Here is a 113,155-nt window from a genome sequence, read left to right as displayed (position 1 = left end):
GGTGCCGTACTCGATGGCTTGCTGGGTGTGGAAACTACCTTGCGAACCGGTAATACCCTGGCAGATAACTTTGGTGTCTTTATTGATCAGGACGCTCATTATTTGCCCTCCGCAGCTTTGACAACTTGTTGAGCAGCGTCGGTCAGGCTGGTAGCAGCGATGATGTTCAAACCGCTTTCTGCCAGTACTTTAGCGCCCAGCTCAGCGTTGTTGCCTTCAAGGCGAACAACAACCGGGATTTTCACGCCGACTTCTTTCACAGCGCCGATGATGCCTTCGGCAATCATGTCGCAACGAACGATGCCGCCGAAGATGTTGACCAGTACTGCAGCGACGTTAGTGTCGGACAGGATGATCTTGAACGCTTCGGTAACGCGTTCCTTGGTAGCACCGCCGCCCACGTCGAGGAAGTTGGCTGGCTTGCCGCCATGCAGGTTGACGATGTCCATGGTACCCATGGCCAGGCCAGCACCGTTGACCATGCAACCGATGTTGCCTTCCAGCGCTACGTAGTTCAGTTCGAACTTGGCAGCGTGCGCTTCGCGCGGATCGTCCTGCGACGGATCGTGGAAAGTCTTCAGCTTAGGCTGACGGTACATGGCGTTGGCGTCGATGTTGATCTTGGCATCGAGGCAGTGCAGATCGCCGTCAGCCTTGATCACCAGCGGGTTCACTTCCAGCAGGGCCAGGTCGTGATCCTTGAACAGTTTGGCCAGACCTACGAAGATCTTGGCGAACTGGGCAACTTGCTTGCCTTCCAGACCCAGCTGGAATGCCAGCTCGCGACCCTGGAATGGCTGAGCGCCAACCAGTGGATCGATAGTGGCCTTCAGAATTTTTTCTGGAGTGTCGTGAGCGATTTTCTCGATGTCCACGCCACCTTCGGTGGAAGCCATGAACACGATACGACGGCTCGAACGGTCAACGACAGCGCCCAGGTACAGCTCTTTAGCGATATCAGTGCACGATTCAACCAGGATCTTGGTGACTGGCTGGCCATTGGCGTCAGTCTGGTAAGTCACCAGACGCTTGCCCAGCCACTGCTGTGCGAAGGCTTTGGCGTCTTCTTTGCTGCGAACCAGCTTTACGCCGCCCGCTTTACCGCGACCACCGGCGTGGACCTGGGCTTTGACAACCCACTCGCTGCCGCCGATTTTGTCGCAAGCTTCTGCTGCTGCTTCCGGGGTGTCTACTGCATAACCAGTGGAAACTGGCAGGCCGTATTCAGCGAACAGCTGCTTACCCTGATACTCGTGAAGATTCATGCTTTTTACCGTCTTCGTTAGGTACTGCGCATTCGGTGCTGCACTCTTTCAAGTGCCGCACCACCTGTGACTGCTGCTTGCATAGCCTTTCCGGATACCCGGTGCAGCTATGCAAGACTGCGTCCAGCGGATATTCCGCGGTGAGTCTTGCATGCAAGGCTCACGACGGGCCAAACCGCCGTGGTTTCTTATTATGTCTTAACGCTTCTTGCGGTTGGCGATGTGGATGGCGCCGCCATTCACAGCCAAAGCAGCTTCGTGCAAGGCTTCAGACAGGGTCGGATGGGAGAAAACCATCATGCCCAGGTCTTCAGCGCTGGTGCCGAATTCCATACCGATCGCGCCCTGCTGAACCAGTTCCGCAGCGCTTGGGCCAATCACGTGGACGCCCAATACGCGGTCTGTCTTGGCATCTGCGATGACCTTGACGAAACCACCGGTGTCGTTGGCAGCCATGGCACGGCCAGAGGCTGCGAACGGGAAGGTGCCGACGTTAACTTCAACGCCTTCAGCTTTCAAGGCCTGCTCGGTTTTACCGACCCATGCGATTTCCGGGTGAGTATAAATAACCGACGGGATCAGATCATAGTTCATCTGGGCCTTGTGGCCCTTGATGCGCTCGACAACCATGATGCCCTCTTCCGAGGCCTTGTGCGCCAGCATCATGCCGCGAACCACGTCGCCGATGGCGTAAACGCCCGGTACGGTGGTGGCGCAGTGATCGTCGACGTGCACGAAACCGCGCTCGTCCAGGGTCACGCCGCAGTCGGCAGCCAGCAGATCAGTGGTCACCGGACGGCGACCAACGGCTACGATCAGCTTGTCGAAAGTGATGTTTTGTTCGCCCTTGGCATCGGTGTAGTTCACCACGACTTCGTCGCCGTTCACTTTGGAACCGGTTACGCGAGCGCCCAGCTTGATGTCCAGACCCTGTTTGGTCAGGGTTTTCAGCGCTTCCTTGGAAACAGCGGCGTCGGCTGCCATCAGGAAAGTGTCCAGGGCTTCCAGGACAGTCACTTCCGCACCCAGACGCGACCAGACCGAACCCAGTTCCAGACCGATCACGCCAGCGCCGATCACGCCCAGACGCTTAGGCACGGATTGGAATTCCAGGGCGCCGGTGGAGTCAACGATCACATTCTGGTCAACCGGAGCTGGCGGAATGTCGATCGGACGCGAACCTGGAGCCAGGATGACGTTTTCGGCTTCGATGATTTCAACCGAGCCGTCAGGCTTGGTGACTTCGACTTTCTTGCCGGCCAGCAGCTTGCCGTGACCCTGGATCGAGGTCACACCGTTGGCTTTGAACAGGGTCGCAACGCCGGAGGTCAGGCCTTTGACGATGTTGGCCTTGCGGCCGACCATCGCTGGCACGTCCATGGTCACGCCAGCGTGATTGATACCGTGGATCGCGAAACCGTCCTGGGCTTCATGGAATTTCCACGAGCTGTCCAGCAGGGCCTTGGATGGAATGCAGCCGACGTTCAGGCAGGTACCGCCCAGAGCCAGTTTGCCTTCCTTGTCGGTGTACTTCTCGATGCAGGCCGTCGAAAGACCAAGCTGAGCGGCCTTGATGGCAGCCACGTAACCGCCAGGGCCCGCGCCGATCACTACTACGTCAAATTTCTGCGACATTCAAAAAATCCTCTTTAGCGAAAAGCTTCAAGCCGCGAGCGGCAAGCCGGGCTGCGGGTTTTCCGACAGCTCGAGCTTGCAGCTCATGGCTGCTTCTATCAGATATCCAGCAACAGACGAGCCGGATCTTCCAGCAGGTTCTTGATGGTCACCAGGAAGGTCACAGCTTCTTTGCCATCGATCAGACGGTGATCGTAGGACAGTGCCAGGTACATCATCGGACGGATAACGACCTGACCGTTGATGGCCATCGGACGCTGGATGATGTTGTGCATGCCCAGGATGGCTGCTTGTGGCGGGTTGACGATCGGGGTCGACATCATCGAACCGAAAGTACCACCGTTGGTGATGGTGAAAGTACCACCGGTCATTTCGTCCATCGACAGTTTGCCGTCGCGGGCTTTCTTGCCGAAGGTGGCGATGCCGCCTTCGATTTCAGCCAGGCTCATCAGTTCGGCGTTACGCAGAACCGGTACAACCAGGCCGCGATCGCTGGAAACTGCAACACCGACGTCAGCGTAGCCGTGGTAAACGATGTCGCCGCCGTCGATCGAGGCGTTGACAGCCGGGAAGCGTTTCAGCGCTTCGGTGGCCGCTTTCACGAAGAACGACATGAAGCCCAGGCGCACGCCGTTGTGGGACTTCTCGAACAGGTCCTTGTACTTCGAACGCAGGGCCATGACTTCGGTCATGTCGACTTCGTTGAAAGTGGTCAGCATCGCCATGTTCGATTGAGCTTCAACCAGACGCTTGGCCACGGTGGCACGTACGCGGGTCATCGGTACGCGCTTCTCGATGCGATCGCCAGCGGCAAACACAGGAGCAGCGGCAGCCGGAGCAGCAGCCTTGGCAGGTGCGGCAGCAGGAGCAGCTTTCTTGGCTTCGACAGCGGCAACCACGTCTTCCTTGGTTACACGACCATCTTTGCCGGTGCCTTTGACGGAAGCCAGGTTGATGCCGTTTTCTTCGGCCAGCTTGCGAGCAGCCGGAGCTGCGATAGCGTCTTCGTCAGCGCCGGCAGCTGGAGCAGCGGCAGCAGCGGCCGGAGCAGCAGCGGCAGCCGGAGCGGCAGCAGCAGCGCCGCCTTCAACGATGGAGCCCAGGACTTCGTCGGACAGAACGGTTTCGCCTTCGTTCTTGACGATAGCGCCCAGCACGCCGTCAGCGGTAGCCAGCACTTCCAGCACGACTTTGTCGGTTTCGATGTCGACGATCAGTTCGTCGCGCTTGACCGCGTCGCCCGGTTGCTTGTGCCAGGTGGCAACGGTGCCATCGGCAACCGATTCCGGGAAAGTGGGGGCTTTGATCTCGATAGCCATTGTCTGTGGTTCCTTAAATTCGGTTTCAGGTGCGCGAAGGCGTTAAACAGTAAAGGCGTCTTGCAGCAGTTTTTCCTGCTGTTCGGCGTGCATCGATGCGTAACCGCATGCTGGTGCAGCAGAAGCCTCACGGCCCGCGTACTCGAGTACGAGAGACTTGTTGAGGTTGCTGATGCTGCGACGCATGTGGTGTTGGCTGCAGTACCACGCACCCTGGTTCATCGGCTCTTCCTGGCACCAGACGGCATGTTTGACGTTGGTGTAAGGCGCCAGGACTTCTTTCAAGTCGTCCTCAGGGAATGGGTACAGCTGCTCGATACGCACGACAGCGATGTCGTCACGACCTTCGGCACGGCGTTTTTCCAGCAGGTCGTAGTAGACCTTGCCGCTACACAGAACAACGCGCTCGACCTTTTTCGGGTCTTGGGCATCGATTTCCGGGACCACGGTCTGGAACGAACCTTCGGCCAGATCTTCCAGCGTCGAGATGGCCAGCTTGTGGCGCAGCAGCGACTTCGGTGTCAGAACGATCAATGGCTTGCGTAGAGGGCGAATAACCTGACGACGCAGCAAGTGATAGATCTGTGCCGGCGTAGTCGGCACGGCTACCTGAATGTTGTGCTCGGCGCACAGCTGCAGGTAACGCTCCAGACGCGCCGAGGAGTGCTCCGGCCCCTGACCTTCATAACCGTGCGGCAGCAACATGGTCAGACCGCACAGACGGCCCCACTTGTGCTCGCCACTGGTGATGAACTGGTCGATAACCACCTGGGCACCGTTGGCGAAGTCGCCGAACTGGGCTTCCCAGATCACCAGCGCCTCAGGCGTGGTGGTCGAGTAACCGTATTCGAACGCCAGTACGGCTTCTTCGGACAGGAACGAATCGTACAGGTCGAAACGTGGCTGGCCGTTGTACAGGTTCTGCAGCGGGATGTAGGTGCCCGCGTCTTTCTGGTTGTGCAAGACAGCATGACGGTGCGAGAACGTACCGCGGCCGATGTCCTGGCCAGTCATGCGAATCGGGTGACCTTCGAACGCCAGGGTCGCGTACGCCATGGTTTCGGCGTAACCCCAGTTGATCGGCAGGCCGCCGGCTTGCATCTTCTGACGATCTTCGTAGATCTTCGCAACCTGGCGCTGAACCACGAAGCCTTCCGGGATTTCCAGCAGCTTGGCGGACAGTTCCTGCAGGGTCTTCAGATCGAAGCGAGTGTCGTGACGCGCGGTCCAGGCATGGCCCAGGTACGGACGCCAATCCACGAACAACTCTTTGTTCGGCTCTTTGACCAGGCTCTTCACCACGTGCAGACCGTTGTCCAGCGCGTTGCGGTATTCGTCGACTTTCGCCTGAACGCGTTCAGCGTCCAGCACACCGCCCTGGGTCAGACGATCGGCATACAGCTCACGGGTGGTGCGCTGTTTGGTGATCTGCTGATACATGATCGGCTGGGTGCCGCTTGGCTCGTCGGCCTCGTTGTGGCCGCGACGACGGTAGCAGACCAGGTCGATCACCACGTCACGCTTGAACTGCATGCGGTAGTCGATGGCCAGCTGGGTCACGAACAATACGGCTTCCGGATCATCACCATTCACATGGAGGATCGGCGCCTGGATCATTTTCGCAACGTCGGTAGCGTACTCGGTGGAACGCGAGTCCAGCGGGTTGCTGATGGTGAAACCGACCTGGTTGTTGATCACGATGTGCACGGTGCCGCCGGTTTTGAAACCGCGGGTCTGCGACATCTGGAAGGTTTCCATGACCACGCCCTGACCTGCGAACGCAGCGTCACCGTGGATGGAGATCGGCAGAACCTTCTCACCGGTTGGATCGTTACGACGGTCCTGACGGGCGCGAACCGAACCCTCGACCACCGGGGAAACGATTTCCAGGTGGGACGGGTTGAACGCCATGGCCAGGTGAACTTCACCGCCGGTGGTCATCACGTTGGACGAGAAGCCCTGGTGGTACTTAACGTCACCGGAACCCAGCTCGACCTTCTTCTTGCCTTCGAACTCGTCGAACAGCTCGCGCGGGTTCTTGCCGAAGGTGTTGACCAGCACGTTCAGACGGCCACGGTGGGCCATGCCGATGACGATTTCCTTGGTGCCGTAGGAACCGGAACGCTGGATCAGCTCGTCGAGCATCGGAATCAGGCTTTCGCCGCCTTCCAGACCGAAACGCTTGGTACCCGGGTATTTGGTGCCCAGGTATTTTTCCAGGCCTTCGCCGGCGGTCACGCGCTCGAGCAGGTGGCTCTTGATGTCGGCGGAGTACGTCGGACGACCGCGCACGCTTTCCAGACGCTGCTGGAACCACTGGCGCTGCTCGGAATCGGTGATATGCGTGAACTCAGCGCCGATGGTGCGGCAATATGTCTGCTGCAACGCTTCGTGAATTTCGCGTAGGCTCGCTTCCTCTTTGCCGATGAACAGGTCGCCGGCACGGAAGGTCGTATCAAGATCGGCATTGGTCAAGCCGTAATGATTGATCGACAGGTCTGCAGGTGCAGGACGCTGCCACAGCCCCAGCGGGTCAAGCTGGGCTGCCTGGTGGCCACGCATACGGTAGGCCTGGATCAATCGCAGCACTTCAACTTGCTTCTTCTCGTGCTCACTGCTCACGCTGCCGGCGGAAACCGGTTGGGCGCGGCGCTGGTTCTTTGCCAGCAAGACGAAATGATCGCGAATTGTGGAGTGCGAAACATCGGTGGCAGAGTTGCCGTCAGCAGGCAACTTCTGGAAGTAGGTGCGCCACTCTTCTGGCACAGCGTTAGGGTCGTGCAGGTAGAGCTCGTAAAGCTCTTCCACATAGGCAGCGTTACTACCGGATAGGTAGGCACTGTTCCACATGCGCTGCATCACGCTTTCTTGCATGCTTGGTCACCCTCGGTTAGGGGAACACCATCGGTGTCGACACCGAGCAAACTTGCAGAAGTCCGAATGCAGCGACCAAAACAAGCCACTAGGATCACACTGATAGTCCGGGTACCAGCCCGGATGCCCCTGCTTGTCTCATTTCTTCAAAATAAGAGCCGCAGCCTTTTAAGCTGCTGCTCAGGTTAAAACTACGGCGCCGGTTGAAGCCTGCGCCGCAGCATCTACGGGTACAGCGGGTACAGCAGCTGAATCACACGCCGCTTGAGAGCAACATGTTACGGATGTGACCGATGGCCTTAGTCGGGTTCAGGCCTTTCGGACATACGCTGACGCAGTTCATGATCCCGCGGCAGCGGAATACGCTGAACGGGTCATCCAGCGAAGCCAGACGCTCGGACGTCTTGGTGTCACGGCTGTCTGCCAGGAAGCGGTAGGCTTGCAGCAGAGCAGCCGGACCCAGGAACTTGTCCGGGTTCCACCAGAAGGACGGGCAGGAAGTCGAGCAGCAAGCGCACAGGATGCACTCGTACAGACCGTCCAGCTTTTCACGTTCTTCAGGGGACTGCAGACGCTCGATGGCCGGAGCCGGCGTGTCGTTCTGCAGGTATGGCTTAACCTTTTCGTATTGCTTGTAGAAGATGCTCATATCGACGACCAGGTCACGGATAACCGGCAAACCTGGCAGAGGACGAACGATCAACTTGTTACCTTTTACGACAGCAGACAGCGGCGTGACGCATGCCAGGCCGTTTTTGCCGTTGATGTTCATGCCGTCGGAACCGCAAACACCTTCACGGCAAGAGCGACGATAGGAGAAACCCTCGTCCTGCTCTTTGATCAGGGCCAGCACGTCCAGCACCATCAGGTCTTTACCACCGGTATCAACCTGGAATTCCTGCATGAACGGCGCGGCGTCCTGATCAGGGTTGTAACGATAAACGCTGACTTGCAACATGGCGGCCACCCTTAATAAGTCCGAATCTTAGGTTCAAAAGTCGGAACAGTCTTCGGCGAGAAGTTCACGGCACGCTTGGTCACGCGCTTGTCACCCGGGAAGTACAGGGTGTGGCACAGCCAGTTTTCGTCGTCACGGTCTTCGAAGTCTTCACGGGCGTGAGCACCACGGGACTCTTTACGTACTTCTGCAGCGATGGCGGTGGCTTCGGCCACTTCCAGCAGGTTCTGCAGTTCCAGCGCTTCGATACGTGCAGTGTTGAACGCCTGCGACTTATCGTTGATCTTCACGTTGGCGATGCGCTTGCGCAGGTCAGCCAGCTGGGCAATACCCTTCTGCATGTATTCGCCGGTACGGAATACACCGAAGTAGTTCTGCATGCAGTTTTGCAGCTCGCGACGCAGGGTAGCCACGTCTTCGCCTTCGGTACGCTCGTTCAGGGCGGACAGACGCGCCAGGGCAGCCTGGATGTCGGCGTCGGTGGCGTCGTCGTATTCGATACCGTCGGTCAGCGCCTTTTCCAGGTGCAGGCCGGCAGCACGGCCGAATACCACCAGGTCGAGCAGCGAGTTGCCGCCCAGACGGTTGGCACCGTGAACCGATACGCAAGCCACTTCACCCACTGCGAACAGACCAGGGATGATTTCATCGACGCCTTCGCCGTTCTGGGTGATTGCCTGACCGTGAATGTTGGTCGGAACACCGCCCATCATGTAGTGGCAGGTTGGAACAACCGGAACCGGAGCAACAACCGGGTCAACGTGTGCAAACGTTTTCGACAGTTCGCAGATGCCTGGCAGACGGCTGTGCAGCACTTCCTCGCCCAGGTGGTCGAGTTTGAGCATCACGTGGTCGCCGTTCGGACCGCAACCGTTGCCGGCGATGATCTCTTTAACCATCGAACGGGCAACAACGTCACGACCGGCAAGGTCTTTGGCGTTCGGAGCATAACGCTCCATGAAACGCTCGCCGTGCTTGTTGATCAGGTATCCACCTTCACCACGGCAACCTTCTGTAACCAGTACACCAGCGCCGGCGATACCGGTCGGGTGGAACTGCCACATTTCGATGTCTTGCACCGGAACGCCAGCACGCAGCGCCATGCCAACGCCGTCACCGGTGTTGATCAGGGCGTTGGTGGTCGAAGCGTAGATACGACCTGCACCGCCGGTAGCCAGTACGGTGGCCTTGGCACGGATGTAGGTGGTTTCGCCGGTTTCGATGCAGATGGCGATCACGCCGACGAACTCGCCTTCGCCGTTCTTCACCAGATCGACAGCGTAGTACTCGTTCAGGAACACGGTACCGGCTTTCAGGTTGCCCTGATAAAGGGTGTGCAGCAGAGCGTGACCGGTACGGTCGGACGCAGCGCAAGTACGCGCAGCCTGGCCGCCTTTACCGTAGTCCTTGGACTGACCGCCGAATGGACGCTGGTAGATACGACCTTGCTCGGTACGGGAGAACGGCATACCCATGTGGTCCAGCTCGTAAACGGCAGCCGGGCCTTCCTGACACATGTATTCGATAGCGTCCTGGTCACCGATGTAGTCGGAACCCTTGACGGTATCGTACATGTGCCAGCGCCAGTCATCGTTCGGGTCAGCGGACGCGATTGCGCAGGTGATGCCGCCCTGGGCGGATACAGTGTGCGAACGGGTCGGGAAAACCTTGGTGATCACGGCAGTCTTGTGACCGCCCTGTGCCAGTTGCAGCGCTGCGCGCATGCCGGCACCGCCGCCACCAATAATGATGGCGTCGAAAGAAATCGTTGGAATGTTAGCCATGACTCAGATACCCCAGAGAATCTGCACGCCCCAGACGAAGTAAGCGAACATCGCAACGCCGCATACTGCCTGGAAAAGGAAACGTATAGCGGTCGCGGACTTGCCGAACGCCATTGGCGTCAGGTAGTCGGTCGCGATGGTCCACATGCCGACCCAGGCGTGAGCGCCGAGGGCAACGAGGGCCAGGAGGCTGAAGATACGCATTCCGTTGTGGGCGAACAGTTCATGCCACTGGGCGTACTCGAGGCCAGGGTTGGCCACGATGTATCCGATCAGGAAGATGAAGTAAGCCGCGAGAACGACCGCAGACACACGTTGCGCCATCCAGTCATAGAGGCCCGAACGCGAGAGGTTCGTGACGTTAGTTACCATATCCAAACTCCTGCCAGAACGATTACCACCACGGAAACGGCGATAACGATTTTCGAGCCCAGCTTGCCGCCTTCCAGCGTCTCACCGATGCCCATGTCCATGATCAAATGGCGCACACCGGCTACCAGGTGATAAAGCAGAGCGGACAGGATGCCCCATGTCACTAGCTTGGCTAGCGGACTGGTCAGACACGCTTTCACCTGACCGAAGCCTTCCTCGGAACTCAGCGACTTGTCCAATGCGTAAAGCATGATGGCAAGGCACACGAAGAGGATGACACCGGAAATTCGGTGAAGGATGGACGTGTAAGCAGTGACTGGGAGTTTGATGGTCCTTAGGTCTAGGTTTACAGGTCGTTGGCTTTTCACGGCTTTTTTTTCACACTGAAGAGCCCCTAACAATCAGGGCAAAGTTGTTGGGGAGTGCACTGGTCAGGTAACCACCACCCAGGGATGCGACCCCCAATGAAAGCAAGCCCAAAAGCCCTTGGCGGTCGGTGGCCGAGTATAGACAGTTAGGCTACTAATGACAACGCAAACACCTAACCCAAACAGCTGATTGCGCAACTGACATAAAAGGCGTAAATGGCAGCCAATTTCGAGAAAAAAGTCCGGTTAAAGCCTTCTGGAGCAAGACTTTAGGCAAATTGACATTCGAATTTATCTCACTATAGTGGTGCGGGCCCTGCGTGGGGGGTCTGTCTGATGATTTCAAGCATAAATAGGAGGCCACATGGCTGACAAAAAAGCGCAGTTGATCATCGAGGGCGCAGCCCCCGTCGAGCTGCCCATTTTAACCGGCACCGTTGGTCCCGATGTTATCGATGTTCGGGGCCTGACGGCCACGGGCCGTTTCACCTTTGACCCAGGCTTCATGTCGACCGCCTCGTGCGAGTCGAAGATCACCTATATCGACGGCGACAACGGCATCCTGCTGCACCGCGGCTACCCGATCGAACAGCTGGCTGAAAAGTCGGACTATCTGGAAACCTGCTATCTGCTGCTCAACGGCGAACTGCCGACCGCAGAGCAGAAGGCCCAGTTCGTCAGCACCGTGAAGAACCACACCATGGTTCACGAGCAGCTGAAGACCTTCTTCAACGGCTTCCGTCGCGACGCCCACCCGATGGCCGTCATGTGCGGCGTAGTCGGCGCCCTCTCGGCGTTCTACCACGACTCCCTGGACATCAATAACCCGCAGCATCGCGAAATCTCCGCGATCCGCCTGGTTGCCAAGATGCCGACCCTGGCCGCGATGGTTTACAAGTACTCCATGGGACAACCCATGATGTACCCGCGCAACGACCTGTCGTACGCGGAAAACTTCCTGCACATGATGTTCAACACCCCGTGCGAGATCAAACCGATCAGCCCGGTACTCGCCAAGGCCATGGACCGGATCTTCATCCTCCATGCCGACCACGAGCAGAACGCTTCGACCTCCACCGTACGCCTGGCCGGCTCTTCGGGTGCCAACCCGTTCGCCTGTATCGCCGCCGGTATCGCTGCACTGTGGGGCCCTGCCCACGGCGGTGCAAACGAGGCCGTACTGACCATGCTCGATGAAATCGGCGATGTTTCGAACATCGACAAGTTCATCGCCAAGGCCAAGGACAAGAACGATCCGTTCAAACTGATGGGTTTCGGTCACCGCGTTTACAAAAACCGCGACCCGCGCGCCACGGTAATGAAGCAGACCTGCGACGAAGTGTTGAAGGAACTGGGCATCCAGAACGATCCGCAACTCGAACTGGCCATGCGCCTGGAAGAGATTGCCCTGACCGACCCGTACTTCATCGAGCGCTCGCTGTACCCGAACGTCGACTTCTACTCGGGGATCATCCTCAAGGCGATCGGCATTCCAACCAGCATGTTCACCGTGATCTTCGCCCTGGCGCGGACCGTCGGCTGGATCTCCCACTGGAAGGAAATGCTCTCCAGCCCGTACAAGATCGGCCGTCCGCGCCAGTTGTACACCGGCTACGAGTCGCGTGATATCACCAAGCTGGAAGACCGCAAGTAAGCACTGTCTTGCTGTAGGGTGTTGAGTTGTACCGGGAACGGCCTCTGCTTTTTATATAAAGAGCAGGAGGCCGTTTTTGTTTGTGCGCTTTGTCGCGTTTTTTTGATCGAGCGCATATCCGTTTCTTCGGTAACGGCCACTTAGGGTTCCGCTCTTACAGCGGGTCACTTGGAAAAGCCCCAAGTAACCAAGGGCTCTTGCCCCTGACATTCGGTGCCTCGCCGTGGCTCGGCATTCCCTCGCTCCGGTCCTGCTCCGTGGGCCCGCCGCCATCGGCCATCCATGGCCGGGGGCGGCTAACCCGGCATCCATGCCGGGTTGCCCACTGCGCAGAACCTCCACTCGGCCTCATGAGGGGGCGTGTACCGCAACAGCGCCCGAGGCGGCCTACCGGCCGGCCTGGTTGCTGGTGTGGCTCTCTGCAAAGTTTCGGTCAGCCGGCAGGCCGCCTTCGCGAGCAGGCTCGCTCCCACGGGAGAGCAAAGACAGAGCGGCGTACACCTTCGCTTTTCACCACTCATCAGGCCGAGCGTTAGCTCGCCTGCAGCTCTTGATCTTGATCCACCCGCCCCCTCGGGAGGCTGAGCGGAGGTGTTCATCCGGGGATTGGCGCGCAGCGCCGTTCGACGCAGTCGAACCCATTGCATGTAGGTCGAAGCGAAGCCGACCGGAGGGCAATGCCCCCGGATGAATACCGCAGCGAAGGAACGCCGAGCCTTAGCGAGGGGCCGTACGTAAGGGGCGAGCGTTTTTTTGGTTACTTTTTTTAGGCGCTTGTAAAAAAAGTGACTCGCCGTAAGGGCGAAACCATAGGTGGCCGTTACCGCAGGAATGGATATGTACACCCTCAAAAAACACTCCGCCCGACACAAAGCCTTCGCGAGCAGGCTCGCTCCTACAGTAAATCGGGTACATCCACGAAATTCAGGTCGATTACCGCCCAATAAAAAAATGCCCCAATCTCGCGACCAGGGCATTTCCATTCAACACAACTTAAACAATCAAACCCAAACGCTTAGTGCGAAACAGCACCACTTGCACCCAGGCCAGTCTGCGAACGAACAAACTGCGGGAAGAACAGCGCCCGCTCATTGTCAGCCGCAGTCGACTTGTCGGTAACCGAGAAGAACCAGATCCCGACAAAGGCAATCATCATCGAGAACAGCGCCGGGTATTCATACGGGAAGATAGCCTTCTCGTGATGCAGGATCTGCACCCAGATGGTCGGACCAAGCACCATCAGGCCCACAGCACTGATCAGGCCCATCCAGCCGCCGATCATCGCACCGCGAGTGGTCAGCTTCTTCCAGTACATGGAAAGCAACAGCACCGGGAAGTTGCAGCTCGCCGCGATGGAGAACGCCAGGCCCACCATGAACGCAATGTTCTGGCTCTCGAACAGGATACCCAAAGCAATTGCCAGCACCGCCAAGGCGATGGTGGTGATTTTCGAGACGCGAATCTCGTCCTTCTCGTTGGCCTTGCCCTTCTTGATCACGCTGGCGTACAGATCGTGGGACACCGCCGAAGCACCGGCCAGGGTCAGACCGGCAACCACTGCCAGAATGGTCGCGAACGCTACTGCCGAGATGAAGCCCAGGAAAATGCTGCCGCCGACCGCGTTGGCCAAGTGCACCGCCGCCATGTTGTTACCGCCCAGCAAGGCGCCTGCAGCATCTTTGAAGGCCGGGTTGGTGCTGACCAGCAGGATCGCGCCGAAGCCGATGATGAAGGTCAGGATGTAGAAGTAGCCAATGAAGCCGGTTGCGTACAACACGCTCTTGCGGGCTTCTTTTGCGTCACTCACGGTGAAGAAGCGCATCAGGATGTGCGGCAGGCCAGCGGTACCGAACATCAGCGCCAGACCGAGGGAGAACGCCGAGATCGGATCTTTCACCAGGCCGCCCGGGCTCATGATCGCTTCCGCTTTCGGGTGAACCTTGATCGCCTCGGAGAACAGCATGTTGAAGTCGAAGTTGACGTGCTTCATCACCATCAGCGCCATGAAGGAAGCACCGGACAGCAACAGCACAGCCTTGATGATCTGCACCCAGGTGGTCGCCAGCATGCCGCCGAACAACACGTACATGCACATCAGGATACCGACCAGGATCACCGCAACATGGTAATCGAGACCGAACAGCAGCTGGATCAGCTTGCCGGCACCGACCATTTGCGCGATCAGGTAGAACGCCACCACCACCAGCGAACCGCAAGCGGACAGCGAGCGGATCTGGGTTTGCCCAAGGCGATAGGACGCCACGTCGGCAAAGGTGTATTTACCCAGGTTACGCAGGCGCTCGGCGATCAGGAACAGAATGATCGGCCAGCCCACCAGGAAGCCGATCGAGTAGATCAGGCCGTCGTAGCCGGAGGTGAACACCAGGGCGGAAATACCCAGGAAGGATGCTGCCGACATGTAGTCACCGGCAATCGCCAGACCGTTCTGGAAACCGGTGATCTTGCCGCCAGCGGCGTAGTAATCGGCTGCCGACTTATTACGCTTGGAGGCCCAGTAGGTGATGCACAGGGTGGCACCGACGAAGGCGACAAACATCACGATCGCGGATACGTTGAGTGGTTGCTTCTGCACGGCACCGGTCAGGGCGTCAGCGGCCCAGGCGCCAGGTGCGAATGCTGCGATGCTCAAAAGAGCCATTAGACGGCGGATCATTGCTGAGCCTCCTTGAGAATCGCATTGTTCAGGTCGTCGAACTCGCCATTGGCGCGCCGTACGTAGATACCGGTCAGGATGAAGGCCGAGACAATCAGCCCGACACCGATCGGTATGCCCCAGGTAATCGAGGACTCAGGGCTGATTTTCGCCCCCAGCACCTGCGGCCCGTAGGCAATCAGAAGGATGAATCCGGAGTAAAGCCCTAGCATGACCGCCGAAAGAATCCAGGCGAATCGTTCCCTCTTGCTAACCAGCTCCTTGAAGCGCGGGCTGTTTTGAATCGAGAGGTAAATGCTGTCGTTCATTGTTTTTATCCTCGCAGCACAGATTTAGTTGGAACGGTATCCACTCTATGCGGCTGCGGGGCAGGTTCCAGACGACCTTAGTCTTAGAACCACATGGTGTTTTCGCCAAATTCCAGCACGCCATAAACAAGTGTGGGAGCGGGCTTGCTCGCGAAGGGGCCATAACATTCAACATTATTGTTGACTGTTACACCGCTTTCGCGAGCAAGCCCGCTCCCACAATTTAAAGCGAGGTGCCTGTTATTTAGTCCAGGCAGCCACACGCTCAGGGTGTTTGGCGATCCAATCCTTCGCCGCGGCTTCAGGTTTGGCACCATCCTGAATCGCCAGCATCACTTGGCCGATTTCATCCTTGGATTCCCACTGGAAGTTCTTCAGGAACTTGGCCACTTCCGGCGCCTTGGCTTCCAGGCCCTTGCTGCCGATGCTGTTCACGGTTTCAGCCGCGCCGTACACGCCTTTCGGGTCTTCGAGGAAGCGCAGTTTCCACTTGGCGAACATCCAGTGCGGTACCCAGCCGGTGACCGCGATGGATTCGTTCTTCTTCTCGGCACGGGTCAGCTCGGCGATCATGCCGGCGCCGGAACTGGCCTTGAGTTGATAACCGGTCAGGTCGTAGTCCTTGATCGCCTGATCGGTCTTGAGCATCACACCTGAACCGGCGTCAATGCCGACGATGCGGTTCTTGAAGGTGTCGTCGGTCTTGAGGTCGTCAATGGACTTGGCCTTGACGTACTCCGGCACGATCAGGCCGATTTTCGCGTCCTTGAAGTTCGGGCCGTAGTCGACGACCTGATCCTTGTTCTTCGTCCAGTACTCACCGTGGGTCACCGGCAGCCAGGCCGACAGCATGGCGTCGAGTTTACCGGTGGCCACGCCCTGCCACATGATCCCGGTAGCGACGGCTTGCAGCTTCACGTCATAACCGAGTTTCTGCCTGATCACTTCAGCCGCCACGTTGGTCGTGGCGACACTGTCCGACCAGCCATCGACATAACCAAGCGTCACGTCCTTGCCAGCGGCGCTTGCCACGGTCGAACTGATCGCCAGCACCAAAGCCGCACCTGCGCCCAAGAGTCGTCGCATCTTCATCGTTACTTCCCCGAAAGTGCTGCGCTCGACGGATGCCGAGTCGCTTAAACGTATTGTTATGGTGCACAGCGCCCCCATCACGCCCACCGCAAACTCGTTCGAACATCAGCGGAGTACTGACACTTGCGATAATCAACCTGACGCTCATGGCGACCTGCTCTGCCAGCGACCTCAAGGCATCGAGAAACGACATCAGAAAGCCATTAATCCTCAGCGCTACAAACACCCCCGCCAAACCGCCCGAACTTTGCATGTCAAAATCATGCAGGCCACCAAGCACGCGGCAAATGCAGGTAACATGCGCCGCTTTGTTCCCACACGGCCTGACCATGTCCGCGACCTCCCGCTTCCCTTTTGCTGCTTATCTATTCGCTTGCCTGCTCGGGCTGTTTGCCCTTGGCGGCTTCTGGTACGGCCTCGGCAAACCGGTGATCCTGCCGGACGTGGCCAGCGCCACGCACAAGCTGCAATGCGCCTCCTACACGCCATTCGACAAGGATCAATCGCCGTTTGACGTGCCATTCAACTTGCGCCCCGAGCGCATGGATGCCGACCTCGCGCTGCTGTCCAAAAGCTTCGAATGCATCCGCACCTATTCCATGACCGGCCTCGACGCCCTGCCGGACCTTGCGCGCAAGCATGGCTTGAAACTGATGATCGGCGCCTGGGTCAACAGCAACCCGGTGGACACCGAGAAAGAAGTCGACCTGCTGATCACCTCGGCCAACGCCAACCCGGATGTGGTCAGCGCGGTGATCGTCGGCAACGAAACCCTGCTGCGCAAGGAAGTCACTGGTGCGCAGTTGGTGAAGCTGATCAACAAGGTCAAGAGTCAGGTCAAACAGCCTGTCACCTACGCCGACGTCTGGGAGTTCTGGCTCAAGCATCCGGAAATCGCCCCCGCCGTGGACTTCCTGACCATCCACTTGCTGCCGTACTGGGAAGATGATCCGTCGAACATCGACGCCGCCCTGCAGCATGTGGCCGAAGTACGCCAGGTGTTCGGCAACAAGTTCGCGCCCAAGGATGTGCTGATCGGCGAAACCGGCTGGCCAAGCGAAGGTCGCCAGCGCGAAACGGCCCTTCCGAGCCGGGTCAACGAAGCCAGGTTCATTCGCGGCTTTGTCGCCATGGCCGAGCAACAGGGCTGGCATTACAACCTGATCGAAGCCTTCGACCAGCCCTGGAAACGCGCCAGTGAAGGTGCAGTCGGTGGTTACTGGGGGCTGTTCGACGCCGATCGCCAGGACAAGGGTGTGCTGGCCGGGCCAGTGACAAACGTACCGTACTGGTCGCAATGGCTGGCCGTGGGTGGCCTGATCTTCATCGGCACGTTGCTGCTCGGTGGCCGGGTCCGCACGACGCGTTCGGCACTGGTGCTGCCGCTGCTCGGTGCCTTGGCGGCGTGTTCGATTGGCGCCTGGGGCGACCTGGCACGGGTGACCACGCGCTTTACCAGTGAATGGCTATGGGTCGGACTGCTGACCGCTCTGAATCTGCTGGTGCTGGCCCATGCCGCGCTGGCATTGAGCCCTCGCCGTGGTTGGCGTGGGCGGGCTTTCAACCTGCTTGAGCGCCGTGCTGGCTGGCTGGTTGCAACGACAGGTTTCACGGCAGCCGTGATGATGCTGGAACTGGTACTCGATCCGCGTTATCGCAGCTTCCCGAGTGTTGCGTTCATCGTGCCGGCGCTGGTGTATCTGTGCCGCCCGGTGAACGTACCGCGTCGCGAGATTGCGTTGCTGACCTTCATCATCGGTGCCGGTATTGCACCGCAGTTGTACCGTGAAGGTTTGCAGAACCAGCAGGCCTGGGGTTGGGCGCTGGTGAGTGTGTTGATGGTGGCTGCGTTGTGGCGTTGCCTGCGGGTTCGCAAGGTTTAACTCTTTAGCGACCTGACTGACCTCATCGCGAGCAAGCTCGCTCCCACAAGGATCCTGTGGGAGCGAGCTTGCTCGCGATGACGGACTATCAAGCGCTACGAGAAGCCCTGACCAACCGCAACCCCGCAATCACCACCGCAAACACCGCCAGCGTGGTGTTGTACAAAGCCAGTGCCGGAAACCCGAACACCAGCGCCAGCACCGCCAGCCACCAGCCGGCCCGCCCCGGCACGACAAAGCCGATGATCGCAGCCGCCAACGCAGCCCACCCCAGGACTGCGAAGTGAATCATCAGCCCCAGGTTAGAACGCACCTGGCATTCCCAACGACTCGCCTCATCCACGCAAATGCCGACCCACTGTGCATCCTCCATGAAGCCATAACGCGCGCCATAACTGGCGGCCAGCCATACAGGCAGCAAAACAAGCAGCAGAATCACAGGCAGGCGGCGGGACATGAAACACTCCAATTGGCGAAAAACGGCGGCCAGCTTAATCGCCCAAGAGCGTTTCGCAAGCGATAACAACTGTTAACTGGTCATTCAATCGCTGCAAAGTGTATCGTCCAGCTACTATTACTTCGAAATTAAGCCTGTTTGGTGCCGAGGGTTGGCACTTTGGCGCAAATCCGGTGGTCATAGCCTGCGAAATTCATTCGGCACCTTCTTCTAAGGGATTTAGTCATGCTCCGTTCCTTGCGCTTCGCTGCCCTGTTTGGCGGCCTTATATTGAGTGCGTCCGCACTGGCGGTCGACATTGACGCTGCCAGTTACGGCTACCCCCTGACCAACCCGTTCGAGGCGACCATCGCGACCACGCCGCCGGACCTGCGTCCGGAGTTACCCCAGGACGACGACATCGATCAGGAAGTGCGCAGCGTCACCTTGCGTCCGGAACGGGCGTTCGAATTGCCGGACAATTTCTGGGCGGTCAAGAAACTCGACTACCGCATTGCCACGCAGGATCACGCCGCACCGCTGATGTTCCTGATCGCCGGCACCGGCGCACGCTATGACAGCACCCTGAACGAATACCTGAAGAAGCTCTATTACAAAGCCGGCTACCACGTGGTGCAGTTGTCATCGCCCACCAGCTATGACTTCATGAGCGCCGCATCACGCTTCGCCACGCCGGGTGTTTCCAAGGAAGACGCCGAAGATCTGTACCGGGTGATGCAGGCCGTACGGGCACAGAACCCGAAAATGCCGATCACCGATTACTACCTGACCGGGTACAGCCTGGGTGCACTGGATGCCGCTTTCGTCTCGCACCTGGACGAAACCCGCCGCAGCTTCAACTTCAAGAAAGTCCTGCTGCTCAACCCGCCGGTCAACCTCTACACCTCGATCACCAACCTCGACAAGCTGGTCCAGACCGAGGTCAAGGGCATCAACACCAGCACCACGTTCTATGAACTGGTGCTGGACAAGCTGACCCGCTACTTCCAGCAAAAGGGCTACATCGACCTCAATGACGCCCTGCTCTACGACTTCCAGCAGTCCAAGCAGCACCTGACCAACGAGCAGATGGCCATGCTGATCGGCACCTCGTTCCGCTTTTCGGCGGCCGACATTGCCTTCACTTCTGACCTGGTCAACCGTCGCGGCCTGATCACCCCACCCAAGTTCCCGATCACCGAGGGCACCAGCCTCACGCCATTCCTCAAGCGTGCGCTGCAATGCGACTTCGACTGCTACATCACCGAACAAGTGATCCCGATGTGGCGCGCCCGCACCGACGGCGGCAGCCTGCTGCAACTGATTGACCAGGTGAGCCTGTATGCGCTGAAGGACTATCTGCACGAAAGCCCGAAAATCGCTGTGATGCACAACGCCGATGACGTGATCCTCGGCCCTGGCGACCTGGGCTTCCTGCGCAAGACCTTCGGTGATCGCCTGACCGTTTACCCGTATGGCGGCCACTGCGGCAACATTAACTACCGCGTCAACAGCGACGCCATGCTGGAGTTTTTCCGTGGCTAAATATCTCCTGCTTTTCGCAGCGCTACTCTGTGCAGGCGTCGCCAATGCCGACAACAGCAAAGCCAACGCCCCCGTGGTCGTCGACAGTGATGGTTTCAAGGAACCGCTGAGCAAACTCAAATTCAACCCGGGTCTGGACCAGCGTGAGTTCGAGCGTTCAACCCTCAGCGCGCTGACCGTCTACGATCCGCTGGAAGAGTGGAACCGGCGCGTCTATCACTTCAACTACCGCTTCGATCAATGGGTGTTCCTGCCGGTGGTCAATGGTTACCGCTACGTCACCCCGAGCTTCCTGCGCACCGGCGTCAGCAACTTCTTCAACAACCTCGGCGACGTGCCGAACCTGATGAACAGCCTGCTGCAACTCAAGGGCCAGCGCTCGCTGGAAACCACCGGGCGACTGCTGCTCAACACCACCATCGGCATCGCCGGCCTGTGGGACCCGGCCACCGCCATGGGCCTGCCGCGCCAGAGCGAAGACTTCGGCCAGACCCTGGGCTTCTACGGCGTGCCGGGCGGCGCTTATTTAGTCCTGCCGATCCTCGGTCCGTCGAACCTGCGTGATACCGGCGGCCTGCTGGTGGATTACTCGGCCGAGAGTGCGATCAACTTCCTGAACGTGGCCGAAGTCAGCTCCAACCATCCGGAAGTCTTGATCCTGCGCGGCATCGACAAGCGCTACCAGACCAGCTTCCGCTATGGCCAGATGAACTCGCCGTTCGAGTACGACAAAGTGCGTTACGTGTATACCGAAGCGCGCAAGTTGCAGGTCGCCGAGTAATTCCGGCAGCTATAAATCAATGTGGGAGCGGGCTTGCTCGCGAAAGCGGTGTGTCAGACAACCTTTTTGGTGACTGACACGACCTCTTCGCGAGCAAGCCCGCTCCCACATTTGCTTTGTGTTGTCTTCAGCCTTTCAGGGCTTTCCAGACCTTGCTGACAGCCATCACGCCAACCAACACCACCGCCCCTGCGACAATCCCCGCCACGCCATTGAGCAACACCGGCACGATAAATCCGCCGCCACCCGCCGCCGCACCGACACTTTCGATCCAGTGATGCACCACCGGCACACCGTGCGTGAGGATCCCGCCGCCCACCAGAAACATCGCCGCCGTACCGATCACCGACAGGCTTTTCATCATGTACGGTGCCGCGCGCAGAATCCCGCCGCCAATGCTTTTCGCCATCTGCCCGGGTTTCTGGGTCAACCACAGGCCGAGGTCGTCGAGCTTGACGATACCCGCCACCAATCCGTACACGCCGACGGTCATGACAATGGCGATGCCCGAAAGCACGATGATTTGCTGGGTCAATGGAGCGCCGGCCACGGTGCCGAGGGTGATGGCGATGATTTCCGCCGAAAGAATGAAATCGGTGCGGATCGCGCCTTTGATCTTGTCCTTCTCGAACGCCACCAGGTCGATGGCAGGATCGGCCACGGCTTCGACCAACTGCGCATGCTCGGCGACGTCTTCGGCCTTGCTGTGCAGGAACTTGTGGGCGAGCTTCTCAAACCCTTCAAAACACAGATAGGCACCACCGACCATCAACAACGGTGTGACCAGCCACGGAATGAACGCACTGATCGCCAGCGCCGACGGCACCAGGATCAGTTTATTGATGAACGAACCCTTGGCGACCGCCCAGACCACCGGGATTTCCCGTTCGGCACGCACGCCACTGACTTGCTGGGCATTGAGTGCCAGGTCGTCGCCGAGTACGCCGGCCGTTTTCTTGGCGGCCATTTGGGTCATCAAAGACACGTCGTCCAGCACGGTCGCGATGTCGTCGATCAGCACCAGCAAACTGCTTCCTGCCATGAATCGGGTTTCCTTCTGCAATGAATGCGCAGCAGCATAGCGCGACATAAGAGCCTACGGTGCATTCTTGAGCGCCGCGCGAGGCCGGTGATACCATGCGCAACCGCCAGAACAGGCAAGGAATCACCCGGTTTATGAGCACTATCCGCGAGCGCAACAAACAACTGATCCTGCGTGCCGCCAGTGAGGAATTCGCCGACAAAGGCTTCGCTGCGACCAAAACCAGCGACATCGCAGCCAAGGCGGGATTGCCCAAGCCCAACGTCTACTACTACTTCAAATCCAAGGAGAACCTCTACCGCGAGGTTCTGGAAAGCATCATCGAGCCCATCCTGCAGGCTTCGACACCGTTCAATCCGGACGGCGAGCCCGGTGAAGTGCTCAGCGGCTACATTCGTTCGAAGATCCGCATCTCCCGCGACCTGCCTTTCGCCTCCAAGGTGTTCGCCAGCGAAATCATGCACGGCGCCCCCCACCTGAGCAGCGATCTGGTCGAGCAGCTCAATGGCCAGGCCAAACACAACATCGAGTGCATCCAGACCTGGATCGACCGCGGGCAAATCGCCCCCATCGACCCCAACCACCTGATGTTCAGCATCTGGGCCGCGACCCAGACCTACGCCGACTTCGACTGGCAAATCACCGCCATCACCGGCAAGGCACGGCTGGATGAAGAAGATTATGAAGCGGCGGCGCAGACGATTATCCGGTTGGTGCTCAAGGGGTGTGAGCCGGAGCGGTAGACCGCATCAAGGCTATTCGCGAGCAAGCCCGCTCCCACATTTGATCTCTATTCTCCTGGCGAAACTCGGTAAAATGTGGGAGCGGGCTTGCTCGCGAATGGCGGCAACCCGGTTTCAGATCAAACCCAGATCGCATCCCACAACGGATAATCACCCAGCTTCTCGACCAGTCCTGCCCGCAATGGGTTAGCCACAACATATCGAGCCAGCTTTACCAGATCGTCATCTTTTCTCAGCGCACGATCATGAAAGCTCGGTTGCCAGAGATTCCCCGTTCTGCCAGTTGCCCTATTGATTGCACGAGTACTCAAGGATTTCGCCTGGCACATCAGCTGCGCAAGCGATCCCTTTTGCAATTGAATCAGCCAATGGAAATGATCCGGCATGACCACCCATGCCAGTGTGTCGGCAAAGCCGTCATCCTGTGTTTGCCTGAATTGGTGAACAACCAGTCTGCCAAGGGTGTAATCCCTGAAAACAGGTTCTCGTTTCAGGGTATTGGCAGTCAGTAGGTAAATGCGGTTTTGCTCGGCGTAGCGGCCGATGCGCAGGCGGTGTGATGCTGACAGCTCAGGCATTCCCTTGCCCTCTCTCATGTTGAAGTCATGGAAAGGCTAGTTCAGCGACTACAGGATTGTGGGGGGAGACCTTTAGCTGGATGTGTCTGGAAGATTGCCTTCGCGAGCAAGCCCGCTCCCACACTTGATCGCTGACGTTCACAAAATTTGTGTACGCAAAAAATCCAATGTGGGAGCGGGCTTGCTCGCGAAAGCGGTAGTTCAGTCAGCGAAGATCAAGCCGCCACCCCCGCATCCGCCACCAACCCCAACGCCTCGATCGCATTGATCGCGCACTGCTCGTCGACATCCGACAGATCGCCGCTGATCCCCACCGCTCCCAGCACGTTCCCGTCCTGATCGCGAACCAGCACACCACCCGGTGCCGGCACGACGCTGCCCTGCCCCAGGCTGTTCAACGCGGCGATAAACGCCGGGCGTTGCTGGGCGTCCAGCGCCAGCAGGCGTGAACCCTTGCCCAGGGCGATGGCGCCCCAGGCTTTGCCGATGGCGACGTGCGGGCGCAGCAGGCTGGCGCCGTCTTCGCGTTGCAGGGCGATCAGATGCCCGCCGGCATCCAGTACCGCAATGGTCAAGGGTGCCGCAGAGATTGCACGCCCTGCGGTGATGGCCTCGTTGACCAGGTTGACTGCGACTTTCAAGGTTAAAGCGCTCATGGTGCCGTCCTCATTTTGTTTTTCGGAAAGTCGGTGGGCTGCGCGCTTGCGCCGCAGCCAGATGCAACAAATAGAACACAATGAATTATTTTTTTGTATACAATAATTCTCGAAAGGCGCCACATGCGACGAAAAGCCACAGCAGAACGGGCTTCCGACGAATGAAACAAGCGCTTGAGAAAATGGATTGACCTGCGCCGTCCGCCGTGAATACACTCTGCGCAAAGCCACTTGTATACAATTACAAAACGTAAAGAGGCACAAAACCATGAGCAAAATGAGAGCAATCGAAGCCGCCGTTCTGGTGATGCGCCGTGAAGGGGTCGATACCGCTTTTGGCATCCCGGGTGCCGCCATCAACCCGCTGTACTCCGCCCTGCAAAAGGTCGGCGGCATCGATCACGTACTCGCTCGCCACGTTGAAGGCGCCTCGCACATGGCCGAGGGCTACACCCGCACCAAGGCCGGCAACATCGGCGTGTGCATCGGTACTTCCGGCCCTGCCGGCACCGACATGGTCACCGGGCTCTACAGCGCTTCGGCCGACTCGATTCCAATCCTTTGCATTACCGGCCAGGCACCCCGCGCCCGTATGCACAAGGAAGACTTCCAGGCTGTCGACATCACCACCATCGTCAAGCCAGTGACCAAGTGGGCAACCACCGTCATGGAACCGGGCCAGGTGCCTTACGCGTTCCAGAAAGCCTTTTATGAAATGCGCTCCGGCCGGCCAGGCCCGGTGTTGATCGACCTGCCGTTCGACGTGCAGATGGCCGAAATCGAATTCGACATCGATGCTTACCAGCCGCTGCCATTGGCCAAGCCGAGCGCTACCCGCGTCCAGGTTGAAAAAGCCTTGGCCATGCTGGATCAGGCCGAGCGTCCATTGCTGGTCGCCGGTGGTGGCATCATCAACGCCGATGCCAGCGATCTGCTGGTCGAGTTCGCTGAGTTGACCGGCATCCCGGTCATCCCGACCCTGATGGGCTGGGGCACCATTCCGGACGATCACCCGCTGATGGTGGGCATGGTTGGCTTGCAGACCTCGCACCGCTACGGCAACGCGACCATGCTGAAATCCGACGTGGTTCTGGGTATCGGTAACCGTTGGGCCAACCGTCACACCGGTTCGGTCGACGTCTACACCGAAGGCCGCAAGTTCATTCACGTCGACATCGAAGGCACTCAGATCGGCCGCGTGTTCACGCCGGATCTGGGCATCGTTTCCGACGCCGCTGCCGCGCTGACCGTGTTCATCGAAGTCGCTCGCGAATGGCAAGCCGCCGGCAAGCTGAAGAACCGCAGCGCCTGGCTGCAAGACTGCCAGCAGCGTAAAGCCAGCCTGCAGCGCAAGACTCACTTCGACAACGTGCCGGTCAAGCCGCAACGCGTTTACGAAGAAATGAACCAGGTGTTCGGCAAAGACACCTGCTACGTCAGCACCATCGGTCTGTCGCAGATTGCCGGCGCGCAGTTCCTGCACGTCTACAAGCCGCGCCACTGGATCAACTGCGGCCAGGCAGGCCCGTTGGGCTGGACCATTCCGGCAGCACTGGGCGTGGTCAAGGCTGATCCGAACCGTAAAGTCGTGGCCCTGTCGGGGGACTATGACTTCCAGTTCATGATCGAGGAGTTGGCGGTTGGCGCGCAGTTCAAGCTGCCGTACATACATGTTGTCGTGAACAACTCGTACCTGGGCCTGATCCGTCAGGCCCAGCGCGGTTTCGACATGGACTACTGCGTGCAGCTGTCCTTCGACAACCTGAACGCGCCGGAACTCAACGGCTACGGTGTGGACCACGTCGCCGTTGCCGAAGGCCTCGGCTGCAAGGCACTGCGCGTATTCGAACCGGCTCAGATCCAGCCTGCCCTGCGCAAGGCCCAGGAGCTGATCGAAGAGTTCAAGGTTCCGGTGATCGTCGAGATCATCCTGGAGCGCGTGACCAACATTTCCATGGGTACCGAGATCAACGCCGTCAACGAATTCGAAGACCTGGCGCTGGTCGGCGACGACGCACCGACTGCGATTTCGTTGCTCGACTGATCCGCTTGATGCCCCTGTAGGAGCTGCCGCAGGCTGCGATCTTTTGATCTTTTGTTTTGAAGATCAAGATCAAAAGATCGCAGCCTTCGGCAGCTCCTACACAGGGCCATCATCATTAATTTGCAACGGGAGACCACCATGCCGCGTTTCGCAGCCAACCTGTCCATGCTGTTCACCGAACAGGACTTTCTCGCCCGTTTCGAAGCGGCCGCCAAGGCCGGCTTCAGTGGTGTCGAATACCTGTTCCCGTACGACTTCAGCTCCGCCGAAATCAAGGCCCAGCTCGACGCACACGGCCTGACCCAAGTGCTGTTCAACCTGCCGGCCGGTGACTGGGCCAAGGGCGAGCGCGGTATCGCGTGCCTGCCGGACCGGGTCGAAGAGTTCCGTGCCGGTGTCGACCTGGCCATCGCTTACGCGCAAGTGCTGGGCAACACCCAGGTCAACTGCCTGGCCGGTATTCGTCCGCAGGGCTTTGACGATGCCACCGTGGAGAAAACCTTCGTCGCTAACCTCAAGTACGCGGCCGACAAGCTGCAAGCAGCGGGCATCAAGCTGGTGATGGAAGCGATCAACACCCGTGACATTCCAGGTTTCTACCTGAACAACACGGCGCAAGCCCTGTCGATTCGCGAACAGGTCGGCAGCGCCAACCTGTTCCTGCAATACGACATCTACCACATGCAAATCATGGAAGGCGATCTGGCCCGCACCCTGCAATCGCACCTGGGCGAGATCAACCACGTGCAGCTCGCGGACAACCCGGGGCGCAACGAACCAGGTACCGGTGAAATCAACTACCGCTTCCTGTTCGAACACCTGGACCGCATCGGTTACCAGGGCTGGGTCGGCTGCGAATACAAGCCGCTGACCACCACTGAAGCGGGCCTGGGCTGGTTGAAAACCCATAACGCAATCTGATCAAACACATTTATCACTGTAGGAGCTGCCGAAGGCTGCGATCTTTTGATCTTGCTTTTATGTAGCTCTGAAAAGATCGCAGCCTTCGGCAGCTCCTACGGCTGTTTATAACAAGAGGATTTTCTCATGGCTAAAATCGGATTTATCGGCACCGGCATCATGGGCCACCCAATGGCGGCGAACCTGCAGAAAGCCGGTCACAGCCTGTTCCTGTCGGCGCACCACGACCCTGCGCCTGCCGACCTGGTCGCCGCTGGCGCCGTTGCCCTGGCGAACCCGAAAGAAGTTGCCCAGGAAGCCGAGTTCATCATCGTCATGGTGCCCGATACCCCGCAGGTCGATGACGTGCTGTTCCGTGCCGACGGCATCGCTGCCGGCGTGGGCAAAGGCAAAGTGGTCATCGACATGAGCTCGATCTCGCCGACTGCCACCAAGGCTTTCGCGGCCAAAATCAACGAAAAAGGCGCGCAATACCTCGACGCCCCGGTATCCGGCGGTGAAGTCGGCGCCAAGGCTGCGACCCTGAGCATCATGGTCGGCGGCGATGCCGACGCCTTCGAACGCGCCTTGCCGCTGTTCCAGGCCATGGGCAAGAACATCACCCTGGTCGGTGGCAACGGCGACGGTCAAACCGCCAAGGTGGCCAACCAGATCATCGTGGCCCTGAACATCCAGGCCGTGGCTGAAGCTCTGCTGTTCGCTTCGAAAAACGGTGCCGATCCAGCCAAGGTGCGTGAAGCACTGATGGGCGGTTTCGCGTCCTCGAAGATCCTCGAAGTGCACGGCGAGCGCATGATCAAGGGCACCTTCGATCCAGGCTTCCGCATCAGCCTGCACCAGAAGGACCTGAATCTGGCCCTGCAAGGCGCCAAGGAGCTGAACATCAACCTGCCGAACACCGCCAACACCCAGCAAGTGTTCAGCACCTGCGCGGCCATCGGTGGCAGCAACTGGGACCACTCGGCGCTGATCAAGGGCCTGGAACACATGGCGAACTTCTCGATTCGCAAGTAGGAGCTGCCGAAGGCTGCGATCTTTTGATCTTGATCTGACATCTCTCCGCATACAGCGTTATCCGCAACAAGATCGCAGCCTGCGGCAGCTCCTACAGGATCCGGTTCATCCCACCAAATGGGTAACCGACCCAGAGTTGCCGCAGGTTGCGTTCCCCCAATAACAAGAATTCCGGGAGCCCGCCATGTCGGTCGATCCGCAACAATTGCTGCGCGAGCTGTTTGCCACAGCCATCGACGCGGCGCATCCGCAACAAGTCCTCGAAGCCCATCTGCCTGCCGACCGCAGCGGTCGTGTAATCGTCATTGGCGCCGGCAAAGCCGCAGCCGCCATGGCACAGGTGGTCGAGCGCTGCTGGCAGGGTGAAATCTGCGGCCTGGTGGTGACCCGTTACGGTCACGGCGCACCTTGCGAAAAAATCGAAGTGGTCGAAGCCGCGCATCCGGTGCCTGATGCCGCTGGCCTGGCCGTGGCCAAGCGCGTGCTGGAACTGGTCAGCGACCTGAACGAATCCGACCGCGTGATCTTCCTGCTCTCCGGTGGTGGCTCTGCCCTCCTGGCACTGCCGGCCGAAGGCATCACCCTGGCCGACAAGCAGTCGATCAACAAAGCCCTGCTCAAATCCGGCGCGACCATCGGCGAGATGAACTGCGTGCGCAAGCACCTCTCGGCGATCAAGGGCGGCCGCCTGGGCAAAGCCTGCTGGCCTGCCACGGTCTACACCTATGCGATTTCCGATGTGCCGGGCGACCTCGCCACGGTCATCGCCTCCGGCCCTACCGTGGCCGACCCGAGCACGTCGGCCGAAGCGCTGGCGATCCTCAAACGCTACGCCATCGAGGTTCCGGCCTCGGTGCGCACCTGGCTGCAAAGCCCCGAGTCGGAGACCGTCAAACCCGGCGACCCGAGCCTGGCCCGCAGTCATTTCCAGTTGATCGCCCGTCCGCAGCAATCCCTTGAAGCGGCGGCAGTGAAATGCCGTCAGGCCGGGTTCAGTCCGCTGATCCTCGGCGACCTTGAAGGCGAATCCCGCGAGGTGGCGAAAGTCCACGCCGGCATCGCACGGCAGATCGTCCTGCATGGCCAGCCGCTGGCGGCGCCATGCGTGATTCTCTCTGGCGGTGAAACCACCGTGACCGTGCGCGGCAATGGCCGTGGCGGACGCAATGCCGAGTTCCTGCTGAGCCTGACCGACAGCCTCAAGGGCTTGCCCGGTGTCTACGCGCTGGCCGGTGACACCGACGGCATCGACGGTTCCGAAGACAACGCCGGCGCGATCATGACCCCGGACAGTTACGCCCGTGCTGCCGCCCTGGGCCTGAGCGCCAGCGACGAGTTGGACAACAACAACGGTTACGGCTACTTCGAGGCGCTGGACGCCCTGATCGTCACCGAGCCGACCCGTACCAACGTCAACGACTTCCGCGCCATTCTGATCCTTGAGAGCACTAAACATGACGCCTGATAAAAAGGTCAAAATCCTCGCCACGCTCGGCCCGGCCACCGACGGCATCGACGCCATCCGTGAGCTGGTGCTGGCCGGGGTCAACATCTTCCGCCTGAACTTCAGCCATGGCGATCACGCCGACCACGCCCAGCGTTTTCAGTGGATTCGTGAAGTCGAGCGCCAGCTCAATTATCCATTGGGCATCCTGATGGACCTGCAAGGCCCGAAACTGCGGGTCGGCAAGTTCGCCGAAGGCAAGGTGCAACTGGTACGCGGCCAGGCCTTGCGCCTGGACCTCGATGCCACGCCGGGCGATGAGCGCCGGGTCAACCTGCCCCACCCGGAAATCATCGCCGCACTGGAGCCGGGCATGGACCTGCTGCTGGACGACGGCAAGTTGCGTCTGCGGGTAGTGACCAAGTACGCCGACGCCATCGACACCACCGTGCTCAACGGCGGCGAACTGTCGGACCGCAAAGGCGTGAACGTACCGCAAGCGGTGCTCGACCTGAGCCCGCTGACCGCCAAGGATCGCCGCGACTTGACCTTCGGTCTGGAGCTCGGTGTGGACTGGGTGGCGCTGTCATTCGTGCAACGTCCCGATGACATCCGTGAAGCCCGCTCCCTGATCGGCGACAAGGCGTTCCTGATGGCCAAGATCGAGAAGCCCTCGGCCGTCGAACAACTGCGCGAGATCGCCGAACTGTGCGACGCGATCATGGTCGCCCGGGGTGACCTGGGCGTGGAAGTGCCGGCCGAAAGCGTGCCGCAGATCCAGAAGAACATCATCAGCACCTGCCGTCAGCTCGGCAAACCGGTGGTGGTGGCAACCCAGATGCTGGAGTCGATGCGCTTCTCACCGGCGCCAACCCGCGCCGAAGTCACCGATGTGGCCAATGCCGTGGCCGAAGGCGCGGACGCGGTGATGCTGTCGGCGGAAACCGCGTCCGGCGAATACCCGCTCGAAGCCGTGCAGATGATGAGCAAGATCATCCGCCAGGTGGAAAACGGTCCGGACTATCAGACTCAACTCGACGTCAGCCGACCGAAAGCCGAGGCGACTGTTTCCGACGCGATCAGCTGCGCCATTCGCCGCATCAGCAACGTGCTGCCGGTGGCGGTGCTGGTGAACTACAGCGAGTCCGGCGCTTCGAGCCTGCGTGCGGCGCGGGAGCGGCCGACGGTGCCGATCCTCAACCTGACGCCGAACCTGCAGACCGCCCGTCGCCTTAGCGTGGCGTGGGGTGTGCACTCAGTGGTCAACGATCGTCTGCGTCAGGTCGATGAAGTCTGCTCGACAGCACTGGAGATCGCACAGGCCCAGGGCATGGCACAGCGTGGCGACACGCTGTTGATCACAGCAGGTGTGCCCTTTGGCCAGCCGGGGTCGACTAACTCACTACGTATCGAGACATTGATCTAGCGCCCATACCGGCCTCTTCGCGAGCAAGCCCGCTCCCACAGTTGATCTGTGTGCACCACAGAATCAATGACTGAACAAAGATTCAATGTGGGAGCGGGCTTGCTCGCGAAGCAGGCGACACGATTCACCGGAAACACCACAGACCTCATCATGCCTGCCAACCATTTCAACACCCACTGCCCCGACTGGGCCGAAGCATTGCTCAACGGCTTCAGCCAGATCTTTCTCCAGCGCAATCCGCTGTGCGGCCTGCTGTGCGTCCTGGCCATTTTGTTCACTGCGCCCGCCTTGCTTGGCGGCGCCTTGCTCGGCGGTGTCGCCGGCCTGCTCACCGCGCAACGCCGCAACTATGCCAAGGCTGATCGTCAGGCCGGGTTGTTCAGCTACAACGGCGTGCTGCTCGGACTGTTACTGAGCCTGTATTTCCCCTGGTCGGCGATGATGCCGCCACTGATTCTGGCCGCCGGAGGCCTGAGCGCGATGGTCACCCAACAGTGGCTCAAGCGGGTCCGGTTCAGCCAATGCCTGCCGGCCTACACCGCGCCCTTCGTCGGACTGGGCTGGTTGCTGCTGTGCTTCGCCACGCCCTCGACAGAGCCGCATTTGATCGAAGTCAGCACCCTGAACATGCTCGCAGCGCCACTCAAAGGCGTTGGCCAGGTGATGTTCCTCGGTCATCCGCTGGCCGGTGCGATGATTGCCGCCGGTCTGCTGATCGCTGATCGCCGCGCCTTCTGCTGGGCGTTGTTGGCCTCTGTCGCGGGCATGGGCTGGAGCCTGTTGCACCACGATTTCTATACCGCACTGCTCGGCCTCGGTGGCTATAACGCCGTGCTGGCCGCCCTCGCCTTCAGCTCGCAGCGTCGCCAACCGTGGCTGCCATTGGTAGGCATCGGCCTGGCGCTGTTGCTGACGCCGGTGTTTGCCGCCATCGGTCTGCCCACACTGACCGCTCCGTTCATTCTTGCCGGCTGGCTGATTCGCAGCGTTGTTCAAATGTTCGGCAAAGCCACGGTCGAAAGCGCGCCTTGCGCTCCCGGGGAGAATCAACCTAGGCTGCGCTGATTTGCGGCCAAGGCGATGTGCATGAACAGCAACGACACGTGGCGTAACCGCCTGTACGTGATTATTTTCCAGACCGACACCGTTGCCGGTCGACGCTTCGACTCCACCCTGCTGCTGATCATCCTCGCCAGCCTGGTGGTGGTGATCCTGGACAGCATCGATGACGTCCACCAGAACTACGCCAGCCTGCTGGCGTACATCGAGTGGGGCTTCACGGTGATCTTCCTCGGCGAGTACATCCTGCGCCTGTACTGCTCGCCCAAGCCCCTGCGCTATGCCTTCAGTTTCTAAGGGCTGGTGGACCTGCTGGCCATCGTGCCCGGCATCCTCGCGCTGTACTACAGCGATGCCCAGTACCTGCTGATCATCCGGGTCATCCGGATGCTGCGGATCTTCCGCGTGCTCAAGCTTGGCCCGTACCTCAAGCAAGCCCACTACCTGCTCGATGCCCTGCGTGGCAGCAAGCAGAAAATCCTCGTGTTCCTGCTCAGCGTCTGCACTCTGGTCATCGTGTTCGGCACCCTGATGTATGTGGTCGAAGGCCCGCAACATGGCTTCACCAGCATTCCCAAGGGCATTTACTGGGCTATCGTGACCCTGACCACCGTCGGTTACGGCGACATCGTGCCCAAGACTGCACTGGGCCAGGTCATCTCGTCGATGGTGATGATCACCGGTTACTCGATCATTGCCGTGCCCACCGGGATTTTCACCGCCGAACTGGCCACGGCCATGCGTGGCGGCCAGCAGCATCGCGACTGCCCGGTGTGTGCCAAGGACAGCCATGAACCCGAGGCGTCGTTCTGCTCACGTTGTGGCAATGCACTGTTCAAAAAACTGGAATAAGCAAAGAGCTTTTTAATCTTTAAGGGACTAAACGAGCCCGGCTATAGTCGACACCTCGTTGATAACTAATAAATAAGCCGTAGGAGCTGCCGTAGGCTGCGATCTTTTGATCTTGAAAATCAAAGTCAAAAGATCGCAGCCTACGGCAGCTCCTACATCAAAAGGAATTCGCAGTGAAAAAACTCTTTGGCGCCTCGCTTCTCGCCGCTGGCCTGGCCCTGGGCAACATCGCCCAGGCCGCACCGACCCTGCTCAACGTTTCCTACGACGTGATGCGAGATTTCTACAAGGACTACAACACTGCGTTCCAGAAACACTGGCAAGCCGAGCACAACGAAAACATCGTCCTGCAAATGTCCTTCGGCGGCTCCAGCAAACAGGCGCGTTCGGTCATCGACGGCCTGCCGGCCGATGTCATCACCATGAACATGGCCACCGACATCAACGCCCTGGCGGACAACGGCAAACTGGTCCCGGACAACTGGGTCACGCGCCTGCCGAACAACAGCGCGCCGTTCACCTCGGCCACCGTGTTCATCGTGCGCAAGGGCAACCCGAAAGCCCTGAAAGACTGGCCTGACCTGCTCAAGGATGGCGTCCAGGTCATCGTCCCGAACCCGAAAACGTCCGGTAACGGTCGCTATACCTACCTCTCGGCCTGGGGCTACGTGCTGAAAAACGGCGGCGACGAGAACAAGGCCAAAGACTTCGTCGGCAAGCTGTTCAAGCAAGCGCCGGTGCTCGATACCGGTGGCCGTGCCGCCACCACCACCTTCATGACCAACCAGATCGGCGACGTGCTGGTGACCTTCGAGAACGAAGCGGAAATGATCGCCCGCGAGTTCGGCCGTGATCAGTTCGAAGTCATCTACCCAAGCGTTTCCGCCGAAGCCGAGCCACCGGTGTCGGTGGTCGACAAGACCGTCGACAAGAAAGGCACCCGTGCAGCGGCCGAGGAATACCTGAAGTACCTGTGGTCGCCGGAAGGCCAGGAGATTGCCGCGGCGAACTACCTGCGCCCGCGTGACCCGGCCGTGCTGGCCAAGTACACCGACCGCTTCCCGAAAGTGGACTTCCTGTCGGTGGAGAAAACCTTCGGTGACTGGCGCACAGTGCAGAAGACCCACTTCAATGATGGCGGGGTTTTCGACCAGGTCTATAGCGGTCAGTAATTACCTGAACACTGCAACTCCTGTGGGAGCGAGCTTGCTCGCGATGGCGTCATGGCAGTCAACGATGATGTTGACTGTACAAATGTCATCGCGAGCAAGCTCGCTCCCACAGTTTTTCACCTGCTGTTTCAGCTCAGGTTGCCGCAGAAAATATTCTGGTTTCCGTTGGCCGGGCTTTCACGCACAACCAACGAATACCCGCCCGCTCGAAGTGTTTCGTAGGCGACCGGTGCGCTTTTCCAGAAGTACTGGTGCGACGCCGCTGAATAGAAGCGCGCATTCGGACCGTCGTTCATGTCATAGGCCGGTTTCGCACCCAGGCTCGCACAGCTTCCCGGATAGATATAAGCCTGCAAACGGCCCGGCAAAGCACTGCCCATGCTTTCGCCACTGACCGCGAACCAGAACACCGTTGCATTACCGTCGGACATCATGATGGGCCGGGCGATATTCCCGGCATTGATGGAAGTAGCGTTCAGGGGAACGTTGGTGACCTGACGATCAGGCACCGTCGAGCACCCGGAGATCGACCCAACCGCTACCACCAACGCCAGCGAAGATACGATTTTCATCGTGATACTCCCGCTTGAAAGGACGCGTTGAAGTGATCCCCCTGTTGATTCTAGTTGTCAGGCAAATGTGGGCATTTCTTCGGATAGTCGGTCAGACCTGCAAAGACTACATCGGCGGCGTCACGCCATCCTTGCCCGCCGAGATGGATTGAGCGGTGAGCGTGCCGTCAGCGCCCTGGGTCACAAAGGTCACGATCTTCACGCCCACTTTCAACAGGCTGCGATCCGCCGGTATCAGGTTGACAAGTGAATGTATCATTCACCTCCATAGTTCTGACGCAAGGCTCTTCGACGGGCGACACACGCGTTCGTCAGTCATTCCGCAATGGAATGATTGCTATCACTCCAATCCCGCTTCCGCCGTTTCAGTCAGCCCATTAGCCTGCGCGCATTCCTTTCCGTACAGCGAGACCCGTTATGAACCCAGCGACCCAGGTGTCCCACGACACCGCGACAATGACCCGAGGCATGGTGCTGCTGTTCGCCTTCTGCTGCGGCGCGATTGTCGCCAACATCTACTACGCCCAGCCGATCATCGGCCTGATCGCTCCGGACATCGGCCTGACCAACACCATGGCCAGCCTGATCGTTTCCCTGACCCAGATCGGCTATGCGCTGGGGCTGTTTTTCCTGGTGCCGCTGGGGGATCTGCTGGAGAACCGCCGACTGATGATCATCACCACGCTGGTGGCGATTGTCAGCCTGCTGGGGGCGGCGTTCACCGATCAGCCGAACGTGTTTTTGTTGATTTCGCTGTTGGTGGGGTTCAGTTCGGTGTCGGTGCAGATCCTGATTCCACTGGCCGCGCACCTGGCGCCGGAAGAAACCCGTGGCCGTGTGGTGGGCGGGATCATGGGCGGTTTGTTGCTCGGCATTCTGCTGGCCCGGCCGGTGTCCAGCGTGGTGGCCGACCACTTCGGCTGGCGGGCGATGTTCATGATTGCCGCGGTGTTGATGGCGGCCATCAGCATCGTGCTGGCCGTGACCATTCCCAAGCGTGAACCTGATCACAGCGCGTCCTATGGCCAATTGCTGGGCTCGCTGTGGACGCTGTTGCGCAAACAACCGGTGCTGCGCCAGCGGGCGTTTTACCAGGGCTGCATGTTTGCCACCTTCAGCCTGTTCTGGACTGCCGTGCCACTGGAACTGGCACGCAATCACGGTTTGTCGCAAAGCGAGATCGCGATTTTCGCCCTGGTGGGCGCCATCGGCGCGATTGCCGCGCCCATCGCCGGACGCCTGGCCGATGCCGGTCATACCCGCATCGCGTCATTGCTGGCCCTGCTGTTCGCCAGCCTGAGTTTCATACCGGCGTTTATCCATCCGGCCTACAGCGTCATCGGCCTGGCGGTGACCGGCGTGGTGCTCGACTTCTGCGTGCAAATGAACATGGTCCTGGGCCAACGTGCGGTCTACACCCTCGACGGCAAAAGCCGCAGCCGCCTGAATGCGCTGTACATGACCAGCATCTTCATCGGCGGCGCCTTCGGCTCTTCGGTGGCCAGCGTGGTGTACGAACACGGCGGCTGGTTGTGGATCGTGATCGTCGGCAGCGCATTTCCGCTGTTGGCGTTGCTGCGGTTTTTGAGTGTTTCGCCGAAGGCTTCATTGGCGACGGCTTAAGGCCTCAAAAGCTTCGCGGGCAAGCCCGCTCCCACAGGTTTTTCGCCAACCTTGTGGGAGCGGGCTTGCCCGCGAAGGCGATCTGACTGAGACAACTTATTGCCGAACCAACTTCTCCATCGCCGCATCCGCCAGAAAGGAGGAGCGGCTTTTGACATTGTGCTCGCGCACATAGCGGTCGATGCGCTGGATCACATAGCCGGGCAGCGTGACGTTGACCTTCTCGGTCTTGCCCATGTACGGCGAGATGTCCAGTTCCAGCATGCCCCAGCCCATGTCGGCGAATTCCGGATTGCCGCGGTGCAATGCCGCCGAAGTCGGCATCGGAATCGTATCGCCGTCCGCCGCCATCTCCTGCAGCATGATGTGGGCAATTTCGACAGCTGCGTTGTAAGCCTCTTCAAAGGTATCCCCGGCGGTCACCGCACCTGGAATATCGGGGATCTGGATACCGATGGCGGTGTTCTCGTCGCCCCATTCGATACAGATTGGATATTGCATTATGGATCTCCTGCGTAACTGGCTGGCGGGCAGTAAAGCCCGGCTCGCCGCCTGATGCTCTTGACCGTCCCGATCGGTAAATCCTTTTTTGGATGAGGGACGGGAATGGTGTACGGGTTGTAAGGGTGCGTGAAGATGTGATGACTGCCAGTGACCCGGTCCAGGGTCCAACCCGCTTCCACCAACTCCTTGATCAATAGCCTGCTCTGCACCACCAGCCTCCTTGCTTGGCAAAAACAAAAATAACCCTAGAGTTATCTTTACTCAAGCACAAAAAACCGAAGTGCGACGTCCGGTTGTTTTACAGAGTGTGATGAAAGCCCTGCCATTCCCGATTACACTCAGCGTCCAGAGCCTGAAGCGATGCTGGATGCGAATCGCGGCTGACCCGTTCAAGTGCCGCCCGGCCGGCGGCATGCCCTTACAAGGAGTTGCCATGACCCGACGTACCTTTCTCATCACCGGCGCCAGCAAAGGCATTGGCCGGGCGGTGGCCGAGCACCTGGACCGGGCCGGTCATCGTGTGGTGGGCATTGCCCGCAAACCCGACCTGACGTTCCCGGGCATCCTGTTTCCGCTGGACCTGAGCGACCGCAAGCTGACCCGAGAAGTGCTGGAGGAGTTGGCCAGGGTCTACGAGTTCGATGGATTGGTGAACAACGTCGGCCTGGTGCGTGCGCAAGCGCTCGGCGAAATCGATCTGGATACCTTTGACGACGTGATGCGGGTCAATCTGCATTCGGCCTTGCAGGCCACTCAGGCGCTGTTGCCGAACATGCGCGCCAAGGGTTGGGGCCGGGTGGTCAACATCTCCAGCCTGACGGTACTCGGGATTACCCAGCGCACGGCGTATGCGGCGGCAAAGGCTGCGCTGGTCAGCTTCACCCGCTCGTGGGCGCTGGAGCTGGCGCAAAGTGGTATCACGGTAAACGCCGTGGCGCCGGGGCCGACCGAAACCGAACTGTTCCGCGCCAACAATCCGCCGGGCAGTGAAGGTGAAGCGCGGTATCTGGCCAGCGTGCCGATGGGTCGCCTGGGACAACCACAGGAAATCGCCTCGGCGATTACGTTTCTGTTGTCGGAGCAAAGCGGGTTCATCACCGGACAGACGCTGTTTGTCGATGGTGGTGCTTCGGTGGGCAAGGCTGCTTTCTAACTAACCAACACCCATCCAATGTGGGAGCGAGCTTGCTCGCAATAGCGGACTGTCAGCCACATCAATGGTGAAGGTACTGCCGTCATCGCGAGCAAGCTCGCTCCCACAATGGACTTGCGACATCCTCCAGATTTTACACAAGGACCTTCAATGGACCGCCTCGGCGCAATGGAAACCTTCGTCCTCGTGGTGGAAACCGGTTCGTTTTCCGCCGCCGCCCGGCGCTTGAGTATCGGCCAGCCGGCCGTGTCGAAAACCATCGCGCAACTCGAATCGCGGTTGGCGGTGCGGCTGTTGCTGCGTTCGACCCGGGGCCTGACGCCCACCGAGGCCGGGCTGGCCTTTTTCGAACGGGCCAGGCGCGCCATCGAAGAAGCCGACGAGGCCGATAACGCCGCACGGGGTTCCGCCAGAGGGCTCAGTGGCAACCTGCGCATCTGCGCGCCTGTCACCTTCGGCCGGCTGCACATCGTTCCGCACCTGGGGCCCTTCCTGGAGCAAAACCCGGCGCTGGACATCGACCTGATGCTCGATGATCGCAACGTCAACCTGGTGGAAGAAGGCATCGATATCGCCCTGCGCATGGGCGTGTTGAACGACTCGGGCCTGACCGCCCGCAAGATCGCCGAATGCCGGCGCATGGTACTGGGCACACCGGCCTACTTTGAAAAACACGGCGAGCCCACTTGCCCCGCCGGCCTGCGCAAGCATCAGGCCATCCTCTACACCCTCGGTGGCGGCGCCAGTTGGCAGTTCAACAAGGCCGGCGAGGAGCAGTCGGTGAACATCAGCGGCCGGATCCGCGTCAACGCCGCCGAAGGCCTGCGTGAAGCCGTGCTGGCCCATCAAGGGCTGACCATGGCCTCGCAATGGATGTTCGCGCCGGAACTGGCCGACGGTTCAGTCCGGGAAGTGATGAAGGACTGGACACTGCCGAACCTGGATCTGTGGGCGGTGTTCCCCACCGGGAGAATGGCCAGCGCCAAGGCTCGGGCGTTTATGGAGTATGTGCAGGGGTTGTTGATGAACGAGGTTTGAAAGCATCTGTTTCGTTTATTGCGATTTTCGATTAATTCGAATAGCCTGCTGGCATCGATTATTCAGAATATTGGAAACCGTCATGTCGACCGTCATTCATCCGCCAATCAATTTGCCTGAGAAGCACGAAATACAGGCCGCAATCGAGGGGCAACGCACCCTGGCTGCCTATCTCGCCACCCAGTTCGAAACTCAGCACATCCAGATATTCGATGAGCAGAACGAAGCGCACAACATCGAACTGCCCACCTCGGCACTCCGGCTGCTAGTCGATATTCTGGCGGAGCTCGCAGCCGGTAACGCAGTGAAAGTAGTCCCGGTCCATGCTGAACTGACTACGCAAGTAGCGGCGGACCTGCTCAATGTCTCACGCCCACACCTGATCAAACTGCTCGAATCCGGCGAACTGTCCTACCACAAAACCGGCAAGCACCGACGTGTGCGCTTTGCCGATTTGATGGACTATAAAAACCGGCGCGACACCGCCAGCGAGCAGGCAATGATGCTTCTCGCCGAGCAGGCACAGGCGTTAAGGACAGGATACGAGTGAGGCACACTTCATTTACCGCTGTATATGACGCTTGCGTGCTTTACCCCGCTCCCTTGAGAGACTTTCTGATGTGGCTCGCGCTCTCCGGGCGATTCAGGGCGCGATGGTCAATGGAAATACACAATGAATGGAAACGTAATCTACTGAAAAACCGCCCGGACCTGACGGTAGAGCAACTGGATCGCACATCCGGGTTAATGGATCGGGCCATACCTGACGCTTGCGTGTACGGATACGAGGAGCTGGTTGGAGGGCTGTCACTGCCAGATATGGACGACCGACATGTCCTGGCTGCTGCAATCCGTTGCAACGCCAGTGTCATCGTTACGTTCAATCACAAAGACTTTCCCGCCACAGTATTGGCGCCCTACGGAATTGAAGCTCAGCACCCTGACGAATTCGTCGATAACCTCTTTGACCTTGACCCTGCGGCAGTGGTCGCTGCCGCTCAGCGTCAACGCGAACAGCTGAAGACGCCGCCTATGGATGTTGCCCATTATCTCGACCTTCTGTTGCGCCAGGGTCTGGTTCAGTCGGTCAAGGCACTCAACGATTTTCGAGCGATGCTTTAGGTGCGCAAATGCACCCGCGCCTACAACACACACCCATCAAACCCCACCCTGACATTCGCCGGCAACTCACCCCGATGTTCCATCAGCCAGGCATCCAGGGTATGCCCGACATGGGTCAATACCGCCGACTTCGGCTGCAACTCGTCAATGCACTGCAAGGCCAGGTTCAGATCGTTGTGATTACGCGGGGCCTGGGGTTGAGGTGGCATGGAGCAATCCAGCACCAGCACATCCAGTGGTTCACGCCGCAGCCAGCTCAACGTGTCTGGCGGCAGGCCTACGGTGTCGGTCAGGTAGGCAATTCGCCGTCCTTCTCCTTCCAGCAGATAACCGAGGGTCGGTTTCGAGTGTTGCAGCGGCAACGCGGTGACGCTGAGCGCAGCGAACTGCCGGGTTTCGAAAGCGTCGAACGGTCGGCTGAAATCGAGAATGCCGGGGTGTTTGTAGAGGTCGGCCAGGCCTTCCGGGTCCACGGGACCGTGGACCGGAATCACCAGGCCCTGGCCCCAGCGCATATGCAACAGGCCCTGGGCATGATCGGCGTGGTAATGGGTCTGGAGAATGCCGTTGAAACTGCGCGGCGGGAAACGTTCGCACAGGTCAGGCAAACCACTGTCGATCAACCAGCGCTGATCACCGCACTCGATCAGCGCGCTGCACGGTCGACGCTGCAAGCGCGGATCGAGGCGGGCCACTTCGCAAGCCACACATTCGCAGCCGTAGACCGGGACTTGTCGGGCATCGCCGGTGCCCAGCAACGTCAGGCGCATGCAGCCTGGCCATCAATGCAGGCAAGCATGTGTTCCACCGTATGCTCCAGTGCCCCGGAGTTATCCAGCACATGCAGCGTTGGGTCGTTGTCGGCGAGCACACGCTGGTTGAAGCGGGCATTGCGCGCCAGCCGGGCATCAATCTCGGCCACGGACTCTCGTCCGCGCGCCAGCAAGCGCTCGCACAACACCGCCTGACTCACGGTCAGCAACAGCACCAGCACATTCGGATAGCGCTCGCGGGTTTTCTGCAAATGCCCCCGCGAGCCATTGACCAGCACGTCGTGCCCGGCGGCCAGCCAGTCGTCGATTTCCCGCGGGATGCCATAGGACAGGCCATTGGCGTGCCAGCTCAGGGCAAACGCGCCGTCTGCTTCCATTTCGGCAAACTGCTGCGGGCTGACACCGAGCGCCGCCTCGCCCACCGCTTCCGCCGAGCGTGTAATGACCCGCCGCACGATACGGCAGCCGCGTTCGGCCAACCGCGTTCGCGCCGCATCCAACAGGCTGTCCTTGCCCGAACCTGAAGGCCCGATGAGATAAATCAACCTGCCCGCCATCAAAACACCCTCTTCGCTTGTCGCCATACTTGCTGGACCACCGGCAGACCGTCCTGACTGCGCGCTTGCAGCAGATCGGCCCGCAGGCCCGGTGCAATCTCGCCACGATCGTTCAGCCCGGCGGCCCGGGCCGGATTCAGGCTGACCATGCGCACCGCTTCGGCCAGACCGATCCGCTCACTCTGCGCCGCCAGCGCGAACGCCGATTGCAGCAGGCTCGCCGGGTAGTAGTCGCTGGACAGAATATCCAGCAAACCTTCAGCGGCCAGATCGAAGGCGGCCACGTTACCCGAGTGCGACCCGCCGCGCACGATGTTCGGTGCGCCCATCAACACACTCATGCCGCGCTCCCGACAACCGCGCGCGGCCTCGACGGTGGTCGGGAACTCGGCGATGGTCATGCCGTAGCGCGCCGACTCCTCGACATGGGCCAGGGTCGCGTCATCATGGCTGGCCACCGACAGGCCAAGGGCCAGGCAGTGCTCGACGATCGCCGCGCGGTAGCGGTCGCTGTAGGTGCGCGAGTTGGCCATTTGCAGCGTGATGAATTCGTCCATCTGCGTGGTGGTCAGGTGGTATTTGCCCATGTAGTACTCACGGTACTTGGATTCCAGCACGAACTGGCGCTGACCCGGCGAGTGGTCCATCACCGACACCAATTGCACCAGCGGGTTCTCCACCAGATCGCGAAACACGCTGAGGGTGTCCGGGTGGCACAGTTCGCAGCGCAGGTGCAAACGGTGTTCGGCGCGGGTCAGCCCGGCGTCGGAGGCTTTGGAGATGGCGTCTAGCATCGCCGGCAGTTTCTGCATGCGATTGCCCTTGGGGTTCACATCGCCGATGGACACTGCATCGAACACCGTGGTGATGCCCGCCGCGATGATCTGCGCATCGTGACTGAGCACCGCCGGCACAGACGGCCAGTCCACGCCGGGACGCGGCGTCATGTGGCGCTCCAGGTTGTCGGTGTGCAGTTCCACCAGACCCGGCAGCAGGTAATCGCCATTGAGGTCCATTGCCTGGGGCAAACGGCTCGGGCCTTCGGTGACCTCGGCGATCAAACCGTCGCGCAGCACCACGGTGCCGTAGAACACACGGTCAGCGGTAACCAGTTGGGCATTGCTGAGGATCTGTTCAACGGGCATCGGCGTATTCCTCTTGGTTCACGGCGGCTGGGGTCATGTCGAGATGGCGGTCGGCAACCGCCTCGCGGGCGATGCGGTCGTGGAAGATGCCGATCAGCGCGGCACCGGCGGCTTTTGCTTCATTCATCAGTTCCAGCACCACCTGGCGATTGTTGTCGTCGAGGGAGGCCGTGGGCTCATCGAGCAACATCACCGGCCACGCCACCATGAAACCGCGGGCGATGTTGACCCGCTGCTGCTCGCCACCGGAGAAGGTGCCAGGCGCCAGTTGCCAGAGGCGTTGCGGGATGTTCAGGCGACTGAGCAATGATTCAGCTCGCGCTTGCACCTGCTCTTTCGACCAGCCACGGGCCAGCGCCGGCTCCATCACCACGTCCAGACATGCCACACGCGGGATCACCCGCAGGAACTGACTGACATAACCCAAGGTGCGCTGGCGCACTTGCAGAATGTCCCGGGGCTCGGCGCCCACCAGTTCCCGCCATTGGCCGTCGTGCTGCACACGGATGCTGCCGCCCGCCGGCAGGTAGTTGCCGTACAGGGTGCGCAACAAGGTGCTCTTGCCCGCGCCGGACTGGCCATGCAGGACCAGGCATTCGCCGGCCGCCACACTGAAATCCACTGCGCGCAGCACGTTGAGGACCACGCCGTTCTGCTGATGCAAAGTGAAGGCTTTCGAGAGGTCACGGACCTCGATCAAAGTATTCATCGCTGGGTTTTCCACTATTGAACGGGGCTTCACGGCTGCAACACCGACGACACCAGCAGTTGCGAATAAGGGTGCTGCGGATCGTCGAGGATCTGATCGGTCAGCCCGGTTTCCACCACCCGCGAACGGCGCATCACCATCAAACGGTCAGCCAGCAATCGAGCGACTGCCAGGTCGTGCGTGACAATCACCACGGCGAGGTCCAGCTCACGCACCAGTCCGCGCAGCAGGTCGAGCAAGCGCGCCTGCACCGATACATCGAGGCCACCGGTCGGCTCATCCATGAACACCAACCGTGGACTGGACACCAGGTTGCGGGCGATTTGCAGGCGCTGCTGCATGCCGCCGGAGAAGGTCCTGGGCAAGTCGTCGATGCGCTGCGGATCGATTTCCACCTGGCTCAGCCAATCGAGCCCGGCCCCACGCAGTTGCTGGTAATTGCGCACGCCCTGGGCCATCAGGCGTTCGCCGATGTTGGCCCCGGCGGACACGCCCATGCGCAAACCGTCGCGGGGGTTCTGTTCGACGAAGCCCCATTCGGTGCGCAGCAAGGTGCGGCGCTCGGCTTCACTGGCGCTGTACAGGTCCAGCCATTGGCCCTGTTTATCGCGGTAACCGATGTTTCCGCGTTGCGGTGGTAGACGACCGCTGAGCAAGGACAGCAAGGTCGACTTGCCCGAACCGGACTCTCCGACAATGCCCAGTACTTCACCGGGGTACAGATCAAAACTGACGTCCTGACAGCCTTTCTCCGGCCCATACAACAGCGACAGATCGCGCACCCGCAGCAAGGGTTCGGTGGACACGGACAATTGGTTTTTCAGCGCCTGGTTCATTGGCCCTGCTCCTGCTGGCTGACGCGCTGGGCGCAGTAATAGGTGTCGGAACAGACGAAGCTCTGGGTGCCGGCATCGTCGAGAATCAGCTCGTCGAGGAACGACTCACGGCTGCCACAAATCGCGCAGCACTCTTCCCACTTCTGCGCTTCGAAGGGGTGATCCTCAAAGTCGAGGCTGGTGACTTTGGTGTACGGCGGCACCGCGTACAGACGCTTCTCACGGCCGGCGCCGAACAGCATCAGCGCCGGGCTCATGTCGAGTTTCAGGTTGTCGAATTTAGGGATCGGCGACGGGTCCATCACGTAGCGCTCGTCGACCATTACCGGGTAGGCATAGGCCGTGGCGATGTGGCCGAAGGTGGCGATGTCTTCGTAGAGTTTGACGTGCATGACCCCGTAATCGTTGAGGGCGTGCATGGTCCGGGTCTCGGTTTCCGACGGCTCGATAAAGCGCAGTGGCTCGGGAATCGGTACCTGATAGACCATGATCTGATCAGCATGCAGAGGCGTTTCCGGGATGCGGTGACGGGTCTGGATCACCGTTGCGTCTGGCGTGCTTTCGGTGGTTGCGACGCCTGCGGTGCGGGCGAAGAAGCGGCGAATCGACACGGCGTTGGTGGTGTCGTCCGCGCCCTGGTCGATGACCTTGAGCACGTCATCGTCGCCGAGGATCGCGGCGGTCAATTGCATGCCGCCGGTGCCCCAACCGTAGGGCAACGGCATCTCGCGGCCACCGAACGGCACCTGGTACCCGGGGATCGCCACGGCCTTGAGCAAGGCGCGGCGGATCATGCGTTTGGTCTGTTCATCGAGGTAGGCGAAGTTGTACGCCGCATCGCGCACCGGTGCCTGGCTCAAGTCATTCATGGTTATGCCCCTCGGCAGGCTTGCGCAGTTTGCGGATCAGTTCCAGTTCGGCCTGGAAGTCGACGTAGTGAGGTAACTTGAGGTGCGAGACGAAGCCTGCGGCCTCGACGTTGTCGCAGTGCATCAGCACGAACTCTTCCTGCTGGGCTGGCGAGACGATCTCTTCGTTGTATTCGTCGGCGCGCAGCGCACGGTCGACCAGCGCCATGCCCATGGCCTTGCGCTCGGCGTGTCCGAAGGCCAGGCCGTAGCCGCGAGTGAACTGCGCCAGCTCCGTGGCCGAGCCGACGAACTGGTTGACCATTTCGCACTCGGTGACTTCGATGCTGCCCAGGTTGATCGGGAAGCCCAGCTCTTCAGGATCGATCCACACCTCGACTTCACCGATGCGAATTTCCCCGGCGAACGGGTGATTGCGGCCGTAACCGCGCTGGGTCGAATAACCCAGCGCCAGCAGAAAACCTTCGTCGCCACGGGCCAGAACTTGCAGGCGCTGAGCGCGATTGGCTGGCAACTCCAGCGGGTCGCGGGTGATGTCGGCCACGCTTTCGCCGTTGTCCGATTCGGTCTTGATCAGGCCTTCCTGCGCCAGCAAACCGAGGACTCGCGGACAAGGTTCGAGGCTCGCATTAGGGGTGATTTGCGGCCCCGGGTATTCGCCTTCGGCCAGCAGCGCAAAGTCCAGCAGACGATGGGTGTAATCGAAGGTCGGGCCCAGCAGTTGCCCGCCTGGTACATCCTTGAACGTGGCGGACAAGCGCCGACTCAGTTGCATGTTCTGGGTATCGATAGGCAGGCTCGGGCTGAAGCGCGGCAATGTGGTGCGGTAGGCGCGCAGCAGGAAGATCGCTTCCACCAGATCCCCCGCCGCTTGCTTGATGGCCAGCGCAGCGAGTTCTTCGTCGTACAGCGAGCCTTCACTCATCACCCGCGCCACCGCCAGCGGCAATTGCTGACGGATCTGCTCGACGCCGAGCTCCGCGACCGAGGTATCGCCCCGGCGCTTTTTCGCCAGCAGGCGGTGGGCATTGTCGATGGCCTGTTCGCCACCCTTGACGGCTACGTACATCAGGCGCGCTCCTCTGCGATGCGGGTGCTGCGGGGCAGGCCGATCAGGTCATGGCCGGCGGTGAAAAACAGGTCAAGCCCACGGGGGAATTCGTTGCGCAGTTCGCGTTCGCGCCAGAAGCCATCGGTCACCGGCAGCGCGATGCAGTGTTCGCTTTCGATGCCCGGCCCGCGCCACAGCAGCCCTGCCCCGCCGTCGAGGCTTGCCAGTTGAATGAGCAACGTGCAGGACTGGTCGGGATAACGATCGTTGCCCGTGTCGAAACCGCTCAGGTCGAGCAGATCTTCAGCAGCAAGCAAGGCGAACCGCGCGTCTTCACGCTTGGCGGTCAACGGGCAACCACAGTGGAACGCCAGGTTGGCGCGGATCAGCGGCGTGTCGAAGGACGGCGCCAGCCACAGCGGCGTGTCGACATCGAGCAGCGCCAGGCACAGTGCATAGGTCGCGGGCGCCAAGCCTTCGAGGCTCGGCGAGGCGTGCAGCGTCTGGATCAGACCGGGGCCGGCCAAGGCCTTGAGTGCAGCGCGAAATCCGCGCTGGGTATCCAGCACCGGGTCGGCGAACGCCGGTTGCAACAACTGTGCGCTCATCAGTTTTCTCCTCGCACGAGGGTGAAGAATTCGACTTTGGTGGCGGCGGTTTCCGCCTCTTTTTGTGCCCGGCGCTCAGCCTGAGCGGTCGCCAGCGACGTGATCATTTCCGCAAGCCAATAGCGCTGTTGCGCGCCCTGCAAATGCGCGTCGGCAAGGGCGGCCAGTTCGGCGTGGACCTTGTCGCGCCCCGCCAAATAGCTGTAGCCAGTACGACCGTCAGCCAAGCGCACCACGCAACGGGTCACGCTCATTTCGCCGACGTTGAACGGCGCGCCGTTACCGCCCATGCGGCCACGGACCAGGGTCATGCCGATTTCCGGGGCGCGGATCAGTTGGTACTCGACATCGCGCAAAGCGGCTTCGAAGGACTGCAATTCACTGCGGCTGGCGCGGGCCAGCACACCGATCCAGTGCTGCCGTTCGGTATGAGGAACAGGGTTGTGCATTACGTTCTCCATCAGGTGACGACCTGGTACTGGAAGCGATCCGAACGGCTGGTGGACTGGGCCAGCTCCACGGCACGGCCGTCGCGATCGCGGGAAAGGGTGAACACGCTCAGGGCCGGCAGATGCCGGGGCATCAGCAGCAACGCGGCTTCTTCGCGGTTGGGCAAACGAGCGCCGATCAGGCTCTGGGTGCGGGTCAGCGGCAGGTCCCGTTCGCGCAGGTATTGGCGCAGGGAACCGCCGTTGTAGTCGGCCAGCAGCGGCGCGTGGCTGGCACAGTAGCGATGGCGGATCAGGCTTACCGGCTGGTTGTCGAGCTTGCGCAGCGTCTGCAACTCGATCATCGGCGCCATCTCGGCAATGCCCAGATGCTGCGCCTCTTCACGGCTGGCGAAGCAGTAGCGGCGCTTGAGCAACACCGCCTCGACGCCATGCCCCTGGGCCGACAGCGACTGGCTGTAGGCACTGTCGGCGGTCATCGAATAAATCAGCGGCCGCTCCAGCACCTGGGTGCCCTTCCCCTGGCGGCGCAACAGGCTGCCTTCGAACACCAATTCATCGATGGCGCGGCGCAAGGTATGGCGGTTGACCCCGAAGCGTTCGGCCAACATCACCTCGCCCGGCAGGAAATCCCCGGCGCGGTAATCCGCCAGCTCCCGCCGCAGGATGTCGGCCAATTCGCGGTACACCGGCTCATCTTGTCTAGACAACTGCATGCTTTAAAAAAAGCGCCCGCAGGCACCCCTCCGAAAAATCAGATGAACTGCTTACGCAGGCGTTGCGAGAGGATGTCGATCAGGCTGACGACTACGATGATCACCAGCAGCACCGCGCAGGTCTGCACAAACTGGAAGGCGCGGATGTTCTCCCACAGGATCACCCCGATCCCACCGGCGCCGACCATTCCCACCACCGTCGCCGAACGCACGTTGGCCTCGAAGCGGTACAGCGCGTAGGACACCCACAGCGGCATCACTTGCGGGATGACCCCGTAGATCACCTCTTGCAAGGCACTGGCGCCGGTAGCGCGAACGCCTTCGACCGGTCCCGGATCAATCGCTTCCACGGCTTCGGCGAATAGCTTGGCGAGCACACCGGTGGTGCTGATCCACAGCGCCAGTACCCCGGCAAACGGACCCAGGCCGACGGCCACCACGAACAACATGGCAAACACCATTTCGTTGATCGAACGGAACGCATCCATCACCCGGCGCAGGGGCTGGTGAATCCACCACGGCGTGATGTTTTCCGAGCAGAGAATGCCCAGCGGCACCGAGCAGACAATCGCCAGCACCGTGCCCCACAGGGCGATTTGAACGGTGACGATCATTTCCTTGAGGTACATGCGCCATTCATGGAAGTCCGGCGGAAAGAAATCCGCGGCGAAGGTCGCCATGTTTCCCGAATCGCGGTACAGCGCCATCGGATTCATTTCGGCGCCGTGCCAGGCCCAGGCCAGCAGGACCAGGAACAGGCCCCAACCGAGGTACTGCGGCCAGGTGCGCTTGCCAACAGCTTCAGCGTGCAGAGTGGTCATGTGGTTTCTCTAAAAAAGTTATGCCTGGTGCAAAAACCTGTGGGAGCGAGCTTGCTCGCGATAGCGGTGAATCAGCCGGCATCAATGTTGAATGTGCCGCCCTCATCGCGAGCAAGCTCGCTCCCACAGTTACTGCGCCATGAATCAACCGGCGTTGGCCGCGCTCTTCTCGGCGTTGGTCTTTTCCAGCAAGGTCAGGCGCTCTTGCAACTTGGCCAGCTCGGCATCGATGTCGGCCAGTTTTTTGGCCTTGTCAGCGGCTTCCAGCTTGTCGTCGGCACTGACGGTGGTGCGTTGCTTGAACTGCTCCAGCTGGCGAATCGGCAACAACTGGTCGTCGCTGGATTTCAGGAACTTGCCCAGTTGCATACCCTTGAGCACCGCTTTCTCTTCGTCGGTGTCGCCATAGCTGAAGATGAAATCGCGGATCCTGGTTTTCTCGCTGTCGCTCAGAGCCTTGCTCCACACCAGCGGGTCGGCCGGAATCAGCGGCGACTTCCAGATCACCTTGAGCTGTGCCGCCTTGTCCGGCTGGGTGACTTCCAGGCGATCCCAGCTTTCGGTGTTGAAGGTCGCCACATCCACTTGACCCTTGGCCACGCTCAGCGCGTTGACTTCATGGCTGGAATTGAGGGTGCGCTTGAACGCAGTGGCGGCATCGACGTGGTTCTTGGCGAACACGTAGTAGCCCGGCACCAGGTAGCCCGAGGTGGAGTTCGGGTCACCGTTGCCGAAGGTCAGGTTCTTGGCGTTTTTCAGCATGTCGTCAACCGAGTTGATCGGGCTGTCCTTGCGTACGATCAGCACACTCCAGTAACCGGCGGCGCCACTGGCGGCAGCGGTCTGGGCGAAGATCTCGCCGTTGGAGCGGTCCACCGCTTCGATGGCCGCCTTGTTGCCCAGCCAGGCCACATCGACCTTGTTGAAGCGCATGCCCTGGATCAGGCCGGCATAGTCAGAGGCAAACGTGGCGTTGATCTTCAGGCCGGTCTGCTTCTGCATGTCATCCAGGAACGGCTGCCAGATGCTCTTGAGGTTTTGCGAAGACTCGGTGGACATGATGCCGAAGTTGATGGCTTTTTCTTCCGCCTGGGCGGTGCCCAATACACAGCTGGCGAGCAATGCAGCGCCAGCAAAAACGCGACCGATACGGTTCAACATGGAAAGGTTTCCTGAGGGTGAACAGTGGGGGAATCCGGGGTTGATCACACGCGCGCCAACACCAGTCGCGGCGCCGCTTCGCTGTGACGGGAAGACTCGGAACACATGAGGCTGGTGTCGATGTCGGCACCGTACAAATCGTTGAGGAATTGGCCGCTCAATTGAGAACCCGGACCGTCGAAATGAATCCGGCCGGCCTTGAGTGCCACGGCTCGCGGGCAATAACGGGTGGCGTAGTCGACTTGATGCAGGGTCACCACAACCGTCTTGCCGTCGCGGCGATTGATGTCGGCGAGGATCTCCATGACCTTGCGTGCCGACTCCGGGTCGAGGGAGGCAATCGGCTCATCCGCCAGAATCACCTCGGCCCGCTGGGTCAATGCACGGGCAATCGCCACGCGCTGTTGCTGACCACCGGACAGGGTCGAGGCCCGTTGCGCCGCCAGGTCAGCCAGGCCGACACGGTCCAGGGACTCCATGGCGAACTGCTTTTCTTCGGCATTGAACAGGCTCAAGTTGCCACGCCAGCGCGGCATGCGCCCGAGGCAGCCGAGCAGCACGTTATCGAGCACGCTCAAACGGTTGACCAGGTTGAACTGCTGGAAGATGTAGCCGATGTCGGCGCGCAGGCGGCGCACCTTGCCATTCAAACGGCCGGATGCCTGCACCTCGCGGCCCAGCACCTTGATGCTGCCGCCGTTGTTGCGGTCGCAACAGGCCAGGCCCGCGAGATGACGCAGCAAAGTGGATTTGCCGGATCCGGACGCGCCGATCAGCGCGACCATCTCACCGGCCGCGATGGTCAGTTCGAGGTCGACCAGTGCGCTTTTGCGCGCAAAGGTCTTGTTCAGGTGATCGACATGGATAGCTGCGTTCATGGGCTTCTCTGTCTGGTTGAACAGCCATCCGTGGCTGCATTTGAGTTCAACCGACTTTAGGCACGGGGCATGTCAGCCCTATGACTTGCACATGTCGCTGGATGGACCATTTGATGAAGGTTTTGTGAAAGGTTGAGCTGGAGGTTGGCGCATTTGGTCGCGGTTGCATCCGTTGTTGTGGTCACCGAAGAACCCTGTGGGAGAAACCTGTGGGAGCGAGCTTGCTCGCGATGGCTGCTTGGTAGGCGACATGGATTTTTGAGGGTGTACATATCCATTGCTGCGGTCACGGCCACTTAGGGTTCCGCCCTTACGGCGGGTCACTTTGGAAAAGCCCCAAAGTAACCAAAGGGCTCTTGCCCCTGACATTCGGTGCCTCGCTGTGGCTCGGCATGCCCTCGCTCCGGTCCTGCTCCGTGGGCCCGCCGCCATCGGCCATCCATGGCCGGGGGCGGCTAACCCGAGGCGGCCTACCGGCCGGCCTGTTTGTTGGGTTCGTTCGTCTGTGAGGTACCTGGTCGGCTGGCAGACCGTCATCGCGAGCAAGCTCGCTCCCACAGAAGAGCAAAGACAGATCGGCGTACACCCACGCTTCTAACCACTCATCAGGTCGAGCGTTAGCTCGCCTGCAGCTTTTGATCTTGATCCACCCGCCCCTTCGGGAGGCTGAGTGGAGGTGTTCATCCGGGGATTGGCGCGCAGTGCCGTTCGACGCAGTCGAACTCATTGCATGTAGGTCGAAGCGAAGCCGACCGGAGGGCAATGCCCCCGGATGAATGCCGGAGCGAAGGAACGCCGAGCCTAGGCGAGGGGCCGTACGTTCGGGGCGAGCGTTTTTTTGGTTACTTTTTTTAGGCGCTTGTAAAAAAAGTGACTCGCCGTAAGGGCGAAACCATAAGTCGCCGTTACCGAAGGAATGGATATGTACTCAGTCAAAAAAAATCAGGTCGGCTGTCAGGCCGCCATCGCGAGCAAGCTCGCTCCCACAGGGATCTGTGGTTGAAAGCACAACTTCAACGCCCACAAAAAAGACGACCCGAAGGTCGCCTCTGTGCGTTACTGCCCGAATTTCCGCCCCAGGCCACCCGGCACACCCTGGATATCAGTATCTTCCCACGGCCCGTTCGGACTGATCGACCGGCTCCAGCCGTTATCCCAGCGGTAATAGGTACGCTGGCGATAAAAGGTATTGGGCTGGTCATCAAGCACATACACCCCAAGCTTCGGATCCCAATGGCTATTCCCCCCGGGTGGTGGCGCAAAGCTCGCAGAAGTGCGTGGCAACGGCTTGGAAGGTTTGGCCGGAATGGTCGGCTTGCTCGGTACAGGCGACGTCGATGGCGTGGGGCTGGGCTGCGACGGCGGGAACGGTGCTGGTGCCTGATGTTCCGTTGGCTGCTGGACCGCACAAGCGCTTAACCCCAAAACAGCGCTGAGCAGGGCAATACGAGCAATGGCGGTCATGGTGGCGTTTCCTGTTATTTATCCGGGCTGTCGATGGTCAGTGTTTGCGGCGCGGTGGTGCTGCTGGCCAGGGGCTGGCTGCGACCGATCCATTCGCCGGCGGTCGGTTTGCCGGCACGGGAAATGCGCGCAACCAGTTGGACTTCAGGGAAGTTCGACAGTTTCAATTGCGGCATCATCGCGTCGGCATCGCCCAGTTCGACGGTCACCGGCAGGTCGGCCACGGTCAAGCGCTTGACCGCCAGCGGGGCCGGAGGGCCGGAGATCGCACGGGCGAAGATGAACACGCTGTCGCCAGGCTGGACCTTGGATTTGAGGTCCGCGGCCAGATCGACGCTGACCTTGAGCAACGCTGCGGTCTTGGCTGCCGGAGCTTGCGCAACCTTGCCGCCACTGGCCACCAGTTTCTCCGTGGCCCGGGTAATCCCGCCTTGCAGCGCTTCGCGGGACTTGTCTTCCGGCGGCAACTGCGCCAACAGGCGATTCCAGTAATCGATAGCGTCCTGATAACGCTCGCTTTCAAACGCCGCAATGCCCAGCAGGCCAAGGCTGGTGACTTCTTTCGGATCGGCCTTGAGCGCTTCGTCGGTCAGGGCCTGGACCTTGTCCGACCACTTCTTGCCATCGGCGAAGTACTGGGCCTGGGCCCATTGACCGAGCAGCTCAGGCTGGCGACCAGCCAGGCTCACGGTGCGTTCGAACATCTTCGCCGCGTCCGCCGGACGATCCTGAGCCATGTAGGTGCGACCGAGGAAATACATGCCTTCAGCGGAATCCGGCTGAGCGGCTACCGCACGCTCCAGGCGCTGGGTCATCTCTTCCATCGACTGGGGTGCCTGGGAGAATTCGCGGGTCAGTTCGACCTTGTCGCTGGCACCAAAATGCAGGTACAACCCCAGACCCAGCACCGGTACCAGAATGGCCGCCAGCAACGGCAAGGGTTTGCCCAGGCGCGACACCCGCGGCGCTTCAGCACCTTCGGTGTCCGCCAGCAACTCACGGGCGGCTTCGGCGCGACCGACGTCCATTTGCGCCGCATCGAGCACGCCCTCTTCCTGCTGAGTCTGCAACTCAGCCACGCGCTCCTGATAAAGCGCGACGTTCAGGGCGGTACGATCCTCTTCGCGCTGGGCGCGACGGCTGCGCAGCACCGGGATCAACAGAAAACTCAGGGCAACCAGAAGCAGCAGACCTGCAGCGAGCCAGAAATCAATCATTCTTGGTTTTATCCAACAGGTTGTCGAGGCGCGAGCGCTCCTCGGGAGAAAGCTCAGCCTGGGTGCCGGCGCGTTGCACGCGACGACGGCGGACGATCACCGCGATGATCACGACACCACCCAGCAGCAGGCCGGCGGGGCCGAACCAGAGCACGGCGGTCTTGGCGTTCAGTGCAGGCTTGTAGCGGACGAAGTCACCGTAGCGATCGACCATGAAGTCGATGATCTGCTGGTTGTCCTTGCCCTCGCCGAGCATGCGGAAAATCTCTTTGCGCAAGTCGGCGGCAATCGGTGCGTTGGAATCGGCGATGTCCTGATTCTGGCACTTGGGGCAACGCAGCTCCTTGGTCAGCTCGCGGAAACGCTCGCGATCTTCTTCCTTGGCGAACTCGTAGGTGTCGATGGCCGCGTGGGCCACACCCGCCAGGCTCAAGCCCAGGACAACGGCAGCGATCCAGCGCTTCATGGCTTGGCCTCGTCGACCAGCGCCTGGTACTTGCCCGCCAGTTTTTCGCGCCAGACCTGCTCGTCGATCACGCCGACGAACTTGTCACGGATGATGCCCTTGGCGTCGATGAAGAAGGTTTCCGGCGCGCCGTACACGCCGAGGTTCAGGCCCAGCGAGCCTTCGTCGTCACGAATGTCCAGCACATACGGGTTGTGGAAGTCCGTCAGCCACTTCAAGGCATCGGCGTTGGTGTCCTTGTAGTTGATGCCGTAGATCACCACGCCCTGCTGGGCCAGTTTGTTCAACACCGGGTGCTCGACCCGGCAGGAAATGCACCAGGTGCCCCAGACGTTGACCAGCGCCGGTTTGCCCAGGATGTCAGCGCGGGTCAGGGTCTTGTCGCCCTGCACCGACGGCAGGGAAAACTCCGGGAACGGCTTGTTGATCATGGCCGAAGGCAGCTCGGCCGGGCGAAGGTACAACCCACGGTAAAGGAATACAGCGACCACCAGAAAAATCGCCAATGGCAACAACATCAACCAACGCTTCATGCAGTGGCTCCCGACATGCCCAGTGCTTCGCGCACGCGGCTTTTGACCTTGACCCGATATCGCCGATCCAGCGCCGCCAGCAACCCGCCGAAGCCGGTCAGCAAACCGCCGAACCAGATCCAGCGCACGAACGGTTTGACGTGCACACGCACAGCCCAGGCGCCGTTACCCAGCGGTTCACCGAGGGCGACATAGAGGTCGCGGGTGAACCCGGCGTCGATGCCCGCTTCAGTCATCACCGAATTCTGCACGGTATAGAGGCGTTTTTCCGGGTGCAGCACGCTGACTTCCTTGCCGTTGCGGATCACCCGGACGGTGCCCTTGTCGGAGGTGAAGTTCGGGCCTTCGAAGTGCTTGGCGCCTTCGAAGACGAACTGATAGCCGCCCAAGTCCATGGATTCGCCCGGCGCCAGGCGCAGGTCGCGCTCGGCACTGTTCTGGCTCGACAGCACGACACCCAGCGCACACACGGCAATGCCCAGGTGCGCGACCTGCATGCCCCAGTAGCTGCGAGTCAGTGTCGGCAAACCTTTGATCAGGCCCTTGTGACGGGTCTTGTCGAAGATGTCACGCACGCCGGCCAGCAACACCCAGGCGGCGAGCATGAAGGTTGCGAGCACGGCCCAGTTGAAATCGCCGTAGGCGACGCCAGCCACTACCGCCAGCGCAGCGCTGCCGAGCAAGACCGGGGTGAGCATGCTCACCAGCCATTTCACCGGGGTGTCTTTCCAGCGCACGATCACGCCGACCGCCATCACCACCATCAGCAACGCCATCAACGGAATGAACAGCGCGTTGAAGTACGGCGGGCCGACGGACAGCTTGGCGCCGGTCATGGCGTCCAGAATCAGCGGGTACAAGGTGCCGAGCAGGATCATCGACGCAGCGACCACCAGTACCAGGTTGTTGCCCAGCAACAGCGTTTCCCGGGACCAGAGGTTGAAGCCCACCTGGCTCTTGACCACCGGTGCGCGCAGGGCGAACAGCGTCAGCGAACCACCGACCACGAACAGCAGGAAAATCAGGATGAACACCCCGCGCTCCGGATCGGAGGCAAAGGCATGCACCGAGGTCAGCACGCCGGAACGCACGAGGAAGGTGCCCAGCAGACTCAAGGAGAATGCGGCGATGGCCAGCAACACGGTCCAGCTCTTGAACACGCCACGTTTTTCCGTGACCGCCAACGAGTGGATCAGTGCAGTGCCCACCAGCCATGGCATGAACGAGGCGTTTTCCACCGGGTCCCAGAACCACCAGCCACCCCAGCCGAGTTCGTAGTACGCCCACCACGAACCGAGGGTGATGCCGATACCGAGGAACGCCCAGGCCACGATGGTCCACGGACGCGACCAGCGCGCCCACGCCGCATCCAGGCGACCGCCCATCAGCGCGGCGATGGCGAAGGCGAAGGCCACCGAGAAACCGACGTAGCCCATGTACAGCATCGGCGGGTGAACGATCAGGCCGATGTCTTGCAGCAGCGGGTTGAGGTCGGCACCGTCGGTGGGCATTTGCGGCAGGATGCGCTTGAACGGGTTGGAGGTCATGATCAGGAACAGCAGGAAACCGGTGCTGATCATGCCCATCACCGCCAGCACGCGGGCCAGCATGACCTGCGGCAACTGCCGGGAAAACACCGACACCGCGAAGGTCCAGCCGCCGAGAATCAAGGCCCACAACAGCAGGGAACCTTCGTGGGCACCCCATACGGCGCTGAACTTGTAGTACCACGGCAAGGCGCTGTTGGAGTTGTTGGCCACATAAGCCACGGAGAAGTCATCGACCATGAAGGCGTAGGTCAGGCAACCGAAGGCGAACAGCAAGAACGCGAACTGCCCCCACGCGGCCGGCTGGGCCAGGCTCATCCAGAAGCGGTCACCGCGCCAGGCACCGACCAATGGCACCACCGCCTGAACCAGCGCGAAACACAGCGCCAGGATCATGGCCAGGTGGCCCAATTCGGGAATGAAGATTCCAGCTGTCATCAGTTAGCCCTCTTTCGCGGGAGTAGGTGCCGACTGGCCGCTGTCTTTCAGGGCCTTGGTCACTTCCGGCGGCATGTACTTTTCATCGTGCTTGGCCAGCACTTCATCGGCCACCACCACGCCGTCAGCGTTGAGCTTGCCCAGGGCGACGATGCCCTGCCCTTCGCGGAACAGGTCCGGCAGGATGCCGCGATAAGTGATGGTCACGGACTTGTTGAAGTCGGTGACGACAAACTTCACGTCCAGCGAGTCGCCGGAGCGCTGCAAGGAACCGGCCTCGACCATGCCGCCGGCACGGATGCGCGTGTCCTGCGGGGCTTCGCCGTTGGCGATCTGGGTCGGTGTGTAAAACAGGTTGATGTTCTGCTGCAGGGCGCTCAGGGCCAGGCCGACGGCAGCGCCGACGCCGACCAGGATCGCGAGAATGATGATAAGACGCTTTTTGCGCAGCGGATTCACTTGCCGTTCTCCCGGCGCAGACGACGCGCCTCTTGTTGCAGATACCGCTTGCGGGCCAGGATCGGCGCCGCCACGTTGAGGGTCAGTACCGCCAGGCAGATGCCATAGGCTGACCAGACATACAGGCCATGATGACCCATGGCGATGAAGTCGCCGAATGAAGCAAAACTCATCGAGCGATCTCCAGGCTGTTTTCCACTTCGGCTTTGACCCAACTGGCCCGGGCTTCGCGCTTGAGCACTTCAAGACGCATGCGCAGCAACAGCACCGCGCCGAAGAAACAGTAGAAACCCAGCGCCGTCAGCAGCAATGGCAGCCACATCTCGGCGGGCATCGCCGGTTTTTCGGTGAGGGTGAAGGTCGCGCCCTGGTGCAGGGTGTTCCACCACTCCACCGAGTATTTGATGATCGGAATGTTGATCACGCCGACAATCGCCAGCACCGCACAGGCCTTGGCCGCGCTGTCACGATTGCTGATCGCGTTGCCTAGCGCAATGAGACCGAAGTACAGGAAAAGCAGGATAAGCATGGACGTAAGGCGTGCATCCCAGACCCACCACGAGCCCCAGGTCGGCTTGCCCCAGATCGCCCCGGTGACCAGCGCCACGGCGGTCATCCAGGCACCGATGGGCGCCGCGCATTGCAGGGCGACGTCGGCCAGTTTCATCTTCCACACGAGGCCGACGATGCCGCACACGGCCAGCATCACGTAGATGGACTGCGCCAGCATGGCGGCCGGGACGTGGATATAGATGATGCGGAAGCTGTTGCCCTGCTGGTAGTCCGGCGGCGCGAAGGCCAGGCCCCAGACCACGCCAACGCTGATCAGCAGCAACGCCGCGACGCTCAGCCAGGGCAGCATTTTGCCGCTGATGCCGTAAAACCATTTGGGCGAGCCAAGCTTGTGAAACCACGTCCAGTTCATACTGTTTCCATCACGGTTGCTCTTTACTGTGAAGAGCCAGGGTCTTTGCTGGTTGTTTTTTAACCAGACCTCATTATTCGCCGACGCTGATCTTCAGGCCAGCAGCTATTGCAAAAGGTGTCAGGGTTATCGCCAGGGCGGTCAGGCTGCCAAGCCACAGGAGATAACCGGTCGCCGGCATACCCTGCAAGGCAGCCTGCAAGGCGCCACTGCCAAGGATCAACACCGGGATGTACAGCGGCAGAATCAGCAGTGCGAGCAACAGGCCGCCGCGCTTCAAGCCCACCGTCAGCGCCGCGCCCACCGCACCGAGCAGGCTCAGTACTGGTGTACCGAGCAGCAACGAAAGCAGCAACACTGGCAGACAGGCGGCAGGCAAACCGAGCATCAGCGCCAGCAAGGGCGCGAGCAAAACCAGTGCCAGGCCGGAAAAAGCCCAGTGTGCCAGCACCTTGGCCAAAACCAGAAGAGCCAGGGGGTGCGGCGAAAGGACCCACTGCTCGAGGGATCCATCCTCGAAATCACTGCGGAAAAGCCCGTCCAGCGAGAGCAGGACCGATAAAAGTGCCGCGACCCAGACCAGCCCCGGAGACAAGGTTTGCAACAATTGAGACTCGGGGCCGACCGCCAGCGGGAACAGGGAAACGACGATAGCGAAGAACACCAGCGGATTGGCCAGTTCCGCCGGACGGCGGAACAGCAGACGAGCCTCGCGGGCGACCAGCAGGCCGAAAACACTCATACGGCCCAGCTCCCCAGATCGATGTCGCGATAACCGGCCGGCATCCGGCTCAGCGTGTGGTGGGTGGTCAACACCACCATACCGCCGCGTTCGCAGTGGCCGGCCAGATGAGATTCAAGCTGTGCCACGCCCTGCTTGTCGAGGGCGGTAAAGGGTTCATCGAGGATCCAGAGTGGCGGACTGTCCAGATACAGGCGCGCCAGGGCGACGCGACGCTGCTGACCGGCAGACAGGGTGTGGCAAGGCACATCCTCGAACCCGCGCAGCCCGACCGCGGCCAGCGCCTGCCAGATCGCCTCATGGGTCGCCGGATGATGCAAGGCGCACAGCCAGCTCAGGTTCTCTTCCGGGGTCAGCAAATCCTTGATCCCGGCAGCGTGGCCGATCCACAGCAGGTTGCGCGCCAGTTCGCCGCGTTGCTCGTTCAGCGGCTGGCCGTTGAGCAGCACCTGACCGGCGGTCGGCTGCATCAGCCCCGAGAGCAGGCGCAACAAGCTGGTCTTGCCGCTGCCGTTGGGGCCGCTGATTTGCATCATTTCGCCACTGGCCAGTCTCAAATCGAGATTTTCGAAGAGCAGCCGAAGGTCTCGCTCACAGGCAAGGGCAACGGTTTGCAGGACAGGACTGGTCAAGGGTTCACGGGCCTTATACGGTTCAAGTCGGCACTGGCGCGGCCGTTAAAGAGATGCAGCATAGATGCAATGACGTCTTGTTCTAGAGAGCTGCGTCAAACAATTGCAAAGTTTTCGCCATTTTGGATACAACGGCGCGGCATTATACATGCCATGCCTTACTCTAAAGAGTGCATTTTCCTCAGGTTGTGACCGCGTATGACAGGCGAAATGAACATCCTCCCGCTACCGCAAACCCTCCCGGCGACTTCGCGCCCGCAGGTGGTCAGCGGTGAGTTGCTCAAGTTGCTGACGCCGGTGGAGGGGCTGATCAGCGTCGGTCAAACCGCCCAGGCCGAAGTGTTGTCGCTCAAGCAGGCGGACCAGACTTTCCAGATGCTGCTCAAGGTCACCCTCGACAGCGGCCGCCAGACCACGGTCCAGACCACCAGTAATCAACCGCTGGCCCAGGGCACCACGCTGGTCGTCAGCCAGCCCTCGGCCGGCAACCTGGCCGTGACGGTGCAACAGGCCATTGCCTCCAACGTCGCCACCCTCACCCGCCTCGACACCGCGCAACTACCCATCGGCACCCTGCTGCAGGGCAAAGTGCTGACCTCGCAAGTGCTGCCGCAAGCGCCCGGCCAGCCCATGGTGTTTCGCTCGATGGTGGGCCTGCTCAACACCGCACTGAGCGGCAGCACCCTGAGCATCGACAGCCCGCAGCCCTTGCGCATCGGCACCTTGCTGAGCGCGCAGGTGCAGGACGCCCAGACCGTGAAATTCGTGCCCCTGAGCAGCCGACAGGAACAACTGGCGGTGACCCGGCAACTGGTTGACCAGCAAAGCCGCCAGGGATCGCTGGGCGGCTTGCTCAAGCTCCTGCAGAACCTTGCGCCCTCGGACCAGACATCCGTTGAATTGCGCAGCGCCGCTGCCCGGTTGCTCGCCGGCTTGCCGGATGTTCAACAGTTGAGCACCCCCAAGGGCTTGGCCCAGGCCCTTGCCAGCAGTGGTGTGTTTCTCGAAAGCAAACTGCTGACCGGGCAAAACCCGACGCTCGCGCCGGACATGAAAGGCGACCTGCTCAAACTGGTTGCGCAATTGAGTCCGGGCTTGCCGGCCAACACCAGCCTCGGCGCGATCATCGCCGCCAATACCCTGGCCCAGGCCATGCCGAACTTTGTCCGCAATGCCCTGGGCATGCTCGGCCAGGTCAGTGCCAAGCCGTCGCCGACCGGTTTCCCGCTGCCCGAACGCCAGTTGCAAGGCGCCGAAGGTGAAAACGACCTCGAACACCTGCTTCGCCTGGCCGCCGCCGCTGTTTCGCGTCTGCAAAGCCATCAGCTGTCGAGCCTGGAACAAACCGGCGTCACCGCCGACGGACGGCTGATGAGCACCTGGCAGCTGGAAATCCCGATGCGCAACATGCAAGACATCGTGCCGCTGCAGGTCAAGTTCCAGCGTGAAGATTCACCCGAAAAAGAACCGCCAAAGGAACGTCGCGAAGAACGCGAACCCAAACAACAGCTGTGGCGCGTCGAACTGGCCTTCGCCATGGAGCCCTTGGGGCCGCTGCAAATCCAGGCGCAACTGATCAAGGGCAGCCTTTCCGGCCAGCTCTGGGCCGAACGGCCGTACACCGCCAGCCTGATCGAAAGCAATCTGGCCGGCCTGCGTGATCGCCTGCTGTCCGCCGGCCTGAACGTCGGCGACCTCGATTGCCACCTCGGCACACCACCCCAAGGCCCGCAAACCCGCCTCGAACAACGCTGGGTCGACGAAACCGCATGAAAAACCCCAACGCCCCACGCCAGGCCATCGCCCTCAAATACGACGGCAGCCACGCCCCCACCCTCACCGCCAAGGGCGACGAAGCGCTGGCGGAAGAAATCCTGCGCATTGCCCGCGACTGCGAAGTGCCGATCTATGAAAATGCCGAGCTGGTGAGATTGCTGGCGCGGATGGAACTGGGGGACAGCATTCCGCAGGAGCTGTATCTGACGATTGCCGAGATCATTGCGTTTGCGTGGAGTTTGAAGGGGAAGTTTCCGGCGGGGATGGGTCCGGATGCGCTGATGGTGGAGAAGGACATCACCGAGCGCGGGGATGATTATTGAGCTTACGAACCCGTTATGTAGGAGCCGGTTTGCCGGCGAATGCGAACTTGAATACTGCACCGATCATTTAGCCGCCTTCTCTGGCAAGCCAGCTCCTACGAAACGCAATAGCTTGAAACTGCGACCAACAATCAAACCATTGATGAGCCCTGCCCCCAGCGCCGCCCCTGCAACCGCCGACATTTCATTGGCCAGTTCCGGGTACATGGCCGCCTGGTAACCTTCGTAATAACGCCAGGCAAAAAAGCCCCAATACACAATCAGTACCTTGATCGTACCGGGTAGAACCAGATGTTGCCCCACGCACTGCACATTGTTGTACGAGAAAAAACGCAGTGCCAGCAACCACCCCGCCAGCAATCCCAATGCATAGACTGAAAGCTGGATTGCAATTTCCTGGGAGGGATTGAGCGATGCGAGGGACAAAGCCACGAATATCACGGGTGATATCTGCAATGACCTTTTCGATACGTGGCTCCTGAAACAGGCGATGACGCCGTAGTAACTCAGAATAAAAAACACCGCATAAACCCACAGCGGTGTACCGCGCAAAATGTCGAGCATAAGCCTTCCTGGCACTGTGTATGTTTGAGCAGATCAAACTACTGATCGCTGGTTGCGATCACAAGACGGTGGGATCTGAGAATGTTATAGGCAGGAGACTACGACAGCGTAATCCCTGTCTGAGGATAGAGAGGAATGAGTCGGATCGCGGGGAAGATTGCTGCGCATTCGAGGACGCCTTCGCGAGCAAGCCCGCTCCCACATTTGGTCCTCTGTGAACACAAATTTTGAGTACGACATTGATCCAGTGTGGGAGCGGGCTTGCTCGCGAAAGCGATTTCAGCCGGATAGCAACACTCAGTTCTTGTGAAGCTTGCTCATCAACTCCGCCTCAGCCTGGGTCAAGCCACAGGACTGGGTCAGTTCGTTGACGCTGGCGCCCATCCCGACCAGTCGCGCCGCCTGGGCGAACGACAGGCTTGAGGGGTCGCGTTGTTCCAGCTGAGCGAGCTTGTCCGGCAAGGGTGCAACGATCGCCCGCAGTTCATACAGGTCTTCGCCCATGCGCACATTGCCGTTCTGGTAGTCGTCGACGTGCTTGGCCAGGTCCTTGATGCGCTGATCGCGCAGCGCATCTCCCTTGGCCTGTTGCGCGGCGATCTGCTTTTGACCGCGAATGTACGCCAGGAACATTGCCAGCGTGCCTGCCCAGAACAGGAACAGGACAATGACCGCAACCTCGAGAATCAATCAGATACTCTCCAGTTCCGACCATTCTTCTTCGCTCATCATCTTGTCGAGCTCGACCAGGATGAGCAATTCGTTGTTCTTGTTGCATACGCCTTGAATGAACTTGGCGGACTCTTCGTTACCCACGTTCGGCGCGGTTTCGATTTCCGACTGACGCAGGTAAACCACTTCGGCCACGCTGTCGACCATGATCCCGACCACCTGCTTGTCGGCTTCTATGATGACGATACGGGTGTTGTCGCTGATCTCGGCATTCATCAGGCCGAAGCGCTGGCGGGTGTCGATCACGGTGACGACGTTGCCGCGCAGGTTGATGATGCCCAGCACGTAGCTCGGGGCGCCCGGGACCGGGGCGATTTCGGTGTAGCGCAGGACTTCCTGGACGCGCATCACGTTGATGCCGTAGGTCTCGTTGTCCAGCTTGAAGGTGACCCATTGCAGGATCGGATCTTCGGAACCCTTTGCCGCCGTTGCCTTGTCATTCATACCCTGACCCCTCAAGAAACCGCCCTGGCGGTGTGTGTTCTGTGCAACGTCATCAGAGTGACGCCGCCTGTTTTGTTTATTTGACTGATGTCGGTTTGTGGCCCGGCTTGCCGCTGGACATGTGCCGGGCGCCGCCGCTGGCGATCAACTCGGCCAACGAGGCGACATCGAGCAAGGCGCACATGTGTTCAATCACCGTGCCGGCGAGCCATGGCCGCTGACCTCGGTGACTTCTCCATTTGATTTCATTCGGGTTCAGGCGCAACGAACGGCTGACCTGATGCACCGCCAGCCCCCACTCGTAGCCTTGCACCGAAATCACGTATTGCAGGCCCTGCTTGAAATCATCGCGATAACGGTCGGGCATGACCCAACGCGCGGTATCGAGCACCTTGAGGTTACCGGCCTGGCTCGGCAGGATGCCCAGGAACCACTCCGGCTGGCCGAACAACGGCGTCAGCTCGTGACCGGCCAGGGAGTAAATCGACCCCAGGCACACCAGCGGCACCGCCAGGGTCAAGCCGGCGACATCGAACAGCAGGCATTCGAAGGGCTCGGCAGCCCAGGACGGACGACCATCGGTTTCCACCGGTGGCGGCGTATTGCTCGGCGGCAGATGAACTTCAACGACTGGCGGCACCAGCGTCTGATGCTCCTCGATCTCCGGAGTCACCAGCGCTACCGGTTCTTCAATGACTGGAGTCACCAGGGTTTGCAACAGCGGCGCAAGGGTCGATACCGGCGCCAGAACGGGTTCCGGCGCTTCGACCACGGTTACGGGAGTCTTTGCCAAAGGCGCGACCACCGACGCGGCAGCCACTGCGGGTTTCTGTGCATCCCGGGCCTGCTCTTCGAGCACGGCGGCCTGGAACTCGTCCAGCACGCCCTGCTCTTCGACGACTCTCACCGCTTCGACAACCTCGGCCAGCACCTCTATCTCCGGCGCCATGTCCTCGGTTGCGTCTTGCAGCAGGTTGTCCAGATACGACTGCAACGCCAGTTGCGGGCGCGATGTGAGCTTCAATGGCCGATTCATCGGCATCCCCCTGTAGGAGCTGCCGCAGGCTGCGATCTTTTAGCGATATCAAGAGCGCCGCCAAGCAAGATCAAAAGATCGCAGCCTGCGGCAGCTCCTACGGGAATTGGGCTCATGTCACGCCACCTGCGCAACAAGCTGCGCCGCCAGCAGATGCTTGAGCAACGCGCGATAAGCCAGAACGCCACGGCTCTTGCCGTCGAACTGCGAAGGCGTCAGACCGGCGCGGCTGGCATCGCGCAGGCGCGTGTCCACCGGGATGTAGCCCTGCCAGATTTCCTCGGGGTATTTGTCGCGCAGCACGCGCAACGTTCCGAGGGACGCCTGGGTGCGTCGGTCAAACAGGGTCGGCACGATGGTGAAGGGCAATGCCTGTTTGCGTGAGCGGTTGATCATCGCCAGGGTGTTGACCATGCGTTCCAGGCCCTTGACCGCCAGGTGTTCGGTCTGCACCGGGATCACCAGTTGCTGGCTCGCCGCCAAGGCATTGACCATCAGCACGCCGAGCAGTGGCGGGCTGTCGATCACGGCGTAATCGAAGTCCTGCCACAGTTGCGCCAGGCTCTTGGCAATCACCAGGCCCAAGCCGCTCTGCCCCGGCGACTGGCGCTCAAGGGTGGCCAGCGCGGTGCTGGAGGGCAACAGGGAGATGCGTTCGTCACTGGTCGACAGCAGCAGTTGGCCCGGCAGACCTTGGGGCACGTTGCCCTTGTGCAGGAACAGGTCGTAGCTGCTGTGCTCCAGGGCGTCGGGATCGTAGCCGAAGTAGCTGGTCATCGAGCCGTGGGGGTCGAGATCGACCACGACCACGCGCTTGCCCGCCTCTGCCAGCAAACCGGCTAAAGCGATGGAGGAAGTGGTTTTACCGACACCACCCTTTTGATTGGCGACTGCCCAGACTCTCATTCGGATTGTTCCTCCCGGCCGAACGGATCGACCGAGAAATAGCTCAACGTGTTAATGCGGGTGACGGAGAATTGACGGCGTTCTCTCGTACCGGCGACTTGACCGGGGTCGGTGCAGTTTGTGTGCCAGCACGCTTCAATGCGGCATCCGGTTGCGCATGGGCGGCTCCGGTGCCGGTCAGGCTGCGGCGAACATCGAGGTTGCGCGACACCACCAGCACCACGCGACGGTTGCGGGCGCGGCCTTCAGCGGTGGCGTTGTTGGCCACCGGCTGAAACTCGCCGTAGCCCACCGAAGCCAGGCGACCGGGGTTCACCCCTTGCATCGCCAGCATGCGCACGATGCTGGCCGAGCGGGCCGAGGACAGCTCCCAGTTGGTCGGGTACTGCGCGGTGCGGATCGGTTGATCGTCGGTGAAGCCTTCGACATGGATCGGGTTGTCGAACGGCTTCAGGATCGCCGCGACCTTGTCGATAATGTTGAACGCGATGTCGCTGGGCATGGCATCGCCGCTGCCGAACAACAGGCTGGAATTGAGTTCGATCTCGACCCACAACTCGTTGCCGCGCACGGTCATCTGGTTGGAGCTGATCAGGTCACCGAACGCCGCACTGATGTCGTCGGCGATACTCTTGAGCGGATCGCTGGCGCCGGAGACGCCGGCATCGACCTGGTCACTGTCCTTGACCAGCGGCTTGGCCGGGGTCACGGTCTTCGGCCGCTCGTCACCGATGGGGATCGGCTTGAGCGAACGATCGGAATCGGTAAAGACCCCGATCAGCGCTTCGGAAATGACCTTGTACTTGCCTTCGTTGATCGACGAGATCGAGTACATCACCACGAAAAAGGCGAACAGCAAGGTGATGAAGTCGGCGTAGGAAACCAGCCAACGTTCATGGTTTACATGTTCTTCCTGATGTCGACGACGGGCCATGAGTTTATTCCCTTAATCCATGAAGCCTTGCAGCTTCAACTCAATGGAGCGTGGGTTTTCACCTTCGGCGATCGACAGGAGTCCTTCCAGCAACATTTCGCGATAACGCGACTGGCGCAACGCAATGGACTTGAGTTTGGCGGCAATCGGCAGCAGCACCAGGTTGGCACTGGCCACGCCGTAGATAGTGGCGACGAATGCCACGGCAATACCGCTGCCCAGTTGCGATGGATCAGCGAGGTTGCCCATGACATGAATCAGGCCCATGACCGCACCGATGATGCCGATGGTCGGCGCGTAACCGCCCATGCTTTCGAAGACTTTGGCCGCTTCGATGTCGCGGCTTTCCTGGGTGTAGAAATCCACTTCCAGAATGCTGCGGATCGCTTCCGGCTCGGCGCCATCCACCAGCAGTTGCAGGCCTTTGCGTGCGTAGTTGTCGGGCTCGGCGTCGGCGATGCCTTCAAGGCCCAGCAGGCCTTCCTTGCGGGCGGTCAGGCTCCAGTTCACCACGCGGTCGATTCCGCCGGCCAGGTCGACACGGGGCGGGAACAGGATCCAGGCGAGGATCTGCATGGCGCGCTTGAAGGCGCTCATCGGCGATTGCAGGAGCGCGGCGCCAATGGTGCCGCCGAGCACGATCAGCGCGGCCGGGCCGTTGGCCAGGGCGCCGAGGTGACCGCCTTCAAGGTAGTTGCCGCCGATGATCGCGACAAAGGCCATGATGATGCCAATCAGGCTTAGAACATCCATCAGATACAGGCCTCGACCAGGTGCTTGCCAATGTCGTCCAGGCTGTACACCGCGTCGGCGAGTTCGGCTTTGACGATGGCCATCGGCATGCCGTAGATCACGCAACTGGCTTCGTCCTGCGCCCAGATCGAACTGCCGCCCTGCTTGAGCAGGCGCGCGCCTTCGCGACCGTCGGCGCCCATGCCGGTCAGGACCACCGCCAGAACTTTGTCACCGAAGGTCTTGGCTGCCGAACCGAAGGTGATGTCCACGCACGGCTTGTAGTTGAGGCGTTCGTCACCCGGGAGGATTTTCACCGCACCGCGGCCATCGATCATCATCTGCTTGCCACCCGGCGCCAGCAGCGCCAGGCCCGGACGCAGGATGTCGCCATCCTCGGCTTCCTTGACGCTGATGCGGCAGAGCTTGTCCAGGCGCTCGGCGAAGGCCTTGGTGAAGGCGGCCGGCATGTGTTGGACCAGCACGATCGGCGCCGGGAAGTTGGCCGGCAATTGGGTCAAGACCCGCTGCAGGGCGACCGGGCCGCCGGTGGACGTACCGATGGCCACCAGTTTGTAGGCTTTGCGTTTCGGCGCGGGCGACGACGCGGTGGCCCCATGCGTACGGGCAGGGATCGGTGCCGGTGCCGGACGCACGGGCGCGCTGCTGCCGTAACTGCCGACGCTCGAAGGCGCAGGCATTGGAGCGGGTGCGGCCACTGGGGCCGGAGCGCTGTAAGTGCTGACGCGACGATTGCTGCGCGAGATGCTCAGAATCTTCTCGCACAGCAGTTGCTTGACCTTCTCGGGGTTGCGGGAGATGTCTTCGAAATTCTTCGGCAGGAAGTCCACCGCGCCGGCATCCAGCGCATCGAGGGTGACCCGGGCGCCTTCGTGGGTCAGCGAGGAGAACATCAGGACCGGGGTCGGGCAGCGTTGCATGATGTGCCGCACGGCGGTGATGCCGTCCATCATCGGCATCTCGTAGTCCATGGTGATCACGTCGGGCTTGAGGGCCAGCGCCTGATCAATCGCCTCTTTGCCGTTGGTCGCCGTGCCGACGACCTGGATATTGGAATCCGCTGAAAGAATTTCCGAGACGCGGCGGCGGAAAAACCCCGAATCGTCCACCACCAGGACTTTGACTGCCATAAACACTCCATTAGATGGAGCGAGGCCAGGCGCCCCGCTCCACCAGAATCAAATACGCCGTGTGGCGTAACGCTTGAGCATGCTCGGAACATCGAGAATCAGCGCGATGCGGCCGTCACCGGTGATGGTGGCGCCGGACATGCCCGGAGTTCCCTGGAGCATTTTGCCCAATGGCTTGATGACCACTTCTTCCTGGCCCACCAGTTGATCGACGACAAAGCCGATCCGCTGCGTGCCCACCGAAAGGATCACCACATGGCCCTCGCGCTGCTCTTCGTGAGCGGCGGAGCGGACCAGCCAGCGTTTGAGATAGAACAATGGCAGCGCCTTGTCCCGCACGATCACCACTTCCTGGCCGTCCACGACGTTGGTGGTCGACAGGTCGAGGTGGAAGATCTCGTTGACGTTCACCAGCGGGAACGCGAACGCCTGATTGCCCAGCATGACCATCAGCGTCGGCATGATCGCCAGGGTCAGCGGCACCTTGATGACGATCTTCGAACCCTGGCCCTTGGCCGAGTAGATGTTGATCGAACCGTTGAGCTGGGAAATCTTGGTTTTCACCACGTCCATGCCCACGCCGCGACCCGATACGTCGGAGATCTCGGTCTTGGTCGAGAAACCCGGGGCGAAGATCAGGTTGTAGCATTCGGTGTCGCTCAGACGATCGGCGGCATCCTTGTCCATCACACCGCGCTTGACCGCGATGGAGCGCAGGACATTCGGGTCCATGCCTTTACCGTCATCGGAGATCGACAGCAGGATGTGATCGCCCTCCTGCTCAGCCGCCAGGATGACCTTGCCGCCCCGGGCCTTGCCCGAGGCTTCGCGCTCTTCCGGTGATTCGATGCCGTGGTCGACCGCGTTGCGCACCAAGTGGACCAGCGGGTCGGCCAGGGCCTCGACGAGGTTCTTGTCAAGGTCGGTTTCTTCGCCGACCAGTTCCAGGTTGATCTCTTTCTTGAGCTGGCGAGCCAGGTCGCGAACCAGGCGCGGGAAGCGCCCGAAGACTTTCTTGATCGGCTGCATCCGGGTCTTCATGACCGCGGTCTGCAGGTCGGCGGTGACCACGTCGAGGTTCGACACGGCCTTGGACATGGCTTCGTCGCCGCTGTTGAGGCCCAGGCGGACCAGGCGGTTACGCACCAGCACCAACTCGCCGACCATGTTCATGATCTCGTCGAGACGCGCGGTATCGACACGCACGGTGGTCTCGGCTTCGCTCGCCGGTTTTTCCGCAGGTGGCGCGGCCGGGGCACGGGCAGCAGCCGGTGCAGCGGCGGCTGCCGGGGTTGGCGCTTCGGCTTTTGGCTCCGGTGCCCTGGCTACAGGTTTCGGCGCCGCAGCCTTGGCTGCCGGTGCCGCAACGGCAGCGTTCGAACCGTTGGCCACCGTCGCAGTGCCGACTTCGCTGAACTTGCCTTTGCCGTGCAATTCGTCGAGCAGCGCTTCGAACTCGTGATCGGAAATCAGATCGCTGCCGGCCGCCACCGCGCTTGGTGCCGCGGGTGCAGGCACAGAAGCAATGGCCGACTCCAGCGCCTCGACAGCAAAGTTACCCTTGCCGTGCAGCTGGTCGAGCAGTGCTTCGAATTCGTCGTCAGTAATATCGGAACTGTCGCCAGCCGCTTTCGGGGCTTCTGGCGCAGCCGGTGCCGGGACCACCGCGTCAACGGCGAACTGGCCCTTGCCGTGCAGTTGATCGAGCAACGACTCGAACTCGGCATCGGTGATTTCGTCGCTGCCAGCGGCATTGCTGGCGGGCGCTGGAGCAGCCGCAGGGGCCTCGGCCTGGGCCTTGACGGCGTTCAGCGAGTCCAGCAGTTGTTCGAATTCATTGTCGGTGATATCGCCCGATTCGGCTTCAGCCACAGGCGCTTCGAGCACGGCGGCGACAGGTGCAGCAGCGACCTCGTCAGCCGATTGCGGCTCGGCCAGACGGGCCAGCGCCGCGAGCAGTTCCGGTGTCGCGGCCGTGATCGGGCTGCGTTCGCGGACTTCGCTGAACATGCTGTTCACCGAGTCCAGCGCTTCGAGAACCACGTCCATCAGTTCCGAGTCGACACGACGTTCACCCTTGCGCAGGATGTCGAACACGTTCTCGGCGATGTGGCAGCACTCCACCAGCTCGTTGAGCTGGAGGAAGCCGGCGCCCCCTTTTACAGTGTGAAAACCGCGAAAAATTGCATTGAGCAGATCCGCATCATCCGGACGGCTTTCCAGCTCGACCAGTTGCTCGGACAGTTGCTCTAGAATCTCGCCGGCCTCAACCAGGAAATCCTGAAGGATCTCTTCATCGGCGCCGAAGCTCATTAAGGGGGTGCTCCTACAGGTCTAAAAACCCAAAAAACCTAAAATTCTAAAACTCTAAAATCCAAGGCTGGATAGCAAATCGTCCACATCGTCCTGACCGGACATAACGTCTTCTCTTTTATCGGCATGAATCTGCGGACCTTCACCCTGAGAGAGATGTTTTTGTGGATCTTTTTCAGCAAGCATCGCTTCACGGTCATGTTCGATGCCCGCAAAGCGGTCCACCTGACTGGCCATCAGCACGAGCTTGAGCAGGTTGCTTTCAACTTCGGTGACCAACTGGGTCACACGCTTGATCACCTGGCCTGTGAGGTCCTGGTAATCCTGGGCGAGCAGGATGTCGTTGAGGTTGCCCGACACCGCGCGATTGTCCGTGCCGCTGCGCGTCAGGAACCCGTCGACCCGCCGGGCCAGTTCACGAAATTCTTCGGCGCCGACTTCGCGACGCATGAAGCGCCCCCAGTCCGCGCTCAACACCTTGGCTTCATCGGCCAGGCCATTGACCAGTGGCGTGGCACTTTCCACCAGATCCATGGTGCGGTTGGCCGCCGCCTCGGTCAGCTTGACCACATAGCCCAGGCGCTCGGTGGCATCGGTGATCTGCGACACTTCTTCGGCTTGCGGCATGTGCGGGTCAATCTGGAAATTGACGATCGCGCTATGCAGTTCGCGAGTGAGCTTGCCCACTTCCTGATACAGGCCGCGGTCACGGGTCTGGTTGAGCTCATGGATCAATTGCACCGCGTCGCCGAACTTGCCTTTTTCAAGGCTCGCGACCAATTCGACGGCGTGTTTTTTCAGGGTCGATTCAAAATCGCCCAATGAAGTTTCGTTATTGCCCATAGCTCCCCCGTGGCGCACTCATCAACCGATGCGTTCGAAAATCTTCTCGATTTTTTCTTTCAACGCCTGGGCCGTGAAGGGCTTGACCACATAGCCGTTAACGCCAGCCTGGGCCGCTTCGATGATCTGCTCGCGCTTGGCTTCAGCGGTCACCATCAGCACCGGCAGGTGCTTGAGCTTTTCATCGGCACGCACGTGGCGCAGCAGATCGATACCGGTCATGCCAGGCATGTTCCAGTCCGTTACCAGAAAGTCGATGCTTCCGCTGTTGAGCACCGGAATGGCGGTAGTGCCATCGTCGGCCTCGACGGTGTTGGTGAACCCAAGGTCACGCAGCAGGTTCTTGATGATCCGCCGCATCGTTGAGAAGTCATCAACGATGAGGATTTTCATGTTCTTGTCCAATTCGACCTCCAAGCAGTCTTAAACGCGCCCAGCACCTGGACGCGCCATTTCAATCAATCCGGCAAAGCACTCAATGACTGTCTGGAGCACAACAGATCGCGACCGGCGCAGTTCAAAACCACACCAGCCTCGTTCGCAGTGTCCCCACACTGCCTTCAGCGCGCTCGCCACTCCCCCAAACGCCCCCGCAAGCGGGCCGCGCACTGGCTGTGTAACTGGCTGACCCGCGATTCGCTGACCCCCAGGACCTCACCGATTTCCTTGAGGTTCAGCTCCTCGTCGTAGTACAGCGCCAACACCAGTCGCTCACGCTCCGGCAAATTGGCAATCGCATCCGCCAGCGCAGCCTGGAAGCGTTCATCCTCCAGGTCGCGTGACGGCTCGAGATGAGCACTCGCGCCATCCTCGTGCAGCCCTTCGTGTTCGCCGTCCTGCAACAGGTCGTCGAAACTGAACAGCCGGCTGCCCAGGGTGTCGTTCAAAATCCCGTAGTAATCGTCGAGACTCAATTGGAGTTCGGCCGCAACTTCGTGATCTTTAGCGTCACGGCCGGTTTTCGCTTCAATCGAGCGAATGGCATCGCTGACCATGCGCGTATTGCGGTGAACCGAACGTGGCGCCCAGTCCCCCTTGCGCACTTCATCGAGCATGGCGCCGCGGATTCGTATGCCCGCGTACGTCTCGAAACTGGCGCCTTTGCTGGCGTCATATTTGGTCGACACTTCAAGCAGGCCGATCATCCCGGCCTGGATCAGGTCTTCGACCTGGACACTTGCCGGCAGACGCGCCAGCAAGTGGTAGGCAATGCGTTTAACCAGCGGCGCATAACGCTCGATCAGCTCGTACTGCGCATCGCGTGCCGACTTCTTGTAGAGGTTGTAGCCGCTGGCTGTCATAGAACAGGTCCTGCTGTCTGCTGCACGAGCCGCTCGACGAAAAACTCCAGGTGCCCGCGCGGGTTGGCAGGCAGCGGCCAGGTATCGACCTTCTGCGCGATGGCCTTGAACGCCAGCGAGCACTTGGAACGCGGGAAGGCCTCGTAGACCGCGCGCTGCTTCTGCACGGCCTTGCGCACGCTTTCGTCGTAGGGCACCGCGCCGACGTATTGCAGGGCGACGTCGAGGAAGCGATCCGTGACCTTGGTCAACTTGGCGAACAGGTTGCGTCCTTCCTGCGGGCTCTGGGCCATGTTGGCCAGGACGCGGAAGCGGTTCATGCCGTAGTCGCGGTTCAGCAACTTGATCAACGCGTAGGCGTCGGTAATCGAGGTCGGCTCGTCGCACACCACCAGCAGCACTTCCTGGGCTGCGCGGACGAAACTGACTACCGAGTCACCAATGCCCGCGGCGGTGTCGATCACCAATACGTCGAGGTTGTCGCCGATATCACTGAAGGCCTGGATCAGGCCGGCGTGTTGCGCGGGGCTCAGATGCACCATGCTCTGAGTGCCGGATGCGGCCGGAACGATACGGATGCCGCCGGGTCCCTGCAGCAATACATCGCGCAGTTCGCAGCGGCCTTCGATCACGTCGGCCAGGGTACGTTTGGGTGTCAGTCCCAGCAGAACGTCGACGTTCGCCAGTCCAAGGTCCGCGTCCAACAGCATGACGCGCCGGCCAAGTTCGGCCAAAGCCAGGGACAAGTTCACTGACACATTAGTTTTCCCGACGCCACCTTTGCCGCCGGTCACCGCGATCACCTGTACGGGATGCATGCTGCCCATGTTATTTCTTTACCTTGTCTTGCATAGACGGAGGCCACATTACTGGCTGCGCGTTCACAAACGGAACAATGCATGGCAGACCATCGATGTAGGTACAAAAACTGTTCATTTTTACCTCAGCCAACCTGCTTGGTCGGACTGTGGTAGATGTCAGCGAACATGTCAGCCATGGCTTCTTCGCTGGGTTCTTCCTGCATTTGCACGCTCACGGCGCGGCTGACCAACTGGTGACGACGCGGCAGATGCAAATCATCCGGGATCCGCGGGCCATCGGTCAGGTAAGCCACCGGCAGTTCATGACTGATGGCAAGGCTCAACACCTCACCCAGACTTGCCGTTTCATCCAGTTTAGTCAGGATGCAGCCTGCGAGCCCACAACGCTTGTAACTGTGATAAGCGGCCGTTAGAACCTGTTTCTGGCTGGTGGTTGCCAGGACCAGATAATTTTTCGAGCGGATGCCACGACCGGCCAGGCTTTCGAGCTGCATGCGCAGGGCCGGATCGCTGGCCTGCAGGCCGGCGGTATCGATCAGCACCACACGCTTGCGCAGCAATGGCTCCAGGGCCTGCACCAGGGACTGGCCCGGATCGACGTGGGTCACCGAGACATTGAGAATACGCCCCAGGGTCTTGAGCTGCTCCTGGGCACCGATGCGGAAGCTGTCCATGCTCACCAGCGCAATGTTCTGCGCGCCGTACTTGAGCACGTAGCGGGCGGCCAGCTTGGCCAGGGTGGTGGTCTTGCCCATGCCGGCAGGGCCGACCATGGCGATCACACCGCCCTCTTCCAGCGGCTCGACTTCCGGGGTAACGATCATGCGCGCCAAGTGCGCCAGCAACATGCGCCAGGCCTGACGGGGCTCTTCGATTTCTGTGATCATCGCCAGCAGGTCGCGCGACAACGGGCCGGACAGGCCGATGCGCTGCAGGCGACGCCAGAGGTTGGCCTGGTCCGGACGGCTGCCTTGCAGCTGATTCCAGGCCAGGGAGCCCAACTGGACTTCCATGAGTTCGCGCAGGCTGTTGAGTTCGAAACGCATCGAGTCGAACGCACGTGGATCCACACCACCGGACGCTGGCGCAGCGGCCGGCGCGGGGCGACGGGGTTCGGCGTAGGTCGGCTCGATCAGCGGCTCGGCGGCGGTCAACGGCAAGCCGGCGAACAACTGGCGATTGGTCGCATTGTCGCTCTCGCCATCGCCACGCAGGCTCAATTCGGCCTGGGCGGTGACGATCCGCGACTGAGTCTTGCGCAGCTCGTCTTCGAGTTCCATGTTCGGAACCCGCGGCGCCAGTGCCGACAGCTTGTAATCCAGCGCAGCCGTCAGTTCGACACCCCCGGCGATCCGGCGGTTGCCAATAATAGCCGCATCAGCGCCCAGCTCATCGCGAACCAGCTTCATGGCCTGACGCATATCGGCGGCGAAAAAACGCTTAACTTGCATAAACCACTACCTCAGCCGTTGGGCCCTACTGTCGCAACGATGGTCACTTGCTTGTTGTCAGGGATTTCCTGGTAAGCCAACACATGCAAACCCGGGACTGCGAGCCGGCCAAATCGCGAGAGCATCGCGCGAACCGGACCGGCCACCAGCAGAATCACCGGCTGACCTTGCATCTCTTGACGCTGCGCCGCGTCGATCAGCGAACGTTGCAGCTTCTCAGCCATGCTTGGCTCCAGCAGAACGCCCTCTTCCGAGCCTTGTCCTGCCTTCTGCAGACTATTGAGCAATATCTGTTCCAACCTTGGCTCCAGCGTGATCACTGGCAGCTCCGACTCAGTGCCTACAATGCTTTGGACGATTGCACGGGATACACCAACCCGCACGGCAGCCACCAGCGCGGCGGTATCTTGACTCTTGGCGGCATTGTTGGCGATCGCCTCGGCAATGCTGCGGATATCGCGCACAGGCACTTGTTCGGCCAACAGCGATTGCAGCACCTTGAGCAGCTGCGACAGCGAAACCACGCCCGGTACCAGCTCCTCGGCCAGTTTCGGCGAGCTTTTGGCCAGCAATTGCATGAGTTGCTGCACTTCTTCGTGACCGATCAGTTCACTGGAATGCTTGTAGAGTATCTGGTTCAGGTGGGTAGCCACTACTGTACTGGCATCGACCACCGTATAACCAAGGGATTGCGCCTGGGCGCGCTGGCTGATTTCGATCCAGACCGCTTCCAGGCCGAAAGCCGGATCTTTGGCGGTAATGCCGTTGAGTGTGCCGTAGACCTGCCCCGGGTTGATCGCCAGCTCGCGATCCGGGTAGATCTCCGCTTCGGCCAGGATCACCCCCATGAGGGTCAGGCGATAGGCGCTTGGCGCCAGGTCGAGGTTGTCACGGATATGCACGGTCGGCATCAGGAAGCCCAGATCCTGGGACAGCTTCTTGCGCACACCCTTGATCCGCGCCAGCAACTGGCCGCCCTGGTTGCGGTCCACCAACGGAATCAGGCGATAACCCACTTCCAGGCCGATCATGTCGATCGGCGTCACGTCATCCCAGCCAAGCTCCTTGGTTTCCTGGGCGCGGGCCGGCGACGGCAGCAACTCCTGCTGGCGCTTGACCTCTTGCAGGGCCTGCACCTTGGCGACGTTCTGCTTTTTCCAGAACAGGTAAGCGCCACCGGCCGCCAAGGCCGCCATGCTCAGGAACGAGAAGTGCGGCATGCCGGGCACCAGGCCCATGACCGCCATCATACCGGCTGCTACCGCCAGCGCCTTGGGCGAGGCGAACATCTGGCGATTGATTTGCTTGCCCATGTCTTCCGAACCGGACGCACGGGTCACCATGATCGCCGCTGCTGTCGATAACAACAGTGATGGCAATTGCGCCACCAAACCGTCACCGATGGTCAGCAGCGCATACACCTTGCCGGCGTCGCCGAAGGTCATGCCGTGCTGGAAGATACCGACCGCCATGCCGCCGATCAGGTTGATGAACAGGATCAACAGGCCGGCGATGGCGTCACCCCGTACGAATTTGCTGGCACCGTCCATGGAACCGTAGAACTCGGCTTCCTGGGCCACTTCCGAGCGGCGGGCCTTGGCCTGGGCCTGATCGATCAGGCCGGCGTTGAGGTCGGCGTCGATCGCCATTTGCTTGCCGGGCATCGCATCGAGGGTGAATCGCGCGCTCACCTCGGAAATCCGCCCCGCGCCCTTGGTCACCACGACGAAGTTGATGATCATCAAGATCGCGAAGACCACGATACCGACCACGTAGTTACCGCCGATCACCACCTCACCGAAGGCCTGGATCACCTTGCCGGCGGCGGCATGGCCGTCCTGGCCGTGGAGCATCACCACCCGCGTGGAGGCCACGTTCAACGCCAGGCGCAGCAAGGTCGCCACCAGCAGAATGGTCGGGAACACCGCGAAATCCAGCGGGCGCAAGGCGTAGACGCACACCAGCAGCACGACGATGGACAGCGCGATGTTGAAGGTGAAGAACACGTCCAGCAGGAACGGCGGCACCGGCAACATCATCATCGCCAGCATGACCAGCAGCAACAGCGGCACGCCCAGATTGCCTCGACTGAGGTCGGCAACGTTTGTGCGGGCACTGTTGATTAACTGAGAGCGATCCACCGGTTTTCCCCGTTCCTTTAAAGCAAACTTTTGACGCCTGAAGCGGGCGCGGGGTGGCTACTGCAAGAAGCTTTCCAACTTTTGCCGGGAGGGCAATTGAGGGTGTTGAGCAAGCCTGTGCGGCTTCAGAAAAAGGCTAAATTTCAAAACAACGGAGAACCCTGTGGGAGCGAGCTTGCTCGCGATGACGTCGGCACAACAAACATACCTGCCGGCTGACCCACCGCTATCGCGAGCAAGCTCGCTCCCACAGGAATTGCGGCGCTCCGGACTGCCCAACCGTCGCAGAGACTACTGAATCTATCAGTTCTGCTAGTACCCACCTGCGACTGACCGACCGATACTCAATCGCCCTCCCTTTGAGAATCTGGAGCGACCTTCATGGAATCCACACAAGCCATCCTGCGTTGCCGCTACAGCTATGACCCGCTCGATCGGCTAATCAGCCAGTTTCAACCGGATGCACCCGCTCACCAGCGTTTTTACTGCAAAAGCCGCCTGGCCACCGAAATACAGGGGGCGATCGGATACTCGGTTTTTCAGAATGACGACCTGCTGCTGGCGCAACGCAAGAACCAGGGCGGTGCCGTTGAAAGCACGTTGCTGGCGACTGACCCGCAGCGCTCGGTACTGCACACCCTGACAGCCGATCAACAGCAACACCCCATCGCTTACTCACCCTACGGCCATCGGCGAACTGAAAACGGATTGACCAGCCTCTTGGGCTTCAATGGTGAACACCCGGACCCAGTCACTGGGGGTTATCTGCTTGGAAACGGATATCGAATTTTTAATCCGGTATTAATGCGATTCAATAGCCCGGACAACTTGAGCCCATTTGGAAAAGGCGGTCTGAATTGCTACATGTATTGCGGTGGCGACCCAGTAAATCGTATAGACCCGACCGGGCATTGGTGGCTGGAACTATTAAAAAGCAAGACGAGAGGACTAACAGCTGACTTAAAATTCAACATCACTAACGCATTTGAAAGCACCCGACTAAAAGTAGAACAAGGGGGTGACATCAAATCCCAAGCTCGTATGCTAGGAGTAACAAAAGAACAACTTATGATTGACGAGGTCATGGAGCGTTATTCTGGAAGAGTCAATTCAAAAACCAGAACAATCGTAGCACTGTCCACTGCTAATGACTCGCCGGAAAAAAACGCCACATTACACAATGCCAAATTAAAATTGCTCGAGGCCGATGAGATCGTGAGTCATCTCTTAAAGCACGCGCCTGACAACCCGACGACTCAGATTCACAAAAAACGCTTACACGCAGGTAGGCAGGCACTGAAGCTAATCCCCTCCGACCCCACTAAAAAAATAGTGCCTGAAAATAACCGTATTCGAACCCCCACTCCAGCACCAATTAGCTAGTAATCATGATCATCGCCCGAGGACCATAGGCAATAAGGGATTAATAAGTAGACAATTTTATTTATAATATGCCGGGAGCAAAATCCCTTGCTCCCGGCATGCGTCCATCGTTACTACAAGAATACAGGAGCATACATACCCAGACCAGGACGAGTAGCACTGCTCCACCAGTCCCACCATGCTGTACAACAATGCCACAACCGGCAGGTTGCTTTCGCTGATACAGCTGATTTTGCACTTTACCTCCCAGAACTGCGCAAACTGAAAAAGGTCTTCGGAGTAAGTGTCAATGTCTATTTATTGATGACCAACCACGTCCATCTTTTGCTTGCTCCTGATGACACCACCTCAGACCTTGGACAGTTGATGAAAATACTTGCAGCTTGCATGACTCGCTCTCGAAACAAGCTGGAAGAGCGTTCAGGCACGCTATGGGAGAGAGGTTAAAAATTGAGCGTCGTTCAATTTGTCGCCCATCTTTTTGCAGGTAGTTGATGCATTGAGTTGAACTCCTAGAGGAAATTGCACACATCACAGGGCTTCGTATGTTAGGTCGCTGGGAAGGTAGGTCCGCAAAACACACACACTGCGAATGACTGTGCAGCATCGCAGGCTCGACAGCTGCTACAAATGCAAAACTCAGGAATCCCGCCGCAATTCCGGCGGAATCGGCAAATCATCCTTAAGCGGATCAGGTCGCTTGCCCTTACCCGCGCGATACTGGCGAATCTGATAAACGTAAGCCAACACCTGCGCAACCGCGAGATACAGCCCGCCAGGAATCTCCTGCTCAAGCTCGGTGGAGTAGTAGATCGACCGCGCCAGCGCCGGCGATTCCAGCAACAGGATCTCGTTGGCTACCGCGATCTCGCGGATCTTCAGGGCCAGGAAGTCGCTACCCTTGGCCAGTAATACCGGCGCATTACCCTTTTCCGGGTCGTACTTGAGGGCCACGGCGTAGTGCGTCGGGTTGGTGATGACCACGTCGGCCTCGGGAATGGCGGCCATCATCCGTCGCTGGGACATTTCGCGCTGCAGCTGTCGATGACCAGCAACAACAGCGGCACACCCAGATTGCCTCGACTGAGGTCGGCAATACTGCTTCGGGCACCGTTGATTAACTGAGAGCGATCCACCGGTTTTCCCCGTTCCTTTAAAGCAAACTTTTGACGCCTGAAGCAGGCGCAGGGCGGCTACCGCAAGAAGCTTTCCAACTTTTGCGCAGGGTTGAAATAGAGGTTTGCGCAGGTAAAAAGATCGCAGCCTCCGGCAGCTCCTACAGGGGATCGACGTACCCCTGTAGGAGCTGCCGGAGGCTGCGATCTTTTGATCTTCCATCCGTGAATCGCACACGCAAACCTATCAGTCCTGCTAGTACCTGCCCCTCGCAAAACCGCTGATACTCAGCGCAAGCCCTTCGACCTTTCGAGGCGTCCATACATGGCAAACCAACGCGAAATCCTGCTCTGCAAATATCACTACGATGCCCTCGACCAGCTGACAAGCAACGAACTGTCGGGCGAGCCCGAGCGCCAGCGCTTTTACTGCAAAAGCCGACTGGCCACCGAGATCCAGGGCGCGAACCGGTTTTCGGTGTTCCAGCACGATGACCAGTTGCTGGCGCAACAGCAGAGTGAGGGCGATGCATTCGATGCCACGCTGCTGGCAACCGATCAACAGCGTTCGGTGCTGCACACGCTCAGGGCCAATCATCCACGACAATCCATCACTTACTCACCCTACGGCCACCGCCCCACTGAACACGGGTTACTTAGTTTGCTCGGTTTCAACGGCGAACGACCGGACCTAGTGACCGGAAATTATCTATTGGGCAATGGATATCGGACGTTCAATCGGGTGTTGATGCGGTTTAATAGTCCAGACAGTTGGAGTCCGTTTGGCAAGGGAGGACTGAATTCGTACATGTATTGCCTGGGTGACCCTGTTAGTAGAATTGATCAAACAGGGCATTTTTCCTCCGTCATAATCAAAAGAATTTCGGCGTGGAAAAGCCAAGCAAAATACGCTATTCGTACCAAGCTCGTAACCTCCGGAAAACTCAAACCGAAATGGAACTCACGATCATTCCAATCTTTGTATGATAGAGCTATCGATGTGCTAGCTCGGAACCCTTCAGCCCTCCAACTTCAAGAAACGCCTAAAGTTATCGCTGAGCAAATAATTCAAAAAATGAGCATCTCAAAAAAGGCAAACTCCATAGAGTTCCCACGTCACTCAATGCAATCCCGCACCATTGAAAAATTAGCCAACAATAGGGAACTTACTGCAACCCCTGAAGGTACTATTGGATTATTCGAGTCATCCAACACTCGCTATTCTCTATACAGTGAACTTAGATCCGCTCTGCGGCCTGACGACGAGCCCAGGATTATCCTTTCCAGAGTCCGGGATGAAGCCCGCCGCAGGAATCGTAGCGCTGGCACTTGGATTCACGATACGAATCTCCTGTAGAGCGGGCTTGCCGATCATTCCCGAAAGATCAAAAGATCGCAGCCTGCGGCAGCTCCTACAGGGTGTACGCAATACCAGTGTAGGAGCTGCAGTAGGCTGCGATCTTTTGCTTTGGATTTATCAGGAATCGCGGCGCAGGTCCGGCGGGATCGGCAGGTCATCTATTAGCGGATCCGGCCGCTTGCCCTTGCCCGCCCGGTACTGGCGAATCTGGTAGACGTAAGCCAGCACCTGCGCAACCGCGAGATAGAGCCCGCCGGGAATTTCCTGATCAAGCTCGGTGGAGTAGTAGATCGACCGCGCCAGCGCCGGTGATTCCAGCAGCAGGATCTCGTTGGCCGCCGCGATCTCACGGATCTTCAGGGCCAGGAAGTCGCTACCCTTGGCCAACAATACTGGCGCATTACCCTTTTCCGGGTCGTACTTGAGGGCCACGGCGTAGTGGGTCGGGTTGGTGATGACCACGTCGGCCTCGGGAATGGCGGCCATCATCCGTCGCTGGGACATCTCGCGCTGCAGCTGTCGAATCCGCTGCTTGACCTCCGGCCGGCCTTCCTGGTCCTTGTGCTCGTCGCGCACTTCCTGCTTGGTCATCAGCAGTTTCTTGTGGCTTTCCCAGAGCTGCACCGGCACATCCACCACAGCGATCAGGATCAGCCCGCACGCCATCCACAGGGTGCTCCAGCCCACCACTTGCAGGCTGTGAATGATCGCCATATCCAAGGGCTCATGGGCGATGCGCAGCAGGTCATCGATGTCCGATGACAATACCGCCAGCGCCACGAACAGGATGATGATGAACTTGGCCAGGGCCTTGAGCAGTTCGATCAGCGACTTGGTCGAGAACATGCGCTTAAGGCCGGGACCGGGATTCAAGCGGCTGAATTTGGGCGCCATGGAACTCGCCGCGAACAGCCAGCCACCCAGGGAAATCGGACCGATGATGGCGGCCAGCACCAACGTGATCATCACCGGCTGGATCGACCACAGGGCAATTTGCCCCGAGCGCATCAGGTAGGTGGCCATGGAGCGCTGATCCAGAATCACTTCCCGCGGCAGCGAGAAATTGATGCGCATCAGTTCCATCATGTCCTGCGCCATGGCGCCGCCAAAAATCAGCAACGCCGAGGCACCGACCAGCATGATCGCCAGGGTGTTGAGTTCCTTGGACCGGGCTATCTCACCCTTTTCACGGGAGTCCTGCTTGCGCTTCTCCGTGGGGTCTTCTGTTTTATCCTGACCGCTTTCGCTCTCAGCCATGACTCAGCTCGCCCGCGCCATTTCACGTAACAACTGCAAGGCCTCAGTGGCCAGCGGTTGATACTGGTTGAGAATGTCCGCCAGCCCGACCCAGACAATGAACAGCCCAAGCACCAGGATCAGCGGGAAGCCGACAGAGAAAATATTCAGTTGCGGCGCCGCCCGGGTCATGACGCCAAACGCGATGTTGACCACCAGCAACGCGGTGATCGCCGGCAGCACCAGCAACAACGCCGAACCGAGCACCCAGCCGAGCTTGCCGGCCAGTTCCCAGTAGTGATTGACCATCAGGCCGCCACCCACCGGCAACGTGGTGAAACTCTCGGTGAGGACCTCGAACACCACCAGATGACCGTTCATGGACAGGAACAGCAGCGTCACCAGCATGGTGAAAAACTGCCCGATCACCGCCGTAGAAACACCATTGGTCGGGTCGACCATGGAGGCGAAGCCCATGCCCATCTGGATGGCGACGATTTGCCCGGCCACCACAAAGGCCTGGAAGAACAGCTGCAAGGAAAAACCCATCACCGCACCGATGAGAATCTGCTCGGCAATCAGCAGCAGCCCGCTCAGATCCAGGGGATTCACCGGGGGCATCGGCGGCAGGCCCGGCGCGATGACCACGGTAATGGCCAAGGCGAAATACAGGCGGATGCGCCGAGGCAGCAGGGTCGTGCCAAACACCGGCATGACCATCAGCAAGGTGCCGACGCGAAACAGCGGCAGCATGAACGTCGCCACCCAGGTGCTGATCTGCGTATCGGTCAGCGCTAGCAGTGACATGGTTTAGCCGATGACCTGAGGAATGCTGCCGTACAACTGCAGGATGTACTCCATGAAGGTCTGCACCAGCCACGGGCCGGCCACGATCAGGGTCACCAGCATCACCAGCAGGCGCGGCAGGAAGCTCAGGGTCTGTTCGTTGATCTGGGTGGCGGCCTGGAACATCGCCACCAGCAGGCCGATCAGCAGACTCGGAATCACCAGCACCGCCACCATCATGGTGGTCAGCCACAGCGCTTCCCGGAAGATATCGACCGCTACTTCCGGGGTCATGGCGAGACACCGCCGAAGCTGCTGGCCAGCGTGCCGATGATCAGCGCCCAGCCATCCACCAGCACGAACAACATGATCTTGAACGGCAGGGAGATGATCAGCGGCGAGAGCATCATCATACCCATGGCCATCAACACACTGGCCACAACCAGGTCGATGATCAGGAACGGAATGAAGATCATGAAGCCGATCTGGAACGCCGTTTTAAGCTCGGAGGTCACGAAGGCCGGCACCAGGATGGTCAACGGCGCCTGATCCGGCGTCGCGATGTCAGTGCGCTTGGACAGGCGCATGAACAGCTCCAGATCGCTGGTGCGGGTCTGGGCGAGCATGAAGTTCTTGATCGGCACCTGGGCCTTGGCGACCGCATCCTGAGCCGTCAGTTTTTCCGCCAGGTACGGCTGCAAGGCGTCCTGGTTCACCCGGTCGAACACCGGCGCCATGATGAACAGGGTCAGGAACAGCGCCATGCCGGTGAGAATCTGGTTCGACGGTGTCTGCTGCAGGCCCAGGGCCTGGCGCAGGATCGAGAAGACAATGATGATCCGGGTGAAACTGGTCATCAGCATGACAAACGCCGGGATAAAGCTCAGCGCGGTCATGATCAGCAGGATTTGCAGGCTGACCGAGTATTCCTGCGCGCCCTGCGCATTGGTGCCCAGGGTGATGGCCGGGATCGACAGCGGGTCGGCGGCGAAAGCCAGCGGCGTGGCCAGCATCAGGGTCAGCGTCAAGACGATGCGCAGCGCACCCATTACTTCTTATCCTTGTGATCTTTGCCCAGGATCTCCAGCAGGCGCTGGGCAAATTCCGGCGTCGGCTTCTCGGCACTCGGCACTTGCACCGGCTCCTTGAGCACGTGCAGCGCAGTTATGTTGCCGGGGCTCAGGCCCAACAGGATCTGCTCGTTGCCGACCTGCACCAGCATCAGACGGTCGCGAGGCCCCAGCGCGCGGGAGCCGACAATCTCGATCACCTGCCCCTTGCCGGCCGGACCGGCCTGCTGGACTCGACGCAGCAACCAGGCGAGGAAGAAGATCAACCCCAGCACCAGCAGCAGGCCGAACACCAGTTGCGTCAACTGGCCAGCCACACCGCTGCTCACCGCCGGCGCAGCGGCCGTGGTCGCCGTTGCGACCGGCTCGGCCGCCAGCACGCTGAACGGCATCGCCAACACAAACCCGAGAACCTTTTTCACTCAGCGCAGCTTCTTGATGCGTTCGCTTGGGCTGATCACGTCCGTCAGGCGGATGCCGAACTTCTCGTTGACCACCACCACTTCGCCGTGGGCGATGAGCGTGCCATTGACCAGCACGTCCAGCGGCTCGCCGGCCAGGCGATCAAGCTCGATCACCGAACCCTGGTTCAGTTGCAGCAGGTTGCGGATGTTGATGTCGGTGCTGCCCACTTCCATGGAAATCGACACCGGGATATCGAGGATCACGTCCAGGTTCGGGCCGTCGAGAGTGACCGGCTCGTTGTTTTTCGGCACGCTGCCGAACTCTTCCATTGGCAGGCGGTTGGACGCGGAATTGCCGGAGTCAGCGGCCAGCAGGGCGTCGATATCGGCCTGCCCGGCATCACCGGTTTCTTCCAGGGCTGCTGCCCACTCATCGGCCAGAGCCTGGTCGTCCTGCATGTTCATATCGTCAGCCATGATGTGTCCTCGGCGAGCAAAAATTCAGAATTCGGTTAATCGCGAATGGGTACGGGCGCCGGTCAACGGCGCTCGATCGGCTCGATCACTTGCAACGCCAGGTTGCCCTTGTGCGAGCCCATCTTGACCTTGAAGGCCGGCACGCCGTTGGCGCGCATGATCATTTCTTCCGGCATGTCGACCGGGATCACGTCCCCCGGCTGCATGTGCAGGATGTCGCGCAGGCGCAACTGACGACGAGCCACCGTCGCCCCGATCGGCACGTCGACGTCCAGCACGTCCTGGCGCAGGGCGTTGACCCAGCGCTCGTCCTGGTCGTCGAGGTCCGACTGGAAGCCGGCGTCGAGCATTTCGCGCACTGGCTCGATCATCGAGTACGGCATGGTCACGTGCAGGTCGCCGCCACCGCCATCGAGTTCGATGTGGAAGGTCGACACCACAATGGCTTCGCTCGGGCCGACGATGTTGGCCATGGCCGGGTTCACTTCCGAGTTGATGTACTCGAAGTTGACTTCCATGATCGCCTGCCAGGCTTCCTTCAGATCGACGAACGCCTGCTCCAGCACCATGCGCACCACGCGCAGTTCGGTCGGCGTGAATTCACGCCCTTCGATCTTGGCGTGGCGGCCATCGCCGCCGAAGAAGTTGTCCACCAGCTTGAACACCAGTTTGGCATCGAGGATGAACAACGCGGTGCCGCGCAGGGGTTTGATCTTGACCAGGTTGAGACTGGTCGGCACGTACAGCGAGTGCACGTATTCGCCGAACTTCATCACCTGCACGCCGCCGACCGCCACGTCAGCCGAGCGCCGCAGCATGTTGAACATGCTGATGCGGGTATAGCGGGCGAAACGTTCGTTGATCATTTCCAGGGTCGGCATGCGTCCACGGACGATGCGATCCTGGCTGGTCAGGTCGTAGCTTTTGACGGTGCCGGGTTCAGCAGCGTTATCGGTCTGTACCAGACCATCGTCGACGCCATGCAACAGCGCGTCGATCTCATCCTGGGACAGCAGGTCCTGCACGGCCATGTCGTGTTCCTACTGCAGTACGAAATTAGTGAAAAGCAACTGTTCGATCACCACTTTGCCGAGCTCTTTCTGCGCCACTTCCTGGACGCTGGCGGTGGCTTTCTGCCGCAGCATTTCCTGGCCGACCGGCGAGGCGAGGGTCGCGAAGTCCTGCCCGGAGAACAGCATCACCAGGTTATTGCGGATCACCGGCATGTGGACCTTGAGTGCATCCAGGTCCGCCTGGTTGCGCGCGAGCATGGTGATGCTCACTTGCATGTAGCGCTGGCGACCGTTCTGGTTGAAGTTGGCCACGAAAGCCGGCGCCATCGACTCGAAAATCGCTGGCTGCTTACCGACAGGAGCGGTCTGCGCCTCGACCGCGGCAGGCTTGCTCTGAGCGCTGTGCATGAAGTACCAGGTCGCCCCCACGGACACACCGATCGCCAGCAGCAGGGCCACCACGATCACGATGATCAGCTTGAGTTTGCCTTTGGTTGCGGGGTCTTTTACTACTGCTGCGTCGCTCTTCGCCATGCCAATAATCCGTCACTATTCGGGTTTTCACAGTCGCACGGCAAGGCAAGAGCAAGTGTTATGCCATGTAGGAGCGAGCCTGCTCGCGATGGCGGTGTGGCAGTCAACAAAGATGTTGAATGTTATGCCGCCATCGCGAGCAAGCTCGCTCCCACAGGGTAAGGTGTTGTGTTGGTCAGGCGTAGTAATCGACCGCGCTGGAGCCGATCACGCTGGTGGTATTGGCCGCTACTTCAGCGACGCCCGGGGTGATGTCGTCATCCATCGAGTCGAGGCGACCGCCGCTGGCACTGGTCCGTCCGCTCCGGCTTTGCCCGGCTTGTTCCTGACCTTGCTGCGAACCGCGGGACTGGTCCGAAACATTGACATCGACCTGCCCCATGCCCTGCTGCGCGAACATGTCGCGCAAGCGATGGACCTGCCCATCCAGCGCCTCACGGACGCCCGGATGCGCACTCATGAACGTGACCTGGGTCTGTTGATCGGGAACCATGTTCACCCGAATGTCCAGACGCCCGAGTTCAGCGGGCTGCAGCTGGATGTCCGCCGCCTTGAGATTGGCGCTGGACAGGTACATGACCCGGTTCACCACCTCTTCGGTCCACCCGCTCTGGTGCATGGCGATCGGCTGGTTCACCGGCAAGGCATTGGCTGTCTTCGGTGTGGCCGCCTGGGTCAGCGCTGCCAGACGGTTGGCGAAGTCATCGACACGGGTGTCGCTGCTGGCGGACTTGAGATCCTTCAGGCCGTCATCGATCAAGCCACTGAAAGCCTTGTCGTCGCCCTGGCCGGTGCTGCTCTTGTCGCCCTGAACATCCAGCATGGTTGCCATGCCGGCGGCAAAGTTTTGCGCCGACGTCTGCTCTCCGTCAGCCTGGGCTTGCACCTCTGTCGGTGCTGCCTTGGGCTGCACCTGGCTGGATGCCGATACGTGACCGCCCTGCTCCATAGCAAGGCGCACAGCCGGCAACGCGTCGAGCGGATCGATCGAGGGATCGAAATCGCCGTCGGCAGTGGCCAGCGCTGGAGCGATTGCAGCCGTAACCGTAGCGGCAACCGGCGCGTCAACGACAGGTTGCGCGGTATCGACCACGGCGGGGGCTACCGGTGCCAGTACGACGGGTTGCAATGAAGAATCAAGCGCCGGATCGAGCGGCAGGGCATCGACGACCGGAGCCGGATCGGCATCTGACGCATCATCGCCGGCGGTCTTGTCGTCAGCCTGCACCGAATGGTCGGCAGGCAAGGATTTGCCGCCATCGGCAACCACCGGTTCCCCGGCGGCAGACTTGTCGTCACCAGCGTCTTTTCTTCCGGCAACATCGCTGGTTGTGTCGTGACCCGGCTTGACCGAGGCATCCGCCAACGCATTGGGCTTGTTCTGGGCCTGGCTGGCGTAGACATGAGCGAAGCTTGCGGCCTTGCCCCCGGGCTCAGCGGTCAGCGCCGGAGGATTGGCGGAGCCAGCTTGAGTCTTGGCCTGCCTGGAGGCCTGAAGCAGAATATCGGGGGTAACGGGCATGAAACGGTCTCCGCTGCACGGGGCTCGTAAGTACAGTTGGATGAGTTGACTGCAAAGGTCGAGCCAGTTTCACTCGAAGAAGATCAAATGCAGCGTGCGCTCAGATTTTCGCCGGGCAACGCTGTCGTTCAGCTTCGTAGAGAGGCCGGATACCGGCGAACTCGCGATCGATTTCGCCGACCAGCTCCTGAACGGCGGTGTATGGCAAACTTCTGGCCTGCTGCTCAAGTTGATGGCACAGCTCGGTCAGCCTGAGGGCGCCCATATTGCTGCTGCTGCCTTTGAAGCTATGGGCGGTTTCAACGAGCAGTGCGGCACTGTCAGCTGCCCTCAAGACTTTCAGGCGCTCTTCGGAGTCAGCAAGAAAAATATCCAGCAGATCCGGATAGCCCTCTTCCATCACTTCCTGCAATGCACTCAGCACGGCGCGATCCACATGTGTGTCGTCCACTTGCTCACTCCTTGATCAAGAATGCGCGGATTATGCCAGAGCCTCCCAGATAAACTCCACGCGTGCACTTCGACCATTGTCGGTCCAGCGGGCATTACGCCCCAACTGGCGGATCAGACTGACCCCACGTCCCGACAGGCGGACGTCTTTCAAAGGTCTTGCCATCACCCGCTCGACATCGAAACCCTTGCCGCTGTCTTCGATCTGAATGGTCAGGCAACCGCCGTCGTCCGTTGGCGTCACCTGCAAATGTAACCGTACATAGCCTTCCTGCAGCTCGTCCAGCCGGGTATTGCGCTCTTGATAATACCGCGCAAACCCCGCGGCATCGCGCTTGAGGCTCGAATCCAGCCCCAGCACGCCATGCTCCAGCGCATTGGAATAGAGTTCCGCCAGCACACTGTAGAGCGCACCGCTCTGAGCCCGAAGACCATGGACCTCAAGCAACAACTGCAACAGATAGGGTAACGGATTGAAGCGCTTGAGCGTGGCGGCGCGAAACTCGAAACTTACCGACCAGTCCAGCGGGCAGGACTGGCCGCTGTCGGAGTAGACCAACGCCGGCGGAGTGATCTGTGCCGTCTCCAGCAGGCTGATTTCGACCATGCTGACATCGTCACGCGCATCTCCGCCGAAATGACGCAGCGCCTGCTCGATCTCTTCAAACAGTGCATCCGGGTGCCGATTGGCGGCAAATACCTGCTGCAATCGCTGCACGCCAAACAACTGATCATTGACGTCGCAGGTATCGATCACGCCATCGGACAGGAGAAACACCCGATCCCCGAGCGCCATGGGATACACGTCGGTACGCTCATCGAAGGATTCCGGGCTCAGCACCCCCAAAGGCAGGTGCCGCGCCGGCAGAGGCGTTCGCTCGCCACTGGCAATGCGATGCAGGTAACCGTCCGGCATGCCGCCATTCCAGACTTCCACGGAGCGACGCTGAAAACTCAGACTCAGCAACGCGGCACAGCAGAACATGTCTACCGGCAGGATGCGCTTGAGCTTGGCATTCATCTCGCGCAGGGTTTCCGCCAGGCCGTAGCCCTTGGCGGTCATCCCATAGAAGACTTCGGCCAAGGGCATCGCACCCACTGCCGCCGGCAGACCGTGGCCGGTGAAGTCGCCCAGCAGCACGTGCATATCTCCTGCCGGGGTGAACGCGGCCAGCAACAGGTCACCGTTGAACAGCGCATAGGGCGATTGCAGATAACGGATATTCGGTGCGGCATTCAGGCAGCCGGAGTGCGCCACCTTGTCGAAAACGGCCTTGGCCACGCGCTGTTCGTTGAGCAGGTAGTCGTGGTGCCGGGCGATCTGGTCACGCTGTTGCAGCACGGTGTCCTGCAAGCGCCGCAGGCGATCCATCGCCTTGATCTTGGCAGCGAGAATCACCTGGTTGTAGGGCTTTGCCAGAAAGTCGTCACCGCCGACTTCCAGGCAACGGGCCAGGGCTTCGCTTTCGGACAACGACGTGAGGAAGATGATCGGCACCAGGGTTTCCCCGGCCAGGGCCTTGATCTGCCGGGCCGCCTCGAAGCCGTCCATGACCGGCATCATCGCATCCATCAACACCAGGTGCGGTTGTTGCAGGCGAAACACCTCGACCGCTTCGGCGCCGTTGGCCGCCGTCAGCACGTCGTGCCCCTGGCGGCGCAGGATGCTCGACAGCAGCAGGCGATCGGCGGCGCTGTCCTCGGCAATCAGGATCGTCAGCGGCTCCAGTGGCTGCATGGCAATCAACTGATGTCGAACAGTTTGTCGAAGTTGGAGATGGCGAGGATTTTGCGCACGTCGGTACTGCTGTTGACGACGCGCACATCGGAGTCGTCGCCACCGGCGTGATCGCGCAGCAAAAGCAGCATGCCCAGGGCCGAACTGTCGAGGTAAGTGGCATCTTTCAGGTCGACCACGACCGCCGATAGCTGTTTATCCTCGTAGGACTGACGAAATTCCTGATGCTTGGCGAAATCGAAACGACCCTTGACCGAGATCGTCAGCTTTTGCCCGTCCTGGGACACTTCTGAAACGACTGACATTTAATGGCTTCCTTGTCTTTGGCAAACGTTTAGAAGGTTTAGCATCTGGTGGGGATGGGGGCAAGCCTGCCTGTTTTTTGAAAGCATGCTCAATAGGGGTTCTCACGCGGCAAGCGCTGGGACAATTCATCCAGCAATTTCTGTTCGCGCCGGTCTTCAAGCGCCCGCGCCTCGTCGGCATAGCGCTGAACCAGCTTGCGCAAACCTTCGACCCGGGCAAACGCCTGCTGCCAGGTCTCCCGGGCCTTGTTCAGGTTGTTCTGATGCCAGGCCAGGCTTTGCCGCTGCTGGTCGATGGCCGTGCCCAGTTGCGCGAGAAAGCCCTGATAACCCAGCAACCATTGGCCCGAGACGCCGCCGCTGCCGCGTACGATCCATTGTTCCTGATAGTCGAGACGGAAGGCTTCGAGGTCGGCGAGTTTGCTTTCGGCCAAACGTACCTGCCCCTGAAAGTGCCCCAGGCGCTGGACCGCGGTTTTCTCGGCCTTTTCGGCCATTTCCACCACTGGCGCCAGCCTTCCTGCCCGACTCAGGGCCATGACCGCTTAACCGCCCGCCGCGGGTGCGAAGATCGAAGCCAGATACGCTTCGCTTTCGCCCAGGCTGATGCTGTCGTTGAGGCCCTGGCGCAGGTATTTGACCAATTGCGGTTGCAGGGAAATCGCCAGGTCGGTCTCACGATCTCCGCCGGCGACATAGGCACCGACGCTGATCAGGTCGCGACTCTGCTGATAGCGCGACCACAATTGCTTGAAGTACTGCGCACGGGCCATGTGTTCCGGCGATACCACCGCTGGCATCACCCGGCTGATGGACGCTTCGATATCGATGGCCGGGTAATGCCCTTCCTCGGCCAGGCGCCGGGACAGCACGATGTGCCCGTCGAGCACGCCTCGTGCCGAGTCGGCAATCGGGTCCTGCTGGTCATCGCCTTCGGACAGCACGGTATAGAACGCAGTGATCGAACCACCGCCCTTCTCTGCATTGCCGGCCCGCTCCACCAGTTTCGGCAACTTGGCGAACACCGACGGCGGATAGCCCTTGGTCGCTGGAGGTTCGCCGATGGCCAGGGCGATTTCCCGCTGGGCCTGGGCGAAACGGGTCAACGAATCCATGAGCAACAGAACGTTCTTGCCCTTGTCGCGGAAATACTCGGCGATGCGCGTGCAGTACATGGCGGCGCGCAGTCGCATCAGCGGCGCATCGTCCGCCGGGGACGCCACCACCACCGAACGCTTGAGCCCTTCCTCACCGAGGATGTGCTCGATGAACTCTTTAACTTCACGACCCCGCTCACCGATCAGCCCGACGACGATGATGTCGGCCTCGGTGAAGCGCGTCATCATGCCCAACAGCACGGATTTACCGACACCGGTACCGGCGAACAGCCCGAGCCGTTGACCGCGGCCGACCGTCAACATGCCGTTGATGCAACGGATGCCCACGTCCAGCGGCTCGCTGATCGGTTCGCGCTTGAGCGGGTTGATGGTCGGGCCGTCCATCGGAACCCAGTCTTCGGCCTTCATCCCGCCCTTGCCGTCCAGCGCACGACCGGCGCCATCCAGCACCCGCCCGAGCATGCTCATGCCCATGGGCAGGCGACCAGTATCGGACAACGGCACCACTCGGGCACCGGGGGCGATGCCGGCGACACTGCCGACCGGCATCAGAAAGACCTTGCTGCCGGAGAAGCCCATCACTTCGGCTTCAACCTGCATCGGGTGATAGCTGTCGTCGTTGATGACCATGCAGCGGCTGCCCATGGCGGCGCGCAGGCCTTCGGCTTCGAGGGTCAGGCCGACCATGCGTAGCAGGCGTCCCTCAAGGATCGGCGCGCCGGCCAATTCAGTCGCCTCGGCGTAACTGCCCAGGCGCTTGGCGAAGCTGGTGCGTTCAAGGCGCATCAGGTGCATCCGGTTCTGGCGCGGCCGCAGGCTTGCTGTCGATCGGCAGTTCCAGGCTCAAGTCCGGCGCGGCCGGGTGCAAGGCCTGCTCGTGCAACTGATCGAACAACTTGTCCATCACTCGCGCGATGCGGGTCTCGACCGTGGCGTCTATGCGACTGTGCTCGGTCTCGACCCGGCAACCGCCAGGCAACAACGACTCATCCTCGACGATGCGCCAGGTTTCCTCATGACGCTCGCGCAGGGCTTTGACCTGTGCGAAGTCCTGCGGATTGATGTACAGCCGCACATTGCCCACGCCCAACGGCAAGAGCTTGAGGGCTTCGCGCATCACATGTTCGATCTGCGTCGAGTCGATGGCCAGTTCGCGCTGAATCACTTGTCTGGTGATGTGCTGCACGAGGTCGACCAGCGACTTTTCAATCTGGGTGTCCTGTTCGGCGATAGGCTCGAACAAGTGCGCCATCAACTGTTCCAGCCCGGCAAGCTTCGGTGCAAGCGCCTGTTCGGCTTCCTGGCGGACCTTGAGCGTGGTGCTATGGAAACCTTCCTTCTCACCCACCGCGAAGCCTTCGTTGTAGGCCTCCTGGCGAATGCTTTCGAGTTCTTCGAGGGTTAGTGGCTGGACTTCCTCCAGCGGCACTTCCTCCATTTCCGGCGGCTCGGGTTCAGGCTCAGGTTCCGGCTCGGGTTCCGGCGGGTCGAAGCTGGGCAGCGCCCAGGACTCGAAGCCACCGACATCCCTGGCCCGGATCAGGTCAGTGGGTGCATCATCATTCTTGACCATGGCGTTAGATCATTTCCTCGCCGCCCTTGCCGCCGAGAACGATTTCTCCGGCTTCGGCCATACGGCGGGCGATGGTGAGGATTTCCTTCTGCGCGGTTTCCACGTCGCTGACGCGCACCGGGCCCTTGGCTTCCAGGTCGTCGCGCAACAGTTCGGCCGCACGCTTGGACATGTTCTTGAAGATCTTCTCCTTGACGCCTTCGTCCGAGCCCTTGAGGGCCAGCACCAGCACATCGGAGGACACTTCGCGCAACAGCGCCTGGATGCCGCGGTCGTCGACATCGGCCAGGTTGTTGAACACGAACATGAGGTCTTCGATCTGACCGGACAGGTCTTCGTCGACTTCGCGGATCGAGTCCATGAGCTGGCCTTCGATCGAGCTGTCGAGGAAGTTCATGATGTCCGCCGCGCGCTTGATGCCACCCAGGGTGGTGCGCGAGGCATTCGAGTTGCCGGAGAACTGCTTCTCGAGAATCTGGTTGAGCTCTTTCAGGGCCGCTGGCTGCACGGTGTTCAGCGAAGACACGCGCAGGATGATGTCGAGCCGCACCTTGTGGTCGAAGTTGCCGAGCACTTCACCGGCCTGGTCCGGATCGAGATACGCCACCACGATCGCCTGGATCTGCGGGTGCTCGTAACGGATCACGTCGGCGACGGCGCGCGGCTCCATCCACTTCAGGCTGTCGAGGCCGCTGGTGTTGCCACCGAGCAGGATGCGGTCGATCAGGCCGTTAGCCTTGTCTTCGCCCAGGGCCTGGGTGAGCATCTTGCGCACATAGTCGTCGGAGCCGACGCCCAGGCTGGTCTGGTCGCCGACGATATCGACGAACTCGCTCATCACCTGCTCGACCTGCTCGCGGTGCACATTACCCATTTGGGCCATGGCCACGCCCACGCGCTGGACCTCTTTGGGGCCCATGTGGCGCAGCACCTGGGCAGCGTCGGTGGAGCCCAGGGACAGCAACAGGATTGCGGCTTTGTCGACCTTGGACAGTTTGGCGGCAACGGCTCGGTTATCACTCATCTGCGTTAATCCACTCTTTCACGACCTGGGCCACACGACCCGGATCTTCTGCCACCAGACTCTTGATTGCGTTCAACTGAGCGTCATAACCTTCGCTCGGGCTCGGCAACAGGATGCTGGTCGGGCCACCGAGGCTGACACGGTCGTTGGCCAGTTCACCGTCCAGACCGCCCATGCCACCCAACTCGACGTCGCTGCCGATACCGGCCAGCTGCTTGCCCTTGCCACCACCGGTGATGTTGTTGAGCACCGGACGCAGCACACCGAACACCAGCACCAGAATGAACAGCACACCCAGCACTTGCTTCACGATGTCCCAGAACCACGGCTGGGAGTAGAACGGAATTTCGGCAATCACTTCACCGCGCTCGGCGGAGAACGGCATGTTGATCACGCTGACGCTGTCACCACGGCTGGCATCGAAGCCGACCGCGTCCTGCACCAGGCGGGTGAAGCGCGCCAATTCATCGGCGGTCCACGGCGCACGGGTGGTTTCGCCGCTGGCCGGGTTGATCTTGACCTGATCATCGACCACCACCGACACCGACAGGCGATTCAACCGGCCCTGCTGCTGTTTGGTGTGGCTGATGGAACGGTCGAGTTCGAAGTTCTTGGTCGATTGTTGACGCTTGTCCGCCGGGTACGGTGCGAGCATCGGCTGACCGGTGGCCGGGTCCATGATTTGCTGGCCGTTGGCATCAACCAGCGGCTGGCCCGGCTGCACCATGCCGGCTGCCCCCGGAGTGCCGCCAGTGGTCTGCGGCGCAGAAGCCGGCGCTGGAGGCTGGTTGCTCAAGGCACCCGGCACGCCTTGCGGGCCATTGCTGGCGGTACGTTGTTCGTTGACCGACTGTTCGCTGCGCAATGCCGGCTGGTCCGGATTGAATTGCTCGGAAGTCGATTCGACCGCACTGAAATCCACGTCGGCCGAGACTTCGGCCTTGTAACGGTCGTTGCCCAGCACCGGCTGCAGGATGTTGTGTACGCGCTGGGTGAGCATGCTTTCCATGCGACGGCTGTAGTCGAATTGCTTGCCGGCCATGGTCAGTTCGGAGTTTTCCGCCTGATCGGAGAGCAGGTTGCCCTTCTGGTCGACCACGGTGATCTGTGACTTGCTGAGTTCGGGAACGCTGGTCGCCACCAGGTTGATGATGGCCACGACCTGACCGGGTTCGAGGGAGCGACCGGAATAGAGTTCAACCAGAACCGAAGCGCTTGGCTTGCGCTCGTCGCGCACGAACACCGAACTTTTCGGGATCGCCAGGTGCACACGGGCACCCTTGACGTTGTTCAGGCTGGAAATGGTGCGGGCCAGTTCGCCTTCGAGGCCGCGACGATAGCGGGTCGCTTCCATGAACTGGCTGGTGCCCAGTCCCTGCTCCTTGTCGAGGATTTCAAAACCGATGTTGCCGTCGCTGGGAGTGACACCAGCGCCCGCGAGCTTGAGCCGCGCACGGGACAGGTCATCGGCCTTGACCAGCAAGGCACCGGAATTGGGTTCGACGGTGTACGGGATATCGGCGGAGGCCAGGGTATCCATGACCTGCTTGGCGTCCATGCCGGCAAGGCTGCCGTACAGAGGCCGGTAGTCCGGTTGCTGGGACCACAACACCACGGCAAAACCAATTGCCACGCTCGCCGCCAGGCCGACCAACAGGCCCACCTGACGCAACATGGTCATCTCGGAGAGGTTTTCCAGGAAGGACAACCCGAACAGCGGCGGTTTGCCGTCTATTGAAGTGGCCTTGGCCGGAACGTTATCGGCGACTGCTTCTGCCATGACTCAATCTCGTCCTTTAAACCGGCATCTGCATGATGTCTTGGTAGGCCTGAACCACTTTGTTGCGCACCTGGGTCAACGCCTGGAACGACACACTGGCCTTCTGCGAGGAAATCATCACGTCCGTGAGATCGACGCCGCTTTTGCCGATTTCGAACGCACTGGCCAACTGTGTGGAAGCCTGCTGGGTGTCGTTCACTTTGTTGATGGCCTGACCGAACATGTCGGAAAAGCTGCTGCCCGTCATTTCAGGGACAGCAGTCGATTTCGGCGCAGACATGGCATCCATTTGCATGGCGCGCATATCCAGCATCAACCGATTGAATTCAATACCTTGGCTCATGGTTTCTCTCTTTGACGACCCGCAATTTTTTGACACTCACTCGGCGGGTAGTGAGGTGTTAGCAACAAGGGTGCCAGCTCCATGGCCACTTTGAACAAAAGCCCTTCTGACTGCCAATCCATTGTGGGAGCGAGCCTGCTCGCGAAGAGGGAGTGTCAGTTGACATTTATGTGCCTGACACATCGCCTTCGCGAGCAGGCTCGCTCCCACATTCAGGTCGCGAACAAAAAGGCTTCCACGTCCATGCCGGCATCGCGCATCTGCGCCAGCTTGTAGCGCAGGGTTCGCGGGCTGATACCCAGGCGCTCGGCCGCCTCTTTGCGGCGACCGCGCTCGGCGCGCAAGGTATCGATGATCATCTGGAATTCACGGCGACGCAGGTCATCGCCCAGCGCACCGGCCGACTCGGGCTGGACTTCCACAGGACGCACCGGCGCCTGCGCCAACGCAGGCAGTGGCGCACAAGCCACCGGCCCGGCCAGGCAGAAATCCTGCGGCTGGATCAAGCCACCCTGCTGCAGAATCAGCGCACGTTGAATCGCGTTGTCCAGTTCACGCACGTTACCCGGCCACGGATAACCGATCAGGCACGCCTGGGCCTCGGGGGACAATCTGGCAGCCGAATGCCTCATTTTATTGACGTGCCTGGCCAGCAGACGCTCGGCCAGCGGCAGGATGTCGGCGGTGCGCTCGCGCAACGGGCGCCAGGCCAGGGGAAAGACCGACAGGCGATAGTAAAGATCTTCGCGGAAGCGCCCCGCCGCCACCTCACCCGCCAGATCGCGATTGGTGGTGGCGACCACGCGAATATCCAGCGTGATCGGTTTGCGCGCCCCAACCCTTTCGACCTCGCGCTCTTGCAGCACGCGCAGCAGCTTGGCCTGGAGCCCGAGGGGCATTTCGGAAATTTCGTCGAGCAGAATGGTGCCGCCGTCGGCCTGTTCGAACTTGCCGGCTTGCGCGGCAATGGCGCCGGTGAAGGAACCCTTCTCGTGCCCGAACAAGGTCGCTTCGAGCATGTTGTCCGGGATCGCTGCGCAGTTGATCGCAATGAACGGCTGATTGGCACGATGAGAATGCTGATGGATGTAGCGCGCCAGCACTTCCTTGCCGGTGCCCGACTCACCCGAGATCAACACCGTGGAGTCGCTGCGTGCGACCCGCGCTGCCAATTCGAGCAACTGCGCGCTCGCCGGCTCGAATGCTATCGGCCCTTCACCCTCGGCCAGGCCGAGACTGCCCAGGGCATGCCGCCCCACCAGATCGAGCAACGCCTTGGGCTCGAATGGCTTGACCAGGTAGTCCGCCGCCCCCTGGCGCATTGCATCGACCGCACGCTCGACCGCACCGTGAGCCGTCATCAACAACACCGGCAACTGCGGCTGCCGCGCTCGCAGCAGGCCCAGCAACTGATGGCCGTTCATGCCCGGCATGTTGACGTCGCTGATCACCAGGCTGAAGGCCTCGCCGCCAACGGCAAGCAACGCCTCCTCCGCCGAGCCCACCGCCTTGTAATCGTGCCCCGCGAGCAACAGCGTATCGGCCAGCGCCTCGCGCAACGCGCGGTCGTCCTCGACCAGCAGAACCTTGATACCCATCTGTGTCACTCCGCTCCTTGAGCGCTGCTGAACAACGGCAGGATGACCTGCGCGCAGGTGCCGCGACCGAGCCGCGAGCGCAACTGCAATTGTCCCTGATGAGCACGCGCCACTGCCTTGACCACAGTCAGGCCAAGACCTGTGCCGGTAGTCTTGGTGGTAAAAAAGGGCTCGCCCAATCGCGCCAGAACGGCGGCATCGATACCGGAGCCACTGTCGCTGACACACAGGCGCAGGTTGTTGCCGCGGGTGTAGAGGTGAATCTTCAGGCGCAATTGGCCGGCACTGGCCTGAATGGCGTTCTCGATCAGATTGAGGATCGCGCCGACCAGGGTGTCGCGATTGCACAGCAACTCCCCCGAATGGCTATCGCACTGCCAGCGGATCGGCAGATCCTGTACGTGGGTCAGCGCCGCCGCTTGCAACGATTGCATCAATTGGCCTGGCGTCACGCGGTCGGTCAGCGGCAACTCGCCCCGGGCGAAGACCAGCATGTCGCGCACCTGGTGCTCCAGTTCGTGCAGGCGCTCCTTAAGACGCCCGGCAAAGCGCTGCTGGGTAGCGACCGGCAGCTCTTGCTCGGTCAAATGACTGGCATACAGCAGCGCGGCGGACAACGGTGTACGTATCTGATGAGCCAACGAAGCAACCATGCGCCCCAGCGACGACAGCCGCTCATGGCGGGCCAGTTGATCCTGCAGGTGGCGGGTTTCAGTCAGGTCGTTGAGCAACACCAACTGGCCAGGCTCGGCGTCCAGCGAGCGCGTGGCGATCGACAGGCGCCGACCATCCTTGAGGGAGACTTCATGGCCATCGTCTTCGCGCGGCGCAAAACAGCGGGCAATGACGTGGCGCCACAATTCACCTTCCAGCGGCAACCCCAGCAACTCGCACGCCGCCGGATTGGCTTCGCGCACGATGCCCTGGGCGTCGATGACGATGACACCGCCAGGTAAAAGATCGAGGAGGTTTTGCAGACGGTTGGCCAGGCGTTCCTTTTCAGCCAGCTCCTGCATGCGCTGGGCGCTGACCACCGCCAATTCACCCTTGAGCTCGGTGACCCGGGCTTCAAGCATGCTGTAGGAATCGGTCAACTGACTGGACATCTGATTGAACAGCGCAAATGCCTGCTCAAGGCCAAGCCGGCTCGCCTGCTCTACGGACGACGGTTGCCGCAAAGCATCAGGGACAGGAGACATCTGGGCGGCTTGGGGCATTGTGCTCTCTCGCTTGGCTGACCGTCAGTGAAACGGAACGTTGCGAGGGATGTAGCAATACCCGTGCCTAAAAAAAACTTCTTATAAATGAATAGGTTGAAAAACAGGCGTCAATCATCCGCCTGCTCGTCTCCATCACGACGGCTCATGCCGTACTTGCGCATCTTTTCCACCAGCGTGGTACGACGGATGCGCAGGCGCTCAGCGGCGCGGGCCACAATGCCGTTGGCATCATCCAGCGCCTGCTGGATCAGCCCCTGCTCCAGACCACCGAGGTAGTCCTTCAGGTCCAGACCTTCCGGAGGCAACATGGCATTGGCGGTAAAGTCCTGGGTATGGCCGTTGATGGCCACACGCTCTTCCAGATCACTGCGCAGGCTGTCGACCATTTGCTCGTCTTCATCGTCGACGTAGCGGAATTTCTTCGGCAACTCGACCACGCCGATCACGCCGTATGGATGCATGATCGCCATGCGCTCCACCAGGTTGGCCAGTTCGCGGACGTTGCCCGGCCAGCCGTGCCGGCACAGCGACATGATCGCCGCCGAGTTGAAACGGATCGAACCACGCTTCTCGTGCTCCATGCGCGAGATCAGCTCGTTCATCAGCAGCGGAATATCTTCGACGCGCTCACGCAGCGGCGCCATCTCGATCGGGAACACATTCAGGCGGTAGTACAGGTCTTCGCGGAAGGTGCCGATCTCGATCATGCTTTCGAGATTCTTGTGGGTCGCCGCAATGATGCGCACGTCGACGCTCTGGGTCTTGTTGCTGCCCACACGCTCGAAGGTGCGCTCCTGCAACACGCGCAGCAACTTGACCTGCATCGGCAGCGGCATGTCGCCGATTTCATCGAGGAACAGGGTGCCGCCGTTGGCCAGTTCGAATCGACCGGCGCGGCTGGTGATCGCGCCGGTGAAGGCGCCCTTCTCATGGCCGAACAATTCGCTTTCCAGCAACTCGGCCGGAATCGCCCCGCAGTTGACCGGCACGAACGGCGCTTCGCGGCGCTTGGAATGGTAATGCAGGTTGCGCGCAACCACTTCCTTGCCGGTACCGGACTCACCGAGGATCAGCACGCTGGCATCGGTATCGGCGACCTGCTGCATCATCTGGCGGACGTGTTGAATCGCCCGGCTGGTGCCGACAAGGCTGCGAAAAAGATTTGGTTCGCGATGACGACCGCGCTCGCGGGCCTGGTCGTACATCTCGCGATAGACCTGGGCACGGTGCAGCGAATCGAGCAATTTGCTGTAGCTGGGCGGCATTTCGAGGGTCGAAAGCACCCGCCGACGCTGGTCTTCCGGCAGGTCAATGGAAGAATTATCGCCCATTAACAAAACCGGAAGGAACTCATCCCATGTCGAGAGTGTCTTAAGCAAGCCCAGTAGTGCACCAGGAGCATTGACCGTCCCGATGAGGACACAGATCACTTCACGACTTGACGACAAAGAGCCGACAGCCTGCTGCCAGTCATGGCTACCGCAGGGTAAATTTTCTTCGCCAAGAAAATTTAAAATCACCGCCAGGTCGCGGCGGCGAACGCTATCGTCATCGATCAGCAGAATTTTGGTTTCACGCCACATGCAATAGCAACTTCCCTAGTCAACTCGATGCCCAAAATGCTGGGGCAAGCTAAACGCTTGCAGGCACAAATATGCCTGAAGACGACTGAAATCTGGAACAGCCACTAGTTAAGTCAAAAAACCGTGCACAGTCAAATTTATGGCGCACTATATCTGGATTAACTTGGGGTTAATTAACCAAACAGATGGTAAACCTTTGCCGCGCTCTTCGCTTGGTTGATCTGCGACATCTCATCAACTATCGCCTGACGCTCGCCCATCGTTGCCGTCAACAAATCTTTGTAGACCGCCAATAATCCCTCCAGATTGCTGCGCACCGCGTCCTCATCGATCGGCGCTTCGCTCAACACCTCATCGACACACTCACGACAAGCCGCATCCAGTTCGCCAATGGCCTCCCAGTTTTTCTCCGCCAGGGCATCGACCAGGGCTTCACGGGTTTCTTCAATCCTCTGCAGTGCTTGACTCATGACGTCATCCTCAGACCCGCAGGCCTATTGATTGGCAATTGCATCCCAACCGCTTTTCAGGGTTTCGAGCAAACCGGAAACTTCGTCGATGATCCCCGTATTGTTATTGAGGTTGGCCTCAGTCAGACGCGACGTCATGTAGGCGTACAAGCTGTCCAACTGCTCTATCGATGCAGGATCCTCTGTCTTTTCCGGATTCAGCCCGTCACGCAGGCCAATGACGATGTCAACGGCCTTACCCAACATCAACCCCTTGAGTGCGATATCACCACGCTCCAGTGCCCCCTTGGCTTGAGCCATGCGATCCAGGCCGCCCTCCATCAGCATTTGCACAAGGCGATGAGGATTGGCTTCAGAAATCTGGGCATGGGAATTGACCTTCTGATATTGGCGAAGGGCTCTCATGGGGTTCATGTTTCTACCTCGTGACAGACAACAGCTTGAAATTGGGAAGGCTCTGGTCTTTATGTCGACCGGGCGACGGAGAACTTTAACCCAGAGTCGTCACCAAAGAAAAAACCCAGGCACTGTCATTACAGCTTGCCCGGGCTTTTTTTGACCGATACGGATCAATCGTCTTTCTGATTGTTCAGCGCATTGAGCGTGGTCATGATGCTGTCACTTTGGGCACGAAGCCTGGCCACCAGACCGTCCATGGCCGTGTACTTGGCAGTCAGGCTGGCCTGCAATGCCGCGATTCGCTCATCAAGAGAATCCTGCTGTTTTTGCAGATCCGTCAGACTCTCACTCAACGACTTGGTACGTTCCGCCAGAATCCCTGTGCTCGCCTTCGCATAGCTATCAGTAGCAGTTGCCATCCGAGCCAGCAAACCGCTGCTCCCGGTGAAAATACTGCGGAGGTCCGCCGCATTGGTGGCCACAGCCTTGTCCCATTTCTTGTCGTCGATAGTCAACAAACCAGTGTCGGCAGAAGTGCTGATGCCAAACTGAGCCAACGACTTCATTGTCCCGGTACCCGATAGCGCGTTCAGCTCGCCGCGAATCGAGCTCACCAGGCTTCGCATCGTCGCATCGCCCGTCAGCGTCGCAGCAATAGAAGTACCGTCGGCCGCTTTAGTCACCTTGGTTTCAGCGTTGATCGCCTTCATCAAAGCGTTGTAGGTATCGACGAAACCTTTGACGCCGGACTTGAGCGCCGGCGTACTGGTTGTCACTGAAATGGTGGTTGGTGTGGGCGCACTGGCACCAGCAGCGGTCGGCGAAATAGACAACAACTTGATGTTAATGCCGCTGATTGCGTCAGCAATCGAGTTGCTCTTGGAGATCATTTCAGCGCCGCCATCGATGCGGTACTTCGCATCCTTCGGCGCCTCAATCACAGTTGACCCCGTATTCAGGCCCGAATTACCCGACAGCGTGAGATCCGAGCCCACTCCCATCGTTGTCGAGGTCAAAACCAGGCGCGAACCCGTTGAGTCCGTCAGAATGTTCGCGCTCAACCCGGACGTGCCAAACTGCGAGTTGATTGACTCACGCACTTGCTGCAGCGTTGCCCCGGCGGGAATGCTGAGATCGTAATTTTTGCCGGACTGCGAAATTGTCAGCGTGGTCGGTGACGTACCGCTATTGACCACAGTCGAGGCGCCACCCGCAAAAACCCGGGTGGACAACTTCGATGCCGATGCCAACTGGGTGACCAACAATGAGTAGGTGCCATTGGAAGCGCCATTACCCGTCGTGATGGTCGCGACCTTTTCATCCGAAGACGTGCTGGTCAGCCCGCTGAAGCTGTTATCCGTACCCATCGAGGTCAGAGCCCCGCGAAATGCATCAAGCGCCGCTTGAATCTTGCCGATCGATGACAGCGAGGTGGTTGCTTTCGCACTCTGAGTATTGATCTGTGCTTGCTTCGGCGCTTTTTCGGCGTTGACCAAAGACGTCACGATCGCTTGGGTATCGATGTTCGACCCAATACCGCTTACCGTTGTACCCGCCATCATCTATCTCCTTGTTCAGTGGCCGCTGCTTTCTTGACAAAGTGCGTCTCGAACGCAGACAGCAACAAAAATCATGCCAGCTCAGACCTTATCGTCAAACAACAAGCTGCTGGCATCCGACAAACTTTGCGCCAGTTTCAGTGCGGTTTCCGAAGGGATCTGGCGAATCACGTCACCTGTTTCGGTGGCAATGACCTTGACCACGACCCGACCGGTGGAATCATCAATGGTAAAATCCAGTTTGCGCTGGGCAGCCTGGACGAATTCCTGAATATCGGTCACAGCTTTTTCCAGATCGTCGCGCTTGGGCTCGGAGCCCGATGACTCAACGACTTCAGCCTTGGGCTGTTCCTGTTGGGCTATGACAATCGGCGTCGCACTCTGAGGAGCAACAGCCGGATAAGACAGGTTCAACTTGACGCTCATGTCCATGCTAAATCTCCTCAACGCGAAAAAACGAAAGGGCACGTATACGCGCCCTTCCGTCAGCTAACGAGCGCCGCTATTACTGAAGCAGCTTCAGTACAGCAGATGGCAGCTGGTTGGCTTGCGACAGGATAGCGGTCGAAGCCGACTGCAGAGTCTGTTGCTTGGTCAGTTCAGCAGTTTCAGCAGCGAAGTCCACGTCTTGCACGGTGGAGCGAGCAGCGGTGGAGTTCTTCTGGATGTTCTGCAGGTTGTCAGCAGTGGTGGTCAGACGGTTTTGGGTTGCGCCCAGACCCGAACGCACGCCGTCGATGGTGCCGATGGCCTTGTCGATCACAGCCAGCGCGTTTTGGGCTTTGGTAGCATCGGTCACGTCTGTCTGAGCGATGGTTTTCTTGGTCGACGAAACAGTCGCACCAGTGAACACATCCGAGACGCCGTTAGCGGTGTCGCTCAGCGAGTAGCCTTTGGCGGAGTCGAGGGAAACTTGACCGGTAACAACAGTCGCTGCACCAACCAGTGCAGTCGGGGTAGCGAATGCGCCGCTGCCATCTTTTGCACCAACTTTGATGTTTGCAATCGCGTTAGCGTCAGCGCCCGAGAAAGTCAGGTTTTCGCCCGAATCGGATTTTACCGAAAGGCTTTTGTTCACTTCGTCATAGTTAACGCTGATACCGAGCTTGGCTGCGTTGGACTTCAGTTGGTCTGCCAGGCCTGCCAGATCGGTGACACCGACGAAGTCAACAGTACCGCTGCTGCCCACTGCCAGCTTGAAGTTCGCCGGTGTAGCGGCGCTCACTTCCAGCTTGACTTCAGTGCTAGCAGTAGCAGTCAGACCACCAATTGCACCGTTCAGACCAGTGGCAATGTCCTTCGCCGAAGCAGCAGCACCATATGCAACAGTCTTGGTTTGGCCGTTACCAGTAACGGTGATGTTGCCGCCAGCCAAGCCAGCAGCGCTCGGTGCGATTGCCTTACTTTTGATCTGCTGCGAACCGATGTTGCTGGCTGCTACGTTTTCCAGACTCAGGTTGATGGTTTCGTTGGCGTTGGCGCCGACCTGGATAGCCTTGGTGCCGTACGAACCGTCCAGCAGCTTCTGGCCACCGAAAGTGGTGGTTTGGGAGATACGGGTCAGTTCAGCAGTCAGAGCCTGGTATTCGTCGTTGTTCGACTTACGGTCGTCAGCGCTCAGGGAGCCGGTAGCCGAAGACAGGGCCAGGGTACGCATTTTTTGCAGGATGTCGGTCGAGGCCTGCATCGCGCCTTCAGCTGTTTGCGCGATGGAGATACCATCGTTCACGTTCTTGACCGCTTGACCCAGGCCGTTGATCTGGCTGGTCAGGCGGTTAGCGATTTGCAGGCCAGCAGCGTCGTCTTTGGCGCTGTTGATACGCAGGCCGGAAGACAGGCGCTGCATGGAAGTAGCCAGGGCGCCGCCGGCTTTGTTCAGGTTACCCTGGGTGCTGATGGAGGCAATGTTGGTGTTTACGGTTAAAGCCATGACGAAATCCTCGTTGGATGGATACTGCGGCTTCCGGCCCTGGCAACCGCCTGGTGTGGCCTAGAGAACCTACGTAATAGTTATCGTCGTGAAGAGGCTTTGCTTGAGCGGTTTTTTCGAATTTTTTAGTGGCAGCTTGCCAGCCCTTTATTTTCAAGGCTTTAGAGCCAGAAAGTCGGCGTCAGAAAAACGCAAAACGCCCGGAAGTTTAAATTTCCGGGCGTTGTTTTTGTAGCGTCGATTCAGTCAATCAACCGCGATAGAGAATCGCCGAACCCCACGAGAGGCCCACGCCAAAGCCGCTGATGGCAACTCGGGTCCACTTGGAGTCGAAGACGTGATTCTGCAACAGCAGCGGAATACTCGAGGAGACCGTGTTGCCGGTTTCGAGCATGTCCTTGACGAATTTCTCCGGCTCACCTTCTTCGAAACGGCGCGCCACGGCATCGACAATGGCCGCACTGCCCTGGTGAATGCAGAAGGCATCGATGTCGCTCGCCTGCAAATTGGACTCATCCAACAACTCATGCAAATGCGCAGGAACTTTCAACAAGGCAAAGTTGAACACCTGGCGACCATTCATGAAGAACACACCGTCGCTGACCTTAAGGTGCGGCGCGCCGGAACCGTCGGTACCGAACTTCGACTTGCCCAGTTGCCAGACAGCGTTCTCGCCCATCCAGGTCGCGGTTGCGGCATCGCCAAACAGCATGGTGGTGTTACGGTCTTCCGGATCGACAATCTTGGAATATGGATCGGCAGTAATCAGCAGGCCGTTTTTCAGCCCTGCCGCTTCCATGAAACCTTTGATCGCATAGATGCCATAGACGTAGCCGGAACAGCCCAAGGAAATATCGAACGCGGCGACATGGGTCGGCAAGCCCAGCTTGTCCTGAACGATCGCGGCGGTGTGCGGCAAGCCTTCTTCATCGCCGTTCTGGGTGACGACGATCAAGCAATCGATGGATTCACGCTTGAGCTCGGGGCTAGCGGTGAACAGCGCATTGGCTGCTTCGACACACAGATCGGAAGTTTCTTGATCGGCATCCATGCGCGGCAAAAACGCAGAACCGATTTTGCCGAGAATAAAGGTTTCGTCCTTGTCGAACTTTGCACCCTGGGCGTAATTATCAATCCCGGCTGCCGGCACGTAACTCGCTATATTTTTTATGCCAATCATTATGGCTTCCCAATAATAAACAGCTGAACATCGCCGCTCGCTGAATCGAGGGCGTCTACAGTCGGGGCCCGCCCCACAGAGGAGGCATTGTCGGGGCTCAAACAGCCCGCCACCGTCACCGCCCGCAGACAGGATACAGTGAAGATGCGCGTTTTGACCGACGGGTCACTCAGAGATCGCTGCTTTATTTGATTTTGTGGTCCGGATCGCGCGCCATCCTGCTCTGCATACACCTGAAAAAAATGCAAAAAAAAGCCAGCCTCCTGTAGCAAGGGCTGGCTGCAGGCGGTCAAGACCGAATTAAAGCTTGTTGAACAGACTCAACTGGGAAACCTTTGCGAATGCCAGTTGCGCGGCTTGCAACATGGTTTGCTGCAGGGTCAGGCGGGTCAGTACTTCCGCAGGGTCAGTATCTTTGATTGAAGATTGCGTGGAAGTATTGATCAGGCCCGTGCTCTGGATCTGATCACGCTGCATATCCATTACGTTACCCCGGGCACCGATTGCGCCACGCGCAAGGTCGACCTGGTTTTTGGCATTGCTCAGGTTGGCAATGGACGACGCGAGCACACTGCCCAGATTGCGCTGAGCAGCCGGATTGCCTGAAGTAGGTATTTCAAGCACCTGACGCAGCTGACTTACGGTATCGAGTACATTCCGGGTCTGGTGTGTATTGACCGTGATATTGAACTGATCACCTGTAGCGGGGGTCGCTGGAGGTGTGCCCCCGGCGAGGGTAAAGCTGACACCGGCCGCTGTCGCCACGCCAGCTACCACTGACCCGGAGGTTACCGGTGTGCTGCTGCTGGTCAAGGGGCGGAAATACAACTCAAACGTCCCAGGCCCCGTGAATTTAAGGACCGCTCCGCCTTCAGGGAAAAAGCTCTTGTAATCGGCAGCGTTGGTCACAGAGGTTTGACCAACCTCTACCGTCGAACTGTTACCCGGAGCACGTGTGCTGGCGAAACTGTCTGGCTTTGCCGTCAACTGGAAACTGTGACCCGCGATGACCGCGTCCGCATTCGCTGGGTTATCACTTGCCTGGAACGTGATATCCAGTGCAAAGGACACCCCGCGGAAATTGATGTCGGAACCATCCTTGTTATTCGGATCGAACTTACCACCACCACTTGCCTCGGCAGTCACGTCGTTGCCTGAGGCATCAGTGATCACAAACTGTGTGCTGCTGGTGAAGGACAGTGTGTATGGCTGTCCATTGCGGAAGCTCGCATCAAACGTCGGGCCGGAACTCACCAGACCTTGAGTCAATGCCACGCGCCCGTCATCAACGGCCGGCGTGGTCATGGTTGTCGAACTGCGGGCGGCATTGATCGCCTGCTGAAAAACATCCCAACCGGTGTCGTTGAGCCCCAGCGACATCGAGTCGCCGATTTTCAGTTCCAGTTGGGTCTGGTCACCTTGATAACTGTAGGTACCGTCACTGTTGCGCAAAAATGGCTGTGTGTTACTGCTGGCGCCGGAAAAGATGTATCTGCCGTTAGCATCTTTGCTGTTCATCAGATTCAGCAACTGCTCTTCGGCCTGCCCGACTTCCTCTCCAATGGATTTGCGATCCTCGTCATTTAACGATGCACCGCCGGCACGCACCGCCAACTCGCTGACTTTTTGCAGCACAGTGTTGATACTGTCCAGCACGCTTTCTTCCTGCGCCTGAGCGGTGTTCAGCGCGTTGATATTGGAGGTGTACTGACCCAACATGGCCTTTTGCTGTTCGAGTTGCAGCAAGCGTGCCGCACCGACCGGATCATCCGCCGCAGTCTCAAGCTTGATGCCACTGCTGACCTGCTCGGCAGTCTTCATCACGTTGCTGAGGTTGCGCTGATAGTTGATAGCCGTGGTCGCGTAATACTGTGCAGTAGAAATTCGCATGTTCTACGGCTCCTTAAAGGGCATTGATCAGGGTGCTGAAAATTTCCTGCGCAGTCTTGATGATCTGCGAAGAGGCCGTGTAGTACTGCTGGAACTTGGTCAGGTTGCCAGCCTCTTCATCGAGATCGACACCGGACAGCGAGTCGCGGGCGTTTCGGGCGCCAGTCAAGATGGTATCGGTAGCCGTTGCGTCCAGTTGCCCCTGCTTGGTCAGCGAGCCGACCGTCGATACGAGACCTCCATACGCATCGGTAAAACTCACACCCGGACTGGTCGCAGTTGCACCGACTGTCGCCTTGGTTTGCAGACCGAGCAAGGCCTGGGCGTTGCGGTTGTCGGTGCTGTCGGCCGCAGTCATGGAAATGTTGAAGCTGTCCCCCGAAGCAGGGCTGCCGCTGACAGTCATTCCCACATTGAAGGTTTTGGCGTTGCCACCGGCATCGGTGTAGGGCACTGCGATACTCAGGTCGTTGTTCTGACCTGGCACGATGTTGCCGGTGCCGATGCTGTTGCCCTTGGAATCGAACACTTCATAAGCGGTGGCACTGGTCATCAGCATGCGCACGGGCATCGATGCCTTGACCGCCGTCTGCACTTCCAGGCGCTGGACCGGATCGTAGATATCCAGAGTGGTGGTCAGGTTCGGCTGGCTGACAGCACCGGTGCCGTCATTCCCCGAGGCCTTGGTGGAGGTCAGCGGTGCGGAGGTAGCCAGGGTTTTGGTATCGGTCATGACCGTGGTCATGTCCGCAGCACCACTGCGGGTCGGGGTAATCTTGAAGGAGTCCCCGACGGCGACCGAACCACTGTTCAAGCTCAGGCTGAATCCATCGATGACCGGATCGGCCGCAGGAGGCGTGGCGAAGGCGAAGTTGCCCATGTCGGTGTTATCCGACAGTCGACGCACGTTGTAGCCCGAAGCAGTGACCGTCACCTGATAATCGCTGGCTTGCAGCTTGCTGGTGTCTTTGATGGTGACATTCAGATTGCCGGACGCCGGATTGTTGTTGGCATTGGCAATACTGCGCTGGCTGATGGCCGCCACACTGTTGATGTTGTTGAACAGTGCCGCACCGAAGTTACCGCTCTGATCCAGGCCCTGCCCCAGTTGCTTGTTGACCTGATCGGCCACAACCATGGCAATACGCCCCAGGTTGTTAACCGCGGGCGTCAGGACTTCAGTGCGATAGCGCAACAATCCACCCATCTGGCCGCCGCTCATCACACCGGTGATATCGATCGACGAACTGCCTCGATCCATGATGATCGAGGAACGAGTCGGGTCGGTCGGGTCTGCCGCCACGCGCAATTTATTGACTGTGTCGCCGATAACCAACGGCTGACCGCTACCCAGGTAGATATCCAGTCGGCCGTCGGTTTCGGTGACCTGCGTGCCGACCAGTTCGTTGAGCTGACGGATGGTTTCGTTACGCTGATCCAGCAATTCATTGGGCGTTCCACCCGCACCACTGACTTCACCAATTTTTTTGTTGTAGGCCGCAACGGTCGACGCCAGTTTGTTGACCTGATCGGCCATCGAGCCCAACTGATCATTGATGTATGAACCCTGCTGCTTCAACTGCTGGGACATCGCATTGAAACGGCTGCTCAAGCCCTGGGCATTGGTCAACAAAGCCTGGCGCGAAGCGTTGTCGTTGGAGTTGCCGGACAACGTTTGCAGTGACGAGAAAAATGACTGCAGTGTCTTGGTAATACCGGTACCGCTGTCGGACAGCAACTTGTCCACTTGCGTCGCCTGCCCAAGATAAGCCTGCGCATCGCCATTGAGCGAAGTGGTGGTCTGCAATTGTGCATCAAGGTAGCTGTTATAGACCCGACGCACATCAGCCAGAGTAGTGCCAGTGCCGATGAACACATTGCCATTCTGTATAGAGCTTTTGGTGCCCTGGACAGTTTGCTGGCGCGAGTACCCGACGGTATCGACGTTGGAAATGTTGTTACCCGTAGTCACCAACGAAGCGTGACTGGCGGACAAACCCGACATCCCGATATTGAGCAAACTCATGGTTCAAACCTTATACCTTGTGCCTATAAAGGCGTGGTGGAAACGCCCGCCGCAGCGTAGTTCTGGTAACTCGTCATCTGCCTGGCTATCTGCGAAATCTTGCTCGCGTAGTTTGGATCGGTTGCGTAACCGGCTCTCTGCAACTCGCGTACAAACTGTTCTGGGTTATCGGCCGACTTCACGACATCTTGATAGCGATTGTTGGTCTGCAACAAAGTCACAAGGTCGTGGAAACTGTCCTTGTAGGAGTCGTAGGAACGGAACTCGGCCGTCTCCTTGACCATCTGCCCGTTCCTGAATTCGCTGGTGATCGCCCGCGCCGAATTGCCCTGCCAACTATTGCCGGCCTTGATGCCGAACAGGTTGTGACTGCTGCTGCCGTCCTGAGCACGCATGACCGACTTGCCCCAACCGGTTTCCAGGGCTGCCTGGGCTACCAGGTAACGTGGATCGACACCGATCCGGGCGGCGGCCTCCCTGGCCATCGGCAACATGGTGTTGACGAACTGGTCGGCGGAGCTGAAGGCTTTCTTCGCCGGCGCCAGAGGAATCTGCGCCATGGCGCGCCCGTAGATCTGCATGCCGCCAGTGGAGGATTGTTGCGCGGTCGCCAACCAGTCGCCGTTGTACAACGGTCCGGTGCCGGTGCTTGTCACGCGCTCAGGCAGCGGTGTCTTGTTGATCGTCGTGGTGGCAGCGGTCGTCGCCGAAGGCACCAGTCCGGCCAACAACCGATCAGCCAGTTTCGGCGGCAATGCCAGGCGTCGCTGATTGATCAGCGCCATGTCATTGCGATGGGCACCCTCGCCCGCCTCTTGTGGCGTATGGACCGATCGAGAAGCCCACAACGGACGCTGGCCGTTGACCCGCGACAGTGGGCCATTGATCGCCACCGTGCCTGCCGCCACCGGCGTTTGCACGGCGGCCCTGGCAGCCTCTTGCTTGGCCAGCGATGCAGCGGCCGCCTCGCCCGGCGCCAGCGGTTTGTTCTTCGACATCTGGCGCATCAGCACGTCAGCCAGGCCGATACCTCCGCCCTCGCGGGACATGGAAACCGCCAGTTGCTGGTCGTACATTTCCTGGTACTGCTTGGCCGCCGGCGTGTTCATCGGATTGTCCTGCCCCAGCGCATCGGTTGCCGAGCGCATGGACTTGAGCATCTCACCGATGAACAGCGATTCGAACTCCTGCGCCACCTTGCGCATGTTGCCGTCGCTGTTCTTGTCGCCGACCTTGAGCTGATTCAGACGATTGAGGTCCGAATAGGAGCCCGAATCGCTGCTGCTGACCAGACCGCTCTTGCGCATATCCACGATGGCCGTCCTCAGATCACGATCAGGTCGGCTTGCAGGGCGCCGGCCTGCTTCAGCGCTTCGAGGATCGCCATCAAGTCACCCGGTGCCGCGCCGACCTGGTTCACCGCCCGCACGATCTCATCGAGAGTGGTGCCTGGGCCGAACTTGAACATCGGCTTGGCTTCCTGCTGGGCGTTGACCTTCGAACGCGGCACCACCGCCGTCGTGCCATTGGACAGAGGGCCGGGCTGACTGACGATCGGGTCTTCGGTAATGGTCACAGTCAGGCTGCCGTGGGTCACGGCAGCCGGGGAAACCTTGACGTTCTGGCCGATCACGATGGTGCCGGTACGGGAGTTGATGATGACTTTCGCCACCGCCTGACCCGGATCGACTTCGAGGTTTTCCAGGATCGACAGGTAGTCGACGCGCTGGCTTGGATCGAGCGGCGCGGTCACGCGAATCGACCCGCCGTCGATGGCCTGGGCCACGCCAGGGCCGAGCATGTTGTTGATCTTGTCGACGATGCGCTTGGCGGTGGTGAAGTCGGAACGGTTGAGGTTCAGCGTCAAGCTGTTGCCCTGGTTGAAACCGCTCGGCACCGCACGCTCCACCGATGCACCGCCAGGGATGCGACCGGCCGACGGAACGTTGACGGTAATCTTCGAGCCATCTCGCCCTTCCGCATCGAAACCGCCGACCACCAGGTTGCCTTGGGCCACAGCATAGACGTTGCCATCGATACCCTTGAGTGGCGTCAGCAGCAAGGTGCCGCCGCGCAAACTCTTGGAGTTACCAATGGACGAAACGGTGATGTCGACCTGCTGACCCGGCTTGGCGAACGCCGGCAAATCGGCACTGATCGACACCGCCGCGACGTTCTTCAACTGCACGTTGCCCGAGCCCGGCGGCACCTTGATGCCGAACTGCGAGAGCATGTTGTTGAAGGTCTGCAGGGTGAACGGGGTCTGCGTCGTCTGGTCGCCGGTGCCGTTAAGCCCGACCACCAGGCCGTAGCCGATCAATTGGTTGGAACGCACGCCGGAAATGCTGGCGATGTCCTTCAGGCGCTCGGCTTGAACGTTGAACGCTGCGGACATCAGGAACGCAGCCATCATGAGACTTCTGAAATTCAACGTAGCCACCTAGAAAGGGAACAGCGGGCTGAGGAAGAAACGGTCGAACCAGCCTGGCTGACTCGCATCGGCGAACGAACCGGTGCCCGAGTAGGTGATGCGCGCATCGGCGACACGGGTCGACGACACGGTGTTGTCGGTAGAGATGTCATCGGCGCGAACCAGGCCGGCGATCCGCACCAGCTCATCGCCGGTGTTGAGGGTCATCCACTTCTCGCCGCGTACCGCGATGATGCCGTTGGGCAACACATCGGCGACGGTCACGGTGATCGAACCGGTCAGGGTGTTGCCCTGAGCCGCCTTGCTGTCACCCTTGGTCGCGCGGTCACCTTCGTAGCTGGCACTCAGGCTCAGGTCGCCATCGCCGAACGGGTTGTTGGTGGTGGCGCTACTGCCGAACAGCGAAGTCAGGCCGATGTTGGCCTTGCTGTTCTTGCCAATTTGCGAGTTGGCGTTTTTGCTGGCCTGGGTCCTTTCGTTCAGGGTGATGGTGATGATGTCACCGACCCGGAACGCCTTGCGGTCGCCGTAGAGGTTCTGTTCGAAACCGGCCTGATAGATCGAGCCGTTGTTCGCGGCCGCCGGCAATGGCGTACGCGGCAACACCGGAGCGTAGTAAGGGTCATTGGGCTTGGGCGTCGCAGGCACGCAGCCTGCGAGCGCGGTAATCCCACTCAGTGCCAGAACAGATACATAGCGATTCATGACCCTACCTCACGGTGTTGCAGGCGGCCCGATGGCCGCCACATAGACTTGATTACAGATTCTGCGTTACGAACGAGAGCATCTGGTCGGCGGTGGAGATCACCTTGGAGTTCATCTCGTAGGCGCGCTGGGTGGTGATCATGTTGACCATCTCCTCAACGGTGCTGACGTTGGACGTTTCCAGGGTGTTCTGCAGCGTGGTGCCGAAACCGGCCAGGCCCGGGGTGCCGACTTGCGGCGCGCCGCTGGCGGCGGTTTCCAGGAACAGGTTGTTGCCCACTGCCTGCAGGCCGGCGGGGTTGATGAAGTCGGCGGTTTGCAGGTTGCCGATCACCTGGGCAGCCGGGTTGCCGGCAACGGTGATGGACACGGTGCCGTCGCGGCCGACCGTGAAGGTCTGCGCTTCGTTCGGAATGACAATCGCCGGCTCCAGGGCAAAGCCGCTGGCGTTCACGATCTGGCCGTTGGAGTCCAGGTGGAACGTACCGTCACGGGTGTAGGACGTGGTGCCGTCCGGTTGCAGGATCTGGAAGAAACCGCGACCGTCGATGGCCATGT

111 protein-coding genes and 3 pseudogenes (2 of these 114 cut by a window edge) are annotated in these 113,155 nt (G+C 60.0%); 22 read left to right on the top strand and 92 right to left on the bottom strand.

The genetic code is table 11. The features are described 5' to 3' along the window. From sucD to sdhC, 9 genes are all read right to left on the bottom strand, one after another. Positions 1-99: the start of a succinate--CoA ligase subunit alpha gene (gene sucD / locus AC3IP0_RS08510; RefSeq protein ID WP_007919877.1), read on the bottom strand. 783 nt of this gene lie to the left of the window's left edge; only the first 99 of its 882 coding nucleotides appear in the window; the start codon lies at positions 97-99; its stop codon lies beyond the left edge, outside the window. Next, positions 99-1,265 (bottom strand): ADP-forming succinate--CoA ligase subunit beta, encoded by a 1,167-nt coding sequence (gene sucC / locus AC3IP0_RS08505; protein WP_007919879.1) that lies wholly within the window; start codon positions 1,263-1,265, stop codon positions 99-101. Before sucC ends, sucD begins: the two co-directional genes overlap by 1 nt. 198 nt (positions 1,266-1,463) lie before the next feature. Continuing rightward, entirely contained in the window at positions 1,464-2,900 is a 1,437-nt protein-coding gene (gene lpdA / locus AC3IP0_RS08500) for a dihydrolipoyl dehydrogenase (protein WP_053156817.1), read from the bottom strand. Between the two features lie 98 nt (positions 2,901-2,998). Beyond that, the gene (gene odhB / locus AC3IP0_RS08495) at positions 2,999-4,219 is read right to left on the bottom strand and encodes a 2-oxoglutarate dehydrogenase complex dihydrolipoyllysine-residue succinyltransferase (RefSeq protein ID WP_056721685.1); all 1,221 of its coding nucleotides are present in this window, start codon (positions 4,217-4,219) and stop codon (positions 2,999-3,001) included. Between the two features lie 42 nt (positions 4,220-4,261). Next, positions 4,262-7,093, bottom strand: a complete 2,832-nt coding sequence (locus AC3IP0_RS08490) for a 2-oxoglutarate dehydrogenase E1 component (RefSeq protein WP_489318907.1) — start codon at positions 7,091-7,093, stop codon at positions 4,262-4,264. Between the two features lie 253 nt (positions 7,094-7,346). After that, positions 7,347-8,051, bottom strand: coding sequence for a succinate dehydrogenase iron-sulfur subunit (locus tag AC3IP0_RS08485; RefSeq protein ID WP_095944019.1), 705 nt, complete (start codon positions 8,049-8,051; stop codon positions 7,347-7,349). A gap of 11 nt (positions 8,052-8,062) precedes the next feature. Then, positions 8,063-9,835 (bottom strand): succinate dehydrogenase flavoprotein subunit, encoded by a 1,773-nt coding sequence (gene sdhA / locus AC3IP0_RS08480; RefSeq protein WP_223533590.1) that lies wholly within the window; start codon positions 9,833-9,835, stop codon positions 8,063-8,065. A gap of 3 nt (positions 9,836-9,838) precedes the next feature. After that, positions 9,839-10,207 carry a succinate dehydrogenase, hydrophobic membrane anchor protein gene (gene sdhD, locus AC3IP0_RS08475; protein ID WP_008049683.1) on the bottom strand — a complete coding sequence of 123 codons (369 nt, stop codon included), beginning with the start codon at positions 10,205-10,207 and terminating at the stop codon, positions 9,839-9,841. Next, entirely contained in the window at positions 10,201-10,575 is a 375-nt protein-coding gene (sdhC, locus tag AC3IP0_RS08470) for a succinate dehydrogenase, cytochrome b556 subunit (RefSeq protein WP_032829628.1), read from the bottom strand. Before sdhC ends, sdhD begins: the two co-directional genes overlap by 7 nt. 364 nt (positions 10,576-10,939) lie before the next feature. On the opposite strand from sdhC, the gene gltA reads away from it, so the two are divergent. Then, a complete protein-coding gene (gene gltA / locus AC3IP0_RS08465; protein ID WP_007977501.1) occupies positions 10,940-12,229 on the top strand; it encodes a citrate synthase in 1,290 nt (429 codons plus the stop codon). A gap of 1,015 nt (positions 12,230-13,244) precedes the next feature. On the opposite strand, the gene AC3IP0_RS08460 is transcribed toward gltA, so the two are convergent. The 3 genes from AC3IP0_RS08460 to AC3IP0_RS08450 form a co-directional block, all read right to left on the bottom strand. Next, entirely contained in the window at positions 13,245-14,903 is a 1,659-nt protein-coding gene (locus AC3IP0_RS08460) for a cation acetate symporter (protein WP_489318906.1), read from the bottom strand. Next, on the bottom strand, positions 14,900-15,211 hold the full coding sequence (locus tag AC3IP0_RS08455) for a DUF485 domain-containing protein (protein ID WP_150772700.1): 312 nt from the start codon (positions 15,209-15,211) through the stop codon (positions 14,900-14,902). Before AC3IP0_RS08455 ends, AC3IP0_RS08460 begins: the two co-directional genes overlap by 4 nt. Before the next feature lie 240 nt (positions 15,212-15,451). Next, positions 15,452-16,303 carry a glycine betaine ABC transporter substrate-binding protein gene (locus AC3IP0_RS08450; RefSeq protein ID WP_223447950.1) on the bottom strand — a complete coding sequence of 284 codons (852 nt, stop codon included), beginning with the start codon at positions 16,301-16,303 and terminating at the stop codon, positions 15,452-15,454. Positions 16,304-16,590: 287 nt separating this feature from the next. Between AC3IP0_RS08450 and AC3IP0_RS08445 the strand changes: the two genes are divergently transcribed. Continuing rightward, a complete protein-coding gene (locus tag AC3IP0_RS08445) occupies positions 16,591-18,186 on the top strand; it encodes a glycoside hydrolase family 17 protein (protein WP_489327168.1) in 1,596 nt (531 codons plus the stop codon). An 88-nt stretch (positions 18,187-18,274) separates the two neighbouring features. Here the strand turns inward: AC3IP0_RS08445 and AC3IP0_RS08440 are convergent, their stop codons facing one another. After that, positions 18,275-18,643 carry a hypothetical protein gene (locus AC3IP0_RS08440; protein WP_489318904.1) on the bottom strand — a complete coding sequence of 123 codons (369 nt, stop codon included), beginning with the start codon at positions 18,641-18,643 and terminating at the stop codon, positions 18,275-18,277. Positions 18,644-18,868: 225 nt separating this feature from the next. On the opposite strand from AC3IP0_RS08440, the gene AC3IP0_RS08435 reads away from it, so the two are divergent. Both AC3IP0_RS08435 and AC3IP0_RS08430 read left to right on the top strand, forming a co-directional pair. Continuing rightward, the gene (locus AC3IP0_RS08435) at positions 18,869-20,167 is read left to right on the top strand and encodes a serine/threonine protein kinase (RefSeq protein WP_489318903.1); all 1,299 of its coding nucleotides are present in this window, start codon (positions 18,869-18,871) and stop codon (positions 20,165-20,167) included. Beyond that, positions 20,160-20,948 carry an MlaA family lipoprotein gene (locus AC3IP0_RS08430; protein WP_150724520.1) on the top strand — a complete coding sequence of 263 codons (789 nt, stop codon included), beginning with the start codon at positions 20,160-20,162 and terminating at the stop codon, positions 20,946-20,948. The genes AC3IP0_RS08435 and AC3IP0_RS08430 overlap by 8 nt, the downstream gene beginning before the upstream one ends. A 127-nt stretch (positions 20,949-21,075) precedes the next feature. Here AC3IP0_RS08430 and AC3IP0_RS08425 read toward each other — a convergent pair whose 3' ends face one another. Next, complete coding sequence (locus AC3IP0_RS08425; RefSeq protein ID WP_489327166.1) at positions 21,076-21,990, bottom strand: DUF808 domain-containing protein; 915 nt, start codon at positions 21,988-21,990, stop codon at positions 21,076-21,078. A 134-nt stretch (positions 21,991-22,124) separates the two neighbouring features. Here AC3IP0_RS08425 and AC3IP0_RS08420 point away from each other — a divergent pair, with 134 nt between their 5' ends. Beyond that, positions 22,125-22,733, top strand: a complete 609-nt coding sequence (locus AC3IP0_RS08420) for a TetR/AcrR family transcriptional regulator (protein ID WP_015096199.1) — start codon at positions 22,125-22,127, stop codon at positions 22,731-22,733. 119 nt (positions 22,734-22,852) lie between these two features. On the opposite strand, the gene AC3IP0_RS08415 is transcribed toward AC3IP0_RS08420, so the two are convergent. After that, positions 22,853-23,311 carry an REP-associated tyrosine transposase gene (locus tag AC3IP0_RS08415; protein ID WP_489319734.1) on the bottom strand — a complete coding sequence of 153 codons (459 nt, stop codon included), beginning with the start codon at positions 23,309-23,311 and terminating at the stop codon, positions 22,853-22,855. Between the two features lie 215 nt (positions 23,312-23,526). Further along, a complete protein-coding gene (locus AC3IP0_RS08410; RefSeq protein ID WP_046037662.1) occupies positions 23,527-23,967 on the bottom strand; it encodes a GlcG/HbpS family heme-binding protein in 441 nt (146 codons plus the stop codon). A gap of 268 nt (positions 23,968-24,235) precedes the next feature. Between AC3IP0_RS08410 and gcl the strand changes: the two genes are divergently transcribed. From gcl to AC3IP0_RS08370, 8 genes and pseudogenes are all read left to right on the top strand, one after another. Next, positions 24,236-26,011 carry a glyoxylate carboligase gene (gcl, locus tag AC3IP0_RS08405; RefSeq protein ID WP_223447957.1) on the top strand — a complete coding sequence of 592 codons (1,776 nt, stop codon included), beginning with the start codon at positions 24,236-24,238 and terminating at the stop codon, positions 26,009-26,011. A gap of 138 nt (positions 26,012-26,149) precedes the next feature. Next, the gene (gene hyi, locus AC3IP0_RS08400) at positions 26,150-26,932 is read left to right on the top strand and encodes a hydroxypyruvate isomerase (protein ID WP_046037664.1); all 783 of its coding nucleotides are present in this window, start codon (positions 26,150-26,152) and stop codon (positions 26,930-26,932) included. A gap of 126 nt (positions 26,933-27,058) precedes the next feature. Beyond that, positions 27,059-27,946 (top strand): 2-hydroxy-3-oxopropionate reductase, encoded by an 888-nt coding sequence (locus AC3IP0_RS08395; protein WP_477775740.1) that lies wholly within the window; start codon positions 27,059-27,061, stop codon positions 27,944-27,946. A gap of 184 nt (positions 27,947-28,130) precedes the next feature. Then, positions 28,131-29,411, top strand: a complete 1,281-nt coding sequence (locus AC3IP0_RS08390; protein WP_489318901.1) for a glycerate kinase type-2 family protein — start codon at positions 28,131-28,133, stop codon at positions 29,409-29,411. Then, positions 29,401-30,816 (top strand): pyruvate kinase, encoded by a 1,416-nt coding sequence (gene pyk, locus AC3IP0_RS08385; RefSeq protein WP_489327165.1) that lies wholly within the window; start codon positions 29,401-29,403, stop codon positions 30,814-30,816. The genes AC3IP0_RS08390 and pyk overlap by 11 nt, the downstream gene beginning before the upstream one ends. A 150-nt stretch (positions 30,817-30,966) precedes the next feature. Next, positions 30,967-31,881, top strand: a complete 915-nt coding sequence (locus AC3IP0_RS08380; RefSeq protein ID WP_489327164.1) for an urea transporter — start codon at positions 30,967-30,969, stop codon at positions 31,879-31,881. Between the two features lie 21 nt (positions 31,882-31,902). Then, a pseudogene (locus AC3IP0_RS08375) lies at positions 31,903-32,727 on the top strand (ion transporter). Between the two features lie 173 nt (positions 32,728-32,900). Beyond that, on the top strand, positions 32,901-33,899 hold the full coding sequence (locus tag AC3IP0_RS08370; RefSeq protein ID WP_489318898.1) for a sulfate ABC transporter substrate-binding protein: 999 nt from the start codon (positions 32,901-32,903) through the stop codon (positions 33,897-33,899). 128 nt (positions 33,900-34,027) lie between these two features. Here the strand turns inward: AC3IP0_RS08370 and AC3IP0_RS08365 are convergent, their stop codons facing one another. Next, positions 34,028-34,471 carry a hypothetical protein gene (locus AC3IP0_RS08365; RefSeq protein ID WP_489327162.1) on the bottom strand — a complete coding sequence of 148 codons (444 nt, stop codon included), beginning with the start codon at positions 34,469-34,471 and terminating at the stop codon, positions 34,028-34,030. Positions 34,472-34,577: 106 nt separating this feature from the next. Beyond that, a pseudogene (locus tag AC3IP0_RS08360) lies at positions 34,578-34,718 on the bottom strand (hypothetical protein); the annotation flags it as partial. A gap of 170 nt (positions 34,719-34,888) precedes the next feature. Here AC3IP0_RS08360 and AC3IP0_RS08355 point away from each other — a divergent pair. Further along, the gene (locus AC3IP0_RS08355) at positions 34,889-36,094 is read left to right on the top strand and encodes an MFS transporter (RefSeq protein WP_489327161.1); all 1,206 of its coding nucleotides are present in this window, start codon (positions 34,889-34,891) and stop codon (positions 36,092-36,094) included. A gap of 96 nt (positions 36,095-36,190) precedes the next feature. Here the strand turns inward: AC3IP0_RS08355 and AC3IP0_RS08350 are convergent, their stop codons facing one another. Together AC3IP0_RS08350 and AC3IP0_RS08345 are read right to left on the bottom strand one after the other, a co-directional pair. Further along, positions 36,191-36,595: a type II toxin-antitoxin system HicB family antitoxin gene (locus tag AC3IP0_RS08350; RefSeq protein WP_007983297.1), complete on the bottom strand. Its 405-nt coding sequence runs from the start codon at positions 36,593-36,595 to the stop codon at positions 36,191-36,193. Beyond that, positions 36,595-36,807, bottom strand: a complete 213-nt coding sequence (locus AC3IP0_RS08345; RefSeq protein WP_223447966.1) for a type II toxin-antitoxin system HicA family toxin — start codon at positions 36,805-36,807, stop codon at positions 36,595-36,597. Before AC3IP0_RS08345 ends, AC3IP0_RS08350 begins: the two co-directional genes overlap by 1 nt. 224 nt (positions 36,808-37,031) lie before the next feature. On the opposite strand from AC3IP0_RS08345, the gene AC3IP0_RS08340 reads away from it, so the two are divergent. The 4 genes from AC3IP0_RS08340 (at position 37,032) to AC3IP0_RS08325 (ending at position 39,911) form a co-directional block, all read left to right on the top strand. Continuing rightward, positions 37,032-37,751 (top strand): SDR family oxidoreductase, encoded by a 720-nt coding sequence (locus AC3IP0_RS08340; RefSeq protein ID WP_489318895.1) that lies wholly within the window; start codon positions 37,032-37,034, stop codon positions 37,749-37,751. A gap of 150 nt (positions 37,752-37,901) precedes the next feature. Beyond that, complete coding sequence (locus tag AC3IP0_RS08335) at positions 37,902-38,789, top strand: LysR family transcriptional regulator (RefSeq protein ID WP_489318894.1); 888 nt, start codon at positions 37,902-37,904, stop codon at positions 38,787-38,789. 82 nt (positions 38,790-38,871) lie between these two features. After that, positions 38,872-39,339: a helix-turn-helix domain-containing protein gene (locus AC3IP0_RS08330; RefSeq protein WP_489318893.1), complete on the top strand. Its 468-nt coding sequence runs from the start codon at positions 38,872-38,874 to the stop codon at positions 39,337-39,339. Then, a complete protein-coding gene (locus tag AC3IP0_RS08325; protein WP_489318892.1) occupies positions 39,336-39,911 on the top strand; it encodes a PIN domain-containing protein in 576 nt (191 codons plus the stop codon). Before AC3IP0_RS08330 ends, AC3IP0_RS08325 begins: the two co-directional genes overlap by 4 nt. 20 nt (positions 39,912-39,931) lie before the next feature. On the opposite strand, the gene phnP is transcribed toward AC3IP0_RS08325, so the two are convergent. The 23 genes from phnP to ccmA all read right to left on the bottom strand — a co-directional run bounded on the left by phnP (position 39,932) and on the right by ccmA (position 58,907). Continuing rightward, positions 39,932-40,681 (bottom strand): phosphonate metabolism protein PhnP, encoded by a 750-nt coding sequence (phnP, locus tag AC3IP0_RS08320; RefSeq protein ID WP_489318891.1) that lies wholly within the window; start codon positions 40,679-40,681, stop codon positions 39,932-39,934. Next, positions 40,672-41,241: a phosphonate metabolism protein/1,5-bisphosphokinase (PRPP-forming) PhnN gene (gene phnN, locus AC3IP0_RS08315; protein WP_489318890.1), complete on the bottom strand. Its 570-nt coding sequence runs from the start codon at positions 41,239-41,241 to the stop codon at positions 40,672-40,674. The genes phnP and phnN overlap by 10 nt, the downstream gene beginning before the upstream one ends. Beyond that, positions 41,241-42,386 (bottom strand): alpha-D-ribose 1-methylphosphonate 5-triphosphate diphosphatase, encoded by a 1,146-nt coding sequence (locus AC3IP0_RS08310; RefSeq protein ID WP_489318889.1) that lies wholly within the window; start codon positions 42,384-42,386, stop codon positions 41,241-41,243. The genes phnN and AC3IP0_RS08310 overlap by 1 nt, the downstream gene beginning before the upstream one ends. Continuing rightward, positions 42,376-43,095 (bottom strand): phosphonate C-P lyase system protein PhnL, encoded by a 720-nt coding sequence (gene phnL / locus AC3IP0_RS08305; RefSeq protein ID WP_489318888.1) that lies wholly within the window; start codon positions 43,093-43,095, stop codon positions 42,376-42,378. Before phnL ends, AC3IP0_RS08310 begins: the two co-directional genes overlap by 11 nt. A gap of 29 nt (positions 43,096-43,124) precedes the next feature. After that, on the bottom strand, positions 43,125-43,931 hold the full coding sequence (gene phnK, locus AC3IP0_RS08300) for a phosphonate C-P lyase system protein PhnK (RefSeq protein WP_217871388.1): 807 nt from the start codon (positions 43,929-43,931) through the stop codon (positions 43,125-43,127). Continuing rightward, complete coding sequence (locus tag AC3IP0_RS08295; protein ID WP_489318887.1) at positions 43,928-44,800, bottom strand: alpha-D-ribose 1-methylphosphonate 5-phosphate C-P-lyase PhnJ; 873 nt, start codon at positions 44,798-44,800, stop codon at positions 43,928-43,930. The genes phnK and AC3IP0_RS08295 overlap by 4 nt, the downstream gene beginning before the upstream one ends. Beyond that, the gene (locus tag AC3IP0_RS08290) at positions 44,793-45,869 is read right to left on the bottom strand and encodes a carbon-phosphorus lyase complex subunit (RefSeq protein WP_489318886.1); all 1,077 of its coding nucleotides are present in this window, start codon (positions 45,867-45,869) and stop codon (positions 44,793-44,795) included. The genes AC3IP0_RS08295 and AC3IP0_RS08290 overlap by 8 nt, the downstream gene beginning before the upstream one ends. Further along, the gene (gene phnH, locus AC3IP0_RS08285) at positions 45,869-46,459 is read right to left on the bottom strand and encodes a phosphonate C-P lyase system protein PhnH (RefSeq protein ID WP_489318885.1); all 591 of its coding nucleotides are present in this window, start codon (positions 46,457-46,459) and stop codon (positions 45,869-45,871) included. Before phnH ends, AC3IP0_RS08290 begins: the two co-directional genes overlap by 1 nt. Then, positions 46,459-46,908 carry a phosphonate C-P lyase system protein PhnG gene (gene phnG, locus AC3IP0_RS08280; protein WP_489318884.1) on the bottom strand — a complete coding sequence of 150 codons (450 nt, stop codon included), beginning with the start codon at positions 46,906-46,908 and terminating at the stop codon, positions 46,459-46,461. The genes phnH and phnG overlap by 1 nt, the downstream gene beginning before the upstream one ends. 11 nt (positions 46,909-46,919) lie before the next feature. Then, positions 46,920-47,624: a phosphonate metabolism transcriptional regulator PhnF gene (gene phnF / locus AC3IP0_RS08275; RefSeq protein WP_489318883.1), complete on the bottom strand. Its 705-nt coding sequence runs from the start codon at positions 47,622-47,624 to the stop codon at positions 46,920-46,922. A 38-nt stretch (positions 47,625-47,662) separates the two neighbouring features. Continuing rightward, complete coding sequence (phnE, locus tag AC3IP0_RS08270) at positions 47,663-48,445, bottom strand: phosphonate ABC transporter, permease protein PhnE (protein ID WP_223533561.1); 783 nt, start codon at positions 48,443-48,445, stop codon at positions 47,663-47,665. A 144-nt stretch (positions 48,446-48,589) separates the two neighbouring features. Then, positions 48,590-49,606 (bottom strand): phosphonate ABC transporter substrate-binding protein, encoded by a 1,017-nt coding sequence (phnD, locus tag AC3IP0_RS08265; protein ID WP_489318882.1) that lies wholly within the window; start codon positions 49,604-49,606, stop codon positions 48,590-48,592. Between the two features lie 44 nt (positions 49,607-49,650). Then, positions 49,651-50,484, bottom strand: coding sequence for a phosphonate ABC transporter ATP-binding protein (gene phnC / locus AC3IP0_RS08260; protein WP_489318881.1), 834 nt, complete (start codon positions 50,482-50,484; stop codon positions 49,651-49,653). 1,056 nt (positions 50,485-51,540) lie between these two features. Further along, entirely contained in the window at positions 51,541-51,948 is a 408-nt protein-coding gene (locus tag AC3IP0_RS08255; protein WP_489318880.1) for a hypothetical protein, read from the bottom strand. A gap of 14 nt (positions 51,949-51,962) precedes the next feature. Next, positions 51,963-53,165, bottom strand: coding sequence for a c-type cytochrome biogenesis protein CcmI (gene ccmI / locus AC3IP0_RS08250; RefSeq protein ID WP_489327160.1), 1,203 nt, complete (start codon positions 53,163-53,165; stop codon positions 51,963-51,965). Further along, positions 53,158-53,631: a cytochrome c-type biogenesis protein gene (locus AC3IP0_RS08245; RefSeq protein ID WP_489327158.1), complete on the bottom strand. Its 474-nt coding sequence runs from the start codon at positions 53,629-53,631 to the stop codon at positions 53,158-53,160. The genes ccmI and AC3IP0_RS08245 overlap by 8 nt, the downstream gene beginning before the upstream one ends. Then, complete coding sequence (locus AC3IP0_RS08240) at positions 53,628-54,164, bottom strand: DsbE family thiol:disulfide interchange protein (RefSeq protein WP_489327157.1); 537 nt, start codon at positions 54,162-54,164, stop codon at positions 53,628-53,630. The genes AC3IP0_RS08245 and AC3IP0_RS08240 overlap by 4 nt, the downstream gene beginning before the upstream one ends. Then, positions 54,161-56,149: a heme lyase CcmF/NrfE family subunit gene (locus AC3IP0_RS08235; protein WP_489327156.1), complete on the bottom strand. Its 1,989-nt coding sequence runs from the start codon at positions 56,147-56,149 to the stop codon at positions 54,161-54,163. The genes AC3IP0_RS08240 and AC3IP0_RS08235 overlap by 4 nt, the downstream gene beginning before the upstream one ends. Before the next feature lie 3 nt (positions 56,150-56,152). Then, positions 56,153-56,608, bottom strand: coding sequence for a cytochrome c maturation protein CcmE (gene ccmE, locus AC3IP0_RS08230; RefSeq protein ID WP_008052305.1), 456 nt, complete (start codon positions 56,606-56,608; stop codon positions 56,153-56,155). Then, on the bottom strand, positions 56,605-56,781 hold the full coding sequence (ccmD, locus tag AC3IP0_RS08225) for a heme exporter protein CcmD (protein WP_060541438.1): 177 nt from the start codon (positions 56,779-56,781) through the stop codon (positions 56,605-56,607). Before ccmD ends, ccmE begins: the two co-directional genes overlap by 4 nt. Continuing rightward, positions 56,778-57,533: a heme ABC transporter permease gene (locus AC3IP0_RS08220; RefSeq protein WP_102702637.1), complete on the bottom strand. Its 756-nt coding sequence runs from the start codon at positions 57,531-57,533 to the stop codon at positions 56,778-56,780. Before AC3IP0_RS08220 ends, ccmD begins: the two co-directional genes overlap by 4 nt. A 73-nt stretch (positions 57,534-57,606) precedes the next feature. After that, positions 57,607-58,275, bottom strand: coding sequence for a heme exporter protein CcmB (ccmB, locus tag AC3IP0_RS08215; protein ID WP_007980754.1), 669 nt, complete (start codon positions 58,273-58,275; stop codon positions 57,607-57,609). Beyond that, positions 58,272-58,907 carry a cytochrome c biogenesis heme-transporting ATPase CcmA gene (gene ccmA / locus AC3IP0_RS08210; protein ID WP_046037681.1) on the bottom strand — a complete coding sequence of 212 codons (636 nt, stop codon included), beginning with the start codon at positions 58,905-58,907 and terminating at the stop codon, positions 58,272-58,274. The genes ccmB and ccmA overlap by 4 nt, the downstream gene beginning before the upstream one ends. Before the next feature lie 198 nt (positions 58,908-59,105). On the opposite strand from ccmA, the gene fliK reads away from it, so the two are divergent. Together fliK and AC3IP0_RS08200 are read left to right on the top strand one after the other, a co-directional pair. Beyond that, the gene (fliK, locus tag AC3IP0_RS08205) at positions 59,106-60,680 is read left to right on the top strand and encodes a flagellar hook-length control protein FliK (RefSeq protein ID WP_489327154.1); all 1,575 of its coding nucleotides are present in this window, start codon (positions 59,106-59,108) and stop codon (positions 60,678-60,680) included. Beyond that, positions 60,677-61,006: an EscU/YscU/HrcU family type III secretion system export apparatus switch protein gene (locus AC3IP0_RS08200; protein ID WP_489327153.1), complete on the top strand. Its 330-nt coding sequence runs from the start codon at positions 60,677-60,679 to the stop codon at positions 61,004-61,006. The genes fliK and AC3IP0_RS08200 overlap by 4 nt, the downstream gene beginning before the upstream one ends. 63 nt (positions 61,007-61,069) lie before the next feature. On the opposite strand, the gene AC3IP0_RS08195 is transcribed toward AC3IP0_RS08200, so the two are convergent. The 15 genes from AC3IP0_RS08195 to flhA form a co-directional block, all read right to left on the bottom strand. Then, positions 61,070-61,570 (bottom strand): hypothetical protein, encoded by a 501-nt coding sequence (locus tag AC3IP0_RS08195; RefSeq protein WP_489327152.1) that lies wholly within the window; start codon positions 61,568-61,570, stop codon positions 61,070-61,072. 297 nt (positions 61,571-61,867) lie between these two features. Beyond that, entirely contained in the window at positions 61,868-62,260 is a 393-nt protein-coding gene (locus AC3IP0_RS08190) for a DUF2802 domain-containing protein (protein WP_489327151.1), read from the bottom strand. Continuing rightward, positions 62,261-62,746, bottom strand: a complete 486-nt coding sequence (locus AC3IP0_RS08185) for a chemotaxis protein CheW (RefSeq protein ID WP_007980742.1) — start codon at positions 62,744-62,746, stop codon at positions 62,261-62,263. A 76-nt stretch (positions 62,747-62,822) separates the two neighbouring features. After that, positions 62,823-63,782 carry a CheW domain-containing protein gene (locus tag AC3IP0_RS08180; RefSeq protein ID WP_489327150.1) on the bottom strand — a complete coding sequence of 320 codons (960 nt, stop codon included), beginning with the start codon at positions 63,780-63,782 and terminating at the stop codon, positions 62,823-62,825. A 117-nt stretch (positions 63,783-63,899) separates the two neighbouring features. Further along, entirely contained in the window at positions 63,900-64,688 is a 789-nt protein-coding gene (locus AC3IP0_RS08175; protein WP_489327149.1) for a ParA family protein, read from the bottom strand. Between the two features lie 43 nt (positions 64,689-64,731). Then, the gene (motD, locus tag AC3IP0_RS08170; protein ID WP_489327147.1) at positions 64,732-65,622 is read right to left on the bottom strand and encodes a flagellar motor protein MotD; all 891 of its coding nucleotides are present in this window, start codon (positions 65,620-65,622) and stop codon (positions 64,732-64,734) included. 12 nt (positions 65,623-65,634) lie between these two features. Then, positions 65,635-66,375 (bottom strand): flagellar motor protein, encoded by a 741-nt coding sequence (locus tag AC3IP0_RS08165; protein WP_057715870.1) that lies wholly within the window; start codon positions 66,373-66,375, stop codon positions 65,635-65,637. Then, complete coding sequence (locus AC3IP0_RS08160) at positions 66,375-67,505, bottom strand: protein-glutamate methylesterase/protein-glutamine glutaminase (RefSeq protein WP_489327146.1); 1,131 nt, start codon at positions 67,503-67,505, stop codon at positions 66,375-66,377. The genes AC3IP0_RS08165 and AC3IP0_RS08160 overlap by 1 nt, the downstream gene beginning before the upstream one ends. 48 nt (positions 67,506-67,553) lie before the next feature. Beyond that, positions 67,554-69,818, bottom strand: coding sequence for a chemotaxis protein CheA (locus AC3IP0_RS08155; RefSeq protein WP_489327145.1), 2,265 nt, complete (start codon positions 69,816-69,818; stop codon positions 67,554-67,556). A 54-nt stretch (positions 69,819-69,872) separates the two neighbouring features. Continuing rightward, positions 69,873-70,661, bottom strand: coding sequence for a protein phosphatase CheZ (locus AC3IP0_RS08150; protein ID WP_489318865.1), 789 nt, complete (start codon positions 70,659-70,661; stop codon positions 69,873-69,875). A gap of 21 nt (positions 70,662-70,682) precedes the next feature. Then, positions 70,683-71,054, bottom strand: a complete 372-nt coding sequence (locus tag AC3IP0_RS08145; RefSeq protein ID WP_003183998.1) for a chemotaxis response regulator CheY — start codon at positions 71,052-71,054, stop codon at positions 70,683-70,685. 167 nt (positions 71,055-71,221) lie between these two features. Further along, positions 71,222-71,962 (bottom strand): RNA polymerase sigma factor FliA, encoded by a 741-nt coding sequence (gene fliA, locus AC3IP0_RS08140; protein WP_007894214.1) that lies wholly within the window; start codon positions 71,960-71,962, stop codon positions 71,222-71,224. Continuing rightward, on the bottom strand, positions 71,959-72,789 hold the full coding sequence (gene fleN / locus AC3IP0_RS08135; protein WP_008001746.1) for a flagellar synthesis regulator FleN: 831 nt from the start codon (positions 72,787-72,789) through the stop codon (positions 71,959-71,961). The genes fliA and fleN overlap by 4 nt, the downstream gene beginning before the upstream one ends. A gap of 116 nt (positions 72,790-72,905) precedes the next feature. Further along, positions 72,906-74,234, bottom strand: coding sequence for a flagellar biosynthesis GTPase FlhF (gene flhF / locus AC3IP0_RS08130; protein ID WP_150813429.1), 1,329 nt, complete (start codon positions 74,232-74,234; stop codon positions 72,906-72,908). An 11-nt stretch (positions 74,235-74,245) separates the two neighbouring features. Beyond that, positions 74,246-76,375, bottom strand: coding sequence for a flagellar biosynthesis protein FlhA (gene flhA / locus AC3IP0_RS08125; protein WP_489327144.1), 2,130 nt, complete (start codon positions 76,373-76,375; stop codon positions 74,246-74,248). A gap of 381 nt (positions 76,376-76,756) precedes the next feature. Here flhA and AC3IP0_RS08120 point away from each other — a divergent pair, with 381 nt between their 5' ends. Continuing rightward, on the top strand, positions 76,757-77,758 hold the full coding sequence (locus tag AC3IP0_RS08120) for an RHS repeat-associated core domain-containing protein (RefSeq protein ID WP_489327142.1): 1,002 nt from the start codon (positions 76,757-76,759) through the stop codon (positions 77,756-77,758). A 639-nt stretch (positions 77,759-78,397) separates the two neighbouring features. Here the strand turns inward: AC3IP0_RS08120 and AC3IP0_RS08115 are convergent. Further along, positions 78,398-78,802 (bottom strand): annotated as a pseudogene (locus tag AC3IP0_RS08115) (EscU/YscU/HrcU family type III secretion system export apparatus switch protein); the annotation flags it as partial. A 396-nt stretch (positions 78,803-79,198) separates the two neighbouring features. On the opposite strand from AC3IP0_RS08115, the gene AC3IP0_RS08110 reads away from it, so the two are divergent. Continuing rightward, entirely contained in the window at positions 79,199-80,230 is a 1,032-nt protein-coding gene (locus tag AC3IP0_RS08110) for an RHS repeat-associated core domain-containing protein (RefSeq protein ID WP_489327141.1), read from the top strand. A gap of 120 nt (positions 80,231-80,350) precedes the next feature. On the opposite strand, the gene flhB is transcribed toward AC3IP0_RS08110, so the two are convergent. The 33 genes from flhB to flgG all read right to left on the bottom strand — a co-directional run. Next, a complete protein-coding gene (gene flhB, locus AC3IP0_RS08105) occupies positions 80,351-81,490 on the bottom strand; it encodes a flagellar biosynthesis protein FlhB (protein WP_489327139.1) in 1,140 nt (379 codons plus the stop codon). Positions 81,491-81,493: 3 nt separating this feature from the next. Beyond that, positions 81,494-82,276 carry a flagellar biosynthetic protein FliR gene (gene fliR, locus AC3IP0_RS08100; protein WP_489318859.1) on the bottom strand — a complete coding sequence of 261 codons (783 nt, stop codon included), beginning with the start codon at positions 82,274-82,276 and terminating at the stop codon, positions 81,494-81,496. 3 nt (positions 82,277-82,279) lie between these two features. Beyond that, positions 82,280-82,549 carry a flagellar biosynthesis protein FliQ gene (gene fliQ / locus AC3IP0_RS08095; RefSeq protein ID WP_489318858.1) on the bottom strand — a complete coding sequence of 90 codons (270 nt, stop codon included), beginning with the start codon at positions 82,547-82,549 and terminating at the stop codon, positions 82,280-82,282. Beyond that, positions 82,546-83,304 (bottom strand): flagellar type III secretion system pore protein FliP, encoded by a 759-nt coding sequence (gene fliP, locus AC3IP0_RS08090; protein ID WP_489318857.1) that lies wholly within the window; start codon positions 83,302-83,304, stop codon positions 82,546-82,548. The genes fliQ and fliP overlap by 4 nt, the downstream gene beginning before the upstream one ends. After that, positions 83,304-83,717, bottom strand: coding sequence for a flagellar biosynthetic protein FliO (fliO, locus tag AC3IP0_RS08085; protein WP_489327788.1), 414 nt, complete (start codon positions 83,715-83,717; stop codon positions 83,304-83,306). Before fliO ends, fliP begins: the two co-directional genes overlap by 1 nt. Positions 83,718-83,747: 30 nt before the next feature. Next, the gene (fliN, locus tag AC3IP0_RS08080; protein WP_489327138.1) at positions 83,748-84,206 is read right to left on the bottom strand and encodes a flagellar motor switch protein FliN; all 459 of its coding nucleotides are present in this window, start codon (positions 84,204-84,206) and stop codon (positions 83,748-83,750) included. A 62-nt stretch (positions 84,207-84,268) separates the two neighbouring features. Beyond that, positions 84,269-85,237, bottom strand: a complete 969-nt coding sequence (gene fliM, locus AC3IP0_RS08075) for a flagellar motor switch protein FliM (protein WP_046037701.1) — start codon at positions 85,235-85,237, stop codon at positions 84,269-84,271. Positions 85,238-85,246: 9 nt separating this feature from the next. Further along, complete coding sequence (fliL, locus tag AC3IP0_RS08070) at positions 85,247-85,753, bottom strand: flagellar basal body-associated protein FliL (protein WP_489327137.1); 507 nt, start codon at positions 85,751-85,753, stop codon at positions 85,247-85,249. 175 nt (positions 85,754-85,928) lie between these two features. Beyond that, entirely contained in the window at positions 85,929-87,275 is a 1,347-nt protein-coding gene (locus AC3IP0_RS08065; RefSeq protein WP_489327136.1) for a flagellar hook-length control protein FliK, read from the bottom strand. A 100-nt stretch (positions 87,276-87,375) separates the two neighbouring features. Then, a complete protein-coding gene (locus AC3IP0_RS08060) occupies positions 87,376-87,726 on the bottom strand; it encodes an Hpt domain-containing protein (protein ID WP_489318853.1) in 351 nt (116 codons plus the stop codon). A gap of 30 nt (positions 87,727-87,756) precedes the next feature. Further along, complete coding sequence (locus AC3IP0_RS08055) at positions 87,757-89,463, bottom strand: ATP-binding SpoIIE family protein phosphatase (RefSeq protein ID WP_489327134.1); 1,707 nt, start codon at positions 89,461-89,463, stop codon at positions 87,757-87,759. 5 nt (positions 89,464-89,468) lie between these two features. Continuing rightward, on the bottom strand, positions 89,469-89,768 hold the full coding sequence (locus AC3IP0_RS08050) for an STAS domain-containing protein (protein ID WP_489318851.1): 300 nt from the start codon (positions 89,766-89,768) through the stop codon (positions 89,469-89,471). Between the two features lie 89 nt (positions 89,769-89,857). Beyond that, complete coding sequence (gene fliJ, locus AC3IP0_RS08045) at positions 89,858-90,307, bottom strand: flagellar export protein FliJ (protein ID WP_046037707.1); 450 nt, start codon at positions 90,305-90,307, stop codon at positions 89,858-89,860. 6 nt (positions 90,308-90,313) lie between these two features. After that, positions 90,314-91,672 (bottom strand): flagellar protein export ATPase FliI, encoded by a 1,359-nt coding sequence (fliI, locus tag AC3IP0_RS08040; RefSeq protein ID WP_489318850.1) that lies wholly within the window; start codon positions 91,670-91,672, stop codon positions 90,314-90,316. Then, positions 91,662-92,459 carry a flagellar assembly protein FliH gene (fliH, locus tag AC3IP0_RS08035; RefSeq protein WP_489318849.1) on the bottom strand — a complete coding sequence of 266 codons (798 nt, stop codon included), beginning with the start codon at positions 92,457-92,459 and terminating at the stop codon, positions 91,662-91,664. The genes fliI and fliH overlap by 11 nt, the downstream gene beginning before the upstream one ends. A gap of 4 nt (positions 92,460-92,463) precedes the next feature. After that, positions 92,464-93,483 carry a flagellar motor switch protein FliG gene (gene fliG / locus AC3IP0_RS08030; protein WP_007983391.1) on the bottom strand — a complete coding sequence of 340 codons (1,020 nt, stop codon included), beginning with the start codon at positions 93,481-93,483 and terminating at the stop codon, positions 92,464-92,466. Continuing rightward, positions 93,476-95,263, bottom strand: a complete 1,788-nt coding sequence (fliF, locus tag AC3IP0_RS08025) for a flagellar basal-body MS-ring/collar protein FliF (protein ID WP_489318848.1) — start codon at positions 95,261-95,263, stop codon at positions 93,476-93,478. Before fliF ends, fliG begins: the two co-directional genes overlap by 8 nt. A 16-nt stretch (positions 95,264-95,279) precedes the next feature. After that, complete coding sequence (gene fliE, locus AC3IP0_RS08020; RefSeq protein WP_008052868.1) at positions 95,280-95,606, bottom strand: flagellar hook-basal body complex protein FliE; 327 nt, start codon at positions 95,604-95,606, stop codon at positions 95,280-95,282. Between the two features lie 212 nt (positions 95,607-95,818). Next, a complete protein-coding gene (locus AC3IP0_RS08015) occupies positions 95,819-97,204 on the bottom strand; it encodes a sigma-54-dependent transcriptional regulator (protein ID WP_489327133.1) in 1,386 nt (461 codons plus the stop codon). Positions 97,205-97,209: 5 nt separating this feature from the next. Beyond that, the gene (locus tag AC3IP0_RS08010) at positions 97,210-98,403 is read right to left on the bottom strand and encodes a sensor histidine kinase (protein WP_489327787.1); all 1,194 of its coding nucleotides are present in this window, start codon (positions 98,401-98,403) and stop codon (positions 97,210-97,212) included. Positions 98,404-98,531: 128 nt separating this feature from the next. Then, positions 98,532-100,007 carry a sigma-54 dependent transcriptional regulator gene (locus tag AC3IP0_RS08005; RefSeq protein ID WP_046037712.1) on the bottom strand — a complete coding sequence of 492 codons (1,476 nt, stop codon included), beginning with the start codon at positions 100,005-100,007 and terminating at the stop codon, positions 98,532-98,534. 173 nt (positions 100,008-100,180) lie between these two features. After that, a complete protein-coding gene (gene fliT, locus AC3IP0_RS08000) occupies positions 100,181-100,477 on the bottom strand; it encodes a flagellar protein FliT (RefSeq protein ID WP_489318846.1) in 297 nt (98 codons plus the stop codon). Between the two features lie 24 nt (positions 100,478-100,501). Continuing rightward, positions 100,502-100,891 carry a flagellar export chaperone FliS gene (fliS, locus tag AC3IP0_RS07995; protein WP_489318845.1) on the bottom strand — a complete coding sequence of 130 codons (390 nt, stop codon included), beginning with the start codon at positions 100,889-100,891 and terminating at the stop codon, positions 100,502-100,504. Positions 100,892-101,046: 155 nt separating this feature from the next. Next, entirely contained in the window at positions 101,047-102,435 is a 1,389-nt protein-coding gene (fliD, locus tag AC3IP0_RS07990) for a flagellar filament capping protein FliD (protein ID WP_489327131.1), read from the bottom strand. A gap of 81 nt (positions 102,436-102,516) precedes the next feature. After that, a complete protein-coding gene (locus tag AC3IP0_RS07985) occupies positions 102,517-102,867 on the bottom strand; it encodes a flagellar protein FlaG (RefSeq protein WP_489318844.1) in 351 nt (116 codons plus the stop codon). Positions 102,868-102,940: 73 nt separating this feature from the next. Next, a complete protein-coding gene (locus AC3IP0_RS07980) occupies positions 102,941-104,365 on the bottom strand; it encodes a flagellin N-terminal helical domain-containing protein (protein WP_489318843.1) in 1,425 nt (474 codons plus the stop codon). Positions 104,366-104,615: 250 nt separating this feature from the next. Continuing rightward, on the bottom strand, positions 104,616-105,545 hold the full coding sequence (locus AC3IP0_RS07975) for a ketoacyl-ACP synthase III (RefSeq protein WP_223502924.1): 930 nt from the start codon (positions 105,543-105,545) through the stop codon (positions 104,616-104,618). Between the two features lie 300 nt (positions 105,546-105,845). After that, on the bottom strand, positions 105,846-107,435 hold the full coding sequence (locus tag AC3IP0_RS07970; protein WP_489318842.1) for a flagellar hook-associated protein 3: 1,590 nt from the start codon (positions 107,433-107,435) through the stop codon (positions 105,846-105,848). A 13-nt stretch (positions 107,436-107,448) separates the two neighbouring features. Next, complete coding sequence (flgK, locus tag AC3IP0_RS07965; protein WP_489327129.1) at positions 107,449-109,461, bottom strand: flagellar hook-associated protein FlgK; 2,013 nt, start codon at positions 109,459-109,461, stop codon at positions 107,449-107,451. Between the two features lie 23 nt (positions 109,462-109,484). Further along, positions 109,485-110,774, bottom strand: a complete 1,290-nt coding sequence (flgJ, locus tag AC3IP0_RS07960; protein WP_489327128.1) for a flagellar assembly peptidoglycan hydrolase FlgJ — start codon at positions 110,772-110,774, stop codon at positions 109,485-109,487. 11 nt (positions 110,775-110,785) lie between these two features. Next, positions 110,786-111,874, bottom strand: coding sequence for a flagellar basal body P-ring protein FlgI (locus AC3IP0_RS07955; protein WP_057715914.1), 1,089 nt, complete (start codon positions 111,872-111,874; stop codon positions 110,786-110,788). A 27-nt stretch (positions 111,875-111,901) separates the two neighbouring features. Beyond that, positions 111,902-112,597 (bottom strand): flagellar basal body L-ring protein FlgH, encoded by a 696-nt coding sequence (gene flgH / locus AC3IP0_RS07950; RefSeq protein ID WP_489318839.1) that lies wholly within the window; start codon positions 112,595-112,597, stop codon positions 111,902-111,904. 52 nt (positions 112,598-112,649) lie between these two features. Then, positions 112,650-113,155 carry the 3' portion of a flagellar basal-body rod protein FlgG gene (gene flgG, locus AC3IP0_RS07945; protein ID WP_095945460.1) on the bottom strand. Its footprint extends 280 nt past the window's final position, so only the last 506 of its 786 coding nucleotides appear in the window; its start codon lies beyond the right edge, outside the window; it ends in the stop codon at positions 112,650-112,652.

The sequence above is a fragment of the Pseudomonas sp. GL_103 genome, assembly GCF_057835175.1.
The sequence above is the reverse complement of the archived record's forward strand: the minus strand, read 5'-3'. Positions and strand labels throughout refer to the sequence as shown.

Coding starts and splice junctions, on each gene's coding strand:
- phnK (WP_217871388.1), bottom strand. CDS start 43,931: ATGAACCAGGCGCTGAAAAACCAATTGTCCGTGTCCACCGAACCCTTG.
- AC3IP0_RS08200 (WP_489327153.1), top strand. CDS start 60,677: ATGAAAAACCCCAACGCCCCACGCCAGGCCATCGCCCTCAAATACGAC.
- phnP (WP_489318891.1), bottom strand. CDS start 40,681: ATGCGCCTGACGTTGCTGGGCACCGGCGATGCCCGACAAGTCCCGGTC.
- fliL (WP_489327137.1), bottom strand. CDS start 85,753: ATGGCGAAGAGCGACGCAGCAGTAGTAAAAGACCCCGCAACCAAAGGC.
- AC3IP0_RS08310 (WP_489318889.1), bottom strand. CDS start 42,386: ATGCCCGTTGAACAGATCCTCAGCAATGCCCAACTGGTTACCGCTGAC.
- ccmB (WP_007980754.1), bottom strand. CDS start 58,275: ATGAGTGTTTTCGGCCTGCTGGTCGCCCGCGAGGCTCGTCTGCTGTTC.
- odhB (WP_056721685.1), bottom strand. CDS start 4,219: ATGGCTATCGAGATCAAAGCCCCCACTTTCCCGGAATCGGTTGCCGAT.
- AC3IP0_RS08145 (WP_003183998.1), bottom strand. CDS start 71,054: ATGAAAATCCTCATCGTTGATGACTTCTCAACGATGCGGCGGATCATC.
- phnG (WP_489318884.1), bottom strand. CDS start 46,908: ATGCACAACCCTGTTCCTCATACCGAACGGCAGCACTGGATCGGTGTG.
- AC3IP0_RS08120 (WP_489327142.1), top strand. CDS start 76,757: ATGGAATCCACACAAGCCATCCTGCGTTGCCGCTACAGCTATGACCCG.
- fliA (WP_007894214.1), bottom strand. CDS start 71,962: ATGACAGCCAGCGGCTACAACCTCTACAAGAAGTCGGCACGCGATGCG.
- flgK (WP_489327129.1), bottom strand. CDS start 109,461: ATGAGTTTGCTCAATATCGGGATGTCGGGTTTGTCCGCCAGTCACGCT.
- pyk (WP_489327165.1), top strand. CDS start 29,401: ATGACGCCTGATAAAAAGGTCAAAATCCTCGCCACGCTCGGCCCGGCC.
- AC3IP0_RS08235 (WP_489327156.1), bottom strand. CDS start 56,149: ATGACAGCTGGAATCTTCATTCCCGAATTGGGCCACCTGGCCATGATC.
- AC3IP0_RS08425 (WP_489327166.1), bottom strand. CDS start 21,990: ATGGCAGGAAGCAGTTTGCTGGTGCTGATCGACGACATCGCGACCGTG.
- AC3IP0_RS08175 (WP_489327149.1), bottom strand. CDS start 64,688: ATGAGAGTCTGGGCAGTCGCCAATCAAAAGGGTGGTGTCGGTAAAACC.
- phnL (WP_489318888.1), bottom strand. CDS start 43,095: ATGAATACTTTGATCGAGGTCCGTGACCTCTCGAAAGCCTTCACTTTG.
- fliJ (WP_046037707.1), bottom strand. CDS start 90,307: ATGGCCCTGAGTCGGGCAGGAAGGCTGGCGCCAGTGGTGGAAATGGCC.
- ccmI (WP_489327160.1), bottom strand. CDS start 53,165: ATGATTGATTTCTGGCTCGCTGCAGGTCTGCTGCTTCTGGTTGCCCTG.
- AC3IP0_RS08350 (WP_007983297.1), bottom strand. CDS start 36,595: ATGCAATATCCAATCTGTATCGAATGGGGCGACGAGAACACCGCCATC.
- AC3IP0_RS08295 (WP_489318887.1), bottom strand. CDS start 44,800: ATGAATGACTTGAGCCAGGCACCGGTGCGCGATGCGGCGTACAACTTC.
- AC3IP0_RS08390 (WP_489318901.1), top strand. CDS start 28,131: ATGTCGGTCGATCCGCAACAATTGCTGCGCGAGCTGTTTGCCACAGCC.
- AC3IP0_RS08160 (WP_489327146.1), bottom strand. CDS start 67,505: ATGGCAGTCAAAGTCCTGGTGGTGGACGATTCGGGGTTTTTCCGCCGC.
- AC3IP0_RS08240 (WP_489327157.1), bottom strand. CDS start 54,164: ATGAAGCGTTGGTTGATGTTGTTGCCATTGGCGATTTTTCTGGTGGTC.
- motD (WP_489327147.1), bottom strand. CDS start 65,622: ATGGCCCGTCGTCGACATCAGGAAGAACATGTAAACCATGAACGTTGG.
- phnN (WP_489318890.1), bottom strand. CDS start 41,241: ATGGCGGGCAGGTTGATTTATCTCATCGGGCCTTCAGGTTCGGGCAAG.
- AC3IP0_RS08420 (WP_015096199.1), top strand. CDS start 22,125: ATGAGCACTATCCGCGAGCGCAACAAACAACTGATCCTGCGTGCCGCC.
- flhB (WP_489327139.1), bottom strand. CDS start 81,490: ATGGCTGAGAGCGAAAGCGGTCAGGATAAAACAGAAGACCCCACGGAG.
- AC3IP0_RS08410 (WP_046037662.1), bottom strand. CDS start 23,967: ATGAGCGCTTTAACCTTGAAAGTCGCAGTCAACCTGGTCAACGAGGCC.
- AC3IP0_RS07985 (WP_489318844.1), bottom strand. CDS start 102,867: ATGGACATGAGCGTCAAGTTGAACCTGTCTTATCCGGCTGTTGCTCCT.
- AC3IP0_RS07975 (WP_223502924.1), bottom strand. CDS start 105,545: ATGATTGGCATAAAAAATATAGCGAGTTACGTGCCGGCAGCCGGGATT.
- fliF (WP_489318848.1), bottom strand. CDS start 95,263: ATGGCAGAAGCAGTCGCCGATAACGTTCCGGCCAAGGCCACTTCAATA.
- sdhD (WP_008049683.1), bottom strand. CDS start 10,207: ATGGTAACTAACGTCACGAACCTCTCGCGTTCGGGCCTCTATGACTGG.
- AC3IP0_RS08340 (WP_489318895.1), top strand. CDS start 37,032: ATGACCCGACGTACCTTTCTCATCACCGGCGCCAGCAAAGGCATTGGC.
- AC3IP0_RS08110 (WP_489327141.1), top strand. CDS start 79,199: ATGGCAAACCAACGCGAAATCCTGCTCTGCAAATATCACTACGATGCC.
- flhF (WP_150813429.1), bottom strand. CDS start 74,234: ATGCAAGTTAAGCGTTTTTTCGCCGCCGATATGCGTCAGGCCATGAAG.
- ccmD (WP_060541438.1), bottom strand. CDS start 56,781: ATGAGTTTTGCTTCATTCGGCGACTTCATCGCCATGGGTCATCATGGC.
- AC3IP0_RS08395 (WP_477775740.1), top strand. CDS start 27,059: ATGGCTAAAATCGGATTTATCGGCACCGGCATCATGGGCCACCCAATG.
- fliG (WP_007983391.1), bottom strand. CDS start 93,483: ATGAGTGATAACCGAGCCGTTGCCGCCAAACTGTCCAAGGTCGACAAA.
- AC3IP0_RS08150 (WP_489318865.1), bottom strand. CDS start 70,661: ATGGGCAATAACGAAACTTCATTGGGCGATTTTGAATCGACCCTGAAA.
- AC3IP0_RS08195 (WP_489327152.1), bottom strand. CDS start 61,570: ATGCTCGACATTTTGCGCGGTACACCGCTGTGGGTTTATGCGGTGTTT.
- fliP (WP_489318857.1), bottom strand. CDS start 83,304: ATGGGTGCGCTGCGCATCGTCTTGACGCTGACCCTGATGCTGGCCACG.
- fliR (WP_489318859.1), bottom strand. CDS start 82,276: ATGTCACTGCTAGCGCTGACCGATACGCAGATCAGCACCTGGGTGGCG.
- AC3IP0_RS08220 (WP_102702637.1), bottom strand. CDS start 57,533: ATGAACTGGACGTGGTTTCACAAGCTTGGCTCGCCCAAATGGTTTTAC.
- AC3IP0_RS08290 (WP_489318886.1), bottom strand. CDS start 45,869: ATGTACGTAGCCGTCAAGGGTGGCGAACAGGCCATCGACAATGCCCAC.
- AC3IP0_RS07980 (WP_489318843.1), bottom strand. CDS start 104,365: ATGGCTTTAACCGTAAACACCAACATTGCCTCCATCAGCACCCAGGGT.
- AC3IP0_RS08005 (WP_046037712.1), bottom strand. CDS start 100,007: ATGTGGCGTGAAACCAAAATTCTGCTGATCGATGACGATAGCGTTCGC.
- gcl (WP_223447957.1), top strand. CDS start 24,236: ATGAGCAAAATGAGAGCAATCGAAGCCGCCGTTCTGGTGATGCGCCGT.
- AC3IP0_RS08015 (WP_489327133.1), bottom strand. CDS start 97,204: ATGGGTATCAAGGTTCTGCTGGTCGAGGACGACCGCGCGTTGCGCGAG.
- AC3IP0_RS08440 (WP_489318904.1), bottom strand. CDS start 18,643: ATGTCCCGCCGCCTGCCTGTGATTCTGCTGCTTGTTTTGCTGCCTGTA.
- AC3IP0_RS08365 (WP_489327162.1), bottom strand. CDS start 34,471: ATGAAAATCGTATCTTCGCTGGCGTTGGTGGTAGCGGTTGGGTCGATC.
- AC3IP0_RS08330 (WP_489318893.1), top strand. CDS start 38,872: ATGTCGACCGTCATTCATCCGCCAATCAATTTGCCTGAGAAGCACGAA.
- AC3IP0_RS08450 (WP_223447950.1), bottom strand. CDS start 16,303: ATGAAGATGCGACGACTCTTGGGCGCAGGTGCGGCTTTGGTGCTGGCG.
- AC3IP0_RS08010 (WP_489327787.1), bottom strand. CDS start 98,403: ATGTCTCCTGTCCCTGATGCTTTGCGGCAACCGTCGTCCGTAGAGCAG.
- AC3IP0_RS08445 (WP_489327168.1), top strand. CDS start 16,591: ATGCAGGTAACATGCGCCGCTTTGTTCCCACACGGCCTGACCATGTCC.
- lpdA (WP_053156817.1), bottom strand. CDS start 2,900: ATGTCGCAGAAATTTGACGTAGTAGTGATCGGCGCGGGCCCTGGCGGT.
- AC3IP0_RS08490 (WP_489318907.1), bottom strand. CDS start 7,093: ATGCAAGAAAGCGTGATGCAGCGCATGTGGAACAGTGCCTACCTATCC.
- fliO (WP_489327788.1), bottom strand. CDS start 83,717: ATGCCGTTCAGCGTGCTGGCGGCCGAGCCGGTCGCAACGGCGACCACG.
- phnF (WP_489318883.1), bottom strand. CDS start 47,624: ATGCAGTTGTCTAGACAAGATGAGCCGGTGTACCGCGAATTGGCCGAC.
- fliE (WP_008052868.1), bottom strand. CDS start 95,606: ATGAGCCAAGGTATTGAATTCAATCGGTTGATGCTGGATATGCGCGCC.
- sucC (WP_007919879.1), bottom strand. CDS start 1,265: ATGAATCTTCACGAGTATCAGGGTAAGCAGCTGTTCGCTGAATACGGC.
- AC3IP0_RS08335 (WP_489318894.1), top strand. CDS start 37,902: ATGGACCGCCTCGGCGCAATGGAAACCTTCGTCCTCGTGGTGGAAACC.
- fliK (WP_489327154.1), top strand. CDS start 59,106: ATGACAGGCGAAATGAACATCCTCCCGCTACCGCAAACCCTCCCGGCG.
- AC3IP0_RS08415 (WP_489319734.1), bottom strand. CDS start 23,311: ATGCCTGAGCTGTCAGCATCACACCGCCTGCGCATCGGCCGCTACGCC.
- fliQ (WP_489318858.1), bottom strand. CDS start 82,549: ATGACCCCGGAAGTAGCGGTCGATATCTTCCGGGAAGCGCTGTGGCTG.
- AC3IP0_RS08055 (WP_489327134.1), bottom strand. CDS start 89,463: ATGCAGCCACTGGAGCCGCTGACGATCCTGATTGCCGAGGACAGCGCC.
- hyi (WP_046037664.1), top strand. CDS start 26,150: ATGCCGCGTTTCGCAGCCAACCTGTCCATGCTGTTCACCGAACAGGAC.
- AC3IP0_RS08155 (WP_489327145.1), bottom strand. CDS start 69,818: ATGAGCTTCGGCGCCGATGAAGAGATCCTTCAGGATTTCCTGGTTGAG.
- AC3IP0_RS08245 (WP_489327158.1), bottom strand. CDS start 53,631: ATGAAGCGCTGGATCGCTGCCGTTGTCCTGGGCTTGAGCCTGGCGGGT.
- sdhA (WP_223533590.1), bottom strand. CDS start 9,835: ATGGCTAACATTCCAACGATTTCTTTCGACGCCATCATTATTGGTGGC.
- AC3IP0_RS08185 (WP_007980742.1), bottom strand. CDS start 62,746: ATGAATGACAAGGCAACGGCGGCAAAGGGTTCCGAAGATCCGATCCTG.
- fliM (WP_046037701.1), bottom strand. CDS start 85,237: ATGGCCGTGCAGGACCTGCTGTCCCAGGATGAGATCGACGCGCTGTTG.
- AC3IP0_RS08065 (WP_489327136.1), bottom strand. CDS start 87,275: ATGCCCGTTACCCCCGATATTCTGCTTCAGGCCTCCAGGCAGGCCAAG.
- AC3IP0_RS08460 (WP_489318906.1), bottom strand. CDS start 14,903: ATGATCCGCCGTCTAATGGCTCTTTTGAGCATCGCAGCATTCGCACCT.
- AC3IP0_RS08435 (WP_489318903.1), top strand. CDS start 18,869: ATGCTCCGTTCCTTGCGCTTCGCTGCCCTGTTTGGCGGCCTTATATTG.
- AC3IP0_RS08050 (WP_489318851.1), bottom strand. CDS start 89,768: ATGTCAGTCGTTTCAGAAGTGTCCCAGGACGGGCAAAAGCTGACGATC.
- AC3IP0_RS08255 (WP_489318880.1), bottom strand. CDS start 51,948: ATGACCGCCATTGCTCGTATTGCCCTGCTCAGCGCTGTTTTGGGGTTA.
- AC3IP0_RS08165 (WP_057715870.1), bottom strand. CDS start 66,375: ATGGATGTTCTAAGCCTGATTGGCATCATCATGGCCTTTGTCGCGATC.
- AC3IP0_RS07970 (WP_489318842.1), bottom strand. CDS start 107,435: ATGCGAATTTCTACTGCACAGTATTACGCGACCACGGCTATCAACTAT.
- fliI (WP_489318850.1), bottom strand. CDS start 91,672: ATGCGCCTTGAACGCACCAGCTTCGCCAAGCGCCTGGGCAGTTACGCC.
- phnC (WP_489318881.1), bottom strand. CDS start 50,484: ATGAACGCAGCTATCCATGTCGATCACCTGAACAAGACCTTTGCGCGC.
- fliH (WP_489318849.1), bottom strand. CDS start 92,459: ATGGTCAAGAATGATGATGCACCCACTGACCTGATCCGGGCCAGGGAT.
- gltA (WP_007977501.1), top strand. CDS start 10,940: ATGGCTGACAAAAAAGCGCAGTTGATCATCGAGGGCGCAGCCCCCGTC.
- phnH (WP_489318885.1), bottom strand. CDS start 46,459: ATGAGCGCACAGTTGTTGCAACCGGCGTTCGCCGACCCGGTGCTGGAT.
- AC3IP0_RS08355 (WP_489327161.1), top strand. CDS start 34,889: ATGAACCCAGCGACCCAGGTGTCCCACGACACCGCGACAATGACCCGA.
- AC3IP0_RS08380 (WP_489327164.1), top strand. CDS start 30,967: ATGCCTGCCAACCATTTCAACACCCACTGCCCCGACTGGGCCGAAGCA.
- AC3IP0_RS08485 (WP_095944019.1), bottom strand. CDS start 8,051: ATGTTGCAAGTCAGCGTTTATCGTTACAACCCTGATCAGGACGCCGCG.
- fliD (WP_489327131.1), bottom strand. CDS start 102,435: ATGGCGGGTACAACGGTAAGCGGTATTGGGTCGAACATCGATACCCAA.
- AC3IP0_RS08180 (WP_489327150.1), bottom strand. CDS start 63,782: ATGAATCGGCCATTGAAGCTCACATCGCGCCCGCAACTGGCGTTGCAG.
- fleN (WP_008001746.1), bottom strand. CDS start 72,789: ATGGGCAGCATGCATCCCGTACAGGTGATCGCGGTGACCGGCGGCAAA.
- fliT (WP_489318846.1), bottom strand. CDS start 100,477: ATGAGTCAAGCACTGCAGAGGATTGAAGAAACCCGTGAAGCCCTGGTC.
- phnD (WP_489318882.1), bottom strand. CDS start 49,606: ATGTTGAACCGTATCGGTCGCGTTTTTGCTGGCGCTGCATTGCTCGCC.
- flgH (WP_489318839.1), bottom strand. CDS start 112,597: ATGAATCGCTATGTATCTGTTCTGGCACTGAGTGGGATTACCGCGCTC.
- AC3IP0_RS08455 (WP_150772700.1), bottom strand. CDS start 15,211: ATGAACGACAGCATTTACCTCTCGATTCAAAACAGCCCGCGCTTCAAG.
- fliN (WP_489327138.1), bottom strand. CDS start 84,206: ATGGCTGACGATATGAACATGCAGGACGACCAGGCTCTGGCCGATGAG.
- phnE (WP_223533561.1), bottom strand. CDS start 48,445: ATGACCACTCTGCACGCTGAAGCTGTTGGCAAGCGCACCTGGCCGCAG.
- AC3IP0_RS07955 (WP_057715914.1), bottom strand. CDS start 111,874: ATGATGGCTGCGTTCCTGATGTCCGCAGCGTTCAACGTTCAAGCCGAG.
- fliS (WP_489318845.1), bottom strand. CDS start 100,891: ATGAACCCCATGAGAGCCCTTCGCCAATATCAGAAGGTCAATTCCCAT.